Source organism: Dyadobacter jiangsuensis (assembly GCF_003014695.1).
In the GTDB taxonomy this organism is placed as follows: Bacteria; Bacteroidota; Bacteroidia; order Cytophagales; family Spirosomataceae; genus Dyadobacter; species Dyadobacter jiangsuensis.
In genome coordinates this window covers 57,672-173,014 of sequence record NZ_PYAS01000007.1, presented here as the reverse complement: position 1 = coordinate 173,014, position 115,343 = coordinate 57,672, and the positions used below count along the sequence as shown (strand labels likewise).

Annotated in this window: 99 protein-coding genes and 1 riboswitch (2 of these 100 cut by a window edge); of the genes, 71 read left to right on the top strand and 28 right to left on the bottom strand. The window is 51.3% G+C overall.

Features of this window, described 5'->3' with window-relative positions; all coding sequences use genetic code 11:
• From CLV60_RS15955 to cobA, 5 genes are all read right to left on the bottom strand, one after another.
• Positions 1-3,406: the 5' portion of a nitrate reductase gene (locus tag CLV60_RS15955; RefSeq protein WP_106596371.1), read on the bottom strand. It extends 137 nt beyond the left edge of the window; the window shows 3,406 of its 3,543 coding nt (coding positions 1-3,406); its start codon is at positions 3,404-3,406; its stop codon lies beyond the left edge, outside the window.
• 3 nt (positions 3,407-3,409) lie between these two features.
• Entirely contained in the window at positions 3,410-3,613 is a 204-nt protein-coding gene (locus CLV60_RS15950) for a hypothetical protein (RefSeq protein WP_106596370.1), read from the bottom strand.
• A gap of 61 nt (positions 3,614-3,674) precedes the next feature.
• Positions 3,675-4,988 carry a NarK family nitrate/nitrite MFS transporter gene (locus CLV60_RS15945; protein WP_106596369.1) on the bottom strand — a complete coding sequence of 438 codons (1,314 nt, stop codon included), beginning with the start codon at positions 4,986-4,988 and terminating at the stop codon, positions 3,675-3,677.
• 36 nt (positions 4,989-5,024) lie between these two features.
• Positions 5,025-6,383, bottom strand: a complete 1,359-nt coding sequence (locus tag CLV60_RS15940) for an alginate export family protein (protein ID WP_106596368.1) — start codon at positions 6,381-6,383, stop codon at positions 5,025-5,027.
• 36 nt (positions 6,384-6,419) lie between these two features.
• Entirely contained in the window at positions 6,420-7,178 is a 759-nt protein-coding gene (gene cobA, locus CLV60_RS15935; protein ID WP_106596367.1) for a uroporphyrinogen-III C-methyltransferase, read from the bottom strand.
• A 275-nt stretch (positions 7,179-7,453) separates the two neighbouring features.
• On the opposite strand from cobA, the gene nirB reads away from it, so the two are divergent.
• The 22 genes from nirB (at position 7,454) to CLV60_RS15825 (ending at position 38,737) form a co-directional block, all read left to right on the top strand.
• Positions 7,454-9,970, top strand: a complete 2,517-nt coding sequence (gene nirB / locus CLV60_RS15930; protein ID WP_106596366.1) for a nitrite reductase large subunit NirB — start codon at positions 7,454-7,456, stop codon at positions 9,968-9,970.
• 197 nt (positions 9,971-10,167) lie between these two features.
• Complete coding sequence (nirD, locus tag CLV60_RS15925; RefSeq protein WP_106596365.1) at positions 10,168-10,521, top strand: nitrite reductase small subunit NirD; 354 nt, start codon at positions 10,168-10,170, stop codon at positions 10,519-10,521.
• Between the two features lie 117 nt (positions 10,522-10,638).
• On the top strand, positions 10,639-12,066 hold the full coding sequence (locus tag CLV60_RS15920) for an ATP-binding protein (protein WP_106596364.1): 1,428 nt from the start codon (positions 10,639-10,641) through the stop codon (positions 12,064-12,066).
• Between the two features lie 28 nt (positions 12,067-12,094).
• On the top strand, positions 12,095-12,757 hold the full coding sequence (locus CLV60_RS15915) for a response regulator (RefSeq protein WP_106596363.1): 663 nt from the start codon (positions 12,095-12,097) through the stop codon (positions 12,755-12,757).
• A gap of 76 nt (positions 12,758-12,833) precedes the next feature.
• Positions 12,834-13,742 carry a ThuA domain-containing protein gene (locus CLV60_RS15910; protein WP_106596362.1) on the top strand — a complete coding sequence of 303 codons (909 nt, stop codon included), beginning with the start codon at positions 12,834-12,836 and terminating at the stop codon, positions 13,740-13,742.
• A gap of 129 nt (positions 13,743-13,871) precedes the next feature.
• Positions 13,872-14,684, top strand: coding sequence for a hypothetical protein (locus CLV60_RS15905; RefSeq protein WP_106596361.1), 813 nt, complete (start codon positions 13,872-13,874; stop codon positions 14,682-14,684).
• A 65-nt stretch (positions 14,685-14,749) separates the two neighbouring features.
• Complete coding sequence (locus CLV60_RS15900; protein WP_106596360.1) at positions 14,750-14,992, top strand: type II toxin-antitoxin system Phd/YefM family antitoxin; 243 nt, start codon at positions 14,750-14,752, stop codon at positions 14,990-14,992.
• Positions 14,989-15,387 carry a type II toxin-antitoxin system VapC family toxin gene (locus tag CLV60_RS15895; protein ID WP_106596359.1) on the top strand — a complete coding sequence of 133 codons (399 nt, stop codon included), beginning with the start codon at positions 14,989-14,991 and terminating at the stop codon, positions 15,385-15,387. Before CLV60_RS15900 ends, CLV60_RS15895 begins: the two co-directional genes overlap by 4 nt.
• A 352-nt stretch (positions 15,388-15,739) precedes the next feature.
• Positions 15,740-16,672, top strand: a complete 933-nt coding sequence (locus CLV60_RS15890; protein WP_106596358.1) for a type 2 periplasmic-binding domain-containing protein — start codon at positions 15,740-15,742, stop codon at positions 16,670-16,672.
• Positions 16,673-16,741: 69 nt separating this feature from the next.
• The gene (locus CLV60_RS15885) at positions 16,742-19,063 is read left to right on the top strand and encodes an arylsulfatase (RefSeq protein ID WP_106596357.1); all 2,322 of its coding nucleotides are present in this window, start codon (positions 16,742-16,744) and stop codon (positions 19,061-19,063) included.
• 17 nt (positions 19,064-19,080) lie between these two features.
• A complete protein-coding gene (locus CLV60_RS15880; RefSeq protein ID WP_106596356.1) occupies positions 19,081-20,454 on the top strand; it encodes a sulfatase family protein in 1,374 nt (457 codons plus the stop codon).
• Positions 20,455-20,511: 57 nt separating this feature from the next.
• Entirely contained in the window at positions 20,512-21,192 is a 681-nt protein-coding gene (locus tag CLV60_RS15875; protein ID WP_106596355.1) for a hypothetical protein, read from the top strand.
• A gap of 320 nt (positions 21,193-21,512) precedes the next feature.
• Positions 21,513-24,542, top strand: a complete 3,030-nt coding sequence (locus CLV60_RS15870; RefSeq protein ID WP_106596354.1) for a SusC/RagA family TonB-linked outer membrane protein — start codon at positions 21,513-21,515, stop codon at positions 24,540-24,542.
• Positions 24,543-24,709: 167 nt separating this feature from the next.
• Positions 24,710-26,137, top strand: a complete 1,428-nt coding sequence (locus CLV60_RS15865) for a RagB/SusD family nutrient uptake outer membrane protein (RefSeq protein WP_106596353.1) — start codon at positions 24,710-24,712, stop codon at positions 26,135-26,137.
• A 20-nt stretch (positions 26,138-26,157) separates the two neighbouring features.
• A complete protein-coding gene (locus CLV60_RS15860) occupies positions 26,158-27,636 on the top strand; it encodes a sulfatase (protein ID WP_106596352.1) in 1,479 nt (492 codons plus the stop codon).
• 23 nt (positions 27,637-27,659) lie between these two features.
• Positions 27,660-29,999: an arylsulfatase gene (locus CLV60_RS15855; protein ID WP_106596351.1), complete on the top strand. Its 2,340-nt coding sequence runs from the start codon at positions 27,660-27,662 to the stop codon at positions 29,997-29,999.
• A gap of 26 nt (positions 30,000-30,025) precedes the next feature.
• Positions 30,026-31,654, top strand: coding sequence for an arylsulfatase (locus CLV60_RS15850; protein ID WP_106596350.1), 1,629 nt, complete (start codon positions 30,026-30,028; stop codon positions 31,652-31,654).
• A gap of 33 nt (positions 31,655-31,687) precedes the next feature.
• Entirely contained in the window at positions 31,688-33,052 is a 1,365-nt protein-coding gene (locus CLV60_RS15845) for a sulfatase family protein (RefSeq protein ID WP_106596349.1), read from the top strand.
• Between the two features lie 32 nt (positions 33,053-33,084).
• Positions 33,085-34,452 carry a sulfatase gene (locus CLV60_RS15840; protein WP_229210992.1) on the top strand — a complete coding sequence of 456 codons (1,368 nt, stop codon included), beginning with the start codon at positions 33,085-33,087 and terminating at the stop codon, positions 34,450-34,452.
• 15 nt (positions 34,453-34,467) lie between these two features.
• Positions 34,468-35,898 (top strand): sulfatase, encoded by a 1,431-nt coding sequence (locus tag CLV60_RS15835; protein WP_229210991.1) that lies wholly within the window; start codon positions 34,468-34,470, stop codon positions 35,896-35,898.
• A complete protein-coding gene (locus CLV60_RS15830; RefSeq protein WP_229210990.1) occupies positions 35,895-37,361 on the top strand; it encodes a sulfatase family protein in 1,467 nt (488 codons plus the stop codon). Before CLV60_RS15835 ends, CLV60_RS15830 begins: the two co-directional genes overlap by 4 nt.
• A gap of 2 nt (positions 37,362-37,363) precedes the next feature.
• Complete coding sequence (locus CLV60_RS15825; protein WP_106596348.1) at positions 37,364-38,737, top strand: sulfatase family protein; 1,374 nt, start codon at positions 37,364-37,366, stop codon at positions 38,735-38,737.
• A gap of 73 nt (positions 38,738-38,810) precedes the next feature.
• On the opposite strand, the gene CLV60_RS15820 is transcribed toward CLV60_RS15825, so the two are convergent.
• The 3 genes from CLV60_RS15820 to CLV60_RS15810 all read right to left on the bottom strand — a co-directional run bounded on the left by CLV60_RS15820 (position 38,811) and on the right by CLV60_RS15810 (position 40,766).
• Positions 38,811-39,173, bottom strand: coding sequence for a hypothetical protein (locus tag CLV60_RS15820; protein WP_106596347.1), 363 nt, complete (start codon positions 39,171-39,173; stop codon positions 38,811-38,813).
• The gene (locus tag CLV60_RS15815; RefSeq protein WP_146151557.1) at positions 39,152-39,571 is read right to left on the bottom strand and encodes a hypothetical protein; all 420 of its coding nucleotides are present in this window, start codon (positions 39,569-39,571) and stop codon (positions 39,152-39,154) included. The genes CLV60_RS15820 and CLV60_RS15815 overlap by 22 nt, the downstream gene beginning before the upstream one ends.
• Before the next feature lie 112 nt (positions 39,572-39,683).
• On the bottom strand, positions 39,684-40,766 hold the full coding sequence (locus CLV60_RS15810) for a Fic family protein (protein WP_106596345.1): 1,083 nt from the start codon (positions 40,764-40,766) through the stop codon (positions 39,684-39,686).
• Between the two features lie 149 nt (positions 40,767-40,915).
• A riboswitch (SAM riboswitch) is annotated at positions 40,916-41,009 on the top strand.
• Positions 41,010-41,124: 115 nt separating this feature from the next.
• Here CLV60_RS15810 and CLV60_RS15805 point away from each other — a divergent pair.
• From CLV60_RS15805 to CLV60_RS15790, 4 genes are all read left to right on the top strand, one after another.
• Complete coding sequence (locus CLV60_RS15805) at positions 41,125-42,303, top strand: cysteine desulfurase family protein (protein WP_106596344.1); 1,179 nt, start codon at positions 41,125-41,127, stop codon at positions 42,301-42,303.
• 141 nt (positions 42,304-42,444) lie between these two features.
• The gene (locus CLV60_RS15800; protein WP_106596343.1) at positions 42,445-45,639 is read left to right on the top strand and encodes a SusC/RagA family TonB-linked outer membrane protein; all 3,195 of its coding nucleotides are present in this window, start codon (positions 42,445-42,447) and stop codon (positions 45,637-45,639) included.
• 14 nt (positions 45,640-45,653) lie between these two features.
• Positions 45,654-47,096, top strand: coding sequence for a SusD/RagB family nutrient-binding outer membrane lipoprotein (locus tag CLV60_RS15795; RefSeq protein WP_106596342.1), 1,443 nt, complete (start codon positions 45,654-45,656; stop codon positions 47,094-47,096).
• Between the two features lie 174 nt (positions 47,097-47,270).
• The gene (locus CLV60_RS15790; protein ID WP_090156268.1) at positions 47,271-47,525 is read left to right on the top strand and encodes a hypothetical protein; all 255 of its coding nucleotides are present in this window, start codon (positions 47,271-47,273) and stop codon (positions 47,523-47,525) included.
• Positions 47,526-47,531: 6 nt separating this feature from the next.
• Here the strand turns inward: CLV60_RS15790 and CLV60_RS15785 are convergent, their stop codons facing one another.
• From CLV60_RS15785 to CLV60_RS15770, 4 genes are all read right to left on the bottom strand, one after another.
• Positions 47,532-48,095, bottom strand: coding sequence for a hypothetical protein (locus tag CLV60_RS15785; protein WP_106596341.1), 564 nt, complete (start codon positions 48,093-48,095; stop codon positions 47,532-47,534).
• Positions 48,096-48,172: 77 nt separating this feature from the next.
• The gene (locus CLV60_RS15780) at positions 48,173-49,036 is read right to left on the bottom strand and encodes a chromate resistance protein ChrB domain-containing protein (RefSeq protein WP_106596340.1); all 864 of its coding nucleotides are present in this window, start codon (positions 49,034-49,036) and stop codon (positions 48,173-48,175) included.
• A 1-nt stretch (position 49,037) separates the two neighbouring features.
• A complete protein-coding gene (locus CLV60_RS15775) occupies positions 49,038-49,985 on the bottom strand; it encodes an EamA family transporter (protein WP_170118783.1) in 948 nt (315 codons plus the stop codon).
• A 7-nt stretch (positions 49,986-49,992) separates the two neighbouring features.
• Positions 49,993-50,469, bottom strand: coding sequence for an Lrp/AsnC family transcriptional regulator (locus CLV60_RS15770; protein WP_106596338.1), 477 nt, complete (start codon positions 50,467-50,469; stop codon positions 49,993-49,995).
• Between the two features lie 214 nt (positions 50,470-50,683).
• Here CLV60_RS15770 and CLV60_RS34920 point away from each other — a divergent pair, with 214 nt between their 5' ends.
• From CLV60_RS34920 to CLV60_RS15755, 4 genes are all read left to right on the top strand, one after another.
• Entirely contained in the window at positions 50,684-51,238 is a 555-nt protein-coding gene (locus CLV60_RS34920) for a glycosyl hydrolase (protein ID WP_310589337.1), read from the top strand.
• On the top strand, positions 51,216-51,794 hold the full coding sequence (locus tag CLV60_RS34915; protein ID WP_310589336.1) for a glycoside hydrolase family 26 protein: 579 nt from the start codon (positions 51,216-51,218) through the stop codon (positions 51,792-51,794). Before CLV60_RS34920 ends, CLV60_RS34915 begins: the two co-directional genes overlap by 23 nt.
• A gap of 44 nt (positions 51,795-51,838) precedes the next feature.
• The gene (locus tag CLV60_RS15760; RefSeq protein ID WP_146151556.1) at positions 51,839-52,297 is read left to right on the top strand and encodes a hypothetical protein; all 459 of its coding nucleotides are present in this window, start codon (positions 51,839-51,841) and stop codon (positions 52,295-52,297) included.
• 114 nt (positions 52,298-52,411) lie between these two features.
• Complete coding sequence (locus CLV60_RS15755; RefSeq protein WP_106596336.1) at positions 52,412-52,876, top strand: hypothetical protein; 465 nt, start codon at positions 52,412-52,414, stop codon at positions 52,874-52,876.
• On the opposite strand, the gene CLV60_RS35155 is transcribed toward CLV60_RS15755, so the two are convergent.
• Positions 52,873-53,322, bottom strand: coding sequence for a transposase (locus CLV60_RS35155; RefSeq protein ID WP_106596545.1), 450 nt, complete (start codon positions 53,320-53,322; stop codon positions 52,873-52,875). The two genes, CLV60_RS15755 and CLV60_RS35155, sit on opposite strands and share 4 nt — an antisense overlap.
• Before the next feature lie 400 nt (positions 53,323-53,722).
• On the opposite strand from CLV60_RS35155, the gene CLV60_RS15745 reads away from it, so the two are divergent.
• From CLV60_RS15745 to CLV60_RS15720, 6 genes are all read left to right on the top strand, one after another.
• The gene (locus tag CLV60_RS15745) at positions 53,723-54,643 is read left to right on the top strand and encodes a family 2A encapsulin nanocompartment shell protein (RefSeq protein WP_106596335.1); all 921 of its coding nucleotides are present in this window, start codon (positions 53,723-53,725) and stop codon (positions 54,641-54,643) included.
• Positions 54,627-56,546, top strand: coding sequence for a family 2A encapsulin nanocompartment cargo protein cysteine desulfurase (locus CLV60_RS15740; protein ID WP_229210989.1), 1,920 nt, complete (start codon positions 54,627-54,629; stop codon positions 56,544-56,546). The genes CLV60_RS15745 and CLV60_RS15740 overlap by 17 nt, the downstream gene beginning before the upstream one ends.
• 14 nt (positions 56,547-56,560) lie before the next feature.
• Positions 56,561-57,361 (top strand): serine O-acetyltransferase, encoded by an 801-nt coding sequence (locus CLV60_RS15735; protein ID WP_106596334.1) that lies wholly within the window; start codon positions 56,561-56,563, stop codon positions 57,359-57,361.
• A gap of 171 nt (positions 57,362-57,532) precedes the next feature.
• Positions 57,533-59,497: a UbiA family prenyltransferase gene (locus tag CLV60_RS15730; protein WP_106596333.1), complete on the top strand. Its 1,965-nt coding sequence runs from the start codon at positions 57,533-57,535 to the stop codon at positions 59,495-59,497.
• Complete coding sequence (locus CLV60_RS15725) at positions 59,484-60,179, top strand: methyltransferase domain-containing protein (protein WP_106596332.1); 696 nt, start codon at positions 59,484-59,486, stop codon at positions 60,177-60,179. Before CLV60_RS15730 ends, CLV60_RS15725 begins: the two co-directional genes overlap by 14 nt.
• On the top strand, positions 60,163-61,296 hold the full coding sequence (locus CLV60_RS15720; protein ID WP_106596331.1) for an NAD(P)/FAD-dependent oxidoreductase: 1,134 nt from the start codon (positions 60,163-60,165) through the stop codon (positions 61,294-61,296). Before CLV60_RS15725 ends, CLV60_RS15720 begins: the two co-directional genes overlap by 17 nt.
• Here CLV60_RS15720 and CLV60_RS15715 read toward each other — a convergent pair.
• From CLV60_RS15715 to CLV60_RS15690, 6 genes are read right to left on the bottom strand one after another with little or no spacing between them, the layout of a single operon-like run.
• Positions 61,274-61,990 (bottom strand): lycopene cyclase domain-containing protein, encoded by a 717-nt coding sequence (locus CLV60_RS15715; RefSeq protein WP_106596330.1) that lies wholly within the window; start codon positions 61,988-61,990, stop codon positions 61,274-61,276. The two genes, CLV60_RS15720 and CLV60_RS15715, sit on opposite strands and share 23 nt — an antisense overlap.
• A complete protein-coding gene (locus tag CLV60_RS15710; RefSeq protein WP_106596329.1) occupies positions 61,987-62,460 on the bottom strand; it encodes a sterol desaturase family protein in 474 nt (157 codons plus the stop codon). The genes CLV60_RS15715 and CLV60_RS15710 overlap by 4 nt, the downstream gene beginning before the upstream one ends.
• Positions 62,461-62,487: 27 nt before the next feature.
• The gene (gene idi, locus CLV60_RS15705) at positions 62,488-63,003 is read right to left on the bottom strand and encodes an isopentenyl-diphosphate Delta-isomerase (protein ID WP_106596328.1); all 516 of its coding nucleotides are present in this window, start codon (positions 63,001-63,003) and stop codon (positions 62,488-62,490) included.
• A 60-nt stretch (positions 63,004-63,063) separates the two neighbouring features.
• A complete protein-coding gene (locus CLV60_RS15700) occupies positions 63,064-63,900 on the bottom strand; it encodes a phytoene/squalene synthase family protein (RefSeq protein WP_106596327.1) in 837 nt (278 codons plus the stop codon).
• A 3-nt stretch (positions 63,901-63,903) separates the two neighbouring features.
• The gene (gene crtID, locus CLV60_RS15695) at positions 63,904-65,406 is read right to left on the bottom strand and encodes a bifunctional phytoene desaturase/3,4-desaturase (RefSeq protein WP_106596326.1); all 1,503 of its coding nucleotides are present in this window, start codon (positions 65,404-65,406) and stop codon (positions 63,904-63,906) included.
• Positions 65,384-66,283 (bottom strand): MerR family transcriptional regulator, encoded by a 900-nt coding sequence (locus CLV60_RS15690; RefSeq protein WP_106596325.1) that lies wholly within the window; start codon positions 66,281-66,283, stop codon positions 65,384-65,386. Before CLV60_RS15690 ends, crtID begins: the two co-directional genes overlap by 23 nt.
• 129 nt (positions 66,284-66,412) lie before the next feature.
• Here CLV60_RS15690 and CLV60_RS15685 point away from each other — a divergent pair, with 129 nt between their 5' ends.
• Both CLV60_RS15685 and CLV60_RS15680 read left to right on the top strand, forming a co-directional pair.
• On the top strand, positions 66,413-67,234 hold the full coding sequence (locus CLV60_RS15685) for an XRE family transcriptional regulator (RefSeq protein WP_106596324.1): 822 nt from the start codon (positions 66,413-66,415) through the stop codon (positions 67,232-67,234).
• A 408-nt stretch (positions 67,235-67,642) separates the two neighbouring features.
• Positions 67,643-69,724, top strand: a complete 2,082-nt coding sequence (locus CLV60_RS15680; RefSeq protein ID WP_106596323.1) for a choice-of-anchor A family protein — start codon at positions 67,643-67,645, stop codon at positions 69,722-69,724.
• A 97-nt stretch (positions 69,725-69,821) separates the two neighbouring features.
• On the opposite strand, the gene CLV60_RS15675 is transcribed toward CLV60_RS15680, so the two are convergent.
• Positions 69,822-70,991: a glycosyltransferase gene (locus tag CLV60_RS15675; RefSeq protein WP_229210988.1), complete on the bottom strand. Its 1,170-nt coding sequence runs from the start codon at positions 70,989-70,991 to the stop codon at positions 69,822-69,824.
• A complete protein-coding gene (locus CLV60_RS15670; protein WP_106596322.1) occupies positions 70,973-71,974 on the bottom strand; it encodes a lysylphosphatidylglycerol synthase transmembrane domain-containing protein in 1,002 nt (333 codons plus the stop codon). Before CLV60_RS15670 ends, CLV60_RS15675 begins: the two co-directional genes overlap by 19 nt.
• Here CLV60_RS15670 and ruvC point away from each other — a divergent pair.
• The 8 genes from ruvC (at position 71,973) to rodA (ending at position 83,343) form a co-directional block, all read left to right on the top strand.
• Positions 71,973-72,557, top strand: coding sequence for a crossover junction endodeoxyribonuclease RuvC (gene ruvC / locus CLV60_RS15665; RefSeq protein ID WP_106596321.1), 585 nt, complete (start codon positions 71,973-71,975; stop codon positions 72,555-72,557). The genes CLV60_RS15670 and ruvC overlap by 2 nt on opposite strands.
• 269 nt (positions 72,558-72,826) lie before the next feature.
• Positions 72,827-73,471, top strand: a complete 645-nt coding sequence (locus tag CLV60_RS15660) for a TetR/AcrR family transcriptional regulator (protein WP_106596320.1) — start codon at positions 72,827-72,829, stop codon at positions 73,469-73,471.
• Entirely contained in the window at positions 73,449-74,789 is a 1,341-nt protein-coding gene (locus CLV60_RS15655; protein WP_229210987.1) for a TolC family protein, read from the top strand. Before CLV60_RS15660 ends, CLV60_RS15655 begins: the two co-directional genes overlap by 23 nt.
• Positions 74,790-74,916: 127 nt before the next feature.
• On the top strand, positions 74,917-76,020 hold the full coding sequence (locus CLV60_RS15650; protein ID WP_106596318.1) for an HlyD family secretion protein: 1,104 nt from the start codon (positions 74,917-74,919) through the stop codon (positions 76,018-76,020).
• Positions 76,021-76,061: 41 nt separating this feature from the next.
• The gene (locus CLV60_RS15645; RefSeq protein ID WP_106596317.1) at positions 76,062-77,636 is read left to right on the top strand and encodes a DHA2 family efflux MFS transporter permease subunit; all 1,575 of its coding nucleotides are present in this window, start codon (positions 76,062-76,064) and stop codon (positions 77,634-77,636) included.
• A gap of 701 nt (positions 77,637-78,337) precedes the next feature.
• A complete protein-coding gene (locus CLV60_RS15640) occupies positions 78,338-79,927 on the top strand; it encodes an NFACT RNA binding domain-containing protein (RefSeq protein ID WP_106596316.1) in 1,590 nt (529 codons plus the stop codon).
• 121 nt (positions 79,928-80,048) lie between these two features.
• A complete protein-coding gene (locus CLV60_RS15635) occupies positions 80,049-82,037 on the top strand; it encodes a penicillin-binding transpeptidase domain-containing protein (protein WP_106596315.1) in 1,989 nt (662 codons plus the stop codon).
• Between the two features lie 22 nt (positions 82,038-82,059).
• On the top strand, positions 82,060-83,343 hold the full coding sequence (gene rodA, locus CLV60_RS15630; protein ID WP_106596314.1) for a rod shape-determining protein RodA: 1,284 nt from the start codon (positions 82,060-82,062) through the stop codon (positions 83,341-83,343).
• A 411-nt stretch (positions 83,344-83,754) separates the two neighbouring features.
• Here the strand turns inward: rodA and CLV60_RS15625 are convergent, their stop codons facing one another.
• On the bottom strand, positions 83,755-84,132 hold the full coding sequence (locus tag CLV60_RS15625) for a DUF423 domain-containing protein (protein WP_106596313.1): 378 nt from the start codon (positions 84,130-84,132) through the stop codon (positions 83,755-83,757).
• A 192-nt stretch (positions 84,133-84,324) separates the two neighbouring features.
• On the opposite strand from CLV60_RS15625, the gene CLV60_RS15620 reads away from it, so the two are divergent.
• A complete protein-coding gene (locus CLV60_RS15620; protein ID WP_106596312.1) occupies positions 84,325-85,380 on the top strand; it encodes a glycosyltransferase family 9 protein in 1,056 nt (351 codons plus the stop codon).
• 13 nt (positions 85,381-85,393) lie between these two features.
• On the opposite strand, the gene CLV60_RS15615 is transcribed toward CLV60_RS15620, so the two are convergent.
• Entirely contained in the window at positions 85,394-86,056 is a 663-nt protein-coding gene (locus CLV60_RS15615) for a YggS family pyridoxal phosphate-dependent enzyme (protein WP_106596311.1), read from the bottom strand.
• A gap of 140 nt (positions 86,057-86,196) precedes the next feature.
• Between CLV60_RS15615 and CLV60_RS15610 the strand changes: the two genes are divergently transcribed.
• The 4 genes from CLV60_RS15610 to rplI all read left to right on the top strand — a co-directional run bounded on the left by CLV60_RS15610 (position 86,197) and on the right by rplI (position 88,371).
• On the top strand, positions 86,197-87,138 hold the full coding sequence (locus tag CLV60_RS15610) for a DUF8428 domain-containing protein (protein WP_106596310.1): 942 nt from the start codon (positions 86,197-86,199) through the stop codon (positions 87,136-87,138).
• 130 nt (positions 87,139-87,268) lie between these two features.
• The gene (gene rpsF / locus CLV60_RS15605) at positions 87,269-87,649 is read left to right on the top strand and encodes a 30S ribosomal protein S6 (RefSeq protein ID WP_090156305.1); all 381 of its coding nucleotides are present in this window, start codon (positions 87,269-87,271) and stop codon (positions 87,647-87,649) included.
• 3 nt (positions 87,650-87,652) lie between these two features.
• Positions 87,653-87,904 (top strand): 30S ribosomal protein S18, encoded by a 252-nt coding sequence (gene rpsR, locus CLV60_RS15600; protein ID WP_015811483.1) that lies wholly within the window; start codon positions 87,653-87,655, stop codon positions 87,902-87,904.
• 20 nt (positions 87,905-87,924) lie between these two features.
• The gene (gene rplI, locus CLV60_RS15595) at positions 87,925-88,371 is read left to right on the top strand and encodes a 50S ribosomal protein L9 (protein ID WP_106596309.1); all 447 of its coding nucleotides are present in this window, start codon (positions 87,925-87,927) and stop codon (positions 88,369-88,371) included.
• Positions 88,372-88,518: 147 nt separating this feature from the next.
• Here the strand turns inward: rplI and lysM are convergent, their stop codons facing one another.
• Positions 88,519-88,983, bottom strand: coding sequence for a peptidoglycan-binding protein LysM (gene lysM / locus CLV60_RS15590; protein WP_106596308.1), 465 nt, complete (start codon positions 88,981-88,983; stop codon positions 88,519-88,521).
• A gap of 198 nt (positions 88,984-89,181) precedes the next feature.
• Between lysM and CLV60_RS15585 the strand changes: the two genes are divergently transcribed.
• Together CLV60_RS15585 and CLV60_RS15580 are read left to right on the top strand one after the other, a co-directional pair.
• Positions 89,182-90,813, top strand: a complete 1,632-nt coding sequence (locus CLV60_RS15585) for a glycerol-3-phosphate dehydrogenase/oxidase (RefSeq protein WP_106596307.1) — start codon at positions 89,182-89,184, stop codon at positions 90,811-90,813.
• Positions 90,814-90,838: 25 nt separating this feature from the next.
• On the top strand, positions 90,839-91,882 hold the full coding sequence (locus tag CLV60_RS15580) for a beta-ketoacyl synthase chain length factor (protein WP_106596306.1): 1,044 nt from the start codon (positions 90,839-90,841) through the stop codon (positions 91,880-91,882).
• Position 91,883: 1 nt separating this feature from the next.
• Here the strand turns inward: CLV60_RS15580 and CLV60_RS15575 are convergent, their stop codons facing one another.
• The 3 genes from CLV60_RS15575 to CLV60_RS15565 are packed head-to-tail and all read right to left on the bottom strand — an operon-like array spanning position 91,884 to position 98,552.
• Entirely contained in the window at positions 91,884-93,131 is a 1,248-nt protein-coding gene (locus tag CLV60_RS15575) for an NAD(P)/FAD-dependent oxidoreductase (protein ID WP_106596305.1), read from the bottom strand.
• A 2-nt stretch (positions 93,132-93,133) separates the two neighbouring features.
• On the bottom strand, positions 93,134-94,666 hold the full coding sequence (locus CLV60_RS15570; RefSeq protein ID WP_106596304.1) for a phytoene desaturase family protein: 1,533 nt from the start codon (positions 94,664-94,666) through the stop codon (positions 93,134-93,136).
• 22 nt (positions 94,667-94,688) lie between these two features.
• Positions 94,689-98,552 (bottom strand): trifunctional MMPL family transporter/lysophospholipid acyltransferase/class I SAM-dependent methyltransferase, encoded by a 3,864-nt coding sequence (locus CLV60_RS15565; RefSeq protein WP_106596303.1) that lies wholly within the window; start codon positions 98,550-98,552, stop codon positions 94,689-94,691.
• 146 nt (positions 98,553-98,698) lie between these two features.
• Between CLV60_RS15565 and flxA the strand changes: the two genes are divergently transcribed.
• The 17 genes from flxA (at position 98,699) to CLV60_RS15480 (ending at position 113,932) form a co-directional block, all read left to right on the top strand.
• On the top strand, positions 98,699-100,228 hold the full coding sequence (flxA, locus tag CLV60_RS15560; protein WP_106596302.1) for a flexirubin biosynthesis tyrosine ammonia-lyase FlxA: 1,530 nt from the start codon (positions 98,699-98,701) through the stop codon (positions 100,226-100,228).
• The gene (flxB, locus tag CLV60_RS15555) at positions 100,225-100,956 is read left to right on the top strand and encodes a flexirubin biosynthesis SDR family reductase FlxB (RefSeq protein WP_106596301.1); all 732 of its coding nucleotides are present in this window, start codon (positions 100,225-100,227) and stop codon (positions 100,954-100,956) included. The genes flxA and flxB overlap by 4 nt, the downstream gene beginning before the upstream one ends.
• A 3-nt stretch (positions 100,957-100,959) precedes the next feature.
• Positions 100,960-102,177: a beta-ketoacyl-[acyl-carrier-protein] synthase family protein gene (locus CLV60_RS15550; protein ID WP_106596300.1), complete on the top strand. Its 1,218-nt coding sequence runs from the start codon at positions 100,960-100,962 to the stop codon at positions 102,175-102,177.
• Positions 102,178-102,412: 235 nt separating this feature from the next.
• The gene (locus CLV60_RS15545) at positions 102,413-102,658 is read left to right on the top strand and encodes a phosphopantetheine-binding protein (RefSeq protein ID WP_229210986.1); all 246 of its coding nucleotides are present in this window, start codon (positions 102,413-102,415) and stop codon (positions 102,656-102,658) included.
• 2 nt (positions 102,659-102,660) lie between these two features.
• Entirely contained in the window at positions 102,661-103,527 is an 867-nt protein-coding gene (locus CLV60_RS15540; protein ID WP_106596298.1) for a lysophospholipid acyltransferase family protein, read from the top strand.
• Complete coding sequence (locus CLV60_RS15535) at positions 103,527-103,946, top strand: hotdog family protein (RefSeq protein WP_106596297.1); 420 nt, start codon at positions 103,527-103,529, stop codon at positions 103,944-103,946. The genes CLV60_RS15540 and CLV60_RS15535 overlap by 1 nt, the downstream gene beginning before the upstream one ends.
• 17 nt (positions 103,947-103,963) lie before the next feature.
• Positions 103,964-104,377, top strand: a complete 414-nt coding sequence (locus CLV60_RS15530; protein ID WP_106596296.1) for an acyl-CoA thioesterase — start codon at positions 103,964-103,966, stop codon at positions 104,375-104,377.
• Positions 104,374-105,456 carry a beta-ketoacyl synthase N-terminal-like domain-containing protein gene (locus CLV60_RS15525; protein WP_106596295.1) on the top strand — a complete coding sequence of 361 codons (1,083 nt, stop codon included), beginning with the start codon at positions 104,374-104,376 and terminating at the stop codon, positions 105,454-105,456. Before CLV60_RS15530 ends, CLV60_RS15525 begins: the two co-directional genes overlap by 4 nt.
• The gene (locus tag CLV60_RS15520) at positions 105,453-106,079 is read left to right on the top strand and encodes a hypothetical protein (protein ID WP_106596294.1); all 627 of its coding nucleotides are present in this window, start codon (positions 105,453-105,455) and stop codon (positions 106,077-106,079) included. The genes CLV60_RS15525 and CLV60_RS15520 overlap by 4 nt, the downstream gene beginning before the upstream one ends.
• A 23-nt stretch (positions 106,080-106,102) precedes the next feature.
• Positions 106,103-106,363, top strand: coding sequence for a phosphopantetheine-binding protein (locus CLV60_RS15515; protein WP_106596293.1), 261 nt, complete (start codon positions 106,103-106,105; stop codon positions 106,361-106,363).
• 12 nt (positions 106,364-106,375) lie between these two features.
• A complete protein-coding gene (locus tag CLV60_RS15510) occupies positions 106,376-107,560 on the top strand; it encodes a beta-ketoacyl-[acyl-carrier-protein] synthase family protein (RefSeq protein ID WP_106596292.1) in 1,185 nt (394 codons plus the stop codon).
• Positions 107,553-108,488 carry a beta-ketoacyl synthase chain length factor gene (locus tag CLV60_RS15505; protein WP_106596291.1) on the top strand — a complete coding sequence of 312 codons (936 nt, stop codon included), beginning with the start codon at positions 107,553-107,555 and terminating at the stop codon, positions 108,486-108,488. Before CLV60_RS15510 ends, CLV60_RS15505 begins: the two co-directional genes overlap by 8 nt.
• Positions 108,478-109,248 carry a polysaccharide deacetylase family protein gene (locus CLV60_RS15500; protein WP_106596290.1) on the top strand — a complete coding sequence of 257 codons (771 nt, stop codon included), beginning with the start codon at positions 108,478-108,480 and terminating at the stop codon, positions 109,246-109,248. The genes CLV60_RS15505 and CLV60_RS15500 overlap by 11 nt, the downstream gene beginning before the upstream one ends.
• Positions 109,235-109,867: a flexirubin biosynthesis/transport protein LolA2 gene (gene lolA2 / locus CLV60_RS15495; RefSeq protein ID WP_106596289.1), complete on the top strand. Its 633-nt coding sequence runs from the start codon at positions 109,235-109,237 to the stop codon at positions 109,865-109,867. The genes CLV60_RS15500 and lolA2 overlap by 14 nt, the downstream gene beginning before the upstream one ends.
• A 2-nt stretch (positions 109,868-109,869) precedes the next feature.
• Positions 109,870-110,235, top strand: a complete 366-nt coding sequence (locus CLV60_RS15490; protein ID WP_106596288.1) for an ApeI family dehydratase — start codon at positions 109,870-109,872, stop codon at positions 110,233-110,235.
• A gap of 21 nt (positions 110,236-110,256) precedes the next feature.
• Positions 110,257-111,417, top strand: coding sequence for a DUF2062 domain-containing protein (locus tag CLV60_RS15485; RefSeq protein WP_106596287.1), 1,161 nt, complete (start codon positions 110,257-110,259; stop codon positions 111,415-111,417).
• Positions 111,418-111,700: 283 nt separating this feature from the next.
• A complete protein-coding gene (locus tag CLV60_RS15480) occupies positions 111,701-113,932 on the top strand; it encodes a sodium-translocating pyrophosphatase (protein ID WP_106596286.1) in 2,232 nt (743 codons plus the stop codon).
• 254 nt (positions 113,933-114,186) lie between these two features.
• Here the strand turns inward: CLV60_RS15480 and CLV60_RS15475 are convergent, their stop codons facing one another.
• Positions 114,187-115,035, bottom strand: a complete 849-nt coding sequence (locus CLV60_RS15475; RefSeq protein ID WP_106596285.1) for a dienelactone hydrolase family protein — start codon at positions 115,033-115,035, stop codon at positions 114,187-114,189.
• Between the two features lie 182 nt (positions 115,036-115,217).
• Here CLV60_RS15475 and CLV60_RS15470 point away from each other — a divergent pair, with 182 nt between their 5' ends.
• Positions 115,218-115,343, top strand: the 5' portion of a protein-coding gene (locus CLV60_RS15470; protein WP_106596284.1) for a multidrug effflux MFS transporter. It continues 1,107 nt past the right edge of the window; 126 of the gene's 1,233 nt are visible here — the first part of the coding sequence; its start codon is at positions 115,218-115,220; its stop codon lies beyond the right edge, outside the window.

Below are 115,343 nucleotides of genomic sequence, written 5' to 3'. Positions count from 1 at the left end.
TTTCCAGGTTTCCTTGTCCTACATTGTTGCAGGAACATACCAGCTTGCCCATCATCGGCTCGGCCTTCTGGCTGGCGCGCAACAGTTGCAGGCGCTTTTCGGAAAGCTCTACGCCGCCGGCAATCAGATCACGGAATTCGAGGAATTCGTTCTTGTCGCCGATCAGGATCGCGCCTACGAGCTTGTCGCGGTGTACGATGCATTTTTTATAGTAACGCTTTGATTTATCGATAAATACGATCTGCTCATAAGCCGGATCGTTCGCCGGGGCGTCGGTCATGCCGATGCTGCATAGGTGCAGGCCGTCCATTTTCAGGATGTTCATCGACGTGCTGCCTTTGTAAGGCTGCGAAATGTCGCCTGCCAGGTAGTTGGCGATCACCTCGGCCTGCTGCTCGGCAGCGAGGGTAATGCCCCACATTTGTCCGTTCCATTCTGCGATCTCCCCGGCGGTGTAAATGTCCGGGTCGGAGGTTTGCATATAGTCGTTCACCACCACGCCGCGCTTGCATTCGAGGCCGGCCTGCTGGGCGAGGTCGATGGTCGGGACGGTGCCTATTGCCAGTACAACCACCTGGCAGTCGATCTTCCGTCCCGATTTCAGCCTGATCCCTTCCACGGTATCCGAACCCGAGAAGGTAGCCACCTCATCATTGAAATAACATTCGATACCCCGGTCGAGCAACTCCTGGTAGAGCAGCTCGCTGGCCAGTGGGTCGAGCTGGCGCTCCATAAAGCGACCGCTGCGCTGGATAACGGTCACTTTTACATCCATTTCACGGAACGATGCTGCCAGTTCCAGGCCCAGAATCCCCCCGCCGACGATGACTGCGTGCGGTTCAGGCTGTTTTAAAAACGGCAGAAGTGAGTCGGCATCGAGCCGCGAGCGCATATTGAAAATGCCGGGCAGGTTGGGCACACCCTTGGGCATGAATGCCTTGCTGCCCATGCCGAGGATGAGCTTATCGTAGTGATGCTCTGTGCCGTTGCTGTCGATCACGGTTTTATGTTTCCGGTCGATATGCTCAATGCTTACACCTTTGTGCACCGTAATGTGGTTTTCGGCAAACTGGTCTTCACGCAGCTTCACGAGTTGTTCCCAGGTTTGGGAGCCGCTGATATAATCGGGCAGCATGACCCGGTTATAGAACGGATATATTTCTTTGGAAAAAACATGGATTTCATCCTCGGCATTCAGCTGGCGATAGGAATTGATGAAGCCCAATCCCGCCGATCCGGCGCCGATAATGATGATTTTTTCAAATGGTTTTTGGTATAGTGCGACTTGTACAGCCGAGAACTTGAAATCGGGTTCTTTGGATTTGGGATCTACCAGCGAGTTGGTGAGGTTGTTGGCGCGTACGAGATTACTGCCCAGTATTTTACCCCAGTGCATGGGCAGGAAGCAGAGACCCTTGCGCACGTCCTCCGTAATCTGTGCCTTCACACGCACTTCCCCGCGACGGCCGCTGACGATAACGAGGCTGCCTTCGAGAATGCCCCGCTCACGTGCGTCCTCGGGATGGATTTGCAGGAAAGGTTGGGGGATGTGTTTGTTCAATTTCGCAACGCGGCCCGTTTTTGTCATCGTGTGCCACTGGTCGCGAATCCTGCCACTCGTTAAAACCAGCGGAAATTGATGGTCGGTGGGCTCGGAAGTGTTTTCGTCTGGTAGGGCGTGGATTTGTGCCCGTTTGTTTTTTGTATAGAATTGATGGTCGGTGAACAGGCGTTTGGTGCCGGGTTGGCGCACGTCTGTCGAGCGCTCGGCATCAATTGCAGATAATGGCCATTGAACGCTGCGTTTTTCTTTCAGCAATTTGTGACTTACGCCGGTCACATCGATGGTCGTTCCGTTGGTTACCTTCACATATTCATCGTAAACCTCGGAAGTCGTTTTGTAATTGAACGCTTTTTCAAAACCCATTTTCTGCGCGAAACGCCAAAGGATTTCGGAGTCGGGTAATGCTTCTCCCGGTGCGTCGAGCACTTTGGGAAGGTAGGTAATGCGGCGTTCGGCGTTGGTCATGCTGCCGTCTTTTTCTAACCACGCGGCTGCGGGCAGCACCACGTCGGCGAAATGCACGGTATCGGCGCGGTTGGAGACGTCCTGCACAACTACGAAACGCGATTTTTTCAATGCGCTTTCCACGGCATTCATGTCCGGCATGCTTACCAACGGGTTGGTGTTGATGATCCAGATCGCTTTCAATTTATCGTCTGCGAGCGCTTCGAACATTTCGGTAGCGGTGAGCCCCGGTTTGTCGGCGATGCGCACCGGCGTGTTCCAGAATTGCTCCATTTCCTCGCGGTGTGCGGCATTCACCACTTCGCGGTGACCCGGCAGGATATTGGCAAGGCCCCCTGTTTCACGACCGCCCATGGCATTCGGCTGGCCGGTCAACGAGAATGGACCATTGCCAGGTCTCCCTATTTTCCCGGTAATTAAATGCAGGTTGATGAGCGAAAGGTTTTTGTTTACACCAATTACCGACTGGTTAAGGCCCATTGTCCAAAAGGAGAGAAAACCTTTCGAACGGCCGATCCATTCGGCGGCTAAGGCAATGTCGGCGGAAGGGACACCACAAATGTCGGCCGCTTCCGCCAAAGTGCGCTGCATTACTTGTAGCCGGAATAATTCGAAACCATCGGTGTGGTCTGTAATAAACCGCTCATCGAGATAATCATTTTCGATCAGCAAACGGCCGATCGCATTGTTAAGGACAATGTCGGTACCCGGGCGGATCTGCAAATGCAGGTCAGCCGAGCGGGCGGTGTCGGTCACGCGCGGGTCCACGCAGATAATTTTCGTATCCGGGTTGGCCGTTTTGTGCGCTTCCACGCGCCGCCAGATAATGGGATGGCACCAGGCCGGGTTAGCGCCGGTTACGTACATGACATCGGCCGCCTCGATGTCGTCGTAGCAAACGGGAACGCTATCCTCGCCCAGTGACAGCTTGTAACCTACCACCGCCGAGCTCATGCATAGGCGGGAGTTGGTGTCGATATTGTTGGACCCGATGAAACCTTTGATCAGCTTGTTTACCAGGTAGTACTCCTCCGTAAGGCATTGACCGGAGACGTAGAAAGCTACCGAATCGGGCCCAAATTTTTTGATTAATGCTTTAAAAACTGCGGCAGTGCGTTCCAATGCCTCGTCCCACGTGGCGCGCTGCAAGGGCATCGAGCGGTTGAGGCGAACCTGCGGGTAAAGCAGGCGATCCGACTGATCCATCACCGTGTAATGCAGATTCATGCCTTTGGAACACAGCATTCCTTTGTTCGAAGGGTGTTCTTTATCCCCTTCAAGGCTCAGCTGACCATTACTTTCTTTCGTCACCACGACCCCGCAGCCTACGCCGCAGTAACAGCAGGTCGATTTGTAGGATGTTGGAGCGGGTTTCATTTTTTAATGAGTGAATGAGTGAATGAGTGAATGACTGAATGACTGAATGATTGGAACCGCTATTGATCTTTCTTTTGGCTCTTTCTCTTCCTCTTTCTCTTTTCTTTTTCTTTGGATCCCCGGGTTAAAACCCGGGGCAAGGGGATTTTTTTGTCCATTTCCGTTGATTTTAATCAACGGGGCCGTATCAATTGATTTTTTATTCATTTCCGTTGATTTCAATCAACGGGGCGGGGTATCCATCGATTTTTTATCCATTTCCGTTGATTTAATCAACGGGAAGCGGCTCCAATTGGCCGGTTTCTGCGGTGATGGTCTGCGTTTTCTCGAAATTGATCAATGCTACAACTGCTGCTACACACGCAATGGCTACGCCTATGTACATGAATGCCTGCGAGTAGGAGATGGTAGTGGATTTGAAGAGGAAGCCTGCGAGCACCGCGCCCACATTACCGCCTGCACCTACGATACCACTCACGGAACCGATCGCCTTTTGATTAATAAAAGGAACAATTGCATAGGTAGCACCATTGGCCATTTTCAGGAACATCGCGAAGCAGAGCATTGTGATTACCGCACCTACAATGCTGCCGCTTTGTGCGAACAATGCAATGCCGATCCCTTCCAGAACGAGCAGGAGCGCCAGCAACCGTCCTTTGCCCAGCATACCCCATTTGTTACCTACCTTATCAGCCACGATACCGCCCACGGCGCGGGCGAAAATGTTCATAAAGCCGAACGTTCCAGCCAGGATACCGGCTGTGGCGAGTGAGGTATTGAAGTTTTCAGAGAAATACAATGCAGCTACGTTGTCGAAAGTGATCTCAATTCCGAAACAGGCGCCGTAAGCCAGGAACAATGCCCAGGTCCGTGGGTCGCGCATCGCAATGCCCAATGTGCCTTTTGCTTTGGCGGCTTTCGGGTTAACAACGGCCAGGTCTTCGAAGTTGCCTGCCGGAGTGTCTTTGGTGAAGAAGTAATAGACGAACGCGAAGACCAGCAATGCAGCACCGGGGATCACCATCGCGATTCTCCAAGCCGATTCAGGCAAGTAGCCCGCGCCCACAAATGCGGCGAAAATCAACGGCATGACCATGTTAGTGATACCGCCTCCGAGGTTACCCCAGCCTCCCGCCACCGCATTGGCCGTTCCGACGATCTTCTTGTCGAACATTACGGAGGTATGGTATTGCGTCACCACGAACGAAGCGCCGATCACGCCGATAGCGAGGCGGAAGAGCAGGAAGCCTTCGTAAGAGTTTACCAAACCAACCGTCATCACGGGAATAGAACCCAGCCCCAGCAGTGCGGTGTAAGTTTTACGTGGTCCCCATGAGTCGCACAATTTCCCGATCGCGATGCGGGCGATCACCGTTGCGGCTACGGAAGCGATGATGATGTTACCGATCTGCGGTTTGGTCAATCCGAGGTCGGCTTTGATCACCGTCATCAGCGGGGCCAGTCCGAACCATCCGAAAAAGCAAAGGAAGAATGCCATCCAGGTCAGGTGGAAGGTGCGCATTTGCACGCCTTTGAAACTGAAAATATTGAGTTTTTCAAGCGGCTTATTGGTCGTTTCCATAGTAATAAGAGATTGAAATGGTTGGTTATGACAGACTTATTTCAGGAATTCTGGTTTGATATTGATCATCAGATATGCCCAGTTGGACATTTTCTGCGGGTTTTTTACGCCCTTTACCTGTGCGAGGCTGTTGGTGGAAAAGAATGCGCAATAGCCGCCCTGGAAACTGATCGACTTCGTCAGATTGTAGTTGGCGATAATATCGAGCTCTTCGCCAAATCCGGATGAAAGCTTCTGATTGTCAACTACACGTACCGCTGCTGCGCTGGCGAAATGGTGCAGATCGGTATTGATGGAAAGCTTTTCAGAGGCTTTGATGGTGGTGTTGATGTAAAGGTCCGAGAGTCCGCCTTTGCCAAAACCGTTGGCCGCATAGAAGTAGTCCATTTGACCCCAGAACTTGTGCGGCGTGCCGTAAAGCGGGTCGAATGTGTGGTTTTTGGTCGATCCGGTAGCTGTGCCGGAGGTGTAGTCGAAGCCGGGACCAATGGAAAATACCCGGTTCATCGCATACATCCCCCGGACAGAATACATATAGGCGCTTAATGACGCACCGTCCTTGTCTTTGCCGGCCTGGTAGAATGCATTCGCAGTCAGCGTCCAGTTTTTACCGATTTTGGTTTGCAGGTACGGTCCGAAAGTAACGCGGCTGCGTACGCCATTGGCCAATTTTTTAACCCCCGCCGTGTCCAGTGCATATTTTTGAAAATCATCCTTTACAACGAGGAAAGAAGCACTGCCTTGCTTTAACTTTTTACCTAAATACAAGAATTGAAGCGATTTGTACATGGTGCCGATACCATTAGTGCCAGCCGGGTAACCCACGGGAACGCCATCGTACAATGTGCCGGTTTTGAGCTCACGGTTTTGGTTATACGCAACCCCCAGATGGGCGGTAAAACCATTGAAGCCGTACTTGATCAATGCGGCATCGTGGCGTCTTGCCTGTTGCAGCCAGTCGAGGTTGCCCAGCACACGGCTGTCGTCGTAGAGAAATTCCTGCCGTCCGATCTTCAACGCGAACTCCTTGCCGAGCTTAGTCTGATTGGTATCGAGCAGACTGATTTCGCCCCAGGCCTCATGCAGCATTAGTCCATTCAGGGATGAATTGGTAATACGGTTGTTGGTTGAAGCGTCCTGTCCCCAAACGCGTACATCCTGAACGGCTACAAAAAACTGTGTCCGGTAACCCTTGTAGCCCGCATTCAGCCGGGTACGCTGGGAAGTGAAGAAGGCCGGCTTTTCACCTTTGGAAAGCATCGTGCCCTGTCCGTCAAGCAACTCGGTGCGGGTACGCAATTGCCCTGAAAGGCTGAACTGCGCCATTGTTCGCGTCGGGGCAAGCAGGCCGACCGCGGTAATACCCAGCAAAAGGAGGTAAACAGCTTTTTTCATTGTGATTATGTTTAGGTTGGAGTGAAAGCAAGCGGGTCAAAATGCCATCTGCATATTTTGCAGGTATTCCAATGCGTAAACGGGGCTGAGGGCTACTACTTCGCCCATCACCATAATCGCCGGCGTGCCGATGCCGCTCTCGCGTACGAGCCGGGGCATCTCCCAAACCTGTCCTACCACACTCTTCTCATCCGGTCGGGTGCCGTTTTGAATCACGGCCATGGGCAAATGGCCGCGTCCGAAGTGTTTGTATAGTGCGCAAATTTCTTCCAGTTTATTCAAACCCATTAATACGATTACCGTTGCTTTCGACTGCGCCGCCAGACGGAGGTCGTCGGAAAGGTCGCCGTTTTGTGTCGTGCCGGTGATTACCCAAAAGCTCTCACTCACGCCGCGGCGTGTAACCGGTACGCCCAGGGAAGCGGGGACGGCAATGCTGCTGGAGATGCCCGGTACCATTTCACATGCAATGTCGTGGTCCTGTGCGTACTCGATCTCCTCATGTCCCCGGCCGAACACGAACGAGTCACCGCCTTTGAGCCTTACCACATGGCCGCGCTTGCGGGCGAGGCGTACGATCAGGCCGTTGATCTCGTCCTGCGAGAAGGAAGGGTTTCCCACTTTCTTGCCTACATACATCTTCAACGCGTGGGCTGGTGCAAATTCCAGGAAAGCCGCGTTGGCGAGCTCATCGTACAGCACCACGTCCGCGGTTTGCAATGCGCGCATGCCTTTCAGTGTGATCAGTTCGCTATCGCCAGGGCCGGCTCCTACCAGTGTCAGTTTCGCTTCCATCTCTTATATATAATAGGGTGAATATTAGAAATGTACTATATATAGTGTTTTGTAACTATATCAATTATTGGTTCAAATTTACTAGTCAAATTTTATAAAACAATCATTTTGCCAAAATTTATGTTTGTTTTTAATCATAAATGCGAATTAAAAGTTAGGAAAATCAGAAAACACGATTTACTTTTGACTTATCGAAAAAGTGATAACACACACATAATATTAAAATAGTGCAACAAAATAATTATGTTTTCACAAATCAATAGTTATTAATTACTATGAAAGCTGTTTCAAACACCCGGATCGTCGTAGTTGGCAATGGTATGGTGGGCTACAAATTCTGTGAAAAGCTCCTCTCAAGAAAAAAAGATGGACAGGATTTTACCATCACCGTATTTGGCGAAGAGCCCCGTGCTGCTTACGACAGAGTACATTTGAGCGAGTTTTTTGCAGGTAAGACGGCTGATGACCTTTCCATGGCCGGTGTAGAGTGGTATGCAGAGAATGGGATACGGCTGTTTTTGTCCGACCCCGTGGTGGATATCGACCGGGAAGAGAAACTGGTGCGTTCGCACCATGGGCATATAGTGTATTATGACTACCTTATTATGGCAACCGGTTCCGGGGCATTCGTTCCATCGATCCCGGGAGTTGAAAAGGACGGTGTATTTGTGTACCGCACGATCGAGGACCTGGAACTGATCCAGTCGTATGCCAAAAAAGCCAGGAAAGGCGCTGTAATCGGTGGCGGGTTGCTCGGCCTGGAAGCGGCAAAAGCATTGCTGGATTTAGGATTGGAAGAAGCACACGTAGTAGAGTTCGCCCCGCGCCTCATGCCAAGGCAGATTGACGAGGCCGGTTCGCGCATGCTGCAAAGCCAGCTCGAATCGCTCGGTTTGCAGATACATCTTTCCAAAAGCACGCAGGAAATCAAAGGCGAAGACCGCATTGAGGGCATGCAGTTTGCCGATAACAGCTCGCTCGACGTGGATATGCTCGTGATTTCGGCAGGTATTCGCCCGCGTGACGAAGTGGCGAAGATCGCAGGCCTGGAAACGCACCCACGGGGCGGTATCGTAGTGAATAACCAACTGCAAACTTCCGATCCATTCATTTTCGCGATTGGAGAATGTGCACTGGCCCACCATATGATCTACGGCCTCATCGCGCCGGGTTATGAAATGGCCGACGTGGTAGCAACGATGCTCACAGGGGGAGAAAAGGAATTCCTGCCTTATGATATGTCGACCAAGCTGAAACTGATCGGTACCGACGTGGCGAGCTTCGGCGACCCGTTTGTGGAAGAGCCCGCTTGCCGTACGATCCGGTATGAAAACAAAGCCAAAGGCATCTATAAACGCATTAATGTAAGCACCGACGGCAAGACGTTGCTCGGCGGTATCCTTGTGGGGGAAGCGGAGCAATACAATATGCTGCTGCAAACCTGCAAGAACAAAACCATTCTGCCGCCCGACTCGGAAGACCTCATCCTGGGCTCCCGTGGGGGCGAAGAAGCGGGAGCGGGCGTCATGAGCCTGCCCGACGACGCGCTCATATGCTCGTGCGAGGCGGTTACCAAGGGTATGATCTGCCATGAAGTAGGCGAAAATGGTCATCACACCGTGGATGCATTGAAGAAATGCTGCAAAGCGGGGACCGGCTGCGGGGGCTGTATTCCGATGGTGAAAGACCTGATCGCCGGTGTGATGAAGGAGAAAGGCGTTTATGTCCGTAATGTGGTCTGCGAGCATTTCGATTATTCCCGCCAGGAGTTGCTGGATCTGGTGAAAATGAATGGGTTGAGGACCTATGGAGCCGTGCTCGATCACCACGGCAAGGGCGATGGTTGTGAAGTGTGTAAGCCGCTCGTCGCCTCGTTGCTGGCCAGCCTTTGGAATGAAAATATCCTCGAAAAAGACCGTGCGGTAGCGCAGGATTCGAACGATCGCTATTTGGCCAATATCCAGAAGGGCGGTACTTATTCGGTCGTTCCGCGGATTCCGGGCGGGGAAATTACGCCTGAGAAGCTGATCGTGATTGGGCAGGTGGCGCAGAAATACAATTTGTACACCAAAATCACCGGGGGGCAGCGCATCGACCTCTTCGGGGCGCACCTGGGCGACCTGCCGGAGATCTGGGAGGAGCTGATCAATGCAGGTTTTGAAAGCGGCCACGCTTACGGAAAATCGTTAAGGACCGTAAAAAGTTGCGTAGGCTCGACCTGGTGCCGTTTTGGGGTGCAGGATTCGGTGTCTTTTGCGATTGAAGTGGAAGACCGCTACAAAGGATTGCGTTCGCCGCACAAATTGAAATCGGCGGTATCGGGCTGCGTACGGGAATGTGCGGAAGCGCAAAGCAAAGATTTCGGTATTATCGCTACCGAAAAGGGCTGGAACCTGTTCGTATGCGGAAACGGCGGTGCGAAACCGCAGCATGCACAATTGCTTGCAAGTGATGTGGATAAGGAAACTTGCCTCCGCCTGATCGACCGCTTCCTGATGTTCTACATCAAAACGGCGGATCCTCTGACCCGTACCGCCACCTGGCTCAATAAAATGGAAGGCGGCATGAACTACCTGAAAGCCGTGGTCGTGGACGACGTGCTGGGTATTGCCGAGGAACTTGAACGCGATATGCAAAACCTCATCGACGTGTACAAATGCGAATGGCGCGAAGTGGTGGAAAGCCCCGAGCTCCGCAAACGTTTCACACACTTCGTGAATACGCCTATCAAAGACCCGAGCATCACGTTCGCCGACATGCGCGAGCAGAAACGGGCAACGGAATGGGCATAATGCCCCGGGTATACATGGCGCATTGCCGGCTCCCTGGCAGCGCTGCCCGTCGGCTGAGGCCAACGGAAATGGATTAAAATGAAATCCCATTGCCCTGGGTTTTAACCCGGGGATCAATAGTAAATCAATATCAAAAGATTTTCTCTCTTCCCCCGGGTTCTAACCCGGGGAGGCACAAACGATCAACTTACATACAGATGGAAACGATCACCGACACAATGAACAAAGTAACCTGGCACATGGCATGCTACGTCGACGATATCCCCGAAGATGGCGGAGGCTGCGCGTTTATCGGTGGCAAACAAATTGCCATTTACAATTTTGCAAGAAGGGGAGAGTGGTATGCAACCGATAACCAATGCCCGCACCGCCAGCAGATGGCGCTTTCGCGCGGAATGATCGGCAGCCATGGGGAAGAACCGAAAGTAGCTTGTCCTTTTCATAAAAAAACCTTTTCATTGCAAACCGGACAGTGCCTGAACGACGACGAATACCGGATCAATACTTTTCCTGTGATGGTAAAGGAGAATCGCGTCTACATCGGTCTGTAAACACTAGGCAAATAGGCTGGCTCAAACGGGCAGCCAAAGGCGCATCCCGTCAAGACGGCAGCGCCGTCCGGTCGCAGACCATCATCAACCAGGGGTTTCACCCCCTGGGCTTAGCAAATGGAAAGACTCGACAAACGTGTAGCGGGCAGCCTCACCCGGTTTTATGTAGTGGCATTATGTGTGGTGGCTTTGCTGACCGTGAGCGGCCTGTTTCTGATCAGGCGTACGATCCGGAACCTTAACCACGACAGCCGGCTGGTAAACGTGGCCGGGCGGCAGCGGATGCTCAGCCAGCGCCTTACGAAGCTGGCCGTGTTAAAAATCAACGACATTGGGCATCGTGATTCCGTGAGTTTCAATTCGCTGCTCACATTGTGGAAAGACAGCCACGAAGACCTGGTATCCAGAAGGCTACCGGTGGAGAAAGGTTTTGTTACCTGGAAGAGCCAGCCGCTGGATACCATGTTCCGCGAGCTGGCTCCGGTTTTTGACAGTATTTACCAAAATCTACTGATCATCAGCCGCGACGAAGCCGACGCCGCTGCAAAACAGCGGGCATTAGCGCAAGTCCTGGCCAACGAGCCACGGTTCCTCTCACAGATGAACCGCATCGTGTTCCAGTTCGATAAGGAGAGTTTTGAACGACTGCAAAACCTGGAACGCATTGAGTGGATACTGGATCTCATGACGATTCTCGTACTCGTAGCGGAAGGGTTGCTGATTTTCAGGCCGGTAGTGAACACTACGCGCCGCGTAGTGCGGATGCTGACGGAATCGGAAGATGCATTGCAGTTATCCAATCAGCGGCTGAAAGAGGCAAATAGCCAACTGCTCGAAACACAAAAGGAACTACTGCGCCTCGAAGAGGAAAAATACGAATTGCAGCTTGCTGAAGACCGCGTCAGGGCGGGCGCATTGATTGAAGGGCAGGAGGAGGAAAGAAAGCGGTTTGCATTGGAGCTGCACGACGGGATAGGCCAGATGCTGACCGGACTGAAACTACACGCGGAGAAATTGAAAGCCGTGCAGTTTCACGATGAGAAACACCAGAAGCGTTTCGGCCAGCTGGTGACGCTGATCCAGGATATCATCCAGACTACCAGGCAGGTATCGTTTAATCTCATGCCCTCGGTGCTGAGCGATTTCGGCCTCGCGTCGGCATTGAAACTCCTCTGCCAGCAGACGGCCGATGTGTCGGGAATCAAAATTTTGTTCGAGGGCGAGACCGGTGAGCGGATCATGATGGCCCGCCCAACGGAGATCGGATTGTATCGCATTGCCCAGGAAGCATTGAACAACGCCGTGAAACATGCGAATGCGGATCTGATCAAGATAAAATTGGAACAAAATAAGAATCGCATCGTTTTGGAAATTGCCGATGACGGAAAAGGATTTTTAATTAGTAATTTAAAGTCAGAAGGACAGTTCCTGACCCGAAACGGGATGGAGAACATCCGTACGCGCACCCGCTTGTTGAATGGAGAAATAGAGATAGTTTCCAAAGTGGATAGCGGTACGAGATTGGTCGTTCAGGTTGATTTATAATGACTTATTACTGATTAGCTGACCACGTATGCCTATTCGGATTTTAGTTGTAGACGATCATTCGGTAGTGAGGCAGGGCATTATCACCCTGCTCGAAGATGAAGAAGACCTGATCATCGCCGGCGAAGCCTCGGACGGCGACGAGGTGTGGGATATGGTCGAAAAAGTGAAGCCGGACGTAATTCTGCTCGATCTGACGATGCCCCGCATGCCGGGTCTGGAAGTGATCAAACAGATCGTGCCAGTGTTTCCTTCTGCAAAAATCCTCGTGTTCAGCATGCATAATAACACCGATTATATGCTTTCGTCGGCATTGAACGGTGCTTCGGGGTATCTGGAAAAGGATACCAGCCGCGACGAAATGCTGCGGGCGATCCGGGCCATTGCCAAAGGTGAGCTCTACTTTCCGCCTTATGCGTCGTCGGTGATTATTAAAAATCTCCTTAAACAACTCTCGCGTGTGTCCGACCCGCGACCCGCGCAGGAAGAAGTCCAGGAAAAATCGATCTGGAAAATCATTACCCCTCGCGAACAGCAAATCCTCAAATGCCTTACCGAGGGGATGAGCAGCAAGGACATTGCCGAGAAGTTCGATATCAGCTCCAATACGGTCGCCAATCAACGCGCGAGTATCATGAAAAAGGCCAACGTGAAGAATACCGCCGAGCTCATCAGCCTCGCGATGAAGTAACCTATGGCCTGATTTTTATGCTGTCCCACCCCAGTTACCGGTTCGGGAAACGAGCCGTCAATCAAACTGGGAAACGATGGACAGGATATTCACCTTCATATTGAGCTTTATACTGCTCTGTAACATAGCGAATGCGCAGGTTAAACCAACTGCGAGGGAAACGGTTGCAAAGAAAAGAATCATCTTTATTGCCGGCCCCGACAGCCACGGCAAAGGGGAACACGAGCACAATGGCGGCTGTACATTGCTCGCCAAAGCCCTCAACGACAGCCTGCCGGGTGTAGAAGCGATTATCGTACGGAATGGCTGGCCGCCGGACGAATCGGTGCTGGACAATGCCGCTGCCATTGTTTTTTACCTCGATGGCGGGGGCAGCGATCATCTGGAACTGGTGCACGCCGCCAAAATGGAAAAGCTCATCGCGGACGGCACGGGCATTGTTAATCTGCATTTTTCCCTCGAAGTGGCCGCGGAGGCGGGCGGTGATCGTTTTTTGAAATGGATAGGAGGGTATTTTGAAACCAACTGGTCGGTCAATCCGGTTTGGGAGGCCAGTTTCGCCCGCTTTCCCGGTCACCCGGTTTCACGTGGCGTAAAGCCATTCACTATTCTCGACGAATGGTATTATCATATGCGGTTCGCACCGGGTATGAAAGGTGTAACACCCATTTTGCAGGCATTACCGCCAGAGTCCACGCTGGACAAGCCTGATGGCACGCATTCCAACAATCCCGCGGTGCGCGAGGCTGTCATTACCCGAAAAGAACCACAAACCCTCGCCTGGGCCTTCGAACGGCCCGACGGCGGCAGAGGTTTTGGTTTTACAGGCGGGCATATGCATAAGAATTGGCAAAACGACAACTTCCGAAAACTGGTATTGAACGCGATTGCATGGGCAGCAAAAACCGATGTTCCTGCCGGAGGCGTTCCATCTGCCACCCCCACTGATAATGAGATGAATGCACTTACGAAGCGGGTAAACTGAGAAGCTAACATTAAATTTTTTTAATCCGTAAATTTCTTTCAACGGTTTTGCGTTACTACTTGCAATAACCCGGTGGTCCTGACACGGCGGAAACGATGCAGGCCCATTGCTGTTCGTGTTGAAGTCAAGATGAAATACGGTTTCCAAGAACCGCGTAAGCGCCCTAACAAGATCATTTTTTTACTACTCACCCTGCTTCTTGCAGGACAATGGCCTGTTTACGCCCAAACCGATTCAACGGCCGTTACACGATCCGCCGCGGTCACGCCAGGACACGCCGCCCCTCAGGATACCATCACAACTCACAGCAGCACGACTGCACAAAACAAAGTCAAGCTCTTCTTTAATTTTGACGCGCGGGGGACATTTATCCAGCACAAGCATATCAATGTTTTCGGAGTGAATGCGGGGATAACCTTTGGTGAGAAGCGCAATCGCCTCACCGCAGGCTACTACTGGCTGGGCTATAATGCAGCGCGGAGGCTTATCAACTGGCGAAAAATGCTTCCCAACCCGCTGAACCTCTCTTACTACACCGCTACCGACGTCCGTTTCGCCAATTTCGCTTACTGGCATACCGCCATCCGCAACAAGCGATGGGTATTATCCACGCCGCTGGAAATCGGGATCGGCAACGAAAGCACCCGCTTCCGGGACTTGTTTGACGGTCTTACTTCCGGCTCGCGAAAGGACTATTTCATTCCCCTGCAAGTGGGTGTGTATGGCGAGTACCGTGCATTACGCTGGGCGGGTATCAACTCCCAGATCGGTTATCGCAACGCCCTCTCTTCCGGCGAATTCCGCGAGCGGTTCAGCGGCTTTTATTATAGCTATGGGATAAACCTCTATCCGGATGCGATCTGGCAGGATTTTAAGAAGTGGAACAAAAGAAAGAGGAAGTCTCAGGCGCTTGATAACGCGGCGGCGCCGGTTGGACATTAGGGCTGTTTTTGCTAGCGGGTGTTTAGTAAATGTCGTAAATTGTATCAAACATTAAACATGGGGATATGATGACCATCAGCGCAGATCAAATAGAAGCCAATGCCTCAACGGTCCTTTTCGAGCTCAGAAAAGGAGAAAGAGTGGGGGTTACCTTTGGAGACGACAAGGCGGTCCAGGCGTATCTTGTCCCGGGAAATTTGGTATCAAAGCGCAAAGGACCCAGGAAATTGGGAACTTTGGAGGGGAAAGGCACAGTAACGTTTGCCGAAGATTTTAAAATGACAGAGGAAGAGTTTTTGGGATTATGACTTATCTTCTCGACACACACACTTTAATCTGGGCACTAACAGCATCGCACAGGCTTTCAACTACGGTGCAAAGTATTATGGAAAATGAAAGCAACGACATTGTGGTTAGCACGCTTAGTTTTTGGGAGATCGCACTGAAACGCTCGGTTCACAAGCTTACTCTTGATGGATTTACTCCTGAAGATTTTGTGTACGCTTCTATCGCTGCCGACTTTGAGATACTTCCTCTTTCGATCGATCTCTGTTCTTCCTTCCACAAACTCTCAGCGACTCACCACAAAGATCCCTTCGATCGGATGCTGATCTGGCAGGCACTTCACCAGAAATGCGCGCTCATTACGGTGGACAGAAACATCAGAAAATATACCAGTGAAGGCCTCCAAGTGGTCTGGTAGTTCCCCCTTCAATCCATTTTTCAACGAATTTCAAGCCAACCCCTTGCGTTTTCAAATTCTTTAAACTTACTTTGTCTATCAAATTAGTAGATTTTATCTGTTAGCCACCAGCAGACGAGATCAATACCACAATCTTTTTCAAACATGAAATCGATGGATCGTTATTCTTCGCGCAGTATTGGTATGCCTATGGTGGGCTCCTCCGGTTATTCCTTCGCACTTGCATCTTGTTGCTGTCGTTGAGTCGCTTCTGACGACGGCATGTGTCGCCGCATTCTGATTTTCATCCTGTTACACATTATTCATTAAGCGATGGGTCGGCTGATCCGCGCTCCCAACCACTTTTTACATCATGAAAAATTTGAAATCAATTGTTCTTGCAGCAGGTTTGGCGCTGGCTGCCTTTCCAAATGCTTTTGCACAGGAGGCCAACGACAATAAGGTGATCATTACCGGCGTGCGTTTCGCTTATCCGCTGGTCGATAAATGGATCAAGGAATACACTGCCGCCAATCCCAAGGCTCAGATCGTAATCGAAACGCGCACGATCACGGATCCGGCGAAATACGACCTGCTGATTGAGGCTTATGATCAGGAGAAGGAAGTGAAGGATACCCGCGAATATATTTCGATCGGTCGTTATGCATTGTTGCCCGTTGCGAATGCGAAATCGGCTTTCGCGAAAGAATATGCTGATAAAGGACTGAACGAGAAGACGTACAAGCAGATTTTCTTCCACGATATCTACGCAGAAAAAGACAAGTCGCTGACGACGCAATACACCATTTACACGCGCTTGCAGAAAGCCGGGGCTCCGCTTACTTTCGCCAAATATTTCGGCTACGAGCAGCAGAGTATCAAAGGCAAGGCCATTGCCGGTGCCGACGAACATTTGATCAAGGCACTTCTGAAAGATGAGACGGGCATCACGTACACGACGCCAGGCCTCGCTTATGACCTGCAAAGCCGCAAGCCGGTAGACGGGCTGACGATCATCCCTGTTGACCTGGACGGCAATGGCCGCGTTTCGAAAGAGGAAAAAGCATTGGAAAACCTGGATCAGGTGATTGCGACGCTGGAAGCCGAAAAAGTGAAAAATGTGCCGGTTGAAAACATTCATTTTTCGATTGCAAAAAATAACTCCAACCCGGAAGCGAAGAAATTCCTGCTTTGGGTAGCGGCAAATGCCGATAAAGACCTTCACCAATTCGGTTATCTGAAAGCCGATGCCAAACGCCTGGCCGACGAAAAAGAGAAACTGGAAAGATTTCAGGCTGTAAAGTAAGGTTTGCACGCCCGCGGGCGCTGCATAAGCGGTGCCCGCTTTTTCTGCTCTATTTATTCCAAAACCTTGATGAAAAAACGACTACTATCCGCCCTGACCAGGCAGCGGCTGGGCCTCTTTGTGCTCAGCACTGCCGTTTTCGGCCATGCATCGGCCCAACACGATCCCGTCCAGCCGTTTAAGGGGAAGATCGGCAAGACGATTGAAGAGACCGAACAATGGTGGCAGGAGCAGCCCAAAGCGCCCAAAGGCGCCCCGAACGTGGTATGGATCCTGCTCGACGACGTGGGCTTCGGCGCAACCTCCGCATTCGGCGGACTGGTCGATACCCCCAATTTTGAAAAGCTGGCCCAAGGCGGCCTGCGCTACACCAATTTCCACACGACCGGCATTTGCAGCCCCACGCGCGCATCCCTGCTCACGGGCAGGAACCCGCATGCGGTAGCGATGGGGCATCATGCGGAATTGGGCATCGGGGCGCCGGGGTATAATGGCAATATCCCGTTTGAAGCGGGGACTGTGGCCGAGATTTTCAAGGAAAATGGCTACAACACCTTTGCATTGGGTAAGTGGCATGGAAACCAGCCGCGCGACCTGACGATCGCCGGGCCGTACAATCGTTACCCGACAGGTCGCGGCTTCGAGCATTTCTACGGCTTCCTCGGCGGCGCCACGGATCAATGGCACCCACAGCTGGTGGAGGAAACGTCGCCGATCGACATCGAGCCTAACACCAGGCATTTGAACCAGTTGCTGTCTGACAAGGCTATTTCTTACATCGCCAACCAGAAATCGGCCGATCCCGAAAAGCCATTCTTTCTATACCTGGCCACCGGTGCCGCGCACGCGCCGCATCACGTGGCACGCGAGTGGAGCGATCAATACAAAGGCAAGTTCGACGGCGGCTGGGATGAGTACCGCGAAAAAGTATTCCAGCGACAGCTCGCCGGAGGGCTGGCACCCAAAGGCACGCAGCTGCCTCCGCGGCAAACGGGTATTAAACCATGGAACTCCCTTTCCGCCGACGAAAAGAAGATTTACGCGCGTTTTATGGAAGTTTATGCGGGATTCCTTTCCTACACCGACTACGAGGTGGGCAGGGTAGTGGATTATCTGAAACAGATCGGTCAGTTGGATAACACGCTGATTTTCCTCGTGGTAGGGGATAATGGCGGCAGCAAGGAGGGGACTTACACCGGCACAGCAGGCACGGCCGAGAAGTCGGCGGGGGACGATATCAAGTTCCTGTTATCGCAATATGACAAATTGGGCACCGAGTACAGCTATCCCAATTATCCGTTGGGCTGGTCGCAGGCTACCAATACGCCATTCCGGTACTGGAAAAGTGATGTGAATGCCGAAGGCGCGTCGCATACCACGCTCATCGTGCATTACCCGAAAGGCATTACCGATAAGGGCGGTCTTCGTGCGCAATACACGCATGTGACGGACATTCTGCCGACGACCATTGAGCTCACCGGTGTGAAGGTCCCGGCTGAAATCAATGGATACAAACAATGGCCGTTTCATGGTACATCGCTCGCTTATTCGCTGAATGACGCGCAGGCCGCCACGCGGCACACCCAGCAATATTACGAGCTCCACGGCGGGCGGGCTATTTACAAGGATGGCTGGAAAGCAAGCGTTTATCACCCGCGGAATACATTCGGCGAGCAGACAACCGATATCAATTTCATTGCGGATTTCAAGCGTGACAAATGGGAGCTTTACAATATCAATGAAGATTGGAACGAGATCAACGACCTCGCCGCCAAACATCCCGAAAAACTGGAAGCATTAAAAAAGCTGTTTGACGAAGAAGCGGAGAAATACCAGGTGTACCCGCTCAAAAATTTCCGGGCCGGACTTACGCCGCCGCCCATTCGTCCGAAAACCGTGATTTACGAAGGTACGACCATTAAAACACGCGTTTACATTGGAAAGGGGCCGGTGGATATCACCGCGGAAATCGAGGTTGGCAAGCATGCGGAAGGTGTCATTTTCGCCAACGGAGGCTTGCTGGGCGGAAGCAGTCTTTATATCAAGCAAAACAAACTCCATTACCTGCTCAATGACGGCCTGAAACAGGTTGTGCTGACATCCTCCAAGCCCCTGAAAGAGGGCAAAAACACGGTTCGCCTTGAATTTGGTGCCGCTCAAAAATTGACTTTGCTCGTGAATGGCGAAAAGGCGGCAGAGCAGGCGGGTGTCGGTACCAAATACCTCGCTTCGGCTTCCTCCGACGGGTTCAGCGTCGGGAAGGACCTGAATTCTCCGGTTACCAAAGATTACCCGGGTACTTTTGCCTTCAACGGGAAAGTAAAGCTGCTGGTGATCGACCAGCACGAGGAGAATCAGGAGAAAGTAGGTTTATTACAAAAGGAAAAGTAACATTTAAATATCCTTCCATGAGAAGACTATTAATAGGTGCCGGGCTGCTCCTGGCGGCGCTTACGACCCAGGCCCAGCGTAAGCCGAACATTGTCGTTATCCTCGCCGATGACCTCGGGTATGGCGATATCGGCACGTTCGGCGCGAAGGACATCCGCACACCCAATATCGACGGCCTCGCTGAGAAGGGCATCAAGCTGACATCCTTCTATTCGTCCTCGCCTGTGTGCAGTCCTACACGTGCGGCGCTCATTACGGGCAGGTACCCGCGCAGGCTGGGGATCGATCACGTGTTTTTTCCTGAAAGTTTCACCGGTATTCCTTCCGAGGAGGTGACCATCGCCGAAGCATTGAAAGGCAATGGCTACCGTACTGCGATTTTCGGAAAGTGGCACCTGGGGCATCACAGGCAATTCTTGCCCTTGCAGAATGGTTTCGACGAATATTATGGCATCCCGTACAGCAACGACATGATGGGCGTGGCTTACCTGCGCGGAAACGAGGTGGATAGCATTAAGGTAAACCAGAAATACATTACCCATACCTACACCAAAGAGGCAGTGCGCTTCATCGATCAGAATAAGGACAAGCCGTTTTTCCTCTACATTACCCACAATATGCCCCACGTGCCGATTTACGCCTCACCGAAATTTGAGGGTAAATCCAAAAGAGGCTTGTATGGCGATGTGATTGAGGAGCTGGATTGGAGCGTGGGAGAGGTGGTGAAGGCATTGAAAAAGAATGGTCTGGAAGAAAACACGCTGGTGGTATTCACGAGCGACAATGGTCCCTGGCTGATCTTCGATGTCGAAGGCGGTTCGGCGGGGCCATTACGGCAGGGGAAGGGGACGACATTCGAGGGCGGGCAGCGTGTGCCTGCTGTGGCTTACTGGCCGGGGAAGATCAAGCCGGGCACGGTTTATGACGATCTGGCCTCGCAGCTTGATCTTTATCCTACGATTATCAGCCTGACAGGCAGCCAGAAAACGCAAACCAAAAAGCCGCTCGACGGCGAGGACATCAGTCCGGTGCTGTTTGGTACGGGAAAGCGGAAAGGCGATGAATTTGCCTACTATTCCAATGGCATTATAGAAGCCTATCGGAAGGGCGACTGGAAGATCCGGCTGCCGCAGAAGGATGTGAAAGCAGGTAATGCGGTGATCGTTCCCGCCGCGGATACATTGTTGTTTAATCTCAAAACCGACATCGGCGAGCAGCATAACCTTTTGAAATCCAATCCGGCTAAGGCGAAAGAGCTGCTGGCGTCACTGGAAACCTACAAAAATAAGATCGGTGAAACCCCGCCGCCGCTTGTGCAGCGGATGCCTTCGGACGACAGCCACATTAAGAAAAGAGCTGAGCGGGCCGCTGGAAAAAATACCGGCAAATAAGTAGTTTTGGAATGGTTACGTATTTGTTAACCATTCCAATTTTACTTTAAAACAGCCATGAAAAAAATCACAACCACCGCCCTTGGGCTTTCATTTGCCCTGTTTGATCTGCTCACTTCCGCCCAGGCGCAGGAAATCGCGCTCAAACCTGCATTGCTTACACCGTTTCAGGTGAGCGTCGCTGCTACCGATTATAAGGGGAAATCCGCCGTCGCCTTGGAAATGCCCAAAATGGCGGTGAACGAAAAGACCGTGGCCGTGTTGAAAGACATTGATTTTCATAACGGGACCATCGAAGCCACCATTTCGGGCCAGCCTCAGGCGAATGCAGGCGAAGGGGCGCGCGGGTTTGTCGGGATCGCGTTCAGGGTAGCTGCGGATACTTCCAAAATGGAGCTTTTCTACATCCGCCCGACGAATGGCCGTGCCAACGACCAGGTGCGCCGCAACCACTCCACGCAATACGTCTCCATGCCGGGATTCCCCTGGGAAAAGCTGCGCAAGGAAACGCCGGAAAAGTACGAGGCGTATGCCGACATGGTTCCTGCCGAATGGACCAAAGTTAAGATTGAAGTGAAAGACGAAACAGCCAAATTTTATGTCAATGGCGCTTCCCAGCCTGCATTGATCGTCAACGACCTCAAACAAGGCAAAGACCTGCGCGGAGGCGTGGGCTTGTGGATCGGGCCGGGTTCGCTTGGTCACTTTACCGATCTGAAAGTAACCAAATTGGATTAATTGTTTCCTACTGAAAATAGCCAGCTTAAAATATCCCGATAATGCAGGCCTTTACTTGCATTATTGGGATGAGTAAGTTTACTTTGCCCACCGAATTTATAGAGTAAGTATTTTATTGAAACTCTGTCGACCGGAAATAACCACCATTTCCAGACGGTACATCTACAAATGCCTGTAATGCTTTGAACACAGGGGTAGGGTTTCGCGTATCCGCTGAATTGCGTATACGAGTTAACGTTATTTTTTCGGCGCCGGGACCCGCTATGGGGAGCTCCGCGGCGCAGTTTTGAGTGTTTACTAAACCCGCTTAACATTAATCAATGAGAAAGTACCTTTACGTGGTCCTGTTCCTGACAGGCTTTTTGAGCTATTCCTACGCCCAGGAAACGGTTACCGGTGTGGTGAAGGATGCCTCCGGGCAAACAATCCCCGGAGCGACGGTCGTCCTCAAAGGCACCGCGCGTTATGCCGCTACCGATCTCGACGGCAAGTTTTCCATCCCCGCACCCGACGATTTTCCCTTTACGCTGCAAGTGAACCTGACCGGGTATCAACAACAGGAAATCGATATTTATGAACTGACCGGCGAACCCGCCGAGGTTGTCCTGAAAACCGCCAACGTGCTCGATGAAGTGGTCGTGATTGGTTATGGCACGCAGAAAAAGGGCGACATTACCGGTTCGGTGGCTTCGGTACCGCAGCTGGCATTGAAGCAGCCGATCAGTTCTTTCGACCGCGCATTGCAGGGCGCGGCGGCGGGCGTGCAGGTAACACAAACGTCGGGGCAGCCGGGCGCGGCCGTGAGCATACGCATACGAGGAGGCAACTCCATTACGGGCGGTAATGAGCCCTTGTACGTGATCGACGGATTCCCGGTGTATAACAGCAATGCCGACGCCAATGCGGGCGTGACCGCCGGACCGAGCATCAATGCGCTGTCCAGTCTGAATCCTAGTGATATTGAGTCTATTGAAGTGCTGAAAGACGCCTCCGCCACAGCGATTTATGGCTCGCGCGGCGCTAACGGGGTAGTGATTATTACAACTAAAAAAGGAAAAGCCGGGCAAAACACGCTGACTTATGACGCCTATTACGGTACTCAAAAAGTCCTGAAAAAAGTGGATGTGCTCACCAGCGCCAGGGATTGGGCGTTGCTCAAAAACGATGCACGTGCCAACTCGGGAAAGGCGCCCTATTACACCCAGGCACAGATCGACGCATTGGGCGAGGGCACCGACTGGCAAAGCGAAGCATTCCGTTCGGCACCAATCCAGAACCACCAGCTCTCGCTGACCGGCGGAGACGACCGCACGCGCTACTCGATTTCCGGGAATTATTTCAAACAAAACGGCGTATTGCGCAATACCGATTTTGAGCGCTATTCGGGCAGGATCAACCTCGACCGAGATTTTTCTTCCAAATTCAAGGTAGGTGTAAACCTCACGGCTAGTAAAATCACCGCGCAGGTAGCCAATAACGGTGTGGTAAATGCATTACTCGCCATGCCGCCGACGGTGAATGTGTATGATGCCAACGGCAAATACACCTATCAAAGTGAATTCGAGACCCCGCTGGGTAACCCGATTGCAACTTTGGAAAAAGAGGTGAACCAAACCAAGACCTATCGCGTGCTCGGCAATGTGTATGGTGAGTATACTTTCGTGGAAGGTCTGGTGGGGAAAGTGTCGTTCGGCGCGGATGTGATCAACAACAAGCAGAACCGCTATGTGCCGTCGGATATTTACCAGGGGGCAAACTCCAACCCGACCGGCAAGGCCTCCGTGGGTACCAAGTTTTCGTCGACCTGGCTGAACGAGAACACATTGAGTTATTCCAAAACTTTTAACCAGAAGCATTCACTCAACGTTGTAGTCGGGTACACGCAGCAGGCATTTGAAACCGAAAGTGCCATTGCTGCGTCCGAGGCATTTGTGACCGACCAGTTGGAATACAACGACCTCGGCAGCGGCTCGGTGTACAGCCAGCCTTCGTCCGGCTCCTCGGCATGGGCATTGAACTCCTGGCTGGGCCGTATCAACTACTCGATCGACCAGAAATACATTTTCACCGTAAGTGGCCGTGCCGATGGCTCTTCCCGCTTTGGTAAGGATAAGAAATGGGGCTATTTCCCTTCTGCCGCTTTTGCGTGGAATATTTCAAGAGAGGATTTCCTTTCGGACTATAAAACCATCAGCAACCTGAAACTCCGCCTGAGCGCCGGGGTGACCGGTAACCAGGAGATCGGACAGTATCTTTCGCTGGCGACTTTGAATTCCAATACCTATTTCTTCGGCGGACAGACCTACATTGGTTTTGCGCCTAACCGCATTGCCAATCCCGATCTTGGCTGGGAAACTACCGCGCAATACGATGCCGGGATCGATCTTTCGCTGTACAAAAACCGCATTAATTTTGTGTTTGATGCCTATTACAAAAAGACGACAAACCTGCTGTTGAACGTTCCGATCCCTTACACGACCGGGCAGGCGACCGCATTGCAGAACTACGGTTCAGTGGAAAACAAGGGGATTGAGCTGGGCATCAATACCGAGAATTTTACCGGCGCATTTACCTGGAATACCAACTTTGTGTTTTCCGTGAACCGCAACAAGGTGCTGACGCTCGGTGATGGTGCCAACTACATCATTTCCGGCGCCAATATTGCCAAGGTAGGTCAGCCGCTCGGTTCATTTTATGGGTATCAAACCAATGGCCTGTTTCAGACCGGCGACGATATCGCCAACCTGCCGACCATTAACCCGGCGACTACCAAACCCGGCGACCGCCGCTATGTCGACATTAATGGCGACGGCAAGATCACGCAAGCCGACGACCGGACGCTCATCGGCAATGCGCAGCCGAAGTTTCAGGGAGGGATTACCAACACCTTGTCCTATCTCAACTTCGACCTCAGCTTTTTCTTCCAGGGCACCTATGGCAACAAGCTTTTCAACCAGAACAAGCAGCAGCTCGAACTCCTGACCGGCCAGCAGAATGCTTCTGTAACCGCATTGGACCGCTGGACGCCGACCAACCCGACGAACGTAATCCAGCGGGCATTCGAAGATCCGGCGGCCGTGAATACGAGCCGGTACGTGGAGGACGCCTCGTTCCTGCGCTTGAAAAACGTGACGCTGGGCTACAACCTGCCCAAGGCCATCGCGGCTAAAATCCATGCGAGCCAGATCAAGGTGTACGTATCGGCCGCTAACCTGCTTACCTGGACCAAATACACCGGTTTCGACCCCGAAGTGAGCCGCAACGAGCAGAGTACCCTCACGCAGGGCATCGATTACAGCGTGTATCCCGGCAGCAAGTCGTTTCTCGGCGGTCTCAGTATTTCATTCTAATCGGTCGGGTGTGGCCAGGAATAATCAGGTATTGTCAAGATCAGGAATAGTCAGGAATAATCATTGAAATACAATACTTGACAACAAATGACAGTGCCTGACCACCCTTGACTACCTCAGACAATACTTGACCACATCTGACAATACCTGACAACATCTGACCATATATGAAAAAGATACTATTACTAATAATGGGCATTTTCAGCTTCACGGCCTGCACGGACCTGAACGAGGATCCCGCCTCCCTCATTACTACCGAACAATTTTACAAGACCGAAAGCGACGCACTCGCCGCGGTGACCGCCGTGTACAATGCCGCATTGAACAACGGCGGGCTTACGATGTACAACCGGCTGTTTCACCTCGCATTCGAAATCATGTCCGACGACGCCATCGCGGGCCTGCGCGTAACGAATGCCGACGTGCGCACGATTTCCGTATTGGCGCATTCGACGACCAATGACCGTGTGGATGAACTGTGGAAGGAGAGCTACGTGGCCATCAACCGGGCGAATATCGCCATCGCGCGCATTCCGGGCATTGAAATGGACGCCACTTTGCGCACAAGGCTCGTGAACGAAACCAAGTTTCTGCGCGGATTGCTGTATTTCAATTTGGTAAGGCTTTGGGGCGATGTTCCGCTGATTCTCGAAGAAAATGGCTCGCTGAGTAACGAAGCCATTCAGGTAGCGCGTACGCCCAAGGAGGATGTGTACAAGCAGATCATCCAGGATTTGACCGACGCGGAGGCATTGCCTAGCTCCTTTACAGGCGCCAATGCAGGGCGGGCTACCGGCGGTGCGGCTAAATCCATCCTGGCGAAAGTGTACCTGACGCGCCAGGAATGGGACAAGGCAGCGGCAAAAAGCCTTGAAGTGATCAATGGCCCGTATGGGTATGATCTGTTCGAGAATTTTGCGGATGTTTTCAATGTGGCCACCAAGAACGGGAAGGAGCATATTTTCTCGGTGCAATGTAAATCCAATGTCAACGGGCAGGGCAACCGTCTGGCTTCGTCGGCTACGCCGGTAGGGATACCCGGGGTGGCTTCGGCGGGTACGGACGAGCCGCATGCCGATGTGTACAAGTTGTTCAGTGACAAGGACAAACGCCGCGATGTGACGTTTTTTACTTCGCTTGTGAGTCCTACTACTGGAAAGGAGATCACATTCCCGCCGCGCTTTTTTAAGTATTTCGACCCGGCGCAAATCGTGAACCCGACGGAATCGGCTAAGAACATTCCCGTGATCCGGTTTGCCGAAATACTATTGATTTACGCAGAGGCATTGAACGAGGGCAGCGGCCCGACCGCCGACGCCTATGCGGCCGTGAACCGCGTTCGCAAGCGTGCGGGATTGGATGCATTGTCCGGTTTGAGCAAAGACGGGTTCCGCGAGGCGGTCTATCTCGAGCGCCGCCTGGAACTGATGTTCGAATTCCAGCGGTGGTTCGACCTCGTCCGCACCAAACGCATGATCACCGCATTGCACGCCGCCGGCAAAACCAACGCCGCCGAGAAGCATTACCTGCACCCGATCCCGCAGCGTGAAATGGATTTGAACCCGAAACTCTTGCAGAATCCGGGTTGGGAATAGGGTTTTAAATATTGGAAATAATGCAAAAGACCATTCTGAAAATCGCTGTATTGCTGGGTCTATTATCCTCGCATGCCTTCGGGCAGGCGAAGGACCAGCCCAATATCCTCTTCATCCTCGTCGACGACTGGGGCTGGACCGACCTGAGCTCGGCAGGGAGCAAATATTACGAAACCCCGAACATCGACCGACTGCGGAAAGAGGGAATGTGGTTTTCGCAGGCCTATTCCGTCGGGCCGAACTGCGCGCCCAGCCGCGCATCGCTCATGACGGGCAAGTACACGCCGCGCCACGGTATTTACACCGTGGGTAATTCGGATCGAGGCAACTCCGTGGATCGCAAACTGATCCCGATTGAGAACAATACCGTTTTGAACCCCTCATTCGTGACCATCGCCGAGGAACTGAAAAATGCCGGTTACAGCACGGGCCTGATCGGTAAATGGCAACTGGGCGGGAAAGGAAAAGGCGCCGACGCGCACGCCCAGGGTTTCGACCATGTGATCGGTGGTACGGGTGGTACCAGTGCCTATTTTTATCCTTATAATAAAGATGGAAAAACGTCGCCGCACGAAGGCATTACCAGCGGCCAGGAAGGTGAATACCTCACCGACCGGCTGACCGACGAGGCTTTGAAGTTCCTGGACAGTCATAAACAAAAGCCGTTTTTTCTGTATTTGTCGTACTTCGCCGTGCATACGCCCATTGAGGCCAAGGCGGATATTATTGCTAAATACAAATCCAAAAAAGGCGACGCATACCATCACAACCCCGTCTATGCGGCGATGATCCAGAGCGCCGACGAGGGTGTTGGCCGTGTTTTGAAACAACTCGACGCTCTAAACCTGGCTGAGAACACACTCGTCGTCTTTTTCTCCGACAATGGCGGCATGGGCGCCGTAACCGCCCAGCACCCGTTGCGCGGTTCGAAAGGAATGCTTTACGAAGGCGGTGTGCGCGTCCCGCTTATCGTGAAATGGCCAGGCAAAACGAAGCCCGGCTCACAGACCGACTCGCCCGTGATTGGTATTGATTTTTACCCGACGTTGCTGGAAGTAGCCCATATCCAAAAGCCCTTGAATGCAGATGTGGACGGACAAAGCTTCGCCCCGCTTTTGGCAGGCAAACCGGCCGCTCAGCGCGACATTTTCTGGCATTTTCCGGCTTATCTGGAAGCCTACAAAGGCGATCAGCGCAACAGGGACGCATTCCGCACACGGCCCGCGAGTACCATTCGTTCCGGGGATTTCAAATTGCATCAGTTTTATGAAGACGGGCGCGTGGAGCTGTATAATATCCACGCGGATATTGGAGAAACGAAAGATCTGGCCAAATCCAATCCTTCGAAAACCAAAGAGCTGAAAGACAAGCTCGAAGCCTGGAAGCAAAAGACCAACGCGCCGGTTCCCACTCAATTGAATCCGGAATATGCGCCCGGCAGCCGCGCTTCAAGCGGTGCATCGGCCGCAGGCACCAAAGGCGGTGCTTCCGAGGAATAGTCATTTTTTTAATACCCCATAAAATGAAAAACTTGTTCAAAATCAGTGCGGTAATGCTGGCGGGTAGTCTGGCGGTTCAGCCGGTAATGGCGCAGCATAGCCCCCAGCAGCCCTGGAATGGCAAGGCCGGCAAGACATTGCAGGAATCGACGCCGTTTCCTATTCAATACAACAAAAAGGCGGCGAAAGGCGCACCCAATGTGGTGTGGATACTTATCGACGACGCGGGTTTCGGTGCCACGACCGCATTCGGCGGGTTGGTGGAAACGCCGAATATCGAGAAGCTGGCGAACAACGGTTTGCGGTTTACCAACTTCCACACCACGGCCATTTGCTCGCCCACGCGTGCGGCCCTGCTCACAGGGAGGAACCACCATTCGGCGCACGTGGGTTTGCTGACGCCCGCTGCCGTTGATTTCCCGGGGTATGACACCTACATTCCTTTCGAGAAAGGTACCGCCGCCGAGGTGTTGCGGGAAAATGGTTATGCCACATTTGCATTGGGCAAATGGCACCTTACGCCCGTGACCGAAAACTCGCAGGCCGGGCCGTTCAACCGCTGGCCCACCGGTCGCGGCTTCGACCATTATTACGGCTTCCTGCCCGGCGCCACCGACCAGTGGCATCCCGAGCTTTGGGAAGATGTGACCAAGCTCGATATTGAACCGAATACCAAACATTTAAATGAACTCCTGGCCGACAAGGCCATTAAATACATTGCCAACCAGAAATCCGTGGACGCCGAACGGCCGTTTTTCCTGTACCTCGCAACAGGTGCCACGCATTCACCGCACCAGGTGGCGAAGGAGTGGATCGACCAGTACAAGGGTAAGTTCGATATGGGCTGGGACAAGTACCGCGCGATCGTAATCGAAAAGCAGAAGAAACTCGGTATTATCCCGCAAAATGCCGTGCTGCCCGAACGCAACCCGGGTGTGAAGGAATGGGCGGCGCTGTCGGAGAAGGAAAAGAAGGCCTATGCGCATTTCATGGAAGTTTACGCAGCATTTTATACGTACACCGACTACGAGATCGGCCGCATTGTGAACTACCTGGACCAGATCGATCAGCTGGATAACACCGTCATTGCCGTGATTTTGGGCGACAATGGGGCCAGTAAAGGCGGTACGCAACATGGTACCATCAGCCCGCAGATCAACCGGTTGCAAGGTGAGGCGCGGATCGACGCCATTCTGAACGCCCGCGACCTGATCGGTACCGACGAGTCGAGCACGGATTACCCGATCGGCTGGGCGGCGGCGGCCAACACGCCGTTCCGCTACTGGAAAGGCGATGCCAACACCGAAGGCGGCACGCGCAACCCGATGGTGCTGTATTATCCCAAAGGCATTAAGGAAAAAGGCGGCATCCGCAATCAGTACGGGCATGTGAACGACATCCTGCCTACGACATTGGAACTGGCAAAAGCCGAGGCACCGAAACTAATCAACGGCTACAAGCAGGAGCCTTTCGAAGGCACGAGCCTTGCCTATGCCGTGGATCAGAAGAATGCTCCTTCCCGGCATACGGTGCAGTATTATGAGATCGCGGGAGCATTGTCGATTTACAAAGACGGCTGGAAGGCTTCGAAAGGGCATTCGGTGTGGGAAGGTTTCGACGCGGGCAGCAAGGCCGATCCGTCGGGTAAGTCGGTGGACTTCAGCAAAGATGTTTGGGAACTGTATAACCTCAATGAGGATTTCAATGAACGCATTAACCTGGCCGCTAAAAATCCGGAAAAGCTGAAAGAGTTACAGGCCGTATTCGATCAGGAAGCGAAGAAGTACAACGTGTACCCGCTCAAAGATTTCACCGCGCACGACATGCCTGCGGGGCGGACGGTTTATGGTAAAATGCCTGAAATCACGCTGTTCCCGGGCATCGATAACCTGGTTGGTGTGAGCAGTCCGCTGTATGACGGACGGTCGTTCACCGTGGATGCGGAGGCGGATATTGCCACGGGCAAAGAAGAAGGTGTGCTTTTTGCAGTAGGAGGTGAGAAGAGCGGTATCAGCTTGTTTGTGAAGGACGGGAAACTGCATTATGCGTATAAAACCGCCCGGGATTCGTACCATTTGGCTTCCAACGGCGCCATCCCAACCGGTCGCGTGCATTTCAAACTGGTTTATGAATTTACGGGGCTGGTGGAAGGCAGCAAGTCGGTAGGGAAAGAGACTGTTTACATCAACGACGAAAAGGTCGGCGAGCGCAGCCTCGCGCCGGCACAGGCACAGGTGCAAGGGCCGCGCCAGATCGATGGCACGGACGTTGGTCGCGATCAGAAATTCGCGGTTTCGGATCAGTACCAGTCGCCATTCGCATTCACAGGCAAGTTGAAGAAGGTCACAATCCGGTATCAATAGGTTTTTGAATTAATCCATTCCCATATATGCTTAAAAAACGAATCAGCCGGCTTTTGCTGGCCGTTGCGCTTAGTTCGGCTGCCGCGCAAGCTGTTTTTGCCCAAAAGAAACCCAATGTGATCGTGATCCTGGCCGACGACCTCGGCTATGCGGACCTGGGTTGTTACGGCAGTGAAATCCCGACGCCCAACCTCGACGCATTGGCCCGGAACGGCGTAAGGCTCACGAATTTTTACAATACCGCCCGCTGCTGTCCCACGCGCGCGGCCCTGCTCACAGGCGTGTACAGCCATCAGGCGGGTATCGGGCATATGATGGACGATAAGGGCGCGGACCATCCCGCCTACCGCGGGCAATTGAACCATAACAGTGTGACTATCGCCGAAGTCATGAAAAGTGCCGGCTATTTTACGGCCATGACCGGGAAATGGCACGTCGGGCACCAGCATGGCGTGTATCCGTCGAACCGTGGCTTCGACCGATCGCTGCACGCACCGGCGGGAGGTTTTTATTATGCCAATGGCAATAATGCCAAGCTGTTCCTGAACGGCCAGGAAATTCCGAACGACTCCGACAAGCTGCCCAAGGACTGGTACTCGACTGACCTCTGGACCGATTACGGCCTGCGGTTCATCGATGAGGCCGCGGCTGAGAAAAAGCCGTTTATGCTCTACCTCGCGCACAATGCACCGCATTTCCCTTTGCAGGCACCCGAAGAGGACATTGCCAAATTCCGAGGCAAGTATTTGAAAGGCTGGGAAAAGCTGCGGCAGGAGCGGTACGAGAAGCAAATCAAACTCGGCCTGGTGGATCCGTCGTGGAAGCTGCCGCCTGTTAACCCGAATGTCCAGAAATGGGACAGCCTGAGCGACGCGGAGAAGAAACGTTACGACGACATGATGGCGATTTACGCCGCGGTGATTTACCGGCTCGATAAGAGCATCGGCGACCTGGTAGCAGGGCTGAAAAAGCGCGGTGTATTTGATGATACGGTTATTCTGTTTGTGTCCGACAACGGAGGCAATGCCGAGCCGGGTATCGAAGGCCGCTACGAGGGCGACCAGCCGGGTACTGCTAAATCCACTGTTTTCCTCGGGCAGGGCTGGGCGGAAGCGGCTTGCACGCCATTCTGGGCTTACAAGCATCATACGCATGAAGGCGGTATTTCTTCGCCGGGCATTATTTCGTGGCCTGCGGGTATCCCGGCGTCGCGCAATGGCAAGTTTGAACGCCAGCCGGCGCACATTATCGACATTATGGCAACGCTCGTAGATCTCGGCCAGGCGAAATATCCTTCCACCTACGCCGGTAATGCAATCCAGCCGCTGGAAGGTACCAGTCTGAAACCTGCATTTACGGGCAAGCCCATCAACCGCAAGAATCCGATTTTCTGGGAACACGAAGGTAACCGCGCCATTCGCGACGGCAAATGGAAACTGGTAGCGGAAAAGACTGAGAAATGGCAATTATACGACGTGGAAAAGGACCGTACGGAGTTACACGACCTGTTTGACAAACAGCCCGAAATCACCAAAAAGCTGGTAGCTAAATATGAAGAATGGTACAAGCGCGTCGGTGCGGAGGAATATGACAAGACTTTCAAATGGTTTTATGATTATGATAAAGCCAAGCACGAGGCAGGCAGCGGAAAGTAACACCTGACTATTCATGACAACACCTGACCATATATGACCACAAGAAAATACCTGACCCTGCTGCTGGCGATCCTCGCAATCGTACCGGCGCTGGCGCAGAAGCAAACGCCCAACATCGTGCTGATCCTGGCCGATGATATGGGCAAGGAATGCATTGGAACCTATGGAAGCACCTACCAGACGCCGAATATTGATCAACTTGCGAAAGAGGGTTTGAAATTCAACTACGGCTTTTCGCAACCGCTTTGTACGCCCTCGCGCGTGCAGATCATGACCGGGAAGTATAACTATAAGAATTACTCTGAGTTCGGGTTTCTGAACCAGGACCAGAAGACTTTCGCGCATTTGGCGAAGGAAGCCGGTTATACCACCGCCATTGCCGGCAAATGGCAGCTCGGCGCCAACCAGAAGCTGCCGAAACACTTTGGTTTTGACCAGTATTGCCTGTGGCAGCTCAGTAAGCCCCGCCGCGAGGGTGAGCGTTACGCCAAGCCGCTCATCGACCGCGATGGGGAAATCCTGAAAACGGACGCCGGCGATTACGGACCGGACATTTTCACGGATTACATGCTCGACTTCATCGAAAAAAACAAGGACTGCAAGTTTCTCGCCTATTTCCCGATGGCGCTCGTGCACGATCCTTTTCTGCCTACCCCGGACAGCAAAAGCTGGAAATCGGACGTGGAAGGGCGTTTCAAAAAAGATACGGCCAATTTCAGGGATATGGTTTCTTACCTGGATAAAAACGTCGGCAAGATTGTGCAGAAGCTGAAAGACCTCGGGCTTTACGAGAACACGATCATCATCTTCACCGGCGACAATGGCACCGGCAGACCGATTGTGACGCAACTGAAAGACGGCAGCAAGCTCCAAGGCGGCAAAGGACTGACAATCGATCGCGGCCATCATGTGCCGTTGATCGTCAACTGGGGTACCGGGCGCTACAAAACCCACGAAACGAACGATCTCGTCGATTTTACGGATATCCTCCCGACCATCGCGCAGGCCGCGAATGTGAAGGTTCCTGTCGGATGGAGTACCGACGGTATCAGTATTCTCCCGCAGATCAAAGGCGAAAAAGGTACGCCGAGAAAGTGGATTTTCTCGCATTACCAGCCGATCCATTCCGAAGCCGCCAACAGGCAATCCGCCCGTTTTTTCAGGGACCGCCATTACAAGCTCTATTCCGACGGCCGTTTTTACGATTTGCAAAAGGATATCGAAGAGAAAAGCCCGATTGCATTGGGTAAAGCGGGCACGGAAGGCGAGAAAATCAGAAAGGTATTTCAGAACGAAATGGATAAACTGCCGGCCTGGAAATTCGGTGACCCGGGTGTAGCAAAGGTTATTTTGCCCGGTTTGGAACCGGATCCCGCATTTGCGGAGAAAGGGGATTAATATATTTTATGATGATTAACATGATCGGGAAATTGAAAAGAATAATATGGCTGCTGGCCTTGGCGGTGTTACCTGGCCTAGACGCAATCGCTCAAAACGCAAAATACAACGTCCTCTTCATTGCCGTCGACGACATGAATGACTGGATCGGGCCGTTTGGCGGGTATCCGGGTATTCAAACGCCGAATATCGACAAGCTGGCGAAGAAAGGTGTTGTGTTTAAAAAGGCTTATTGCTCCGCGCCTGCGTGTAACCCGTCGCGTGCGAGCCTGCTCACGGGAGTGAGGCCGTCGAGCTCGGGAGTATACCATAATAACCAGCCCTGGCGGCCGGTTTTGAAGGATGCGGTAACAATTCCACAGTATTTTACAGCCAATGGGTATGAAGTAAAAGGCGCCGGCAAGATTTTCCATAATGCATTCAACGACAAGGCTTCATGGCCTTCCTATTTCGATATTCCGAAATCTCCCGAGCCGCCGAAGGCGCCGGTTAACGGCTTCGCGCATTTCGACTGGAGCCCCGTGAATGTGCAGGATGAAGATATGGGTGACTATAAGGTGGTGAATGAGGGAATTGGTTTTCTGAATGACAAACATGACAAGCCGTTCTTTCTGGCGGTTGGTTTTACGCGGCCGCATTTGCCATGGTATGTCCCGCAAAAGTATTTTGACCAATATCCCTTATCCGATATTAAACTGCCGAAAACGATTGCCAACGATTTGCAGGATGTGCCGGATGCCGGCGTGAAAATCGCCAAGCCGAAGGGTGACCACCGGTTCATCGTCGAGCATAAGCAATGGGAAAAAGCCGTACAGGGCTATCTGGCAAGCATTACGTTTGCCGACGGGCAGATCGGTCGCCTGCTGGATGCCTTGGAGAAAAGTGCGTATGCCCAAAATACGGTGATCGTTTTCTTCGGCGATCATGGCTGGCACCTGGGTGAGAAGGAGCATTGGCGGAAGTTTGCATTGTGGGAAGAGGCTTCGCGCGTGCCGTTCATTGTGTACGCGCCGGGTTTGTCGAAAACCAATGGCGTTTCCGAACGGACTGTTAACCTGATGGATATCTACCCGACGCTCACCGAATTGTGTAAATTACCTGTGAAGAAAGGGGTAGAAGGCAACAGCATTGTACCGTTGCTGAAAAATCCCGCGGCGGCATGGAACCACCCTTCCGTTACGACGCATGGGTTGGGCAATCACGCCGTACGTTCTGAAAAATACCGCTACATCCGCTACAACGACGGATCGGAGGAGCTTTACGACCATGATACCGACCCGCAGGAATGGAAGAATTTGGCGGCTGATGCTAAATATGGGTCGGTGAAGGCAGAGTTGGCAAAGTCTTTGCCCCAAACCGATGCAAAGGACGCCCCGACGGTGAAAGAGGGTAAGGAATAATTCAAACCATAAGCTATGATGAAAAAATATGCATTGCTGGCGCTGGCGGCGCTTTCATTGAGTCCCTTTGCTGCATCAGTTGCCGCGGATGGCGACGACAAGGCCAAGCCGAAGTATAACGTCCTGTTCATCGCGGTCGACGACCTGAACAATGACCTGGGTACGTACGGAAACACATTTGTAAAATCCCCGAATATCGACCGTCTGGCCAAACGCGGCGTTCGGTTCGATAAGGCTTATACGCAGTTTCCGCTTTGCAGCCCCAGCCGCTCGTCGCTGCTCACGGGCCAGCGGCCGGATGTGACGAAGATATACGAGTTGCAGACGCATTTCCGCAAAAACCTGCCGGATATCGTTACGCTGCCGCAGCTTTTCAAAAATAATGATTATTACAGCGCCCGGGTAGGCAAAATATACCATTACGGCGTGCCGGGGCAGATTGGTACCGATGGACTGGACGATCCGGATTCGTGGAATTACCGTGTGAATCCCAAAGGACGCGACAAGACCGAGGAACCGCTGATCAAAAACCTCACACCGGATCGTGGGCTGGGAAGCGCATTGGCGTGGCGCGCGACGGAGGGTACGGACGAGGAGCAAACCGACGGGATGATCGCCAGCGAGGCCATCAAGATTATGAACGAGAAAAAGAATGAGCCGTTTTTCCTGGCGGTGGGCTTTTTCCGACCGCATACCCCTTACGTGGCGCCTCAGAAATACTTTGATATGTACCCGGTAGACCAGGTACCGCTCCCCAAAGAGGTCCCGAACGACCTCGACGACGTTCCCGAAGCAGCATTGTTTACCAAACCGCCGCACTGGGGCCTGGACGAGGCCAAGCGCCGGGAGGCATTGCGGGCCTATTACGCGACGATCACCTTCATGGACGCGCAGGTAGGTAGGCTGATCGACGCCGTCGATAAACTGAAACTCGCCGATAAGACCATCATCGTGCTTTGGAGCGACCACGGTTACAATGTGGGCCAGCACGGGCAGTGGATGAAGCAAAGCCTTTTTGAAAACTCGGCACGTGTGCCACTCATCATCTCGGTTCCGGGAGGTACAAAGGGAAAAGCATCGGGGCGGACTGTGGAGCTGGTCGATATTTATCCGACGCTGGCCGAGCTCTGCGGGCTCGATCCGAAGCAGAACCTGCAAGGCAAAAGCCTGACGCCGTTACTGAAAAATCCGGCTGCCCCCTGGAACAAGCCGGCTTACACCCAGGTGCGACGAGGTCAGATTTTCGGTCGCAGCATACGCACCGAGCGTTTCCGCTACACCGAATGGGACGGAGGGAAAGCCGGTGTGGAATTGTACGATCACCAGAAGGATCCGGGAGAGTTTAGAAACCTGGCGAAGGATAAGAATTTCGTGATTACGGTCAATGAGCTGGCTGTTTTGCTGAAAAAAGGTTACCCGGAAGCGGAGCAAGAAACAGGGAAATGATTTCAAAATATCAGTATGTGATCCGGTTGTCGGTCGTTGGCATTGTGCTGGCGATGGCAACCGGTTTTGTGTGGAAAGTCGACAGCCCTCTTCCGCCACGCAAGCCCAACATCGTGATTGTGCTTGCCGACCAATGGAATGCGCAGTCGCTCGGGTATGCCGGTAATCCGGACGTGAAAACGCCGAATCTCGACAAACTGGCGCAGCGAAGTGTGGTGTTTACGACCGCGGTGTCGGTGATGCCGGTATGCAGCCCCGCGCGTGCGAGCCTGCTCACGGGCCAGTACCCGCTTACGCACGGCGTTTTTTACAACGATCGCCCTTTGCGGAATGAAGCGCTCACCATGGCGGAGATTTACAAAGAGGCAGGTTATGCAACCGGCTACATTGGCAAATGGCATATCAACGGACAAGCCAACTATGAAAAGCAATTCGCGGCCCGTAACCGCGCCGTCCCGCGGGACCGTCGACAAGGTTTTGATTACTGGAAAGCCCGGGAAGTGACCCACGATTACAACAGCTCATTTTATTTCGATGAAAATGATGTGCGCCACGAATGGCCGGGCTACGATGCCTTTTCGCAAACGGACAGTGCCATCCGTTTCATCGACAGAAATAAAGGTAACCCGTTCCTGCTCGTATTGTCCTGGGGGCCGCCGCATGACCCTTACCAGACCGCACCCGAGGAGTACCGCAAAATGTACGATCCTGCGAGGCTGAAACTTCGCCCGAACGTGCCGGATTCGCTGCAAGCCAAAGCCCGGAAAGACCTGGCAGGTTATTATGCGCATTGCACCGCCCTCGACAAAGCGGCCGGCGATCTTTTAAATGCATTAAAAAAGGCTGGTATTGAAGAGAATACGATCCTGCTTTTTACTTCCGACCATGGTGATATGCTTTATTCACAAGGTAAAGTGAGGAAGCAGAAGCCCTGGGATGAATCGGTGTTGGTGCCGCTGCTGGTGCATTATCCTGCTGGTTTTGGAAATACAAAGAAGGAGCTTGCATTGCCTTTTTCGAATGTTGATATACTGCCTACTTTGCTGGGAATCACTAATATAAAAATTCCTGGAAGCGTTGAGGGTACCAACTACGCCGCTATCCTGGCCGGTAAACAAAAACCGACCGGCAATGAAGCAGCGCTGATCCAGGTACCTGTGCCGTTTCATGAAAACAATTTCCTGAATGGGGGCAAGGAGTATCGGGGTATTCGCACAAAACAATACACCTATGTGAGAGATTTGAAGGGGCCGTGGCTTTTGTATGATAATGCAAAAGATCCTTATCAGCTGAAAAATCTCATAGGCTCGCCTGCATACGCGAAGGTGCAGGCTAAACTCGAAAAAGCGCTCCGGGCGAAATTGGCGGACGCGAAGGATCAATTCCTTACGGCTGACGAATACATGCGGCAATGGAATTACCGGTACGACGGCAAGGATAGTCTTCGCGTGAGCGGTTTATAAATATGCAAAAGACATTGATGATCATCACGCTGGCGCTTGCGTGTACCTTCACAGCACTCGCGCAGCAGCCTAAAAGGCCGAATATTATCTTCCTCCTCACCGACGACCACCGCTGGGATGCGCTCGGTGCTATGGGAAACAAGATCATCCAAACCCCGCACCTCGATGCACTGGCGAAGCGGGGCATCCTGTTCCGGAATGCGCATGTCACCACGGCGATATGCATGGTGAGCCGGGCCAGTTTGCTGAGCGGGCAATACATGTCTAGGCACGGGATCAACGATTTTGGTACTGATTTCAAACCAGAGGCCCTCGCGCAAACCTATCCGGCATTGCTGAAAAAGGCAGGTTACAAGATCGGTTTTGTCGGGAAATTCGGGATCGGCGTGAAGAACCAGCCCGACACGCTGTTTGATTACTGGGCAGCCAAAAAGGAAGGCCAGCCGCAGTATGAGCTGGTCAATGCGAGCGGGCGTACCATTCACCACACCGACAGCGTGGGTAAGGATATTGCGCAATTTCTCGAACGTTTTGCAGGTAGAGAGGCTCCTTTTTGTCTTTCCGTGAGCTTCAAAGCACCGCACGAACTCGATGGTAATCCGCCTCAATATCCTGTTCAGGAGCGTTTTAAACCTTTGTATGAAAACGTAACAATCCCTGACCCGGTCACCGCCGCCCCGCAATACTGGGACAGCCTCCCCGCATTCTTCCGCACCGACCAGAATATCGGCCGCGACCGGTGGAAGCCGTTGCTTTCGACGCCCGTACTCCGCCAGCAAACCACACGTGACTACTACCGGCTCATCAGCGGTGTCGACGAGGTTGTGGGAAATATGGTAGCGCGGCTCAAAAACCTGAAAATCGATCAGAACACGATCATTATTTTCATGGGGGACAATGGTTTTTCACTGGGAGAGCATGGTTTGGAGGGTAAATGGTTTGGTTTTGAAGAATCCATCCGCGTACCTCTGATCATTTCCGGCGGCGCATTGCCCAAGAGTCTCCAAGGCAAATCTTCTTCGCAGCTTGCATTGAATATAGACATTGCGCCTACCATTCTTTCGTTCGCGGGAGTACGCGTGCCATCCGCAATCCAGGGTTACGACCTCCTCGCAGCCGAGCAAAAGAAGCTGCCAGCCCGTAAGGACTTTTTCTATGAACATACCTACCTGGGCAGTCCGCGATTGCCAAAGGTGGAAGGCGTTGTAAGCGGTGATTTGAAATATATGCATTACACCGAGCACGGGTATGAGGAGCTTTATGATACAGTTAAAGATCCGCATGAGACGGTGAACCTGGCGAAGCGGCCTTCGGAAAAACCCACACTGGAAAAGCTACGGAAGCGGTATGAGGTGCTAAAAAAGGAGGTAAAATAACGAGGGCGAAAATTACCTTCATTACGCAGACGAGGGCGGAAAATGCCAAAAAGCGCCCTCGTTTGGGAGCGTTTTATTCGACCGGATACAGCTGAGGCAATTTTCGTTGAATGCCGACGTAACCTTCGTATGGGTAATCTGCAAAATCGTTGTATTTATGGTCATCTAGGTCTTCTACATTATTAAATACCCTGACCCGGTTTATCATCCTTCGTTGTTCTGGTGTTACACGTTGCCACAGTAATTTTAGGATGATTTCCATACTTTCATACTCATGTACTTCCGAGAGTGATGGCGCACTGACACCCAGCACGTAGCTGTCTTTTACCATTCCGTGAAAGGCGGGTGCCAAGCCGATTGCATCTATGATCAGACCGTCTTTTTTTGCTTCCCGAAACACTTTTTGCAGTGTTTCTACCAATGCTGTTGCAACCATTGCATGACAATTTTTAGAGAAATAACAAATACTTCGACTTTTGTAGCCGAACAGCCTATCTCATATCTGCGTTGTTCCGACCATATCGCTATTCGGGTCCAGCTTACCTGAAAGACATAGTCCTCTATACAGGCGTTTTCCAAATCGTTCATCAGCCCAGATAGAATTAAAAGGTCGGAGAGGTCATGAATCATAAATGACTTGGCAATATGCCGCGGCACTGCCTCTCTTTCAAACATTTCGACGTCTAGCTTTTTGCAAACTATTGCTTTGAGTGCCAGCTCAATTGCATACCCACCAATGTAATAAGCCGCGCCGGCATGGCCGTTTGCAATGAGGCATTCTGCATCGCGCAGCCGTTCGAGCGCCAGTAATTTCAATGTTGCAGCACTTGCCACGGTTTGATAGGTTTAGTTTGCAGGTCAACAGGCTGCGCGCAAACTAGATTCTGTCCGGCTCGGGAAAACAATTAAATGAGCGAGGTCACGTGCTGAATGTGCAAGCGGTTTCTTAGCTTTTCAGCAAATTCATCAGACGGAAGTTTAAGTAGAGTTTTTCCTTTCCTACATTCACGCTTTGAAGGAAATTCTTTTCTTCCAGACTTTTCAGGTAATTTCCTGCTGTCTTGATATTACCAAGTCCTGCCACTTCCAGGGAGCTTCTTTTTGTATAAGGCAAGCGGAACAGCACTTCAAGCAAGTCTTTGGAGTAAATTTTGGGCAGGGCTTTCTGAATTTCTTCGCCCATTTCCTTCATCAAGGCTGCAATGTGCTCAATTCTGCTGCGGCTTTCGCGTGAAGTAACCTCTATCATATCGAGCATGTAAAGAATCCAGTTTTCCCAGTTGCCTTTTTCCGTTACATGGCGGAGGTTGAGGTAATAGGCATTCTTGTTTTTCAAAATATAGCTGCTCAAATAGAGTGCCGGTAAGTCGAGCAAGCCGCACTGTTTCAGGTAAAGCAGTAGAATAATCCTACCGGTTCGCCCATTGCCGTCAAAGAACGGGTGAATGGCTTCGAACTGGTAATGTATCAATGCCAGTTTGATAAGCGGGTCCAGATCATCGTCGATATTAATGAAGTTTTCGAGTGCTGCGAGCTTTTTCCGGATCACTTCCTCGCTGTCAGGCGGCGTGTAAATAACCTGACTGCTTGCAGGGTTTTTTAGCTGCGTGCCCGGGATATTTCGTATGCCCGACTGGTTTTCCTTAATAATCTGCATAATGGCTATGAACAGATTGGTCGTTAGGACTGGTCTTTTCCGGATTTCTTCCAATCCGTACCATAATGCGTCCTTATAATGAATTACCTCTTTCGTAGGGGCATCATCAATATTCTTCTCTACGATAGATGCCTGAAAGAGCGCATCCTGGGTGGTAATGATATTTTCAATTGCCGAACTCGCCTGGGCTTCCTGCAAATTGATGGTATCGATAAACAGCAGCGGGTTCGGAAGGTTGGTAATAGCCCCTTTCAGTTCCGACAAAGCTCTGCTCGCCGAAATCAGCTTTTTGAAAACAGCCTTCGTTTCCAACTTGCCTTTTGGCGGCAAATCAGGCAGGTTATTGTACGGTTTTACGGGACTGTATTTCATGGGAAGAACAAGGGCGTTTTTTACCTGTGTTTTCAGAACGAAGGTAAAAATATCAAAAAAACGCCCTCGTTCAAATTTCTAAGGTAAAAAACGCCCTCGTTTTTTGCATTCTTAAAATCTTTTATCAATCTTTGTCTATAGAATTTATAGATTTATTGAGAACGAAGGGAGAGGTTAGGCTCTGTGATCTTCTGGCAACCTGTAACTCGTCAAGGTGCCCCAACCTAATTCTATTGATAAATCTGAAAATCCAACCACAGTAGTAAACTGGTATTGTACAGTGAATCAGGCTGGTTAGGCCTTTGAAAACCTGTGCCTTGCCGCGAACAAACTTTGATCAACAACAAACCAGAGACACATGGAAATTTATCTGGATAATGCGGCTACGACCGCGCTGGACCCGGAAGTGATTGAGGCGATCCTGCCATTCCTGACCACACATTATGCCAATCCTTCGTCCTCGCACCGTGCGGGCAGAAGGGCAAAAGAGGCCGTCGATCAGGCACGGCGCACAGTAGCGCATTTGCTGGGCGCTGCGCCGGAAGAGATTTATTTCACGGCCGGGGCTACGGAAGGGATTAACCTTGCATTGTCGGGGGCGATCCAGGCTTACGACCTCAGCCACGTCATCACCAGCCGCATCGAGCATAAGGCCGTATTGCAGACTTTGAAGCGCCACGAGAAAGAGGGAGACATTGAAACCAGCTTCGTAAAACTCGATGAGCGGGGCAATGTGGATCTGTACCACCTCGAGAACCTCCTGCGGGCGAACCCGCGCACCCTCATCGCGCTCATGCACGGGAACAATGAAATCGGGAACCTGACGGACATCCATGCGATCGGCGTGCTGGCGCGGCGGTACAATGCCGTGTTTTTCACCGACACGACGCAGACAATGGGTAAGGCACATTTCGATTTGCGGGAGGCTGATATCGATTTTCTCGTGGGATCTGCGCACAAGTTTCATGGTCCGAAGGGGGTGGGATTTGTCTATATCAATCAAAAACACCGCCTGAAACCGCTGATCTACGGCGGAGGACAGGAGCGCGGCCAGCGGGGCGGTACCGAAAATGTCGTAGGCATCGTGGGGCTTGCGAAGGCACTGGAAGTGGCTTACCGCAACCTGGAAGCAAGCCGTAGCAAGGTTTCCAAGCTGAAACAATACCTCGTCTCGAAACTGGCGATCAGCGGGATCGAGGGTATTTGTTACAACGGGGAGAGTAAATCGGCTGAAAACAGCGTCGCTAATGTGCTCAGTGCTTCGTTTCCCTGTTTGAGCACGGGAAGCCTGGTGGCCAGGCTGGACCAGGTCGGTATTCAGGTTTCAGGTGGGAGCGCCTGCCAGGGCGGTGGCGCATCGCATGTGATACAGGCGCTGGCGTGCGAAGCCGACAAGGAGAACGTAAGGTTCTCGTTCAGTAAGTTTAATACATTCGAAGAGCTGGATCTGGTGGTGGACGCTATTACCCGAATCTACGAATCCGACCCGGTGGTTTCGACGCGTGCGGGCTGGAAAAGGATCGCCAGCTGGGCGTAGCAGATAATTTGCCCAAAAAATAGCGGTATTAGCATGGGAAATATCGTCACGGTATTACATTTGTATATTAAATCTATAAAATAAGTAGAGTAATTAATGAATCATAAACATTTAAGCTGTCCCTAACTTCCAATCCACATCATGAAAAGAAATTTAGTACTGATTTTCCTCCTGTTCAGTATCGCCTGGCTGCAACCGGCACAGGCGCAAACCATCCCGGTTACCGGTAAGGTGACCTCCACCAGCGGCGAAACGCTGCCCGGCGTGACCGTTCTCATCAAAGGCACTTCCAAAGGCACCTCTACCAATGGCGACGGCAGCTATGCGATTGAGGCCGACGCTGGTTCGATATTGAAATTTTCGTTTATCGGTTTAAAATCCATTGAATTGCCCGTTCCGCGTGACGGCAAACTCGACGTTCGGCTCGAAAGCGACGAGACGATCTTGCAGGAAGTGGTTGTGACGGCGCTCGGCATTGCGAAAGAAAAAAAGTCGCTCGGCTATGCGGTGCAGGAGTTGCAGACTAAAGATGTAGCCGAGGCCCGCGAGGGTAACCTCGTAAATGCGCTTTCGGGCAAGATCGCCGGCGTGAATATTACCAACAGCCAGGGCGGGATGGGCTCGTCGCGGATCGTGATCCGGGGTGAAACGTCGATTGCCGGTAATAACCAGCCGCTTTTCGTGGTGGATGGAATCCCGGTCGATAATTCGCAGCTGGGTGCTGGTGCCAATGGCTCACGCGATTTCGCGAATGCGATTGCCGACATTAACCCGAACGACATCGAGTCGATTAGCGTGTTGAAGGGGCCAAATGCGGCCGCATTGTACGGCTCCCGCGCTTCCAACGGGGTGATTCTGATTAAGACCAAAAGCGGCAAAGGCACGCAGCGTGGGTTGGGTGTGAATGTGAATTTCGGCTATTCCTCAGAAAAATTGCTGGTATTGCCTGAGTATCAAAATGTGTTCGGGCAGGGAACGGGCGGTGCATTCTCTTACGTGAATGGAAAAGGAGGCGGTGTAAATGACGCGACCGACGAAAGCTGGGGCCCGAGAATGGACGGCAGGCTGATCCCCCAGTTCTTCTCGAACGGCGAGGCGGTGCCATTTGTGGCGCATCCCGACAATGTCAAAAACTTCTTCGTAACGGGTCATACCCGCACAACAGGCGTATCCGTGGCGGGCTCTAACGACAAGGTGGATTATCGTTTCTCCTTCAACAACAGCAAGCAAACCGGCGTGATCCCGAATACGGATATTTCCAAAAACTCATTCGGAGTGAATACGACTTACCGCCTGAACGACAAGCTGACGTTATCGACCAGCGCGAATTTTGCGCGGAACAGCTCCGATAACCTGCCAGGTACCTCCGGCCGTGGGAGCAGCGTAATGCTTCAATTCCTGTGGTTCGGACGCCAGGTCGATACCGAGTTGTTGAAGGATTATAACAAAGGCGGTTTCGACTACAACTGGAACCACAGCTATTATAGCAATCCTTACCTGTTGCAATATGAAAACACGGCTCAGCAGCGCCGCGACCGCTTTTTCGGTAATGTGAATTTGAATTACAAGATTACCGACTGGCTCACGGCCAACGTGCGGACGGGTAACGACTATTATAACGACAAGCGCAAATTCAGGGTCGCATATGGTACTAACGGCACGCCCTATGGCTCCTACACCGAGGACAGCTATGTTGTGAACGAGAACAATACCGACTTCAATTTCAATTTTCACAAGAATGTTAGCACCGATTTTGAACTCGACTGGCTGGTAGGAGGTAACCTGCGCAGCAATTTCAACGAGCAGAATTACCAGCAGGCGCCACGCCTGGCGGTAGCCGACCTGTACACGCTTAACAACTCGCGCGATCCGCTCGTGTCCTACAATGTGCTGCGCAAACAGAAGGTTTACAGCGCATTCAGCTCCGCACAAGTGGGCTTCCGCAACTATGCGTTTTTGAACCTGACGGCGCGCAACGACTGGTCATCGACATTGCCTACCGGCAACAACTCGTACTTCTACCCGTCGGTAAATGCGAGTTTGGTGCTTACGGATGCATTCGATATCAAAAGCAATGTGCTCACGTACGCCAAACTCCGCGGCGGCTGGGCCGAAGTGGGCAAGGATACCGATCCTTACCAGTTGGTGAATACGTTTCCATTTAACCAGCCTTTTGGCAGCGCACCTTTGCTGACGGTTTCGGACGTGTTTCTGAGCGAGGATTTGAAGCCGGAAATCACACAATCGACCGAGATCGGTGCCGATGTGGCATTGTTCCGTAATCGCGTTCGGTTGGATGTGAGTTATTATAATACAGATAGCTATAACCAAATTTTGCGTGCAGATGTGAGCCCTTCGACGGGTTACAAGCAGAAACTCCTGAATGCGGGCCATATCAACAACCGTGGTATCGAGGCTATGCTGAATGTGAAGCCGATCGAAACGGAATCAGGTTTCAAATGGGACATCGGTATCAACTTTTCCAGAAACCGCAGTAAAGTGGTGGAGCTCGACGACGAGGGCTTCCTGAACGATTACAAACTGGGTACCAATGGTGTGACCGTTTATGCCAGCAAGGGCTTGGGTTACGGCGCGATATTCGGTTCTGCATTCGCACGGGCTGAAAATGGTGAGCAAATCATCGGTGCTAACGGATTGCCTGCGAAGAATCCAAGTTTGCAAGTGCTTGGCCATTACACGCCAAAATGGATGGGCGGTATTAATAACTCGTTCTCTTTCAAAGGATTTAACCTGAATGTGCTCATTGATACCAAGCAAGGCGGCTCTATTTATTCGGCTACCAATGCAACCGGCCGCTATACCGGCGTGCTGAAATCGACATTGCCCGGCCGCGATGCGGATCACGGCGGTTTGACCTACTATTACCCGGGTAACAACAAAGCCGGCGTAGCGGTGCAGGTGGCTAATGCAGCGGCAGCTCCCACGGGCGCGATCGTGTACGACGACGGTATCATTGCCAACGGCGTAACCACCGACGGCAAACCGAACACCGTGATCGTTCCGGCGGAGCGCTATTACAAAGGCGTTTACAGCAATAGTGCGGGTATCAACGAGGCGAGCGTGTTCGATGCGTCGTTCATCAAGCTGCGTGAAGTGAAACTCGGCTACACCGTCCCGCAGACATTCATTTCCAAATTCAAGTTGCAAAGCCTGACCCTCGCGCTGTATGGCCGTAACCTGGCGTTCCTGCAAAAGAAAGCGGACAACATCGATCCTGAAACGGCCTTCAACACCGGCAACACCGGTCAGGGGCTCGAATCGTTGCAGCTGCCAACGACCGCTTCTTACGGTTTCAATCTTTCAATAGGCTTCTAAATTGACCCATATTCATGCGTACTAATAACATTACCAAAGGATTTGTGATCGCTGCCGCCGGCCTTCTTTTGACGGCTTGCCAGGATCAGCTCGAAGAAACCAATACCAACCCGAACGAGGCGATCAAAGCGCAGCCGGAGTATTTGCTGGCGAATGCGATCAAGTCGAATGCGGATCTGACGCTCGGATCGGATGCTTCGATGGAGACGACCACGCTTTTTATTCAGCATTGGGCTAAAATTCAATATACAGATCCGGACAAGTACACCGTGAGCATTGCCAACGTGCAGAACGTGTGGACGAATCTCTATTCGCAGGGATTGACTGATTTTGCAACCCTGATCAAATTAGGGGAGGAGACGGGCAATACCAATTATCAGGCGGTGGGATTGATTCTGAAATCGTGGTCGTTCCAGTTGTTGACGGATCTTTACGGCAACATTCCGTACAGCGAGGCACTGAAACTGAACGAGACGCTCACGCCAAAGTATGACTCGCAAAAGGACGTTTACCTCGGCCTTCTGAACGACCTGAAAAAGGCGACCGAGCTGATCAATACCGGCGGTTCGCCGATCAGCGGGGACCTTGTTTACAATGGCAACCTCACCAAATGGAAGAAATTCGCGAACTCGCTGCGCCTGCGCATCGCGTTGCGCATTGCCGACAAGGAACCTGAAACCGCCAAAGCCGTAGTGACGGAGCTCGCCAAAGACAAAAGCGCCCTTATAGCCTCCAATGACGAGATCGCCCAGCTGGTTTACCTCGCATCGCCGAATCAGAATCCTGTTTCCCGCGACCGCGAAACGCGGGACGATTATCGCGTGAGCAAATCGATCATCGATAAGTTGCAGGAGCTGAAAGACCCTCGCCTGGCTGTGTTCGCAAACAAGACCGTCGATGCGACGCCTACCGGCTACATTGGGGTAACCAACGGCCTTCCTGCTGATTCTGCGGCAAAACTAGGTTTTACCAAAACCTCTAAGCTGGGGGATTACTTTACGGCGGCTGCTTCACCGGCGGTTTTTGTGAGTTATGCGGAGGTTTTGTTCAATTTGGCGGAGGCTGCGCAGCGCGGATATATTGCGGAAAATGCGGCTGATCTGTACAAAGCGGCGGTAACAGCTTCGTTGCAGCAGTTCAAAGTAAGTAATGCAGATATCGCAACTTACCTCGCGCAGCCGTCGGTGAGTTACAATGCGGCCAACTATAAAAAATCGATCGGGGAGCAGAAATGGCTGGCGTTGTTTAGTCAGGGACTGGAAGCATTCGCAGAATGGCGCAGGCTGGATTATCCGCAACTCAAACCGGCTTATGCAGGTGTTTTGAACGGGAAATTGCCGCTTCGCCTTACTTACCCTACCGGCGAGCAGGCACTCAACGCAGCCAACTACAAAGCAGCCGTCGCGGCGCAGGGTGAGGATCGCCTGACGACCAGGCTTTGGTTCGATGCATTCTAATTTTAACAAAATTTAATGTACGGCGGTGGCACTTAACCGGGCTGCGGGGCGTAATGTTAATAGGACCGCCGACGACCGACCGCGGACCGCCGATCTTAAAAATAAAAATCAGCGGTCGGCCGTCAGCGGTCAAAAAAAGAACATTCTCAACAAACCACATAAATATCAAGACCAATGAGCAAAACCTTTTTTCTCCGGATCATTTACCGGAATGCCGGGAACCTGCACAAGATCACTTCCAGTGTGGAGTCCGTAAACGGGGCGAAGATCAAGCATTTGAATTTTATCAGCCGAGGCAAAAGTTTCGTGGGCGTGATCGCTTTCGAGGCTTCTCAACTGATCGACTTTGAAAAAATCATGACGCTGATCCGCCGTAACCGCGACATTTCAGAAGTTGAACGGGTCATGGATGGCTCTTTGTGTTGTTGATCGTGGTCAGAATGTGATTCCAAACTGAAATCCTATCGTAACGGAAGCCGGGTGCCCGTTCCCAAAGCGGAACGGCACCGGTACCGCTACAAAATAGCCGCTGTTCTTATTCTTCTTCACGATTTTATTCAAAACCGGCGTGAAGCCATACCTCCCGGCCGTTTCAAAAGCGGCACGACCGGCGAAGGTAAGCCCGGGTGCTAATGTTACGAGGATACCTGGGTGGAAGAGGAAATTGGCCATCTTGCTCGTGCCCTTCTCGGCCCTTACCAGCGGTACAAACTCGGCGGAGAAGCCGATTTTAGGACTTTTCCAGATATTAATGCCGGTAGGCAGCCCCACTACATAATAGCTATCGAAATTGGTGGTAGTACCCTCGTTGCTGAACGTTACGATCGGGTGCAGGATGCCTACATAACCGGCTACACGTGGGTACGTGGGTGCAGGCGCGGCCGTGCTCGCGGGTGCCGACGCTGGTTGTGCCTGCTGCTGCGCGCGAAGGGTAGCATTGGCAAGCGAAATGAAAATGCAGAGCGTAATAAGGAGTTTTCCGGTAAAGTAACGGAGCATAACATGGGATTTTAGTTGAAAGCGGACAAACCGCCATGCAATTCTAAAAACCAATGCGCACGCAGGATAGAACGGTTTTAACGTTTTGTATTTCCTTTACTTTTTCGGACAAATTTTCTGTATTCGGAGGGCGTTTGATCGGTATGCGCCTTGAAAACGCGGTTGAAATGACTCTGGTCGGAGAAACCGGTGAGGTAGGCGATCTCGGCCAGCGTGTCGTCCGAAGATTCGAGCAGTTGAATGGCCTTTTCGATCCGCAGCTTCCGGATGTACTCGCCGAATGAAAGGTTATCGAAATACCGCGAAAATTCCCTCGAAAGATAGGCCGGGTTTACGTCCAGTTCTTCCGACGCTATTTTGAGATTGAAGTTCAGGTTGGTATCGATGTGGTCCTGGATGAGGTTTTTGAGCTCTTTGGTCCAGGCGGGTACCTTAGTTTTCCTCTCTCCTTTATTACTGATGTAGGTTTTGTAAATCTGTAAAAGCAAATGCTCGGTGGGGCTTTGTGTGTGCTTTTCCTTGTGCAAATGCGTGGCCCAGCTGTACAATGCGTCGTAAATGAGCATGCCTTTTTCGAGCAATTCCTTATCGTCCTTGGTATTATAAGCCAGTCCGGCCGAAATGGCCCACAGTCCTGACGACTGCAACGCCAGCGTGTGATCGTCGGTGTCGGCACCGCGTACGATGGGCGCGATAATGCTTAACGCAGGATCTTTCAATTCGTATTTTTTAATGAAATAGTCGAACGTGCATTGGTCGTCATAATGCGTGAACTCGACACCGGGAATGTCGAAAGGTGTCGCACCAAGCACATTCGCCTGGCGCAACACCTCATTTTCGGGTACATATATTATTTCCGCTTGCGGATCGATAAAGCGTCGTATGAGCCACGGGCAGGCCAGTCGGTCAATTTTTGGGCGCTCGCGCGTGATCCATTTCATATTAATAAGTGGCAGTAACCTGTTTCGGCTTTCTGTATTTGTGCAAATTAATCAAAAGAACACTTCCCAAAATGACGATCAGCCCGGAAATCTGTAAAGGCGTGATGGATTCGTGGGCGAAGAAAATGCCCAGTAGCACGGCTACCACGGGATTTACATAGGCATAAGTACTCACTTTGGTGGCAGGCTGTACTTTCAAAAGCCACACGTAAGCACTGAATGCCGCAATGGAGCCGAACATGATAAGATAGCCGGTAGCAAGCCATGCATTTAACGGAATCGACGAAAGCTGTACGGAAGCAAATTCACCCGAAAACAATGCACCGGGGACGAATGCGATGCCGGCGGCGAGCATTTGCCAGGTCGAGTTGACCGTTGCGGAGTTGGACACGGAGTTATATTTGGAATACAGTGAACCACCTGCCCAGGCCATCGAACCTAACACCACCAGCACCATCGCGAAAAGGTCCCGCCCGCTGTTCAGCGACGACATGGTAGCCATTATTTTTTCATAAAACAGCAGTATTACACCCGCAAAACCGACTAAAAGGCCCAGAATGGTTGATTTGTTGCTCAAATTCTCCGACCATTTTGGCTTATCCAGCAACACAAACCATATCGGTGACGACGATATCATAATGGCTACCATTGCGCTAGGCAGGAATTGCTCCACCCAGATCACTACCCCGTTGCCGACAAACAGCAACAATAAACCCGTCACAAGGGCGGGTTTCATGATCTTCCAGGAAAATACTTTTTCACCTTGCATCAGGCTCCAACCGAGCATCAGCAAGCCGGCGATGATGAAGCGGAATGCACCCAGGAAGAACGGCGGAAACCCTTCCAGCGCTCTTTGGATGAAGAAATAGGTGGATCCCCAAACGATGTACACGGTGGCGAATGCCAGTACCACCATTAAAGTTGACGGAGTTTTTGTTGATGTTTGCATGGCGATTTCATTTTTCTGGTATAACTAATTGTTGCTCTTCCTTGACCGTTTCGAGGACGATCGTAGTGCGCGTGGATGTGATACTTTGTATTTTGCTGAACTTGTTGCGCATCAGGTCCATGAGCGACGCCGAGTCGGCCGTGCGGACTTTCACCATATAGCAATCCTCGCCCGCAATGTGGTGAACCTCTTGTACCTCAGGTATTTTGGCAAGTTCCTTGGCGGTGTTGTTACTGCCCATGCCTTCCGACGATTTCATCGCGATAAATGCGAGGAGCGTCTGCCCCAAAGCCACCGGGCTGATCCGCGTCGTGTATTTGACGATCACCTGCTTTTGTTCGAGCTTCTTGACCCTTTCCAGCACCGCCGAGGGGGCCATTTCCAGCTCGCGCGCGAGGTCGGCATTGGTCATGCGCGCGTTCTCCTGCATGAGGCGGAGAATGCTGAGGTCGGTTTTATCGAGAACAATATCGGTTCCGTTCATAATTCGGCAGGGTGGGATTCAAATAGAATAATATTCAAAAAAATGACTTATATTTTGAATATAGTTCAGCTACTACAATGATTGTATTGTAATAGTTCGGCACAGTGATGATATTTTCGAATTTTATTCGAAATAATCGGAAAATAAGTAACGATCGTGCGGAATGGGAATATTTACCATCTTTGCAAGATCTCGAATTCTGAACCGTACACGCATGAAAAGACTGTTAATAAGCCTTTTAGGCGCATTGCTCTGCACCGCAGCCGCAAATGCGCAGATCGATACCAAAGCCACACCCGAGACCACCGCGCTTTACCGCAACCTTAAAAAACTTTCTGAACAGCATATTCTTTTTGGTCATCAGCACGCGACCGAGTATGGGCACGGCTGGTCGGGCGACGAGGAGCGTTCGGACGTGAAATCGATAACGGGCTCGCACCCCGCCGTGATCGGTGTTGATTTTATGGGACTCTCGGGTCGGCCCGCGGAGGAAATTACCAAAACGGCCGAGGCATTGCGGAAGAATGTGGTAGCCACTTACAACCGCGGCGGCATTACTACCGTGGCCTGGCATTTCTCGAATCCGGCGTCAGAAGGCGGCTTTTATTGGAAGGACGGTGTTTCCAAACCGGCTATGGCGTTGATCAAACCCGGCGGCTCGCACCACGAACAATATAAACTGATCCTCAAAAACAATCGCCGATTTTGCACATTCGGTCAAAGGCAAGGACGGCACGCTCGCGCCAATGATATTCAGGCCATTCCATGAATTCGACGGCGACTGGTTCTGGTGGGGCAAAGGGCATACTTCGAAAGAGGATTTCATCGCCGTATGGCGTTTTACCGTTTCCTACCTGCGCGATCAGCTGGGCGTGCATAACTTCATTTACGCCTTCTCCCCCGACAATAAATTCACCTCCGAATATGAATTCCTCGAACGCTACCCCGGCAACGAATGGGTGGATATGGTAGGAATGGACAACTACGGAGATTTCGGCCGCGATGGCAAGTACAACCTCGAAGCAGGTTTGAAAAAGCTCAAAATCGTTTCGGAATACGCCCAAAAGCATGGAAAACTAGCCGCATTTACCGAAACCGGCCTCGAAAGCATCCCCAACCCGACGTGGTGGACCGAAACGTTGCTCAAAACCTTGAAAGCGGAGAAATTGCAGCTTGCGTACGTGCTCGTGTGGCGCAACGATACCAAAAGCCCCACCCATTTTTACGCACCCTTCCACGGCCAGGTCAGCGAGGCCGATTTTGTGAAGTTCTACCATGATCCTTATACTTTGTTTGAAAAGGATTTGAAAGAGGTATATAAATAAATGTGTCTTGAGAGTTAAGATTTATAAATGCTGAAAAAAAATTGATGATGCTCTTCATTCACCAACTTACCAACCGCAAGCCTCTTTCTGTGTTGATCAGCCTGCTAGTGACGCTGGTCGCGGTATCCTGTGCTCCAAAATACAACCCGACTCCCGCGCCGGATAGGTTACTTCCCCAAATTCAGACTAATCCGGCTTCTTTTAGCACGTCCGGAGACCGGGTAGAAAATTTCAGCCTCAGTTTTACAAGCCTCGGAAATGTGCCGATCGAGGAGTATGGCATTGTATATGCGTTTTTGCCTGATACTACCGGGGTGAACCTCGTCATCGGCGGGGCTTATCCTACGGCCAAATTCAAGAATGCGCCGCGGATCGGTATCAATACGGAAACTTTCAACGTCGATTTTCCAGCCGGTATGCATGCATTATCCTACCGGGCCTACGCAAAGGTGGTCGGCGGAGAGGTGCGTTATGCGACTAACCGGCTTAACAAAACTTATTGATACTGCTTTTAATCTGAATCGAACCGGCAGCTAATCGAACGGTTGCCGCTTGGTGGATGTGTTACAGGTGGGTGATCTTGGGATGCTATAATTGCTCAAAAACAAAACGCGATTATGAAAAGCAATCCTATTCACATTCAGTGTACACGCCCATTTTTACTTTTAGCTATTCTGTCGTTTTTTGCGCTCGCGCTCTCGTGTACCAACCATACGCATAAGAACGATCCCAAACCTCAGGAGAAGGTTTTTCCGGAAATTCATACCGGCCCGGCTACTTTCCATGTGCTGGGCGGTGTGATCGAGACTTTCGATGTCAATTTTGAAAAATTCGGGAACATCGCAGTCGAGGAGTTTGGCGTTGTGTATGCATTCCTGCCTGCAACTACCTCCGTGGACCTTGTCGTAGACGGGCCATACCCGGTAGCGAAATTCAAAGGGACGGCCAAACTCGGCTCGAATACCGAAACATTTAAAATCGGTTTCCCTACAAATATGCACGCCCTGTCTTACCGTGCCTACGTGAAAGTGAAAGACGGCGAAGTGCGTTATGCCGACAACAGTTTTACAAAAACCTATTAATCGTGCACGACCCGTTCCTGAAATTTCCGACTTACCAAATGGTAGTTGAATAATTCCACGAGATCAATCAGGACGGTATTCGGATCGTTCGCATTCAGGTAGGTACGGACCTTTCGGATGAAATCGTAAAGCGGCTCGTAGTATTTATGGCCGGTTTCTTCCTGGAAGTCCTGGATCGTGAATGTATTGCCCTTTTTCAGGATCATATATACGGCGATGAAAAAGTAGGAGATCGGGAGTTTGCTGCCTTCGAGCACGGTGCCGCTTTGTAACGTGGTGCGGAACCGGCATTGCTTGCATTGAAACTGCTGCTTGGGCGCGAGCCAGTAATGATGGGTACCGCCGCATTTCTTGCAGGTGATTCCCCGTCGTAACCTGAAATCCTTGAATGCCTCCGTCGCGATGGTTTCGTTCTTGTAAATGTCGATCAGATTGCCCGCTTGCATAATAAAATGATAGAATGAGAAGTCCAAAGCTAGCAAAAAAGTTAATATAATATAAAGTCTATCGAATTTATATAGAATATTTTTAGTAGTAAGCTTTCGAATCGATCAATCCACGAATTCTATAAAAACGATAGGGGAATGAGCCAAATTTTAGTCTGTGGTCGGTTGGTTTTTGAGCATATTATTTCTGGTGTTTGATGAATGAAAAGAGTATCTTGGTATAATCTATGGAGGCTGGCCGATTTGAGAAATGAGGTGGCAAACGGCTGGTGGCAGGTTATGGGGTTCTTTAAATGCCTGATTTATAGTTCACGTATGTTTGTGATCGTTAATCCGGCCGCGCTCTGGCAATACCTGGTGGCGCAATGCAGCTCGTTTCTCATTAATAATCAAATACAGAATGGCCAAGTTAAACCAAAATCAAACTGCGCTCGGTGACGTGGCAGCACGGCAGTTAGCGATCGCAACCCGTACGGTGCCTCAATTCGAGGCGATCACACCGCGCTGGCTGACGCATTTGCTCAACTGGATCCCCGTTGAATCCGGCGTGTACCGTCTGAATAAAGTAAAAGAAGGTAGCACTGCGGAAGTAGATTGCTCTCGCCGTAATGAACGTGAGTTGCCGCATACCTTTATCGATTACGTTGAGAACCCGCGCGAGTATAACCTGACGGCCGTGAACACGGTGCTCGACGTGCACACCCGCGTATCGGATTTGTACAGCAAACCTTACAACCAGATCAGCGAACAGCTGCGCCTGACCATCGAAAGCATTAAGGAGCGCCAGGAAAGTGAGCTGATCAACAATGGTGAGTACGGCCTGCTTTCGAGCATCGCCGACAAACAGAAGATTTCAACACGCCTCGGCCCGCCGACGCCGGACGATCTGGACGAGCTGCTTACCAAAGTATGGAAAGAGCCCGGCTTCTTCCTGTTGCATCCCAAAGCCATTGCCGCGTTCGGCCGCGAGTGTACACGCAAGGGCGTTCCCCCTCCGACGATCTCGCTTTTTGGTTCCCAATTCATTACATGGCGAGGCATTCCACTGATTCCCTCCGATAAAGTACCTATCGAAAACGGCAAAACGAAAATCCTTTTGCTCCGTACCGGCGAAAGCCGCCAGGGGGTAGTAGGGTTGTACCAACCGGGTTTGCCGGGTGAGCAGTCGCCGGGGCTTTCTGTCCGCTTTATGGGCATCAACGACAAGGCCATTGCCTCGTATCTGGTGTCGCTGTACTGCTCGCTGGCCGTGCTGGTCGACGACGCGATTGCGGTTTTGGAGGATGTAGAAATCGGTAACTACCATGAATACAAATATTGACGGTCTGCCAGACGGCATTCCAGCAGGATTTCCGGGCGGCACTTCGGGTAATTTGCCCGATGCCGGTGCCTTGGAGCGGCTTGCCAACGAGCTTTTCAAGGCATTGCCGGGCGAAATGCCGTCTCCTGTATTCTCGCCGCACCTTGAAGACCATCCGAGGGCGCAAAAGATGCTGGGGATCATTCATCAGGAGTTCGGAGGCGGGGAATCGCCCTCGAATTCATATTCGCAATCGCATCAGGATTTTGATTTGAGCGAGCCGCAAACGAGCTTGCCCGATCCGCATTTTACCGATGGCCATGTCCCACCATCCGCCGCAGGTGTAGGTATTTCGCCGGCTGGGCAGGTGCCTACCGGCCAGGTGCCTACCGGCCAAACGCCGGCCGGCCAGAAGAATCCGGCATTGCCTTATCAGGACAATCAGCATGATTTGACAGACGTATTCAGCAGGCTTCCGAATTTTGGGAGCTCCGCGCATTTACCTTACTCAGGTGCGTCGCCATCGCTACCATCCTATTATTTTCTGAATGAAAATTTTACGGAAAAGCCGCATATCCCGGGTGCTGCCAACTTTTTGCCGCATAGTTTTTCGCCATTTTCATTCGGTAATATCCATGTTGGCAACGATCACGACCAGTTGGGCCGTTCCGTGCAGAGCCCGATCGGCAAGATACCTTTCGATGTAAACCGCGTCCGAAGAGATTTTCCGATATTTAAGGAGCGGGTGAATGGCAAGCCACTCATTTGGTTCGACAACGCGGCTACTACCCAGAAGCCCAAACAGGTGATCGATCGGGTCAGTTACTTCTATGAACACGAAAATTCCAATATCCATCGCGCCGCGCACGAGCTCGCTGCCCGCGCGACGGATGCCTACGAGGCCGCGCGCGAGAAAGTGAGGGCGTTTGTGAATGCCAGGTCGGTGAATGAGATCGTGTTTGTGCGGGGTACCACCGAGGCGATTAACCTCGTAGCCAAAACCTGGGGGGATCAGAATTTGAGTGCAGGCGACGAAATTATCGTAAGCCACCTCGAACACCACGCGAATATTGTTCCCTGGAAGCAGTTGGCCGATAAGAAAGGGCTGGTATTGCGCGTGATCCCCGTCGACGACGATGGTCAGATTTTGCTCGACGCTTATGCCGGATTATTGAACCCGAAAACCAAACTCGTGTCCTTTACACAGGTTTCGAATGCCTTGGGAACCGTAACACCTGCGAAGCAGATCATCGAAATGGCGCATTCCGTCGGGGCGAAAGTACTGCTCGATGGCGCCCAATCCGTTTCGCACCTGCGCACGGACGTGACCGGCCTCAACTGCGATTGGTTTGTTTTCTCGGGTCACAAGGTTTTCGGCCCGACGGGGATTGGCGCTTTGTACGGAAAAGAGGAAATCCTGAACACCACGCAACCATGGCAGGGCGGAGGGAATATGATCGTGGACGTGACATTCGGGCATATTCAATACCATAATGCTCCCTCTCGCTTCGAGGCGGGTACGGGCAACATCGCCGATGCGGTTGGCCTCGGTGCGGCACTGGATTATGTAAACCAACTCGGTATCGAAAATATCCACCAGTACGAACATTTCCTGCTCGAATACGCGACCGGCTTGATGAAAAATGTGCCGGGACTGCGCCTGATCGGGACGGCGAAGGAAAAAGCGTCGGTACTGTCATTCGTTTTGGACGGCTATAAAACCGAGGAAGTGGGAGCGGCGCTCAACAAGGAAGGCATCGCGGTGCGCTCCGGCCACCACTGCGCGCAGCCTATCCTGAGAAGGTTCGGCCTCGAAACCACCGTGCGCCCTTCTCTGGCATTTTATAATACCTGCGAGGAGATAGACGTGCTCGTGGCTACGCTGCACCGGCTCGCAGCAAGCGGCAGGGGCCGCAGAGCATAGATTCGCAATACCGCATGTCATCACTCATCGATCTTCTTAAAAAAACGCATCATGCCGAATGGGAGGCGACTCCCTCCTGGCATGATGCCACAGCCTGGCTCGACGACCTGATCCATTTTCTTTTTCCGAGCAACAATTTGCCCAAAAAGACCTCCTATGAAGGGATTTTAAAGAAAAATCAGATCGATCTTGAAAATATACTGCTCAGTTACCTCGATCCGAAAAAAGTAGCCATCGAACAAAAAGTGGCTTCTTTTTACGACGAGCTGGAAGCGATTTACAAGAACCTGCGCCTCGACGCCAGCAAAATTTATGAATATGACCCGGCAGCAACGAGCGTCAATGAAGTGATCGTCTCTTACCCGGGCTTTTACGCGATAGCGGTTTACCGCATTGCCAATTACCTGAGCATCCTGCAAATTCCCGTGCTGCCGCGCATTCTCACGGAATATGCACACGGCAAAACGGGCGTTGATATTCACCCGGAAGCCACCATTGGCGTGCCGTTTATGATTGATCACGGCACCGGCATTGTGATCGGTGCTACTTCGATGATCGGAAAGAATGTGAGCATTTACCAGGGTGTCACTTTGGGTGCATTGCAGGTTGCAAAAGAGCTCTACAATACCAAACGCCACCCCACGGTAGGTGATAACGTCATCATTTACGCGCGGACAACCATCCTGGGAGGCGACACTGTTATCGGTGAAAACAGCGTGATCGGCGGCAGTGTTTTCCTCACCAAAAGCGTAGCGCCCAATTCGCAGGTGTTTAATACGCATCAGTTGCGCATTACGACGCGAGCGGAAGCGTAACTTGTTCGCGGTTTGACCGCCGACGGCCGACGACTGACCGCCGAGTGCGGGTTGGGCTGGTGTGGTCAAGTGTTGTCATGAATAGTCAGGCGTTGTCGTGTCGCAAAATGCAATCGGCGGTCGGCGGTCCATGGTCGGTGGTCATTTTAGCCTTTTTCGCTATCTTGCTCTATGCCCGTCGACCGTAACACCATTAAGCTCCTGAGAATCCCATTCTCATTCTTCCTCGCGCCGCTGTTTCTGTTTGCTTACAGCCAGGCGGAGGTGGTGGTGCACAGGCAGGCGTTGTGGAGTTTCCTGATCATCCATTTTCTCGTTTACCCGGCCAGCAACGGTTACAATAGCTACGTCGACCGCGACGAGGACAGCATTGGTGGACTGGAAAAGCCGCCGCTTCCTACCAGGGATCTTTTTTACCTCACGATTTTTTTGGATGTTGCCGCAACCGTTCTGGCGCTCGTTTTCGTAAATACACTGTTCGCGTTTTGTCTGGTGCTTTACATCGGGGCGTCCAGAGCGTATAGTTCGCGGCAGATCAGGCTGAAAAAATACCCTGTCCTCGGTTTTCTGACGGTGGTGATTTTTCAGGGGGCATTTACCTATTATATGTCTATTGCCGGGATTTCGGGCGGTGCGTTGCGGCTCGACACGGCGAATATTTTCGTATTGCTGGGGTGCTCTTTCCAGATCGCAGGCGCGTATCCGCTCACACAGGTGTACCAGCACGAGCAGGACCTGCGCGACGGAGTGGTCACATTGAGCTACAAATTGGGTTATATCGGCACTTTTGCATTCACGGCGGCCATGTTTGTGCTCTGCAATGTGTTTTATTATTTGTACTTTACGACCAGGGAGCTTGGAATGATTTTTTACATTGTTCAGGTGTTTTTCATTCCTATTGTGATCTGGTTCGGGATATGGTTTTCGCTGGTTTGGAAAGACCGCCGGCAAGCCAATTTTCGGAATACCATGCGGATGAACTGGGTAGCGGCGATTTGCATGAATAGTTGTTTCATCGTTTTAATTATTATCAACAGAATTCCATTGAGTTATCTATCCTCTATTGAAACAGCCGTTCCCGAATATGGTTATGCACAGGAAACGCTTACCGATTTCTACCTGCGATCGACCGACGACCTGAATACCCGCCGGAAAATCAGGATCGTGGCCGCCAAAACAGGCATTGAGAAGCGCTATTCCGTGATCCCCGATTTTGATAGAAATCCCGAGGAATTCCAGTTTTTTAATCGGAATGCGACGCTGCTGCCCGAGCCGACGCTTTCCGAGCGGATGCAGCTTTATCAAAAGCATGCAACCGCACTCTCCCGCAAAGCCATAGAGCAAATCCCTGGTTTCGAACAAATTAAAAGGAATATTACCCATTTGATCACCGTTACCTGCACAGGACTATTTGCGCCGGGACTGGATGTCGAACTGATGCGTGAGTTGCGATTGAACCCGGCTATCCAGCGTAGCAGCGTGAATTTCATGGGGTGCAATGCCGCCATTCTCGCGTTGAAGAACGCGGATGCCATTTGTAAAAGCCATGCGAACGCGAAGGTGCTGGTGGTGTGTACTGAGCTTTGTACGATCCATTTCCAGAAGCGGTATAATGACGATTACCTGCTTTCCAATATGATTTTCGGCGATGGTGCGGCGGCATTGCTGGTTTCGTCGCAGCCGGACGATCGCTATCTGCATCCGGTGAAAATCGATGGTTTTAATTCGATGGTGCTGCACAATGGGTATTCTGATATGGCGTGGCAGCTTTCGGAAACGGGTTTTATCATGAACCTCTCTTCCTACGTGCCCGACCTGATCCGCGAGAATATCCGCCCTATGCTCAAAGCGGTGGGGCTTAAACCGGAAGATTACCGGCATTGGGCGGTGCATCCGGGCGGGAAACGCATTGTAGACGATTTCGCGACGGCGTTGGAACTGGACAAATGTCTGCTCGGGCCTACCTATAATGTGCTTAAAAATTACGGAAATATGTCGTCGCCTACGGTGCTGTTTGTCCTGAAAGAAGTGCTCGAAACAGCGAAGCCCGAGCATTTGGGTAACCGCATTTTTGCCGCTGCATTCGGTCCCGGGCTGAGCATTGAAACCATGCAATTGCGGTATGTTCACGCATAGGAGCTTGCAAAAAGAGCTGCTCGACCGGGACGACATTCCTCCGGCAGATCTTTTTCAAAACCTCCGAGAGCTGGATTTTATCAACCATTGGCTCGGCGGTTACGACATTTCATTCGCTGCATTGAAACGTGTACTTCAAAAGGGCAGGCGCTATACGCTCGTCGATATTGGCTGCGGAGGCGGTGACACGCTCAAACGTATTGCGCATTGGAACCGGAAAGCAGGGTTTTCGCTCGACTTGTACGGCATCGATCTCAAACCCGATTGCATTGCCTATGCGGAAGAAAACCTTCAAGATAGCGGCGTGACGCTTATTTGCGATGATTACCGGAATACTTACCGGCATTTGCAACAGGTCGATATCATTCATGCTTGCCTTTTTTGCCACCATCTCGTCAATGACGATCTCATAGAACTCGTGCGGTTTGCATTAGACAACCGGGCGGTTCTGGTAATCAACGACCTGGAAAGAAATCCGTTGGCCCATTATTCGATCAAATGGCTGACACGCCTTTTTTCAAAGTCATACCTTGTAAAGAATGACGCGCCGTTGTCAGTTTTAAGGGGGTTTAAAAAGAAAGAGTGGCTGGAAATATTGAAACAGTCCGGTGCCACCCGGTTTTCTGTGCGTAACAAATGGGCATTCCGGCATGAAGTGATCGTTTATGGAAACACGGACTGAACATTTCGAATGCGCGATCATAGGCGGTGGGCTTGCGGGGCTTTGCCTGGCTATCCAATTGGCGGAAAGAGATATTGCGGTAGTGGTATTTGAAAAAAGTAAATATCCTTTTCACAAGGTTTGCGGGGAGTATATTTCCATGGAAAGCCGGCCGTTTCTTGAAAATTTGGGGTTGCCGATTGCGGATCTTGCATTGCCCAAAATCGATAGCCTGGGTATTAGTTCCGATCGGGGATTTGTATTGAACCACAGCCTTGGAATGGGTGGTTTTGGCATCAGCCGGTACAGCTTGGATAATTATCTTTTTGAAATAGCCTTGCGTAAAGGTGTGCGCGTAGTGCAGGAATGCCGTGTCATGAATGTGCAGGGGAACATTGCGGATGGTTTTCAGATCCGCACTTCCTCCGGAGACTTTACTGCCAAAGTGGTTTGCGGGAGCTATGGCAAATACACGCCCCAATTCGTTCAATTGCAAGATGCCAGCCATACCGATAACCAGAATTATATCGGCGTGAAGTATCATATCCAAACCGATTTCCCGGCTAATCGAATTGAATTACATAATTTCAGCGACGGCTATTGTGGCATTTCCGAAGTGGACCGTGACTGGTATTGCCTTTGCTACCTCACTACCGCACGGAATCTGATTGAAAACGGAAAGGATGTGAAGCAGATGGAAGAAGCAGTTTTATTTCAAAACCCATTCTTGAAGAACTACTTCCAAAACTCCCGGTTTGTAAATTCTCAGCCATTGGTTATCAGTAATGTGCAATTCAATAAAAAGCAAACTGATTCGAATGGTATTTTCCTGCTTGGCGATGCAGCAGGCTCTATTACACCACTTTGCGGCAATGGCATGAGTATGGGAATGCGTGCTTCCAAGCTGCTTGCGGAGCAGTTACTGCTTCTTTTTAATGGAAAACAAACGCATAGACAGGCTTTGCAGAGTTACCGTCGTGAGTGGAATGCCGCATTCGGGGCGCGGATCAGGGCAGGGTATCATTTGCAAAAGTTATTCGGAAAAAGCCGCACGACCGATTTTGCATTGAAAGCCCTGGACAAAGCGCCCTGGCTTACTGCAAGGCTGATTGCCTTCACGCATGGAGAGGTGTTTTAAGGAGCGCTCTTTTTTCAGCTTTTTGAAGAAAATACTCAAACAAAAAAGCATTGAGCAGCAGCAGCAACATGCCGTAAAAAACATCCTCGATAGGGATGGTAAAGATGCGTACTCCCAGGTTTTCAGCATTGTTGTACCAAACAACGGGTTTTTCAGGACCGGTGCCAGTGAGAATGCCGTTGACAATGAAGAACGGAATAAGCAGGAACTGATGCGAGTAATAGAACAAGCCCAGCCATTTCGGTTTAGCCTGCCATTTTAGATAAATGAGAAAAATAGCCAGCCAGCTCGTGGCGGAGGAGGTGTAGTACCGGCCTGCGCCCGCCAGCCCGAGTGCCAGGCAAAGGACTATAAACACCCAGGTCACAATTTGCTCCGACTTCAGATTCAGCTCTCCCTTCCATTGCCTGAAACAGAAATAGGTAAACATGCAGGCATAGGGAATGCAAATGAAGAACAAGATTTCTTCGATCGGCAAGCCAAACAGCCCAAATCCAGTGAGGTATTCCGGCGTGAAACCCCAAACGCCGATTTGGGTAAAATAGCTGTCCCAGATAATAAACGGCACCGCCGAGATCAATATCGCCGGCCACAATGCTTTCCAGTGCCTGTCGAGCCTGATTTTGGGATGAAATGAGGCCAGCAGCGGCACGGAAATAGCGCCCAGGTCGACCAGCAGATAGAGCAGCTTCATTTGACAGCGGCTTTTTGGGCTTCACGGAAATATTTCAGCGGTACCCACAGCATGCCGAAGCATTCGCCGCCATGCTTGCCCAGGTGCTTATGGTGCATTTTGTGCGCGCGGCGAATGGCTTTCAGGTAAACGGAATCGGTATTTCTGAAAGCCCGGAACCGCTGATGGATAAATACATCGTGCACCAGGAAATAGGTGAAGCCGTAAATGGTAATCCCGAGTCCGATCCAGAAAAGGTAGTTGAACCCTGCATCGAGCCCCAGCCAGAGGCAGGCAATGCCGGGCGTCGCGAAAATGACGAAGAAATAGTCATTCTTCTCGAAAAAATCGCCGTCGTCGCGCTGATGGTGATCGTGGTGCAGCGACCACAACAGCCCGTGCATCAAGTATTTATGGGCCAGCCAGGCCACACATTCCATTGCCACAAATGCGACCAGGGTAATCAATACGTTGAGTGTCCAATGTGGCATCAGGCTGGTTTTGAGATTGAGGTTGAATCAATGGCCGATCCTGCGGGCGATCACCGGCATGCATATCTTGAACCATTCGGTGTAGGCATGCGGATTTTGCGCAATGTCGGCTTCTATTTCATTTACTGTGAGGTATTTGTAATCGCTGGCTTCCGCTGGATCGATGGCGGGGACGGCGTCGGTAACCCCGTAAAAAACGTGGTCCAGCTCATTCTCCGTGAGGCCGTTTTCCAGGTCGGCCCGGTATTGAAACGTGTAAAGGAATTCAAGGTCGGCTTCGATACCCATTTCCTCCCGCAGGCGCCGCACGGCCCCGTCGTGTACGGGCTCGCCCGGGAGCGGGTGGCTGCAACAGGTATTCGACCACAAGCCTTCGGAGTGGTACTTCCCGAATGCCCGCCTTTGCAGCAGCATTTCGTTTTTTGTATTAAAAATAAACACCGAAAATGCGCGGTGCAGTACCCCTTTTTCGTGCGCTTCCAGCTTGGGCATCAGGCCAATGGCTTCATCGTTTTCGGTTACAAGCACAACTTGGTCGTTCATAGGATGGTGGGTTTCAGGTTTTGTGTTGTGGATATATTCTCCCTTTACAACACAAAAACGTCATAAAAGGTCAAACTGATGCCTCAGTAATGACCGAAACATCAATCCGAACTTGTCAATGTCGGGGATCCGTATCCGCGCATTCATTACTTTCTCCGGCGGCGTCTCCTTGATCCTCAGAAACAATTTTTTGTAATAATAATAGGCCAGGTAAACGCCTCTGCGTGAGCTGGCAGGCAGGCGACGGATGCCCGTGAGCGCCTCCTCGAAATCCGCCTCGATCTCCTGCTGTATTTTTGCCTTGTCGGCATAGGAGAATACATTAAAATTCACGCCGGGAAAATACGTGCGGCCCAGTGTCTGATAGTCGGCTTTCAGGTCGCGCAGGAAGTTGACTTTCTGAAACGCTGCGCCGAGTTTCATGGCATACGGCTTCAATGCATCATAAAGAGCGGAGTCATTTTCAGAAAAAACACGCAGGCACATCAGCCCTACCACCTCCGCCGAGCCCAGTATATATTCCTGGTAGGAGTCCTGCGTGTGTTCCTTTTGGAGCAAATCCGTTTCCATGCTTTTTAAAAAGGTATCAATAAGCTCCCATTCGATCTGGTAGGTGTGTACCACGTGCTGGAAGCTGTTCAAAATGGGATTAATGCTGATCCGTTCCCGGATAGCTTCCTGCGTTTCCTTGCGGATGCGCGCCATCATCCGTGTCTGATCGTACCCCTGAAAGCTGTCCACGATCTCGTCGGCGAGCCGTACAAATCCGTAAATTCCATAAATAGCCCTGTGCAGTGCAGGTTTCAGGAAGTAAATACCCAGGGAAAAAGAGGTACTGTATAGCTGCGTGGTCTTCTTGCTGCACGACGCCGATAATTCGTCAAAAAGGCTCTTCATAAGCTAGCTGTTTAGGTATTTGAGAACTTCATGGGCGGCAATAGTGCCGGATATGATCGCGGGGGGCACGCCGGGTCCGGGGACGGTAAGCTGGCCGGCGAAAAACAGGTTACTCACTTTCGGGCTTTTCAGTTTGGGTTTGAAAATCGCGGTCTGCCTCAGGGTATTGGCCAGTCCGTAAGCATTGCCCTGGCAAGCATTGTAGTCGTTTTTGAAGTCGGATACGCAATAGCTTCTTTTCAAAACCACGTGGTCGCGGATTGTCTCGCCGGCAAACTTTTCGAGCCGGTCCATCAGTAATTGGTAATAGTGCTCGCGGATGGGTTCAGGATCGGGCAAATCGGTGGCAATCGGCATGAGTATAAACAAGTTCTCATGTCCTTCGGGCGCTACCGACGGATCGGTGACCGACGGGCAACAGACGTAGAACAGCGGTGCGGTAGGCCACATTTTGCGCTGATAAATTTCTTCCGCGTGGAGCCCGAAGTCCTGATCAAAGAACAGGTTATGATGCCGCATCCGGGCGATACGCTTGCTGACACCCAGGTAAAACAGCAGGCACGAAGGTGCAAATGTGCGTTCGGCCCAATAACTGTCCTTATAATGCCGGTCGCGCGAGGGGAGTAAAGCCCGCTCGATATGCTGGTAATCGGCGCTGCCAATCACCACGTCCGTTGGTACCGACCGTCCGGCGGTATGAATGTGCCGGACGCGCCCATTTGACGTTTCCAGTTTTTCGATTGCCTCGGAGGTTCGGAAGCGGACACCGGCCTGCCGGGCAATGTCGCGAAACGTGTCGGCCACCTTTCCAAACCCACCCATCGGGTAAAATGTGCCCTGTTTGAGGCCGGAGTAGTTCATCAGGCTGTATAATGCGGGAGTATCCTTCGGCATGGCGCCGAGGAAGAGCACCGGAAACTCGATCAGTGCAAGCAGCCTCGGATCTTTGAAGAACCGTCGCGCATGTTTACTGAACGAGCTGAAAAGCTGCAACCGCAATGCCTGACCGAAGAGCCGCAAGCTGATAAACTCCGTAATGGAATGGCCGGGCTTGTACACCATTTCGTCCATTCCGACATGGTATTTGAATGCTCCATCGGCAATGAAGCGACGGAGTTTGTCGCCTGCTCCGGTTTCTATTTGTTCGAATAGCCGGCAAAGCTCATCGAAATCGGCGGGGATATCGACTACCTCATTGTCGGCAAAAACAACGGCGAAACCCGGGTCGAGCTGTTGGAGTTGGTACAGGTCCGCGACGCTCCGGCCGAATCGCGCGAAAAAGCGTTCGTATACATCGGGCATCCAGTACCAGCTCGGTCCCATATCGAAAGTGAAGCCCATTTCAGAGAATGTCCGCGCCCGTCCGCCGATCGTGGCGTTCTTCTCAAAAATCGTCACGTCATGGCCTTCATTTGCAAGAATGGCACCGGCGGCCATCCCCGCAAAGCCGGCGCCGATCACGCCGACGCTTTTGGGCGCTCCGTTATGGGTTGGTGGGTGCTGCATCTGTTTCGATGGTTTCAAACAGTTTTTCAATGGACTCAATATGGCTCACGCGGGGTTCGTTTTCGGGTCCTTCAACACCGCCTGAAAAGCATATCCGGCAATCCGGGAAGTCGTTTGCAAGTTGGCTGAGCAACTGCGGAGCGAGGTTTTCGGGCTGGTTACCTACGAAAAAAGTGTAGATATGGGTAGGAGCAATGTCGTTTGCAACCGATTGAAGGTCGGGATAAGGCACACGGGCACCCAGGTAAACCGCGTGCTGGCCCGCACGAAGGAGCAGGTAATAGGCAAAAAGCAGCCCGATTTCATGCTCCTCGCCTTCATGCAGGAAAAGCAGCCATTTTTGGTTGCCGGGTTCGGGTACCGGCAGTGCGTCGATGGCCGTAAAAAGTTTTTGCCGGATCAGATTTGATAAAAAATGCTCCTGGGCAGGCAGCAACGCATCTTTCGTCCACATCAGCCCCGTGCGTACAAGTAGCGGATAGAGGATCTTTTCATAAGCTTCGACCATCCCCAGGCGTTGGAGGGCATCGGCAAAAAGCTGATGGAACGCCCGCGCATCGTAGCCAGCGATGGCGCCCACCGCCTGGTTGATCCACGCTTCTATATGTTGGTCCGTCTGCAACGATTCCTCGATAATGCGGTCGATCTCCTCGCGTATCTCGGCATTGCTCAGCTGGCTGATGCGCGAAATTTTCATACCCCTGTTGAGTAACGTGCAGACGTTGAGGAGTTTCTTGACGTGGCCGTCGTTGTAGAATCGGATATTAGTGTCTGTTCGTTCCGGTTCGAGCAGTCCATAACGCTGCTCCCAGATGCGGATGGTGTGCGCCCTGGTGCTGGTAATGCGTTCGAGATCCCGTATCGAGTAGGTGGACATGTTTTTGTTTAATGTTTTTCAAAAATAGTTAAACAAAATAAATTGTTTACTTTTTTGTAGGAAAAATAAAAATTGCTGCTACTTTTGATATTGATAATATCTTATGTCTGATTTTAAAAATATCAACTCATGGGTGCGCAGGATACATTCTGGTCTGTCAATATCAAGTTCCTCCGTTTGCGTCAGAAATTGAGCCAGGAAGCGCTGGCGGAAAAACTCGGGATCAGCAGGGTGAAGCTTAACGCGATTGAAAGCGGCAGGACGGCCAACCCGACTGTCGACGACCTGATCAACTTCTCGGAGTATTTCCGGATGAGCATTGATAGCCTCCTGAAAATGGACCTGGGGAAGCTTTCCGACCAGAAGCTGAAAGATCTGGAAGAGGGAAGCGAGCTTTTTATGAAAGGGAGTCAGATCCGCGTGCTGGCCATAACTGTTGATAAAGAAGATAAAGAAAATATCGAATACGTGCCGGTGCAGGCGCGGGCGGGTTACCGCTCGGGATATGCCGATCCGGAGTTCCTCGCGTCATTGCCCCGGTTTAACCTGCCTACCGTGCCCAAAAACGGGACGTTCAGGATGTTCCCGACCGTCGGCGATTCAATGCTGCCGGTGCCCGAAGGTGCGGATATTATCACAAGGTACGTGCAGGATTGGACGACGGTTAAACCGGAGACACCTTGTATCGTTATTTTGAAGGGTGATCAGGACTTTGTTTTCAAGCAAGTGACGATTAATCAGGAGGCGGGTACCATGCTGCTGCAATCATTCAATACGCAGTATTTTGCCTATACAGTGCCGATTGGCGAGGTGATTGAGCTTTGGGAGTATTACAGCTTCCACAGTAAGGCATTGCCGGAACCACAGACGGACATGCAGCAGCTCATGCGGATGTTGCAGGAAATGCAGAACGAACTACGGGAATTGAAGAAGCGGTCGAGCTACAAATAGGAGAGTCGATGAGCCTACAAATAATTAGACAGGCCGGGTTATTGCCCGGCCTTTTTTGTTTTGGTGGCGGAGAGGTGTCTTGGAAATGTTATAGTTATTAAAATGAGGTTAAAGATCAGGAATCGAACATTTTACGTTTTCTGAAACAGCAAATTCTAGAAATAATGAGCGATTTTAAAGTGTTTGTGTAAAAATAGTACGACTTTGTAGTGATTAAAAATAGCTTCATTCAATTAATACTACTTTGTTGTATGTTGTGTATTATCTTCGATTAGTGCAATTTTTAAAGAAGTTGTCACCCCCAAAAACATAGATATTACCCCAAAGTCCCCCGGACTGGTCACAAAAAGAATAATGGATCGAAAGGGGTGGTCTAATTTCGTTGAGCAAGAAATAAAACTCAACAACATGTTCGTCAAACCTTTCCTCATAAGTCTTTTAGCGCTCTCCTCGTTAAATGTAAGTCAGGCACTCGCTCAGAGCCCAACTTCGGCGGCTCAGCGGTTCAATATATTCGTCAAAGGTGATGCCACATTGCAATCCAATGAAACCGAAGGCCCCATTGCGGTCGGCGGAAATGTGACCACCAATCAATACCAGATCAGTTTCAACAAGCAGCACGGCGTGCTTTTCGTGAACAATGCGTCGATCGGCCTGGCGGTTCGCGGTGCAGTGAAACTGAATAGCGGGAGCCTGACGGTGAACGGTGACAATTATGTAAAAATCGGTAATTGCAGCCCTTCGGATGGTTCAGGCACAAGCCTCAAAGTTTGGTACAAGGATAACAACAATGCAGCGTCGACTATCCGCATCACCGAAAACAACAAGCAATACTGGGAAACACCAAATATCACGATCAATGCAAACATCAATACCTGGTCGCCCAGCGTGAGCGAGTCGGTGAACCCGGTTTGTGAAAATGTCTTCGGAACCGGTGCAAACCAGATCGATATCGATGGTGCATTCATCACATTTATTAAGCGGTCGAGCCAACTGAGAGATATGGCGGATAACCTGCCTATCCGCGATCAGAACGGAAACATTATGGCATCTGCCCCGATGGGTCCATACCTCGATCCCAATGCGATCGGCAATAACCCTAAAATTATCGTCGACCCCAACAAAATCAACGTCCTGACGGTGTCTGCGGCAGTTTGGAACAAGATCGGAAACGCTAACATTGAGGGTATCCCCCAGGGCCCGCAATTGGGACAAACTTCTTCGGGCAACAATTTTGGCCTGATCATCAACATCGTCGATTTCCCTACATTCTGCGGCCAGACGGGTAGCAACAAGATCAACTTTCCCGGTTTCGGCGGTTTGTCCGATCCGCAAGGAAGCTATGTGATCTACAACTTCCCGGACGCGACCAAAGGCATTACGCTGGGCGGCAATGCGCAGATCAGCGGTACCATTTTCGCTCCGCAGGCCGATCTGGTGAAAGAGAACAACGGAAATATCAACGGGCAAATCATCGCCAAAAGTTTTGTACACAAGAGCGACGAAGTGCATTTCTGGCCATTCCTTCCCTCGATCCCGGAACCGGTTGATAAAAAAATCGATGCAACCGCTTCTTCGAAATGTTTGAAAAACGCTCCCTGGCTGGATTACAATATTACGCCGAACTACGATGCAAAGGGCAAGACTGCAAAAATCGAGTGGATCAATTCGGAAGGAAAAGTGATTCAGGAGGACAATGATTTGGAGCTGACAGGCAGCCTGTTGTTCCCGGGTGCTGCGGTGGATATTAACGGAAACGGCATTGCGTGGCCTGGTTACAAGCAGGAAAACAGCAAATGGGTGGAGGATCCGAGCGATCGCTATGGCTCGCTGCGTGCGGATGGCGCCACCATCCGGGTGACCGTCGACCCATCGACTGTGGTGAACATTACCTTCCCTGCATCGACTACAACTTGCTACACTTCACCACCTCCTTCAACAGCTTTACCTGTAACATTAGCATATTTTACCGTACAAAATGTAAATTGCAGTGCGGAACTGAAATGGAAGGTAACCGAGGCCAAAAATTTCTCACATTTTGAAGTCGAACGCTCGTCAGATGCAAAGACTTACAATGTTGTTGTTCGGATCGATTACGACGCCACCAAGGCCACATATAGTTTCAACGACACACCATTTTCATCAGAGTCTGTACCTGTAAAGAGCTACTATTATCGTCTGAAGCAGGTAGATAGCGACGAGACATTCGAATACAGCGCAATCCGTAGCGTACAAGCCGGAACCTGCGATACCCGGTTGGCGGTGGATTTCTTCCCGAACCCGACTCAGGACGAAATGAATGTCAAAAGTTTCTCGCCGGTGAAAAAAATCGAAATCTACACACTAGGAGGAAAGCAGGTTTACCAGGCAATGCCGGTGACCGGTCAAACAGAAATCAAAGTTAATGTTCAGGCTTTTGCGCAGGGAATGTATATTGTGAATGTGGTAAATGCGGAAGGGAAGTATTCTTCCAAAGTGCTCAAAAAGTAGAATGAATTGATCTTATATAGCGTTATGTGAAACTTAAAGCTGCCGGCATTTTGCTGGCAGCTTTTTTATATGCCAGGCTGGTCGCGCGCCCAGGGTTTTATGAAAGTTTCCTGCCTTTCCATTCGTACTGGCCTTTTTGAGCGGCCAACCCGAAAAAGCAAACGTATAAGGGGTAGCATAACTGGGTTACCGGAATGTACGCGAGTGACCGCTTCTTTTGCAGAAAACTGAGTACGGAGCCCAGGAAAAGCCATTCGGGAATGCATTTCAACGCCAGCATACCTCCAAAGGCGGCCGCGGAAATGCTTCCGGTGCAGGCAAGTCCACCTGCGAGCAGTATCGAAAAATTACTTGCAAATATGTAAACGGCGAGCACCAGCGGTGTTTTACTCTGGTAATGCTTCCATTTGCTTGCCCAGCGTTTCCGCTGCCTGTAAAAGCTGGCCCAGTTGCGATGCGGCGCGGTGCGAATGATGGCGTCGCGGTGGCGGAGGAAATGGACCGACCCCGGATGCCGCGCGGCGATTTTGTGCATCAGAAACTCATCATCGCCCGAGGCAATGTGCCTTACGCCGGCGTAGCCGCTTACTTCCAGGAAAGTCTCTTTCTCGTAGGAAAGGTTCGCTCCGTTGCACATCGACGGGTAACCTGCGGCCATCGAAGCAGCCCCGCTGCCGATCAGGCTTGCGAACTCGACGGTCTGTAAATGGTCGGTGAGGCTGGTTTCGTCCGTAAATGTCACAGGAGAGCTGATGAGCTTCGCGCCCGTGTGCAGGTAGCACGATGCGATCGCATGCAGCCAGCCCGGCTGTGCGCGGCAATCGCCGTCGGTGGTTACGATCAGTTTGCCCTCCGCGTGCCCGATGGCCGTTTCGATCGCGCGTTTCTTGGGTGCCGAAGTGCGTACGTCGGGGAGGGGGATCAGCTTTATTTGTGCCTTCGAATGCTCGGCGAATGCACGGACGATCGCCGTCGTGTTGTCGGTCGAGCTGTCGTCCATCACCAGCACCTCGAAATGGTTGACGTGCAAGGTTTGCCGTTCCAGATCTTCGAGCAGGAAGAGAATGTTTTCGGCCTCATTCCGTACCGGTATGATTACCGTAATAAAGAGGTCGTCGGGAATGCCCGCCGGCGCCGCAGGTTTGCGGATCCTGGACCATAGGAAAGCCAGTGCCAAAGTGAACATCGCGTAGCTGCCCAGCAATATCCAAATGGCCGCAGCAACCCAGGAAATGAATGTCATGCCGCTCATCGGGATTTCTTCCATTTATATTTCCAGATCAGGAAGATGCCTACGAGGATCGGGCCGAGCACATTCAATATCCAGATCAGAAATGTGGCCGCGATGATCTGTTCCGCAGGCAATTTGAATGGCGCGAAGACTACCAGGGCAGTAAATTCGCGTAAACCCAGGTCGCCCAGCACATTAATCGCCGGGATCAATGTTTTGGCTAAAAAAATCAATGTCACGCACGCGGCAAGCTGCCCGACACTGACTTGAAAATGAAACAGCGACAATGCAAGCACGAATTGAGTGAGGAACACCAGGTATCGGAGCAAACCATAGCCGGTACCGGTAGCTAGTTCCGAAGGCGTGTAGCGGCCTATTACATTTAAATACTCCTTTATTTTTACAAAAAGTCTTCGCGAAGGCTCCCAGGTGCCGATCTGCTTTCTGAATGGCACCAATGCAGGGCCCAGGCAGATGATCAGGAACAGAATGCTATTAACGATTAATCGCGTCGTTTGGGGGATAGCGAGCTGGTTGTTGAGGTAAATCCAGCCGCACGCGCCCGCGAGTACCGATACATAAAACTGTATTCCGTTTGAAATAAGCGCCGCGCCGATCGCTTCCAGCCGGCGGTCGGATTTCAGCGCTGCCACACGCCCGAGCGTATCGCCCAGCTGCGCAGGCACGGCCACGCCCACAGCCAGGCCTGTGAGGGTTCCCCGCATCGCGTCGCGGAACGAAAGCGGTATGATACGGGCGATGAGTTTCTGCCATTTGAGGCTCTCCAGTGCCCAGTTGACCGGCACGAGCAAGACCATCAAAACAAGCACCGGGGCGTTCGGCGCCGTCCATATCTCCCCGAATACGCTTCCAATATCACCAATACCCTTTTGTTCATTCCGGAATGTGCGGTAAATGTAACTCAGTACCAAAGCGGTCACCACGAGCTTGATCACCCAGAGCAGGTTTGCCTGGTTGCTTTTTGGCTTTGGAGGGGAGAGTTCCTTATCTTGCACCATGTTAAAAACGGAGGTTTCGGAAAAGGTTATTATTGGGGTCGATCCCGGCACGCAGGTGATGGGTTACGGGGTGATATCGGTCAAAGGACAGCAGATTTCGCTGGTTCAATATGGTGTGATTCATTTGAGCAAATATAGTACGCACGAGTTGAAGTTGAAGAAAATCTTTGAGCGCCTGACCCAGCTGATCGAGGATTACCTGCCCGATGAAATGGCCATTGAAGACCCTTTTTACGGTAAAAATGCACAATCCATGCTCAAACTCGGCCGCGCGCAAGGCGTGGCCATGGCTGCGGCGCTCGCACGCAATATTCCTATTGTAGAGTATTCTCCGAAGAAAGTAAAACAGTCCGTAACCGGCAGCGGTAATGCCTCCAAAGAGCAGGTGGCCTACATGCTGGAAAAGATCCTCAAAATGGAGCTGAGTCGCGAATTTATGGATGCTACCGACGGCATTGCCATCGCCATTTGCCACCAGTACCACGCCAATTCCCCTGCCTCGGTAGCTTCCGGAAGTTCCAAAAAAGCCAAAAAGGGTGGTTGGGGCGCTTTTGTGAGCGAGAATCCCGGACGTGTGAAGTAGAAATCTAAACCTTTCTTGTATAATAAAACCGGTCGCAGTTCGCGACGGGGTGGTTTGTAGTGTTCATATGTTACTGATAATGAGCTGTTAATGTATTTTTAATATTGAGATTAAAAAACTTTAATGGTACTAATTCAATATTTGCTTTTACTAATCAAACGTTTGTTTAATTAAATCAAACGATCGTTTGATTTTTGTTTTACAGCCGGTTACCTTTGTAGCACCATTAGCAAAAAGAAGAAAAGAATCCCTGCTAATGAGTTGCTTAAATGGAATACAACGTGAAACAATTGCAGATAATAGAAGTGGCAGAGCGGCTGTTTTCACAGAAAGGTTTTGCCGGAACTTCGGTTAGGGATATTGCCCAGGAAGCGGATGTGAACGTCTCGATGATATCCTATTATTTCGGTTCGAAGGAAAAGCTGATCGAGGCGCTTTTCCAGCTACGCATGGCAGAATCGAGCTCCCGGCTCGAAACGCTGATGATGGTCAGCGAACTTTCCGCACTTCAGAAATTCAATGTCTTTATCGATAGTGTGATCGACCGCCTGATGGGCAACCAATGCTTTCACAACATCATGCTCCGCGAGCAGCTTTCCTCGGAGCGGACACCCGTCATTTCGGAATATATCCGTGGTTTGAAAATGCGGAACGTGGAGCTCATCAAACGGATGATCCGCGAAGGACAGGATGCCGGCGATTTCCGGAAGGATATTAATGTAAGCCTGGTCACTACTACACTTTACGGCACAGTCAACTACGCCATTGCCACACAGGATTTTTATAAAATTCTCAATGGCCTTGAACATCAGTCAGATGAAGAGTTTCAGAAGCATTTGCGGAATGAACTGAGCCAGCATCTTAAGAACCTATTTAAATCAACAATAACCAATGAACACCACATCCAGAATTAAAAGAATGGTTTGTCTGGCAACCGGGATCGTCTGGATTACCGTGACCGGCCATTCGTACGCACAAACCGCACGCACAATCAAGCTGGAAGAGGCCATTACCATGAGCCTGCAAAACAGCAAGCAATTGAAGCTGAGCCAAAGCAATATCGACCTCGCCGGACTGGGTATCCGTCAGGTGAAGGAAAACCAGTTGCCGAGTTTCAGTGTGTCGGGTTCTTATCTGCGGGTGAACTCGCCGAACGTGAACCTGAAAATCAAACAGGAAGGCAGCGACAGTACCGGCAACTCCGGCGGAATGCCCAATGTGCATCAGGCGATGTATGGAATGGCGAGCGCGTCGATGCCGTTGTTTTCCGGCTTTCGTTTCAAATATGGCCTCGAATCGGCCAAGTATGTGGAGCAAGCCGCGAAACTGGATGCCGACGCCGACCGCGAGGCAGTGATCCAGAACACCGTAGCTGCTTATGGCAACCTCTATAAAGCTCAAAAAGCAGTAGACCTCGTAACCGAAAACCTCACAAGCGAGCGCGAGCGGGTGCAGGAGTTTACCAACCGCGAGAAAAATGGAATGCTGGCCCGTAACGACCTGATGAAAGCCAAGTTGCAGGAGTCCAACGTGGAACTGGCGTTACTGAACGCGCAGAACGATTTGAAAATCACCACCATTAATATGAACCTGTTGCTGGGCTTGCCGGAAGAAACGGTGCTTGAAGCCGACTCCAACAGTTTTACAATCCTCAAAGAAGAGGGTGTGGCGGCAGAATGGGAGCAAACGGCGCTCGAACACCGCAAGGACTTCGCGGCAAATGGTATCCGTCAGAAAGCTGCCGATAGCGATATTAAGGTAGCCAAAGCAGATTTGTATCCCAGCGTAGCGCTCTCAGCGGGCTATGTGGCATTGAGCATCCCGGGAGTGGTAACTGTCCCCAACGCCGTGAATGCGGGTATTGGTTTTAAATACGATGTAGCGTCGCTCTGGAAATCGGGCGCGAAGATCGCACAGGCGCGTACGAAGGCTTATCAGCTGAAAACCAATGAGCAAATCATCCTCGACAAGATTCACCTGGAAGTGAACACGGCCTATTATAACTACGTGCTGACCAAAAGGAAGATCGATGTGTATGCCAAAGCGGTAGAGCAGGCTAACGAAAACTATCGCATCACGAAAAATAAATACGATAACAGCCTCGTAACCACGACCGAATTGCTGGATGCGGACGTAGCGCAGGTACAATCGCGCATCGATTATGAAGCAGCGAAGGCCGATGCGGTAGTTGCTTACAAGAAATTAGAGCAAACGGCAGGAGTTATCAACTAGGGGAGGAAAGGGAGGAAGGAGGAAGGGGAGGAAGCATTGAGTATCTCAAAACACAAAATCCCTCGTCCCTTTCCTCCATCCTCCTTCCTCCCCCAAATATTCAGTCATTCAATCATTCAGAATTAAGATGGAAACGAAACAAAACACCACCGAAGAAGCACCTAAAAAGAAAAACACCCGCTTCCTCATTATCCTTGCCGCGCTGATCATCGGCGGCGGTACCTGGGGTTTTACCAAATATAACCACGGACAGCACCACGAAGAAACCGACGACGCGCAGATTGACTCAGATATTAGCCCCGTAATTCCCAGAATTTCAGGGTATGTGACAGAGATCCGGGTGAAAGACAACCAGACCGTAAAAAAAGGTGATACGTTGATCGTGCTCGACAACCGTGACCAGATCATTAAGCTGGAACAAGCCAAAGCGGGACTGTTAGGTTCTGAGGGCAGCCTGACCGTGGCACATGAAACCACCAACGCGTCGGCAGCGAGCGGCATTACTTACGAGGCGAATATCGCCGTCGTAGCCGCGCAGATCGAAGAAGCGAAAGTGAATGTGTGGAGAGCCAATCAGGATTACGCTCGCTACGAAAACCTGATCAAAGACCACTCGATCACCCAGCAGGAATTTGAGCAGGCTCAGGCGACGAAGCAAAAAGCGGAACGTGCGCTGGCAGTTTTGGAAGCTCAGAAAGGTGCAGCAGAACGTCAGGCAAAAGCTGCCGGTCGTCAAACCAGAGCTACCTCGGTACAATCAGCCGTAGCGAATGCGAATATCAAAGCACGCCAGGCTGAAATCGCGAATGCGGAATTGAACCTGTCTTATACCGTGATCACAGCGCCTACCGATGGCCGCGTGTCCAAAGTGAATGCACAGCTAGGGCAATATTTGCAAGCGGGACAATCGCTGTTCAGCATTATCTCGACCCACAAACCTTGGGTGACCGCTAACTTCAAGGAAACGCAATTGACCAAAATGAAGATTGGCCAGCACGTGAAAATCCACGTGGATGCTTACCCTGAACACGAGTTTGACGCACAAGTGGCATCTTTCTCGCCGGCAACCGGCGCCCGTTTCGCGCTGCTGCCTCCTGATAATGCGAGCGGTAACTTCGTGAAAGTGGTGCAACGTCTGCCGGTACGCATCGAGTTTACCAAAGCCGACGACGACAAGATCGCGCAGCTGCGCCCGGGTATGAACGTGTTCGTGGACGTGGAACTGAACTAAGGTGTTCGAACCGAATTTTTGATTCTAAAAACCAATAACGAATGGAATTACAGGAATCACTCGTCGAATACGGCTACCGCAGGGTAATCATTACCATCACGGCTGTATTGTGTGCGCTGCTGGAAATCGTGGATACCACGATCGTAAACGTGGCCCTCAACGACATGCGCGGAAACCTGGGCGGCACATTGTCGGAGGTGAGCTGGGTGATTACCGCTTACGCAATCGGTAACGTCATCATCGTGCCGATGACCAGCTGGCTCTCGCAGCAGTTTGGCCGTCGCAACTACTTTGCCGCTTCGATTATCATATTTACGGTAGCCTCATTTCTTTGTGGTAATGCCGATAATATCTGGGAGCTGGTATTTTTCAGATTGATACAAGGTTTCGGCGGCGGTGCATTGCTCGTAACCGCGCAAACGCTGATCACCGAAAGTTACCCACCCGAAAAACGCGGGATCGCACAGGCTATTTATGGTTTGGGTGTGATTGTAGGCCCTACGCTCGGCCCGCCGCTGGGGGGATACATCGTAGATAATTACAGCTGGCCTTACATTTTCTACATCAACATCCCGCTGGGTATCATCGCAGCGATGCTGACCATGGAATTTGTGAGAAGCCCGAAATTCGCTGCCAAAAAAGCGGCAAATGAAATAGACTGGTGGGGTATTATTTTTCTGGCCGTCGCCGTAGGTTCATTACAGTATGTGCTGGAAAAAGGCCAGGAAGAAGACTGGTTCAATGACGAAATCATTACGATACTTTCTGTCACCAGCGTTTTTTCATTCTTCTTCTTCATTTGGAGGGAATGGACTTACAAAAACCCGATCGTGAACCTGCGCGTACTAGCCAACGGTAACCTCAGGGTTGGAACGGTGCTGTCGTTCATTCTGGGCTTCGGCTTGTATGGTTCGACGTTCATTATCCCGCTTTACACCCAGGCTACACTCGGCTGGACGGCCACACAATCGGGTATGCTCATGGTACCTGCGGCTATTGTGACTGCGATGATGATGCCCGTTGTAGGTCAGTTGCTGCAACGCGGTGTGAAACAACAGTATCTCGTGGCCATCGGGATGATATTCTTCTTCGTGTACAGCTATTGGGGTTACCTGATACTGACTCCCGACACTGGTAAAGATGCGTTTTTCAGCATGCTCATCGTTCGCGGTATAGGTTTGGGACTTCTTTTTGTCCCGATTACCACCCTGGCATTATCGACTTTGACAGGTCGTGAAATCGGGGAAGGCGCCGCATTCACGGGTATGATGCGGCAGCTTGGCGGCTCGTTCGGGGTGGCGGTGATCACGACGTTCATCGCACGTCAGAACATGTCGCACCGCAACGACCTGGTGAGTAAGCTGGATGTGAACAACCCCATTGTACAGCAGCGTGTCGAAGGCTTGCAGCATAGCTTTATGGCCAAGGGTATGGCGCCCGACGTCGCGCTGAACAGCGGATATAAAATATTGGACTACACGGTGTCCAAACAAGCACAGGTAATGTCGTACATGGATGTGTTCCTGTACCTGGGCGTGATGTTTTTGATTTGTGTTCCCTTTGTGTTATGGACGCGGAGCGGCAAAACCAAAGTCGACGCTTCGTCCGTGCACTAGTGTTTTTAAGTGTAGTAGTATTGCAGAAGAAGCCTTCCGGAGTCGGGGGGCTTCTCTTGTTTTGTTGGAAGGAGGAATGGGAGGATGGTTCGGAGCTCGTGCTTCGAACGCTTATTCGCAGGCCTCCGGCCGGTCGGAGGCCGGCGAAGTGCGGCCCAGAGGGCCATCCTGTTTGTAGCAAATTAAAGTCATGGGAGATTTTGGCTCCATTGGAGCCTCCTTCGACACAAGGACGCTCCGACGGAGCCAAACGACGCGGTGGCAATATGTTTTCTATAAACAGGGAGCCGCTTTGCGGCATTACGGATGCCATATGTTTCAGATTATAAAAACTGAATGCCGATCATTTGCAAAAAAACAAAATCGCGTAGCGATGTAACATCGGTAGCAAAGAGAATGAAGCACGTGGCAGAAAATCCCGTTAGGGATGTAACAACAAATCAACGAATAAATCATGGCATGTTGGCCGGTCGGCATTCCCGCATCGTCGGATAGCACTATTTCGGTTGTTGCATCCCTGACGGGATTGACACATTATCCCATCATTCATTGCTACCAATGTTACATCGCTACGCGATTGCCATTAGCCGTCGTTTGCTCTACCACTTTCCACAGAATATCACTCCTCCCTACGCGGGCCGCCCTTTGCTCCTTCCTCCTTTCCTCCCTACATTTGCCCGAATACAATCCCGAATAAGATAGTGCACCAGAATTATCATTTCATAAAACAGTTAGCCCTGCGTCTGCATTCCGAAATTGCCGGGAAAGTCTTTGTGGAAGCATTCAGCCAGCAGAAGGACGAGCTTATTATCGTTTTTGCTGAACAGACAGAGAACGAACCGCAGGACAGGGAGCAACAGCAACTGATAAAACCCTTCTTCATCAAAGCCACATTAACCAACAGTTTCTCCTGTCTGAGCTTCCCCGAACGCTTCGACCGTGCGCGGCGGAATAGTGTCAATCTGTTCCATGATTTTGCGGAGGATCGTGTGGAGTTTGTAAAGGTGTGCAGCAACGAGCGGGCAATTCAGGTGCATTTTGAAAGCGGCAGGGATTTGATTTTCAAGCTTTTTGGGAATCGGTCCAATTTCATTGCCTTGAATGAAGAAGGTGAGGTGACGCAGCTTTTTAATAACAAGCTTTCAACAGACCGCGGCCTGACGGTGGCGTCGCTGAACCGGGAGATCGACCAGTCGTGGGAGGCATTCGTGGCGAATGATGGCCGTTTTGAGCCCTTGTTTCCGACATTTGGAAAGGTAGCCAATAAGTATCTTTCCGGTAAGCTGGCAGGCAAGGACGATCTCGCGGAACGCTGGGCGATTGTGCAAGAGGTTTTGAGGGAATTCGAATCGTCGGTTTTTTACATTACGAAAATTGAAAATATCCCTGCGCTGACCCTTTTTGAAACGGGTGAAGTCGTGCAGGTCTTACACGACCCGATCGAGGCGTTGAATGCCTTTTACCTGGCTTATATCCGGCTGAGCGGTCTGGACAAAGAGAAGGCCGATATTGTGAGGTTGTTGAAAAAGCGCATTCAGCAGACAGATAATTATCTTGAAAATACTTTCCAGAAACTCGTCGACCTGGAAAATGCGACGAAAAACGACGAACTGGCCAACATTATCATGGCCAATCTGCACGTCATTCCCGAGCGGGCCGAGAAAGTAGAGCTCTATGATTTTTACCGCGATCAGCCCATTACCATCAAATTGAAAAAAGACCTTTCCGCACAGAAGAATGCGGAGGGCTATTACCGGAAGGCGAAGAACGAAAAGATCGAAATAGACCGGCTGAACGACAGCCTCGCGGCTCGTGAGGCGGACCGGAAGCGTTTGCAGGAGCATTTGGAGCATATCGGCGGGATCGAACTGCTCCGCGATTTGCGCGCATATATCAAGACGAACAAGCTGGAACAGGGTAGCGCAGCCCCGACCATCGATGATCTTTTCAAACGCCTGGATTTTATGGGCTATACCATTCTGATCGGCCGTAATGCGAAGAACAGCGATTTGCTGACGAAGCAGGCGCATAAGGAAGATCTCTGGCTCCACGCGAAGGATGTAACGGGCTCGCATGTGGTCGTGAAGAACCAGCCCGGACGCAAATTTCCAGCGCCGGTGATCGAGCGGGCGGCGGAACTGGCGGCATTTTATTCGAAACGTAAGAACGATTCGTTGTGCCCGGTGATCGTGACGCCGAAGAAATTTATCCGCAAACCTAAAGGCCTTCCGGATGGTCTGGTGCTGATAGACAAGGAGGATATCGTGATGGTTGTCGCTAAGGGTGAATAGGTTGCGCCAAATGTCCTAAAAATGAAGATTTTATTACTTATTAACCGAAATCCTCCTTTGAATAATCTTTTGCTATTGCGAACTTCGTGTGAAAATTGAGAACCGGAATTTTTAGTGCAGAATGCTCGAAAGTCGTCGATTTGTTATCATTGGTTTTTTCGCTTTAGTTGGGATAATATACTTGCTGCGACTTTTCTATCTACAAGTGCTGGATGAAAGTTATTCCATCGAATCGTCGAGCAATTCCATTAAGCGTGTTACAGAAATCCCATTTCGCGGCCAGATCTATGACCGCTACGGAAAGCTCATCGTATATAATACCCCCGTTTATGACTTGCTGGTAACACCCTACAAGGTGAAAATGGACGATACGCTACGTTTTTGTCAGGTTTTGGGTATTGAAAGGCGTGATTTCGACAGCCTCATGAATGCGGCCAGCACTTACAGCCGTGTGAAGCCGTCGTTGTTCCTGCGGCAGCTTTCGAAAGAGGATTTTGCGTCGATCCAGGACATTATGGTCGATTACTCGGGTTTTGAGTTTGCCAAAAGCTCCCTGCGTACCTACACGGCGCCTACGCTCGCGAATACGCTAGGGTATGTGAGCGAGATCACCAAAGGCCAGCTCGAAAAACAGGAAGAGCCCTACTACCGCCAGGGCGATTACATCGGCCAGAGCGGTGTCGAACGCATTTACGAAAATGAATTGAGGGGGAAAAGGGGGACGAAGTTTGTGATGCAAAACGTGGCAGGTGTGTACAAAGGTCCCTGGAAGAACGGAGAGCTCGACACGATGGCCGTCGCGGGAGAAAACCTTTATACGGGTCTCGACCTGGAAGTGCAGCAATACGCGGATAGTCTGATGGTGAATAAGGTAGGAAGCGTAGTGGCGATAGAACCCAAAACCGGCCAGATCATTTCCATGGTTTCTGCCCCGACTTACGATCCGAATATTCTTGCCAGCCGTTATTTCTCCAAAAACTTCGCAGCATTGGCGCGTAACCCTTACAAGCCGTTGTTCAATAGGCCTGTCATGGCGAGCTACCGGCCGGGTTCCACATTTAAGCTGATTCAGGCGCTGATCGGTTTGCAGGAAGGGGTGATTACCCCCGGCAGCGGTTTTACGCATGCAAACTGCCCGGTAGGGTGTCACAATCACCCGGCAACGAGCACAGTGGCGCTCGGAGTGACGCATTCCTGCAACCCCTATTTCTACAATGTATTCAGAAGGCTGATTTATAAAAACAATATCAAAAATACCTTCAAGGCTTCGGCCGTAGGGCTGGATGCCTGGCACGACGACATCGCGAAGTTCGGGATCGGGCAGCGGCTCGGGATCGACTTGCCGAGTGAGTACAAGGGGAATTTGCCGAATAAAAAATACTACGACCGCTTCTACGGTGAATACCGCTGGAAGTTCTCGAATATCTACTCGCTCAGTATCGGCGAGGGAGAGTTGCTGATCACGCCGTTGAAAATGGCCAATGTGGCCGCCATTATCGCCAACCGCGGCTATTTCTACACGCCGCACGTGATCCACGGTATTGGCGACAAGAAAACCGTGAAACCCGAGTTCCTGGAAAGGCATGAAACCGGGGTAGACGCGCACAATTTCGAGCCGGTGATTGAAGGGATGATCGGGGCGGTGGAGGCTGGTACGGCGAGGCGCTCCAAAGTGGAAGGCATTACCATTGCAGGTAAAACCGGTACTTCGCAAAACAAGCGCGGGGACGACCACTCGATTTTTATCGCATTCGCACCCGTGGATGATCCTAAAATTGCCATAGCTGTGTTTGTCGAAAATGCGGGTGCGGGTGGTTCGGCGGCTGCACCGATTGCCAACTTGATCATCGAAAAATACCTGTCACGGAAAGTGACCAACAAAGCACTCGAAGAGCGGATGTTGAAGCTCGACCTGATGAGCAAAGTCGTGTTGCCGACGACGAAAAAGCCGGGTGAAACGGAGACGAAGAAGAAGGAAGAGGTGAAAAAGCCAACCGGCGATCCGAACGATCCGGCCAACCGCCTGCCGGGCGCACCGCATCCTGCCAACCCGGCTGCCATGAGGGGACCCGTAACCCTGCCGAAGCAAAGCCAGCAAAAAGCACTTTAAGAACTTACAAACCGATATTAAAATGGCTGAAAGCAAGCCGATTACCAAGAACGTGGACTGGATGGTGGTGTTGATCTACATCGCTTGCCTGACGATTGGCTGGTTGAATATCTATGCCGCCGTTTATAATCCCGAAGCGCACACGAATATGTTCGATCTGTCGAACAATGCCGGAAAGCAGTTGATGTGGATCGGCACAGCCGCATTGCTGATTATCTGTATCCTCGTAATCGATTACAAGTTTTACGAGACGTTCTCTTTTGTGATCTATGCCGTTGTGATATTCCTGCTCGTGGTGGTCCTATTTGCGGGCTCCAATATCAATGGATCGCGCTCCTGGATCAAATTGGGCAGTTTTTCGTTGCAGCCGGCCGAGTTTTCGAAGCTGGCGGTGAGCCTGGCTATCTCCAAATACCTGAGCGACCCGGCAATTAGCCTCAACCGGAAGTTGAAGGATTACTACCCGATTATGGGGATTATCGCATTGCCGGCATTTCTGATCCTCTTGTCGAATGAAACGGGTTCTATGCTCGTTTTTGCCTCATTTGCGATTGTCCTTTACCGCGAGGGAATGCCCGGTTTCATCCCCGCGATCGGGATGATCGGGGCGGCTTTGCTGATTATTACCTTGCTTTTTGTGAAATGGTATATTGCCGGGGCCATTATCGTGATCGCCGGGCTGGTGATCTGGCTAATGCCCGTCATGACGCGTCGCAGGGGAGGGCTTTGGGCTACGATTATCGTCGCTTTTGTGATGATCGGGATTGTGTTCGGGGTGGATTTCTTTATGAATAATGTGCTTCAAAAACACCAGAGAGGCCGGATTATGGTACTGCTCGATCCCGATTCCGACCCGCGCGGTATCGGTTGGAACGTCATCCAGTCTAAAATCGCGATCGGTTCCGGCGGAGTTTGGGGCAAAGGCTTTTTACAGGGGACGCAAACCAAATTCGACTTCGTACCCGAGCAGAGCACGGACTTTATTTTCTGTACAGTGGGGGAGGAGCACGGCTTCCTGGGAACGACGATAGTCGTCTTCCTATTTGTAGCATTGATATCCAGGCTCGTGGTGCTTGCCGAGCGACAGCGGAGCCGCTTCGCCAGGGTATACGGCTATTGTGTGGCGGGAATCATATTCTTCCACTTCCTGGTCAACGTCGGCATGACCATCGGTTTAATGCCCGTTATCGGTATTCCATTACCGTTTTTCAGTTATGGAGGATCGTCGTTGTGGTCGTTTTCCGTACTGCTTTTCATCTTCCTGAAAATCGACGCGCAGCGGCCGTTCACGTTATCACGCGGCTGATTCGTAGGGGGGCAGGAGTTGTCAAGTGTTGTCAAGTGTTGTCAGGAATAGTCATGAGTAGTCAGGTGTTGTCAGGTGTTGTCAGGAATAGACAGGAGTTGCCATGATTGTCAGATATGGCCGGGGATAGTTTAATCAAAACTGATCCTGGGACGAAATGCCGTTAGGCATGTAATATTGGTAGCAGACGCATGCGGGCCTGTTGCGTCAAAAATGCCGTCAGGCATGTAACAACAATGCTCTGTTGTCGCATGCCTGACGGCATTTTTCGAAATATATCATTGTGATAGATGGCTACCTACATTACATCGCTACGCGATCTTAAGTGACCAACTGGTATCACCACGCTTGCCAATTCCTGACCATTCGTGTCTATAACTGACAATATCTGACTATTTCGCTCAAATACATTTACAGTTTCCCCGCTGCCATAATCAGCAGCACCCAGCCTGCGATCAGTGCGAGCCCGCCGATCGGTGCGGTTGCGCCGAATTTGGTAATGCCTGTGAAGCAGATTGCGTATAATGAGCCGGAGAAGATGATCACACCCACGGCGAATGCATTACCCGACCAGCCGAGCAATTTCACTGCGTCTTCGCCCGCGCGTTGCATGAGTATGCCTACGAGCACCATCGCGAGTGCGTGGTAAAACTGGTATTTCACGGCTGTTTCAAACGTTTCGGTGCGGCCCGAAGCTTCCAGCATTCCTTTTAATGCATGTGCGCCGAATGCGCCGAGGGAAACGGCCAGCGCGCCGAGGATGCCGCCTGCCTGTATCATGAATTTCATATCTTAAACCGGTATTAGGTATTGGTTAAAATTGTAAGAAAGACCATTCGCCGTTCAGTAGAATCCGGGCAAATCGGTCCGGTAAAGTTAGGCCCGGGCGGAGGCGCGACCAACTCTTTATGCCAATTTTATTAACTTGCGCGCTTCGGAGAGGCATTTTGAAATGCCAATCGCAGGGAAACGACTTGACCAATGACCATAGAACGCTTTATCCAGCTGTGGACGCACCGCTATTATAAATATACACACATTGCCAAGGCGCATTTAAAAGGCCGCCAGGCCCGGGCGCATTTCCGAGGCGTGAAAAAGGGGCTGAAAAAGGGCGGCGAACTGATCGGTATCATCCGTACGGAGCATTTCGGGGATATTGTAGCGGCCGAGCCGATCTCGCGTTACGTGCGCGAGCAATATCCGGATGCGCACATTGTCTGGTTTGTCAAGCCCGGTTTCGCGGAGCTCGTGAGCCATAACCCGAATATCGACGAGGTTTTTAAAGAATTCTGCGTCACGGAGCGACGGGTGCTGCTGGAAGGCAATGTGTTTGATAAAGTCATCGAACTGCAATTCACGAATAACAATTATTGCCCCAAATGCCAGGTGTTTACAGACAACCCGGTGGCATTGAAGCGGGATATTAACGTGCTGAATTACTTCGATTACGGCAATTTGCTGGAAGTTTTTGCGCAGACGGGCGACCTCATTCCGCCGAAAGCAGCATTTCCAGCCGATGACCAGCCTCGGTTATACCTGCAACCGTCGCACAAAGCGAAGGTCGATAACCTTGGCTTGCCGGAAAAGTACATCGTAATGCATTGCCGCTCCAATTATGAGCCCAAAGACTGGCCGGCCGATCGCTGGAACCAGCTGGTGCATTGGCTGGCGGAACGGTATGACTACCAGTTGGTGGAAATCGGTTTGGAGAGTAACTTGAATGTAAAAACACCGGCATACCGCAACCTGTGCGGGCAGCTAAGCATTCTGGAAACTGCGGAAGTGATTCGTCGCGCATCGTTTTTCATCGGACTCGACAGCGGGCCTTCGCATTTGGGTAATGCAACGGGTACCTTCGGGATTATCCTGATGGGTGCGCTTAATAACTTCCTGAATTACAATCCGTATTCGGGTAAATATGGCCGCGAAGAGAATGCGTTGCTCGTAAGGCAGGCAGGCTTGCCTTGTGCGCAGCTGCCATTCGAATTTGTGCAGGAGCAGGTAAGATCGGTCCTCGAAAAAAACGCCGCAGTTTAGTGCGATCCAGGTGTTAGCGTGAGCCGAAAATCGCGCTGCCTACGCGTACCAGCGTGCTGCCTTCTTCCTGGGCGATCAGGTAATCGCCGCTCATACCCATGGAAAGTTCACGCATGGTGACCTGGCCATTTTCGTGCCTTTTGAAGGATTCGAAGGTGTTTTTTAAGCCACGGAATTCGGCTCTGACTACGTTTTGATCGTCGGTATTGGAGGCCATGCCCATTAGCCCGACAATTTTTACATTCGCCAATGCGGGCAATTCCGCGGAAGTGATGATCTCCAACGCTTCTTCTTCCGAAAGACCGAATTTGGTTTCTTCTTTCGCAATGTAGATCTGCAAAAGGCAATCGATCACCCGGTCGTTCTTTTTAGCTTCCTTATTGATTTCTTTCAGTAATTTAAAGCTGTCGACCGAATGCACCAGGCTGACGAACGGCGCCATATATTTGACCTTGTTGGTCTGCAAATGCCCGATCATGTGCCATTCGATGTCCTTGGGAAGCTCCTCGTGCTTAGCCACCATTTCCTGGACCTTGTTTTCACCAAAAAGCCTCGCTCCGGCCGCGTATGCCTCGGTCAGCAAGCTGGTTGGTTTGGTTTTTGTAACCGCTACCAGGCGTGTTTCTTTGCGTAATCCTTGTTGTATCTGTGCCAGATTGTCGGCTATGGAAGGCATGAGATGCTGCTAAAAAATTGATAATTAGGTGGTTGTTCCAGGAATTTATTGACCGGACACTATAAATCGCGGTTGGCGTGTTTCAAAATTGAAAAAAACATACTTCTTTTACCAACTAAATTCAAAATTTAACCTTCTGTATGGACTACAACCAGGAACAAAAGCAAGACAGAAAAACTCTCCTATGGGCCGCATTGGCCGTTTTGCTGTTGCTTAATTTGGTGCTTGTGTACTTTATATATCACGAGAAGCAGGAAAACCTCGCGAAGGACGAGATCATTACCGCCAAAACCGAAGAGGTACTTTCCATTAAAACCAAACTGGATTCCATTTCCACAGAGCTTGACATTAAAATTGCCGAAATCCAGAAACTGGGTGGCAGTGTTGATTCGCTGGTCGCATTGAAAGCCCAGCTTGAAAAGGATAAGAAGGAGCTTAAAAACGCGAGTACCTATTCGGCTGCGAGCTACAACCAGAAGATCAAGAACTACGAATCGGTGTTGTCAGAAAAGGATGGCGAGATTGCCCGTCTGAAACAGGAGCTGGGTATTGCTACCACGAAAAACGAAGAGCTGAACCAAAAGGTAACCGGCCTGGAATCGGAGAAACAGCTGCTGGCGGATTCGGTATCGACGTATTCGGCTCAAAACAAAGAGCTTTCTGAAAAAGTGACGCTGGCATCCGCGCTACATGCCGAGAATGTGAGCGTGAATGCAGTTTCTTCCAAAGGAAAAGAGCGTGAAGGCGGCAAATACAAGGCAAAACGCATCGATAAGCTGAGAGTGAACTTCAAACTGGCTGAAAACGCGGTAGCGAAACAAAACGAGAAAGATATTTATCTGCGCGTCCTCGATCCGGACGGGGCAGTGCTTTCAGACATGGCTACCGGCTCGGGTTCGTTTATGTTTAATGGTAAAGAATTGATTTACAGTTCTAAACAAACAGTTAGCTTCACGAATACAGGCCAGTCGGTAGATATTTTCTACGGCCGTGGCGGTATCCCGATGAAAGACGGAAAATATGTAATCGAGCTGTATAGCGAAGGTTTCAAGATAGGCCAGGGCGATTTTACGGTCAGATAATAGGCCGTAGTTTTGGTTAAGTCATTGCAGGGCTTGGAATTTTAAATTTCAAGCCCTATTTTTGCACCCTCATTTTGATGATTCTGTCAGAATGAGGTTTTTAATTTATCATACAATAACCAATTACCGTATGTCTAAGCAATATGAAACGGTGTTCATTCTAACTCCCATTTTGTCTGAGGCCCAGGCAAAGGACGCCGTTGAAAAATTCACGACAATCATCACTTCAAACGGTGCTAAGATTGTACATGAAGAAAACTGGGGATTGCGTAAGCTGGCCTACCCCATCCAAAAGAAAAACTCCGGTTTCTATCACGTAGTAGAATATACTGCGAACGAAGGAAACGTGGTGGATGTTTTGGAAACCGAGTTCCGTCGTGACGAGCGCGTTTTGCGTTTTATGACTATCGCCCTGGATAAGCATTCCATTGCTTACAACGAGAAAAAACGTAAGGGTCTGGTAGGCAAGAAGAAAGAAGAAGCAACTGAGTCAAAAACCGAAAACGCATAAGCTATGTCACTCGTAAACGAGCCGGTTGAAAAAAACATTAACCGCAAAAAATACTGCCGTTTCAAAAAAGCAGGCATCAAATACATCGATTACAAGAACCCAGATTTCCTTCTGAAACTTGTAAACGAGCAAGGTAAAATCCTTCCGCGCCGCCTTACCGGTACCAGCCTGAAATATCAGCGCAAAGTATCTCAGGCAATCAAAAGAGCACGTCACCTGGCCCTGTTGCCGTTTGTTGCTGACCAATTGAAATAATACAGTAAAGAGCTATCATAATGGAAATCATACTTTTAACGGATATTGCTGGGGTAGGTTACAAGAACGATATCGTGACTGTGAAAGCAGGTTACGGTCGTAACTACCTCATCCCGCAAGGTTTTGCGTTGCTGGCTAATGAGTCGAACCGCAAAATCGTTGCTGAAAACGTGCGTCAGGCAGCGCACAAAGCTGAAAAGCTGAAAAAGGACGCAGAAGATATCGCAACGGCGATCGGCGACCTGGTAATCGATATCAAAACTGTGGTGGGTGAAAGCGGCCGTATCTTCGGACGTGTAACCAACACACAAGTTGCCGACAGCCTGAAAGCAAAAGGCTTCGATATCGACCGTAAGAAAATCACTGTTGATGACGTGAAATCAATCGGTTCATACTCCGCATTGATCGACCTTCACAAAGAAGTGAAACACAAAGTTACCCTGAACGTTGTTGCAGCGGAAGACTAAGCGTTTCGATATTGCATGAAAAAAGGACAATCCGTGAGGGTTGTCCTTTTTTCGTTTATGAAGTTTCGACCGCCGACGACCGACCGCTGACCGCCGATTACATTACGAGATCGGCGGTCGGCGGTCAATGGTCGGCGGTCAGCATTATCATAACGCCGGAATCCGCAATACCTGTCCTGGGTAAATCAGATCCGGATCTTTTAACATAGGCTTGTTGGCTTCGAAGATGATCGGGTATTTCATCATGTCGCCGTAAACAGTCTGGGCGATTTTGGAGAGTGTATCTCCTTTTACCACGGTATGATAAGTCGCTTCCGGCTCCGGAGTGGCTACTTGCAAACGGTTGTCGACTACGCCTACACCTTCCACATTCCCTACGGCCAATGCGATTTTTTCGGCGTCCTGCTGTTTGGCAACCTCGCCCTCGAGGGTAACGGTGTCACCCGATGTTTTTACTGTCAGGCTATTGTAGGCAAGTCCGAGCGACTTCACGTGCGCGAGCAACGCGCTGGCACGCAGCGGTTCTGCTTCCGGGGTAGGAGCTGCTGCGGGAGCATCTTTACCACCGAATACTTTTTCTCCAACGCCTTTGATAAAAGAGATTAAGCCCATGTTTTGTTGGTTTTGGTTAGATAATAGATTTGAGTTTGTGAATGAAAGGTAGCGGTAATGTTAACTTTCTTGCCGGTAAGATGCAATTATTATGCCAAAATTGCCAATGCATATTGATTTGATAATATGGGTTTTTCCCGGCGCAACTTTGTACTTTTGCAGCTGGTCACAACTACGCTGAATCCGCATTAAGTCTCAATGAACCGCACCACATCGCTTGCCAGGTTACAAAATGAATTGTTCGATATCTGTATCATCGGCGCAGGTGCCAGCGGGGCCGGATGTGCCCTGGATGCGGTTCTAAGGGGATATAAGGTTGCCCTGATCGATAAAAAGGACTTCGCTTCCGAAACGTCGTCGCGCTCTACCAAGCTCATTCACGGCGGTGTACGCTATCTGGAACAGGCATTTAAGAAGCTCGATTTCGCGCAGCTCAAACAGGTAAGGCACGGGTTGGAAGAACGACACATTGTGTTGAAAAATGCGCCGCATCTCGCGCGTCCGCTTGCGCTTATGACGCCGGTTAATTCCTGGTTTGAGGGTTTGTATTTCAAGATCGGCCTGTCGCTTTACGACACGTTCGCTACCAATGATACGTTGCCGAAAAGCAAGTGGCTCAACAAGCAGGAAGTACTGGACAAAATCCCGACGCTCGATCGAAAAAAGCTCCATAGCGGCGTGCTTTATTACGACGGCCAGCTCGATGATGCACGATATTGCCTCGCATTGGCGCAGTCGGCGTCGGAGAATGGCGCGGCAGTAGCCAATTATGTGACAGTGAATGGATTTGGGAAAGACACCAACGGCAAGTTGAACGCCGTGCAGGCTACTGACACATTAAGTGGTAATGCGTTGACGATCCGGGCGAAGCTGGTCATCAATTGCACCGGCCCGTTTTCGGACCACATCAGGCTTATGGCAAATGCGACGCTGAGCGAGCGCATCCGCCCGAGCAAGGGCGTGCACCTGGCATTGCCCCACAACACGCTGAACAGCGAGTATGCCATGCTCATCCCCAAAACTTCCGACGGACGGGTCGTATTTGCGATTCCGTTCGAAGGCTCGACGATGATCGGCACCACTGATACCGAATGCGACGAGATCGACGCGGAGCCGACGCTCAACCGAAAAGAAAGAGAATACCTGGCTGCGACATTGAACCCCTACCTGGCCAAACCCATTGATCCGAGCGAGCTCAGGGCCGGTTTTGGCGGGCTGCGCCCGTTGCTGGCAGCCGATCCGTCCAAATCGACCAAAAGCCTCGTGCGTGACCACGAAGTGGAACTCGATGAAACCTCAGGGTTGATCAGTCTGCTTGGCGGCAAATGGACGACCTATCGCCTGATGGCCAAGGATACCATCGACGAGGCCGACAAAATTCTCGGTGACGGTGGCGCTTGCAAAACAGCCGATTATGTACTGGCAGGAGGTGAAAACTATAAGGCTAAAAGCTGGCAGGATATCCAGGCGCAATATGCGTTGCCGGAAGATATTGCTAAGCATTTGGTGCGTAAATACGGCTCCCGCGCACACGTGGTAGCGTCACTCGCCCGCGAGGATGTGCAGCTGCGAGAAAGACTTAGCCAATCCTATCCGTACATCCGCGCAGAAGTAGTGCACGCGGTTCGGAATGAAATGGTTGTGACTCCGCGCGATTTCCTGGCGCGCCGTATCCGCCTCGAAATTACCGATTGGGATGAAACCTTAAACTCCCTGCCCGTTGTTGCTGATTTAATGGCGCGCGAACTGGGCTGGACCGAAGCGGAAAAGACAAGGTATGCCGACGCGTATGCCAGTGAAATCGGGAAGTTTATCGCCGATGCCCGATAGCCGACACCAGAGTTAATTTTCAAGAATGTATATTACCGATTCAGCCTGTATATCGCCCCAGCGCACTTTTGACAATGCTTTTTTTGAAGGCGATATCAAAGTGCATGAAGGCGACAGGTACATTGCAATTGAACCTGCTTATGCCCAGCTTATTCCGGCCGGTTTGCTCAGGAGAATGGGCAAGGCGGTACGAATGGGAGTAGGAGCGGGTCTTCCGCTCATCCAACAGGCACAAATTGAAGGAATTGTACTGGGTACAGCAAATGGCGGTCTGGAAGATTGTTTAAAATTCCTGAACCAAATTGTCGATTACAACGAGGGGACGCTCACTCCAACCAATTTTGTGCAGAGTACGCCCAACGCAGTAGCTGGTAACCTCGCATTGATGAGCAAAACGACCGGCTACAACACTACGCATGTCCACAAGGGGCTGGCATTCGAGGCGGCATTACTGGATGCGATGCTGCTTTTGGAGGAAAAGAGGGGTAATGCGTTCCTGGTAGGTAGTATCGAGGAAATCTCGGATTACAACCATAATATAGACCTGCTAGCGGGCTCTTTCAAAACCGGGCATTTTACATCGAAAAACCTGTTCACACTCGATTCACCCGGCTCGGCAAATGGCGAGGGCGCAGCGATGTTTATTGTAAATGCCGAACGTGCCGACGACTCCATTGCGCAGATTCAAGACGTTTTTCAAAGCAATAACCTGACTGAAAAAGAGCTGGCTTCGGTTGTCAACGCCTTTCTGCGGAGAAATGGCCTGCAAGCAAGCGACATCGATGCGGTGATCATGGGCATCAGCGGTGATAACCGCACGGATCACTGGTATTTCAATCTTCAAAAGGAATTATTTGAAGAGAGCAATACCTACACCTACAAGAATATGGTGGGCGATTATCCTACGGGCTCCGCATTCGCGACGTGGATGGGCGCGCAGGTGCTCACGGGGAAGCGCGTGCCTAATGCGTGTGTGTGGGCACAAAAAAATACCCGCACTCCGAAGCATATCCTGATTTACAATCATTACAAAGCTTCGCAGCACGGGCTGATATTGCTGGGGGCCTAGATCAGCTCTGGCCCGCTTCTTCTGCTTTTTCCTTCATTTTAATCACCTTCGCGAGCGTAGGCAGGATGGTATCATGCTTTTTCACGAACGGGTTGGTCTGGTCCCAAACGTAGCCGGCGAGTACCGAGCAGATTTGCCGCTTGATATCCTCGTCGATATGTTTGGCGAATACAATGGTTTGGAAATCACCGGTGTACCAGCCGCTCACGTAGCTGCGGAACACGTCGATACCTTTCTGGATCACTTCTTCATAATCCTTTTTCCAATCCACGGCCTCACCCTGTAAATGCTTGTGGGTCATTTTGGCTGAAAGCAGGCCGGAAGCGGTCGCGAACGTCACACCCGATGAGAAAATAGGGTCGAGGAACTCGGTACTGTTGCCCGAAAGCACAAAACCTTCACCCGACATTTTTGTCACGCCGATCGAGTAGCCCAGGATCGCCCGCGGCTCGAATTTAAGCTGGGAATCGGCAAAGCGGCCATGCAGGTCTTCGAAATTCCGGATAAATGCCTTGTAACCCTCGCCATTGTTTTCGGCCAGCGCTTCTATTTTCTCCCGGTCGCCCACGATACCGACGGAGGTAGAGCCATCGGAGAACGGGATCGCCCATATCCACGACTTGTTGTTGTCGAATGAATGAACGAAAATGTTGTTGCTGGCAGTTTCAGTCCGGTTTTTATCCTCCAAATGCGAGAATACCGCGCCGCGGGGTGTGAATGCAGAAGGCTTGCTCAAATCAAAAAGCCTGGGCAAAACACGGCCGTAACCGCTCGAATCGATGATGAACTTCGCCTCGATCCGGTGCGCATTGCCCTCGGCATCTTTATAATCGACGATCTGCTTTTCCGGGCCGCATTGCACGGCGGTAACTTCGCATTCGAAGTGGACATCCACCCCTTTTTCGCGGGTAGCTTCCGCCAGTTTGCTGTCGAAATCGGCCCGTTTTACCTGCCAGGTCCAGGTCCAGCCTTTGGTGAACTGGTCTTCAAACAGGAACTCGCAGCGTTTTTCACCGCGCATAAATGCCGCGCCCGTTTTTTTCTGGAAATTCAATGGCTCTATCGCCTCCCGCAGCCCGGCTTCTGTTAAATGCTCCATACAGCACGGGAGCAGGCTTTCCCCGATCTGGAAACGGGGGAATTTCTCTTTTTCCAGGATCGTGACGTCGTAGCCTTGCTTTTTCAGGTAAGAAGCCGCGACAGTTCCGGCAGGGCCGGCCCCAATAACCAGCACATCGACAGTTTGCATATTCAGGCGTTTTTTACTTTTTGAATGAGTTTTTCTTTATCTACAAATGAGAAGCACGTTACAAATGCGCTGACGGTCACTCCCAGAATTCCGTGCAAGGAAACATTCTGCCCGGTCAGGTGCAAGTTCGGGATTTTGGTGCGGGTATTAATCCGCGTCTTCATCGGCGAAGTCGAATCTTTGAGGATGCCGTACATCGTACCGTTGCCGTTGCCGATATAGTCGCGGAAGGTCAGCGGCGACGCGCTGTGAATGGCTTTAATATCAGCCGAAATGCCAGGAAAAACGGTTTCCAGCCGCGCGATCACCTGTGCTTCTTTGTCTTTTTTGAATTGCGCATATTCCGCATCCCGCTTGCCCGGCTCAGCCACGGTACTGAAAGTCCCGGCCCATTGCGCGGTTTCGGAGGCATCCATATAGCACATCACCGACATCGAATCGGCATATTCTCCCTTTTTTGAAATATAGGGCGTGCAAATGAAATAGGTCTGCGGCCAGGTTGCCTGGTTGTATTCCACACCTTCCCAAACGTCGTCGGTATGGTGCTGGTAAATGTTGTAATTCAGGTATTTAAAACTGTTTTCGCGAAACGAAATGTGCACCAGAAACGTAGAAATGCTGTTTTCGAGTGCCTGAACCCGGTTTTTATAAACACTCAGAAACCGCTCCTGACCGAAAATGTCGATGGTAACAGCGGGGTGCACATTGGAAATGAATTCTTTTCCCCGGAAAGTCTCGCCGTTTTCACAAACGACCTCGGTAATGTGGCCTCTTTCATCATAATGGGCCGACACTATTTTTTTATGCTTGTAAATCTCCCCGCCATGCTGCCGTACTGCCCGGCTGAGCTGAATCGCAATCTGCGAGCCGCCGTCCACAAATTTATAGGCGCCTGTCAGGTAGCTTTTCATGATGAGCGCATGCACGTAAAACGGTGTTTTGTGCTTCACACCGGCATACAATAGATTGCTGCCCGCCAGCACATTCCGCAGCCTGACGTTGTCGGTGAGGGACGCGATGTAGTCGTGTGCATTCAGCGAAAGCACGCCTTCGTCGGTGAGGTAACTGTCGCCTGCGGTTTCCAGGTTATAGAGCGGGAATTTCTGACAGGTTTCGGCGAGTTTGTTACAATAGGTACGAATCGCCTCTGCTTCTTCGGGGAAGTAGGCGATGAGTTTTTGCTCGAAATGCTCCATCCCCTGGGCATATGCATATTCGCAGCCGTCGTCGAAGCGGATAAGGTCGAACTGGTCGTCGTCTAGCCGTTTCAGTTTCAGCTTGTCGAGAATGCCGAAGTATTTGAAGAACTGGTGCAGGTTTTCCCCTTCGTCGAGCCCGCCTACGTAGTGTACTCCCGTATCGAAAATGCTTTTATCTCGGCTGTAAACCTGCAAATGCCCGCCGATCTGGTGGTTTTTTTCCAATACCACCACACTATAACCTTCCATTGCGAGAATGGTCGCACAAGCCAGACCGCCGAGTCCGCTTCCAACAATCACAAAATCGTATTCCTTTTGCACGGCGGAAGTTTGCATTTAAATAGCTATTGGAGAAATCCTAGTTAGTAATCGGCGCAGTTACCGGAGCCGAAAGTTTGCGCAGTACGAAAAGCACGTTGGAAGTGTTCGCCGAATGCTCCTGCATTTCATAACCAAAACCATACCGCGCCGCGAAGTCGCGAATGTCCTGCGATGAGAAGAAATGGAAATCATCGGTTTTCCGGTTGAAAGCGAAAAGGCCTGTCGACAATGCTTCTGTTTTCTGCGTATTCTGGTGTTTGGCGGTCAGGTCGGTAATGCCGTCGCGGATGAAAAGCAACCCGTCGGGCGCAAGGGCCGCGGCACAGCGGTCGAGCAAAATACGTTGTTTTTCCTCCGATAAATAATGCAACACGTCATTCAGGAATATGACATCCTGCGTGCCGAGGTCGGCGACCATGATATCCTGGTACGCAAACCGCAGGTTGCCGGTTTTGTTATAGCTATTCTCCGCGATTTCGATCTTGTCCTCGTCGTAATCAATGCCCGTGATCACCCGCTCCTCATTTTTATAGTGCAGGAAAAACGACAGGTAGCCATATCCGCAGCCGACATCCAGAATGCGCTTCCGGTCGCCGATCAGCTCATTGTAATAGGTGAAATTCTTGCTTTCCAGCCGCCATTTGACTTTGAAATACCATTCCAGTACCGGCCCTTTGAAAACATAATTGGTGAAAATTTTGTGTTTCAAATAGCCGGTATCCTCCATTTCATATTTAAATGCCGCAAATTCCTGCTTGTAGAATGCGGCAATAGCCTTCGTTTTGTCGCGCAGCGTCGCGCCCCAGCGCGTATCCGCATATGTAATGCGCGGAAGCACGCGCACGTTGAGCGCGCCGGGGCGGATGAGGAAGTCGTTTTTGGGCAGCACATCGTGTGCGCCGTGGAGCAATATCGGTTGGATGTCGAGATTCAGCTGCTCGGCGAGATAGAATGCCCCTTTGTGGAAACGCGCGATGTTGCCGTCCTCGGAGCGCGTGCCTTCCGGGAAAATGAGGATGGAATAGCCCTCGGCCACCAGTGCCCGCACCTTTTCGATGTTCTCTTCCGGGCCGTCCTCGCTGTACACATACCCCGCATACCGGATAATCGGACCGAAAAACGGCGATTTATACACCCAGCCTTTCACCATCAGCACGATTTTCGGGTGCAGCATAATGGCCAGCAGGATGTCCAGGAAAGAGGTATGGTTGGCGATGAAGATCACCGGCTTGTTCATATCGAGGTTTTCCCGGCCCGAAATGTTTTTCTTCACGTGAGGGCCCGAGTAAATCACCGTTTTGGCATAAAAAGAAAGCGAATTGTTGATCGCCGCTTTCTTTTTCTTCTTCGACATCGGTAACAAAAGGATAGTCACCAGTTTGGAATGCAAAAACAGGCAGCCCGAAAGGAAATAGGTGAAGCTCGAAATGCTGATCAGGAAGGGCAGCATCGTCACGGGCGATTTCTTTTTGGCGATGCGTTTTTGGACAAACAAATCGAAGAAAACCGGCTGGAATACAAAGGATATGAACAGAATGCACACAATTCCCAGCACGCTGATCAGTGAAATCGAATGGATAGCGGGGTGTTTGGCAAAGATCAATACACCCGTACCGATTAATGTTGTCGTTGCGGACAATGCGATCGCCGCCTGGTAGGAGCGCAGCGTGTCCTTGCCCGATTTGTATTTGCTCAAAAGCCCGTCGGTAACGAAAATACTGAAATCATCACCCAGGCCGAATATGAAGGTCGTGACGATCACATTCACGAAGTTGAACTTGATGCCGAGAATGGCCGCGATGCCCAGAATCCATATCCAGCTAATCACCATCGGGAGGAAGGATAGCAATGTGAGCTCGATGCGGCCGTATACGACTAATAATGTAAAGAATACAATGGAAGCCGAAATCAGCAGCAGGTAGTTGAAATCGTCCTTCACCATGGTGAGCAATTCACCGGCCAACTCGCCGCGGTCGAAAAGCGCGACGCCGGGAATAGCCCGCAGCTCTTTTTTGACGTCCGTCAGTTTGGCCTGATCCACTACCACCGTGGAAATGAATGTGGTGCCAGAGGCTTTGATGTCGATCAGGTTATCGACGCCCAGTTCGCTGAAAAGCGTGTCGAGCGAGATATTGGAGCTGCTGCGCCCGGCAATCCAGCCCTTGAAATCGTTGAATGCGTAGGCGTTAAAACCATTTTGGGCAGCGGCCTGATTGAATACCCGGAATGTGGAATCGGTGCGGCCGGGCGTCCAGAAATCCTGCCAGCGGCGCATCCGCTCGCGTTTGAGGTCCTGCGGGATCAGCAGCGAACCGGAAGAGACGAAACTGGCAATGCGGCCCTCGCTGCGCAATGCAGCCAATTTTTGCCAGGCATTATGGTTGATTTGTTCGGCCATATCCCGGCGCGGATCCGACGCAAAAACGTAGATCCGTTTCTGTTTCCGGGGATTAATGCCCGTAAGCGCTTCCTCCCGGCTGCTTAGTTCCGGGTCCTGGATGCTGAGGTTCTCAAAACCGGCATCGAACTCGGTGTCGCCGGCAAAAAAGAGGAACACGACTGTCAATGCACCTACACCCGCGAGGGTAATGCCGCGCCATTTGTCCGGGATGGTGGGGATGCGGAAAGAGCGGTTTTCGCCAGGGATTTTCTGAATGTCAAAACGTGTCGAAGACAGTACGACCGGTAAGGCGGTGAGCGTGAAAACGGCCGCGCCGAAGAGCGCTAGTGACGAAAACAGTCCGAAGTCCTGCAATACGGTGGAGTTAGCGAAATGCAATGCACTGAACGCCATGACCGTCGTGAAGCTGCCCGTCAGCAGCGGCCCGCTTACTTCCTTGATCGCGACCGGGATCGAATGCGTGTGGCGTAGGTGCGTAAAAAAGTGGAACGCGTAATCGAGCAGGATGCCGAAGATCACCGCGCCCGTCGCGAGGGAAATGCCCGAAATCTCCGGCCTGACGTAGCCGACGATTCCCAATGCGAACAGTGCCCCAAAAATTCCGGGCATTGTAATATAGATAGGTATAAGCAGCTTGCGGTAATAGGCGATCAGCAGCGCCAGGATGCCCGCCAAAGCGAGAAAAGACGTGAAGTAGGAGTCCTGCTTGACCTGCATCGCATTACGCGCGGCAATTTCGAAAGTGCCGAAATAGGAAAAATGGTGATAACGGTGCTGCCGGTTCCATTTGGTTTTGAACGCCTCCATGAGCTCGAAAAGTGCCACATTCTTGTCGGAGCTGCCCGAATCGAAGCTGGTGGAGGCGAAAATGAGGATGCTCTTGCGGTCGGCGGTGAACATGATGCCGTCGTCCATTACCATCGCACTGGAGTTGTTGGCGGCATTGAGCTCTTTGAAATACTTTCCGGTGATGCCGAGCGGGTCGTTTAGTACAAATTGTTTCAGGAACGAGCCGCCGGGCGTGAGCAGCTGGTTATAGGTAGAGGCTACCGATGCCCGGATCGAGTCGGGGGCAATGCGGGCCTGGATATGTGTGTAGTAGGAAGGTTCGATCAGCAGCGGAAAGTGGCTGTATACATATTGATATACATCCTCCTGCACATTCGGCCGCTCCGCCTGGATGTTGCGCACGTAGCCGTTGGTGTAGCGCCCGAGCGAATCGGTGAAATTCTCGGCGATTTCCCGTGCGGCGTCCGTGTCCGTGTCAGCCGGGATTTCGAGTGAAAACACGATTTGGTTGATGATGTTTTTACTTTCGACCAAACGGTTGAATTCTTCGAAGCTTTTACCCTTCGGTAGCGTCGCGAAAATACTTTCGGTTACTTTTAGCCGCGCAATACCGGCCGCGAGGAAACTGACAATGACGAGCAGGCTAAGGAAAAACGCAGGTTTGTGACTTGAAAGGAATTTGTTTAGCCTTAATAGTAAATCTCCTAGCATTGACAGGGGAAACGTGAATGTCCGACAAAATTAATGAATTGTATCACTCAGGCAACTTCCGTGCCTGCTGCCGCTTACCGGGTCGTGTTTGCCAAAGCCGCAAAAAAAGATTTATTTTACACCATATTCAATTACGCCATCATTAAATGAATCGTATTTCATTAGCTCAGATCGAGCAATATGCTTTTGAAAAGAAGGAATTTATCTTAGCCGAAGACGCCCTCCATCAAGTATCCCAATCATTTGCCTTTTTAACGAATTTCTCCAAAGACAAAATCATATATGGTATCAATACCGGTTTTGGCCCGATGGCGCAATACCGTATTGAGACCGACCAGCTCAATAATCTGCAATACAACCTGATCCGCAGCCATTCGAGCGGGGTAGGGAAGCCGCTGAACGAAATATATGCGCGTGCCGTCATGCTCGCGCGCCTGAATTCATTTTTACAGGCCAACTCCGGTGTGAGTACCGCGGTGATCAAGCAGCTGGTATCGTTTCTGAACAATGGCGTGGTGCCCGAAATCTTCGAACACGGCAGTGTAGGGGCGAGTGGTGACCTCGTGCAGCTCTCGCATTTGGGTTTGAACCTGATCGGTGAAGGCCACGTGTACGAAAATGGCTTGCGCCGCAAAACTGCCGAAGTCCTGACTGAGAAGGGCATTAAGCCGCTCAAAATGGAGCTCCGCGACGGCCTTGGGCTGATCAATGGTACTTCCTGCATGACGGGGATGGCGGCAGTGAATATTATTTATGCCAAAAGGCTGGTGCAATGGGCCATTACTGCGTCGTCGATGATCAACGAGGCGATCGAATCGTTCGATGACTCGTTCTCGAAACAGCTCAATGCCGTGAAACACCACAAAGGTCAGCAGATAGTGGCGCAGCACATGCGCGATTTTGTGGCCGGAAGCGGGCTTATCCGTAGCCGCGAGGAGCTTTTCCGCGATGATACGGCCATGCAGAAGACTGAATTTGAGCGCAAAATACAGGAGTATTACTCGATCCGCTGCGTGCCGCAAATCCTAGGCCCGGTGCTGGATACGATCCAATATGCGCAGGAAGTGGTTGAAAATGAGTTGAATTCAACCAATGACAACCCGATCGTGCGCCCGGAAGACGACAACGTTTTCCACGGCGGTAACTTCCATGGCGATTATATTTCGCTGGAAATGGATAAAGTGAAACTGGTGCTCACCAAGCTCACCATGCTCATGGAACGCCAGCTCAACTTCCTGATGAACAGTAAGCTGAATGGTAAATTTCCACCATTCCTCAATGCCGGAACATGGGGTTTGAACTTCGGTTTCCAGGGTGTGCAGTTTACAGCTACATCCACCACCGCCGAAAGCCAGGCGCTGTCGACTTCGGTTTACATTCATAGCATACCAAACAATAACGACAACCAGGATATCGTAAGCATGGGTACCAACTCGGCGGTGATCGCGAAGCAGGTGCTTGAAAACGCATTCCAGGTGATGTCGATCCACATCATGGCGATTTGCCAGGCGATAGACCTGCTGCATCCGGAAGAGAAAGAGAAGCTTTCGCCGAATGCGAAATCGGTTTACGCGCAGATCCGTGAGCGTGCGAAGTTCGTTACAGACGACGTGCCGCAGTTCGAAAGCATTGCAGCCGTTTTTGAATATATCAAAGAAACCCCATTCCACTTATGAATTGCGCATTGGTAACCGGTGCATCCAGGGGGCTTGGCAGGGCCATTGCGGTTCAACTGGCCAAGGACCACGGTTTACATATATTAGTCAACTACGCTTCCAACCAGGCGGCCGCGGAGGAAACGCTGGCCGAAATCCAGGGCAATGGCGGCAGCGGCGAGTTGCTGCATTTTAATGTGCAGAACAGAGCCGAAGTGGACGAAGCATTGAACGGCTGGCGCGAAAAGAACGAAGACAAGTTCATCGGTGTTTTGGTGAATAATGCGGGCATTACCCGCGACGGGCTGTTTATGTGGATGCCGGAAAAGGACTGGGACGATGTGTTGAATATTTCGGTGAAAGGCCTTTATAATGTAACCCAGAATGCGATCCAGCAGATGCTGCGGAAACGCTCCGGCCGGATCATCAACGTTGCATCGGTGTCGGGGATGAAAGGCGTGGCGGGTCAGACCAACTATTCGGCGGCGAAGGGGGCAATTATCGCTGCCACCAAATCGCTGGCGCAGGAGGTTGCCAAACGGAAAATCACCGTGAATGCCGTGGCGCCGGGTTTTATCACGAGCGACATGACCAAGGACCTCAACGAGGACGAATTGAAACAAATGATCCCGATGAACCGTTTCGGCAAAGCCGACGAGGTAGCGCACCTGGTAAGCTTTCTGGCTTCCGACAAGGCTGCTTATATTACGGGCGAGGTAATCAATATTAACGGAGGAATTTACTCATAGTCCATGAGCCATAGGGTTGTCATTACCGGTATCGGCATTTATTCCTGTCTGGGCGAGAATCTGGACGAGGTTACGAAATCGTTGTATGCCGGTAAAAGCGGGATCGTGTTTGATCAGGTAAGGAAAGATTTCGGTTTCCGCTCGGCCCTCACAGGCATGGTGCAGGAGCCCGACCTGAAAAACTACCTGTCACGCCGCCAGCGCGTGGGTATGCACCAGCCCGCGGTGTACGCGTACATGGCCACACACGAGGCATTGGCATTGTCGGGTCTCGACGTCGACTTTCTTGAACAGACTGAAACCGGCATTATTTACGGCAACGACAGCACGGCGGCATCCGTCGTGGAAGCGGTAGACAAAGTCCGTGAAAAGCACGATACGACGCTGATCGGCTCCGGCGCTATTTTCCAGAACATGAACAGCACCGTGAATATGAACCTTTCGACGATATTCAAGTTGAAAGGCATCAATTTCACATTGAGCGCGGCGTGCGCGTCGGGTTCGCATTCGATCGGGATGGGTTACCTGATGATCAGCCAGGGCTTGCAGGAGCGTGTAATATGCGGGGGGGCGCAGGAGATCAATGCTTCCGCTATGGCGAGTTTCGACGGCCTGGGCACTTTCTCGGTACGCGAATCGGAGCCTACGAAGGCTTCACGCCCATTCGACCGTGATCGCGACGGGCTGATCCCGAGCGGCGGCGCAGCTACCGTGATCCTTGAATCTTACGAAGCCGCCGTGAAAAGAGGCGCGCCGATATTGGCCGAGCTGATCGGCTACGGATTCTCCTCCAATGGCGACCATATTTCCAACCCCAGCATCGACGGTCAGACGCGTTCATTGCAAATGGCGTTGAAGCAGGCGGGTATTACCACCGCGGAAGTAGACTACATCAATGCACACGCCACATCCACTCCCGTGGGTGACGGCAGCGAGGCCCGCGCTATTTACGAGGTATTCGGTGGTAATGTGCCGGTGAGCTCCACGAAGTCGATGACCGGGCATGAATGCTGGATGGCGGGTGCGAGCGAGATCGTTTACTCATTGCTGATGATGCAGAATTCGTTCATCGCTCCAAATATCAACTTCGAGAATCCCGACGAGGATTCTGCTAAAATCAACATTATTCCCGAAACTAAGGAGCAGACAATCAATTGTTTTCTTTCCAATTCGTTTGGTTTCGGCGGTACCAACTCTACGCTGATCGTCAGGAAAATCTGAGGATGGACGGGCTGGTGTGTCCGTCACATTACTACTACAACTTCGTGAACGGCGGTAGGCTGCCGATCGAAATTCTGTATTTTTGTCAACCTCCAATATTCCATCCGTCAACTGCAATGATTTTCAGTCGAATTTATTGTATGACGGAGGTCTTTTATTTGAAAATTTGGGAATATTTTTAAACTATCGGCAAGAATAAACTAATTTTGTGGCTATGTATGCTAACGACGTAAAAATGAGTTTGGAAGAAGTTATTGAAGAAACCAGAGATTTTTTATCTGAGGAATTTGAGGTGGACCGGGATTTGATTCTTCCTGAAAACAGTCTGAAAGACACTTTGGATCTGGATAGTCTTGACTACGTCGACCTGGTTGTGCTCATAGATGAAAACCTCAATATCAAGCTCACCGGAGAGGATTTCAAAGGAATTGAAACCTTCGGTGATTTCTATCAGCTTGTCGGTAAGAAACTTGCATTGTAAGAATGAGCCGTTGGGACGGTAAGACCAAAGGATCGTTAACGGGTTACAAAATTTTCCTGTTTTTTATCAATACCCTGGGGCTCGGGTTTGCCTACGGGCTCCTGCGGGTGGTTACTTACTACTATTATCTTTTCGCGGCGAAGCCGAAACGTGCTTTGCTGGATTTTTACCAGAACACCCTTCACATTGCCGGTCCCGATGCCCGAAAAATGGCACGGAAAAACTTCTATATTTTCGGGCAGACGCTCGTGGACAGGGCTGCATTCCTGCTGGGGAAAGACAGGCAATTCTCTCATGTTTTTGAAAACGAACAATACCTGATCGACATACGCGATGCAGGGAAGGGGGGCATATTGCTGAGCGCGCATGTGGGCAACTGGGAAACGGCCGGTAACCTGTTGAAAGGCCGCATTACGCCTACGATCAATATCGTGATGCTCGATGCCGAGGTCGAAAATATCAAAAAATATATGGATTTGTCCACAGGCGGCTCCCGCTTCAAGGTGATTGCCATCAAGGACGATCTTTCCCATATCATATCCATTCGCAATGCATTGGTGAACAACGAGTTCGTGGCTATTCACGCCGATCGATATCTCGAAGGGGCCAGGTACATTGAAATGGATTTTCTCGGACGGAAAGCGAAGTTTCCTTACGGCCCGTTTGTGATCGCGTCGAAGTTCAATGCGCCGGTTACCTTTGTGTTTGCAGCCAAGGATGGTAAATACAGCTATCATTTGAGCTGCACCAAGCCGATCGAGGCGAAAATGAAGCCGGAGGAAATCGCGCAGCTGTATGTGGAAGAGCTGGAACGGAAAGTGAAGGCATTTCCTGAGCAATGGTTTAATTATTTCAATTTCTTTCAATAATGATCGTCGCCCAAGACGCCATCACCGACTACATTCCGCACCGCCCACCTTTTGTGATGGTTGGCAACCTCGTGAGCGCCTCGCGCGAGCGGTTTGAATCGGATTTTACGGTTACGAACGATAATGTGCTGGTGCAGGACGGCTTTTTTCAGGAAACAGGGCTGATCGAACACATTGCGCAAACCTGCGCTGCGTCTTTTGGTTACCTGGACAGGGAGGAAGCCGGTCAGCCGAAAATTGGTTTTATCGGGGCAGTCAGCAAAGTACTTGTGACTGAGTTGCCTCCGGTTGGTGGTACCATCCGCACGGTGGTTACCCCCTTGCACCAGTTGGGAAATATTTACCTCGTCAAGGGCGAAAGTTTCCTGGATGGGCGTATATTGCTGGGATGTGAACTAAAAATCGTAGTAAGCGAGTAACCCCTAATAACTAGTTAATGATTGCTTCCGAAATAGATATAGATATCCGATTCAGCGAAACCGATGCCATGGGTGTGGTGTGGCACGGCAACTACCTGAAATTTTTCGAGGACGGGAGGGAGGCTTTTGGGAAGAAATTCGGATTGGAATACCTGGATATCCACGCCAAAGGCTTTGTAACGCCGATCGTAAAGTCGGAAATCGACCATAAAGCGCCGGTGTATTACGGGCAGGTTATCCGCGTCATCACCCGGTACATCCCTACGAAATCGGCGAAAATACAGTTTGAATACGAAGTAATTAATGTTACTACCGGTCAGCTTTGTGCTACGGGCAAGACCATGCAGGTGTTCCTCGACCGCGACTCCCGCGAGCTGGAACTGATCTCGCCGGATTTTTACAAGGAATGGAAAGCGCAGTACGACCTATGATCTACATTGGTGCCGAGGTCATTGTAAGTCCGTTGGGTGACACTGCGGAGGCTAACTGGGAGGCGCTCAGTGTAAATCGCACCGGCATTGCGCTCACTCCGGCGGTCGGGTTTAACAAGGAAGATATTCATTTGTCGAGAATAGTCGGTCTCGGTGGCCCTTTGCGTTTTCAGCAGCTGGTAATCAAGGCATTGGCGGGGCTTAAAAACCGCATCGATGCTTCTATCCTCACTTCCGATCGCACGATGGTGTTGATCAGCTCTACCAAAGGTGCCCTGGACGATAACCTGCATGATCAGTTCGGTGAAACGTGCAGCGCGGTAATGCAGCAGTTTAATCTCGCGCATTTGCCGATCGTGATTTCCAATGCCTGCATTTCGGGTGTTCTTGCATTGAATGTAGCCGGCAATATGGTCGGGGCAGGGCAGTATGAGCACGTGATTGTGATCGGCTGCGATGTTGCCTCGGATTTCGTTCTGTACGGTTTTCAATCCCTTTTTGCCGTGAGCGATAAGGCCTGTGCGCCGTTCGATGCGGCCCGCAACGGCATTACGCTGGGAGAAGGCTGCGCGGCTGCATTGGTCTCCGGGGCAAAATCGGTTTTTAAAAATACCCCATTGCAACTCCTTTCCGGCACAAGCGCGAACGACGCGAACCACATCTCTGGGCCTTCGCGTACGGGTGAGGGGCTCGTAAGAAGTGTCAGTCGCACCATGCAGAAACATGGAATTGGTGCGGAAGAGATTGATTTTATCTGTGCGCACGGCACGGGCACGGTTTTCAATGACGAAATGGAAGCCATTGCTTTCGATCGCCTGTCGTTGTCGGAAAAGCCGCTAAATAGCCTGAAAGGATATTTCGGGCACACGCTCGGCGCGGCCGGGGTAATCGAGACGGCTGTTTGTATGCAAATGATGCGGAACGGCATGCTGATCAAGAGTTTGGGCTACCGCGATGCGGGCACGTCCCAACCTTTGAATATCATTCTTGAAAACGAACCGAAAAAGCTGCGGACCATTCTCAAAACGGCCTCCGGTTTCGGTGGGGGTAATGCTTCATTGATGATCAGGGATTTATGAAAGTGATTACAGCATATTGCAACTTGCGGGCAGGCGAATGCCTTGTGAACGGCGAAGTTGTTGCACGGCGCGATACCGGCTCGGAGGATTCCTGGTTCAAGCAGATTTACAAGCAGCACGAATTGGCATATCCCAAATTTTATAAAATGGATGTGCTTTCGCAGGCCGGCTACCTGGCTTCGGAACTCATCAAGCGGGCCAATCCGGGCATCTCGGAGGTCTATGCCGACGATGAGATTGCACTGGTGTTTGCCAACGCGTCGTCGAGCGCGGAGACCGACCGACGTTTCATACAATCTTATCAAGGCGGCGGCTCGCCGAGTCCATCGCTCTTCGTATATACATTGCCCAATATCGTGCTGGGTGAAATCGCCATTCTCAACAAATGGTACGGTGAAAATATGTTTGCTGTTTTGCCTAAATTCGTCCCCGGTTTTTACCTCGATTACAGCCGGATACTGCTGGCCTCGGGCAGTCGCGCGTTGCTTTGCGGATGGCTGGAAGTAACGGCAGGCAGTACGGATGTTTTCCTTTTTATGGTGGAAGAGAAAGAAAAGGGGACGGAATTCAACGAAGAGAACCTCCTTCACCTGTCGCAAACCGGTGCAGTTGCGGCATATTAACAGACGCTCAATTAATCAGCAATATGGATAGTTTAAAAGAAGATCTTAAAAAACAAATTATCGAACAGCTCAACCTGGAAGACCTGACGGTGGCGGATATCGCGGACGACGCGCTGCTTTTCAACGACCAGGGCCTGGGCCTCGACTCGATCGACGCGCTCGAACTGATCGTGCTGCTCGAAAAATACCACGGTATCCAGCTGACTAACCCGGAAGAGGGCAAGGAGGCATTCAAGTCCATCGACACGATGGCGGCATATATCCGTAAAAGAAAAGCAGCTTAACCACCACACCGAATGGGCGTTTGCATTACCGGGATCGGCGTCGTGTCGGCCATAGGCATGTCGGTGAAGGAGAACCTGAGCGCGTTGCGCGAGGGGAGGACGGGCATCGGCCCGCTGCATTACCTGCAAGGCACGAAGGCATCGCTGGCGGGCGAAGTGAAGGCTTCCAACGACGCGTTGCGCGCCGCATTGGGCGTGGGTACGGAATACGTTTCGCGCACTTCGCTGCTGGGTTTGCAAGCAGCGCGCGAAGCCTGGGGCGATAACAAGCGCTCCGGAGTGATCCGTACAGGCCTTATTTCGGCCACATCGGTAGGGGGGATGGATCGCAGCGAGGTTTTTTACAAAAATTATTTAGCCCAAAATAACCCCGATTACCGGTTGCTTACCACGCACGACAGCGGCAGCACGACGGAGCGCATTGCGAAGGAGCTGGGTATTACGGGTTATATTAATACGCTTTCGACCGCCTGTTCCTCGGGGGTGAACGCTATTATGCTCGGCGCCCGGCTGATCCTGCAAGGTACGCTCGACCGCGTGCTCGTGGGCGGTTCCGACGCATTGAGCGTCTTCACGATCGACGGGTTCCGCTCGCTGATGATCTACGACGACCAGTGGTGCCGGCCATTCGACGATAACCGGGCCGGACTGAACCTTGGAGAAGGGGCGGGTTTCCTGTTGCTCGAAGGCGAGAAAAGCATTGAATTGACTGGCAACAGGCCCATTTGCAATGTGAGCGGCTGGGCGAATGCAGCAGATGCCTACCATCAGACCGCCTCGTCGCCCGATGGAAAGGGTGCCACTTTGGCGATTGAGCATGCCATCCGCCGCGCGGGCATCGGGCTCGACCAGATCTCGTACGTGAACGCGCATGGCACAGGTACGAAAAACAACGATCACTCTGAGTCGGTAGCATTGCAAAACGTTTTCGGCGACCGCATTCCGCCATTCAGTTCTACCAAAGCATTTACGGGGCACACGCTTGCCGCAGCGGGCGCTATTGAAGCGGTGTTTTCGGTGCTGGCCATACAACATAACCTCATTTTCCCCAACCTGAATTACCGGACTCCGATCGCGGAAACGGGTCTCGTACCCGCGACGCAGCTGGAAGCCGGCGCGGAAGTAAATGCGGTGCTCTCCAATTCATTCGGTTTCGGAGGAAATAATTCATCATTGGTTTTGACGAAATATGAATAAACCGGCATTGTACCTATCGGCGGCGTCCACGATTTCGCATCAGCCTACCTTCCGCAATCCCGGGTTTTCGGTTGGGTTGGGGCCGGTTGAAGCGTCTTCGGCATTGATTAGCCCGGATTATAAGGCCTATATCGAAGCCGGCTTGCTGCGGCGTATGAGTAAGATTCTGAGGATGTCGGTAGCGTGCGCTAAGGATTGCATGGAGCAAGCCGGCATTGCCCAACCCGATGCAATTGTGGTAGGCACGGGGCTGGGCTGTTTGCAGGATACCGAAAAATTCCTGAACACCTCGCTGACCGTGGAGGGGTTGTTGCCGCCTACATCATTCATCCAGTCGACGCACAATACCATGGCCGGGCAGATTTCACTGAGCCTCGGTAACCACGGCTATAACATGACCCACACGCAGAACACGCTTTCTTTCGAGCACGCGCTGCTCGACGCGGCTATGCTCCTGCGCGAGGGCGACCGTAACGTGCTCGTGGGCGCGGCGGACGAACACATCGACATTCTCGAAGATATTGCGCGTCAACTGGCATTCGAAGCCAACGCTCCGCTTACTTCCGCGGCTTCTTTTTTTGTGCTTTCTGCCGAAAACCAGGGTAATGCAAGTGCCGGGTTAGCCGATGTTTACACCAGCGGGGGAACGGAATATGGGCAAGAGGACATTGACGCGTTTCTGGATCGCAACGGCTTGCAGGCCGGGGATGTTGACCTCGCACTGTACGCAGGCACGCCTGTGCAAGGCGCTGCGCGGAACGTGGATTACCTGCCACTGGCGGGCGTTTATCCAACGGCTTCCGCATTTGCATTGCATTATGCTCTCGACGTTTTTGCGACAAATAGTGAAGTGAGGAATGTGTTGATTTGTAATGGATTAAGAAAAAGCAATCTGGGATTAACTCTTCTGAAAGCCTTTGAAGCATAATCTTCTCGTATTCTTCTGCATTACCGCGGCGGCGCTCAGTTCCATCATCTTTTGGGAGACGGATTACCTGTGGTTGGTGCTGGCGGGCATCGCATTGCTTTTTATGGGCGTGACGGCTTACGGCTCCGCGCAGATCCAGGCCAATTATTTTGTCAAATCGATTAATAAGGGGCGCACGAAAGCGGTTGCGCTCACATTCGACGACGGCCCCGATCCTGATTCCACACCGCGCATTCTTGACATATTACTTGAAAATGACTTGAAAGCAACCTTTTTCGTGATCGGGAAAAAGGCGGTGAACCACCCGGAGCTGTTGCGGCGCATTGTAGAGGAAGGTCATACCATTGCCAACCATTCGTACAGCCATCATTACCTCATTGCGCTGTTTTCGACACAGAAATTGCGGACGGACATTCAGCGGTGCAATGAGGCGATACGCGACATTACGGGCCGGGTACCGGTGTTTTTCAGGCCGCCATTCGGGGTGACGAACCCTCGTTATGCCGCGGTTTTGAAGGATTTGCAAATGCAGTCTATTGGGTGGTCGCTCCGCAGCATGGATACACGTGCGAAGAACAAGTACCAGCTTATCAATACCATCATTTCAAAATTAAAGCCCAAAGACATCGTTCTGTTGCATGACCACCTGTCGCTCACGGCCGATACGCTGCCGGACATCATCGGGCATTGTCGTGAAATGGGTATTAAAATAGAACCGCTTCCTAAGTTGATCGGGAAGGAACCTTATGAAAAGCATTAGAATATTCATCATCATGGCCGTTTTGACGGTTGCGCAATTTGCTAAGGCGCAGTCGTTCAAGCCGTCGGGCAGCCCGGAAAAGGTGCTGGCCGAGCTGAGGAAAACCTCGCAGGCAACGACGTCCATTCAGGCATCATTTATTGAAGAGAAGTACCTGGCCGTACTCAAAGAGCCTGAAAAATCCTCGGGGTTGTTTTACTACCAGCAGAAGGACAAAATGCGCTGGGAGCAGCGGACGCCTTCGAAATACATTATCCTGATCAATGGCGACAAGCTGCGGGTGCAGGAGGGGAATAAGGAGAAAAACGTAGGGCAGGCAGGGCGCATGGCGGCGCAGATCAAGGAACTGATGATCGGGTTGGTCAATGGTGATTTTCAGCAGAATAAGGGGTTTTCGTCGGCAGTACTCGAAGACAGCGACGAATATCAGATCGTGCTGACGCCGGTAAACCGCCGTTTGAAAAACATCTATTCCAAAATAACCATGAATTTCTCCCGGAGTTCGTTGCGACTGAAAGAACTCTCGTTTTTCGAGAAAGGCGGCGACAAGAGCATTATGAAATTCCAGCAGGAGAAATTCAACCAGCCCATTGCTGAAAACCTTTTCAAAGATCTTTGACAATGCTTTTGAGCGACCTTTATACGATTATAGCGCTCGAACGGGGCGATAACCAGATCACTTGTACGCTGCAAATCGACCCGGCGCACCCGGTATTCGAGGGGCATTTTCCGGGCGCTCCCGTACTCCCGGGCGTTGTGCAGATTGAAATGGTGAAGGCGGTTTTATCCAAAGCACTGGGTAAGGCATTTGCATTGAAGGAAATGAGCACGTGCAAGTTCCTGGAAGTGCTGAACCCGGTGGAAACTCCTGAGTTCACGATTCAAATTCAATACAAGGGCGCAGACCTACTGGATGTGAATGCGGTGGGCAGGCATGGTGAAAAGACCTATTTCAAAGCCAGGGCTAATTTCCATTCAATCAACTAAACCCAATATTCAAACACCATAATGACCCTCTCGGACATTCAATGCTGCGTGATCATTCCTACCTATAACAACCGCAACACGTTACGGCGGGTGATCGACGGCGTTTTGCAGTATGCATCCGGGCAGGAGGTGATTGTGGTGAATGACGGTTCTACGGACGATACAATGGCCATTCTGGACGGCTATGGCGCGAGAATCCGCGTACTGGATAACGTCGTGAACAAAGGGAAGGGGTTTTCGTTGCGAAAAGCATTTGCGGAGGCTATCAGGCTGGGTTTTTCGAATGCGATCACGATCGATTCGGACGGCCAGCATTTACCTTCCGATATCCCGCTTTTTATCGAAGCCGCTATTGAAAACCCGGGTGCATTGCTGATGGGATCGCGGAATATGCAGCAGGAAGGCGTGCCCGGAAAGAGCTCTTTTGGGAATAAGTTTTCCAATTTCTGGTTCAAATTTGAAACCGGGCTCACATTGCCCGATACGCAAACCGGCTTTCGCCTGTACCCGCTCGGGCCGCTGAAAAGAATGACACTTTTCACGACCAAATTCGAGACGGAGATCGAGGTGATCGTCAAAATGGCCTGGAAAGACGTGCCCATTGTGCCGATCAATATTCAGGTGATTTACGATAAAGATGAGCGCGTGACGCATTTCAGGCCGTTCCGCGATTTTACACGTATCAGCATCCTCAACACCTGGCTGGTGACACTCACGCTGGTGTATTACCTTCCGAAGCGCTTGTTTCGCTATATTCAGAAGAAGGGGCTCTGGAAGATCATCCGCGACGAGGCGGTAAAGTCCGACGAAAGTAATTTGAGTAAGGCCAAATCGGTAGGCTTCGGTTTCTTTATGGGTATCGTGCCCATTTGGGGCTTTCAACTAATGGTGGGCATTCCGCTGTCGATCGTTTTCCGGATGAACAAGGTACTGTTTCTTACCGCCGCGCATATCAGCATTCCCCCGGCTATTCCTTTCATTATTTACGCCAGTTACAAATTTGGAGGCCTCTTTTACCGCAATGGAGTGCAGATCACTTCTCTCGAAAACGTGACATTGGAATCGATCCATGTCAACTTTGTACAATATTTTTTAGGTGGCACGCTCCTTGCTGCAGTGGTGGGCGTGGTCGGTTTTGTGGGCAGTTTTTTGCTGCTGGCCCTGCTTCGTCCGAAGCGCTGAAACAGGCATTTTAGGGCCTTATTTTCATTGATTATCCCAAATAATTCATTTTATTATTCTATTAAATGCTGGCGGAAGCGCTTTGGCTAGTGCTCTTGTTATTCCTTGAGAGCCAGTTTGTTAACAAAACAAAGCTTTGAAATTGACTGAAAAACTCTCGAAATTTTAATAAAATCTATACGAATTGGCCAAAAATAGCGGTTTCGCGATTTTGTTATGAGGTGCCTTTCTCTATATTTACGAGAATTATAGAAAACCATTTAACCAAATCGTTGATCATCGCATGAGTAACATTACCTATTTAGTGCCGGCGTTAGGCCTTGTTGGCTTGCTGGTTATGTTCTTCAAAAGAGGCTGGGTTGTCCGGCAGGATGGTGGAAGTCCTGAAATGAAAACCATAGCGGACGCAATTGCAGATGGAGCCCTGGCCTTCCTGAAAGCCGAATGGCGTGTACTCATTGTTTTTGGTCTTATTGTGAGTGTGATACTGGGTTACTCGGGCACACTGGTTGAAAATTCCAGCGCCTTCATTGGCGTCTCGTTCCTGGTAGGAGCCTTTATTTCCGCATTTGCCGGCTATATCGGGATGAATATCGCTACCAAATCGAACGTGCGGACCACACAGGCGGCGCGTACGAGCCTCACGAAAGCGCTCGAAGTGTCGTTCACCGGCGGTTCCGTGATGGGGATCGGCGTAGCGAGCCTCGCGGTGCTGGGGTTGGGTGGTTTGTTCATCATTTTGTATTCCACTTTTATAGGCGATAGCACGGATGTAAATGGCCTTCCGATGGAGCGCGTGCTGGAAGTCCTCGCGGGTTTCTCGCTCGGCGCCGAGTCGATCGCCCTGTTCGCTCGCGTAGGCGGCGGTATTTACACCAAAGCGGCCGATGTGGGTGCCGACCTCGTGGGTAAGGTCGAAGCCGGCATCCCGGAGGACGATCCGCGTAACCCCGCCACCATCGCTGACAACGTGGGTGATAACGTGGGCGACGTAGCCGGTATGGGGGCCGACCTTTTCGGATCTTATGTGGCCACAATCCTGGCTACGATGGTACTCGGCCGTGAAATCGTGGCGCAGGGCACGGATAACTTTGGCGGCATTGCACCGATTCTTCTGCCGATGGTGATCGCAGGCGTGGGCCTTATCTCTTCAATTCTTGGCATGTTCCTCGTGCGCGTGAGCGATGATAACGGTAACGTACAGGCCGCTCTGAACCGTGGTAACTGGGGTTCGATCATATTGGTACTGGTAGTAAGCTACCCGCTCACGATGTGGATGCTGCCGGAAGGTAATCTGAATATCCGCGGGGTTGATTTCACGGCGATGGACGTGTATTGGGCGATTCTGCTCGGTTCGGTCGTAGGGGCTATCATGTCGATGATCACCGAATTTTATACGGCTATGGGTAAGCGCCCTGTTCAATCGATTGTAAACCAGTCGTCTACGGGCCATGCTACCAACATTATCGGCGGGCTTTCGGTAGGGATGGAATCCACGGTTATCCCGACTTTGGTATTGGCGGCCGGTATTTTCCTCAGCTATGAAGTAGCAGGTTTGTACGGTGTGGCGATTGCTGCGGCGGGTATGATGGCCACCACGGCCATGCAGCTGGCGATTGACGCATTCGGCCCGATTGCTGATAATGCGGGTGGTATCGCCGAAATGGCGCATTTACCCGAAGAAGTACGCGGCCGTACCGATATTCTCGATGCAGTAGGTAACACCACGGCTGCAACTGGCAAAGGCTTTGCGATTGCCTCCGCAGCATTGACGTCTCTCGCGCTGTTTGCGGCATTCTGCGGTGTGGCGGGTATCAACTCCATTGATATTTACAAGGCCAATGTGCTGTCCGGTCTCTTTGTAGGGGCCATGATACCGTTTATCTTCTCTTCACTCGCCATCGCGGCGGTAGGACGTGCCGCCATGAAAATGGTGGAGGAAGTTCGCCGCCAGTTCCGTGAGCTGCCGGGTATTATGGAGGGAACCACCAAGCCCGAGTATGACAAATGCGTGGCGATTTCGACACAGGCATCCATTAGGGAAATGGTGGCGCCGGGTCTGATCGCCCTCATTGTACCCGTGTTGGTAGGGTTCCTGTTTGGTCCCGAAGTACTGGGTGGAACGCTGGCAGGGGTAACCGTTTCGGGTGTGTTGATGGGGATTTTCCAGAACAACGCCGGTGGCGCCTGGGATAATGCTAAAAAGTCGTTTGAAAAGGGTGTAGTGATCAATGGCGAGACATATTACAAAAAGTCGGATCCGCACAAAGCGGCAGTAACCGGTGACACAGTAGGTGACCCGTTCAAGGATACCTCCGGTCCATCGATGAACATTCTTATCAAGCTGATGTCGATCGTATCACTCGTAATCGCTCCGCATATCGGTACCGGTTCGCACGGCGCTGCAAGCGTTAAGGCCGAGGAGAAAGCCGAAGTTGTAACCGTCGCCGCGCAAGCCGCAGAAAATGCCGACACGGCAGCGCCGGTATTGCGTTTGGAAAGAAAAGGGGAGTAGTTTTTTATTTTGGAAGATATTGCAGAGCCCGGCGATGAGCCGGGCTTTGTTTGTTTTGGAAATTCCATAATGCCGTCAGGCATGTTACACTGGTAGTAAAACGCGAGCCCGCGAGTTGTTATAAAAATGCCCTTGGGTGTGCAACAACAAATACATCCTGGAACGGCGTTTCCATTGTTGTTGCATCCCTGACGGGATTTCCCAGGTTGCCTGTGCCGAATGTTTGCTACCAATGTTCCATCGCTAACGCGATTCTATCCAAATTTCTTTTTCAAATATTCAAACGACAACTTGTAAGCATCCGCGGCGGCGTTGGCGTCATATTTCGGGTTGCTGGGGTTGGCGAAGGCGTGGACAGCATCGTACATTTTGATCGTTACTTTTTTGCCGGCGGCTTTCATGTCTTCTTCGAATTTGGCGACGGTGGCCGGCGGGATTCCCTGGTCCTGGCTACCGAAAATGCCCAGCACGTCGGTGTTGAGCTTTTTCAGTTTCTCCACATCACCTTCGGGGCGGCCATAATACATCACGCAGCCTACGACCTGATTACCGCCTGCAATGGCATTTTGCAAGGATAGCATGCCGCCGAAGCACCAGCCGATGCTGGCGATTTTGGCATGGCTGCCTGCGTATTGAATACCGCCTTTGGTAATGGCCGCCAGGCGCTCGGCCGGTGTACTTTGCATCAGCTTGCCGGCTTCTTCACGCGTGGTGCCAACCTTGCCGTCGTACATATCCAATGCAAGTACGTTCACGTCGCCCAGGTCTTTGTGCAGCTTGGCGGCTTCCTGTTTGACGTAGTCGTTTAATCCCCACCATTCCTGATACACAAAAAGCCATTTATCGGACTTTTTCGGCGATTTGAGCAGAAAACCGGAAGCCGTTTTGCCATCGGATGTCGGGAAAGTGACGGTTTCGCCGGCTCCTTGGTAGTTATACGGCAATGGTGTTTCGTGCAGCATCCGGAAATCCGCGTTGGCGGCCAGTTCCGACATGGCGTTGGCAGGCGTGTGACAAAGCGGGATAGCCGTTGGCGTAGCTTCCGGGGCCGGTGGGTTCATTTTAAACAGAAAAATGGTAACCAGGATAAAAATAGCTCTCATGTGTACAGATTTGAAATGGATAGTTAGGATTGCGATATTAAATATATACAAAATACGGGCCAACGGAAACATCGTTGCGCGGCCTTTTTATGGCGGATTGATGAAATTCTTGTACTTATCAAAATACAGGAACTTAATAGGCTTACCAGCCCGTTAACTTTGCATTGAGTGAATGTAAGTCCATGAGCCGTAAGCAATACTTCTTTATTATCCTGATCCTCGGATCGCTGGCGACCGTCAGTCCTTTCTCCATCGACATGTACCTGCCGGGTTTCCCCCGGATTGCGTCGGATCTGAAAACCACTATC

What these genes read in the sequence shown, in the direction of transcription:
- CLV60_RS15720 (WP_106596331.1), top strand. Translation starts at nt 60,163, where the DNA reads ATGGAAACACGGACTGAACATTTCGAATGCGCGATCATAGGCGGTGGG.
- CLV60_RS15685 (WP_106596324.1), top strand. Translation starts at nt 66,413, where the DNA reads ATGGGTGCGCAGGATACATTCTGGTCTGTCAATATCAAGTTCCTCCGT.
- idi (WP_106596328.1), bottom strand. Translation starts at nt 63,003, where the DNA reads ATGAACGACCAAGTTGTGCTTGTAACCGAAAACGATGAAGCCATTGGC.
- CLV60_RS15860 (WP_106596352.1), top strand. Translation starts at nt 26,158, where the DNA reads ATGCAAAAGACCATTCTGAAAATCGCTGTATTGCTGGGTCTATTATCC.
- CLV60_RS15790 (WP_090156268.1), top strand. Translation starts at nt 47,271, where the DNA reads ATGAGCAAAACCTTTTTTCTCCGGATCATTTACCGGAATGCCGGGAAC.
- CLV60_RS15520 (WP_106596294.1), top strand. Translation starts at nt 105,453, where the DNA reads ATGAAAGTGATTACAGCATATTGCAACTTGCGGGCAGGCGAATGCCTT.
- CLV60_RS15570 (WP_106596304.1), bottom strand. Translation starts at nt 94,666, where the DNA reads ATGCAAACTTCCGCCGTGCAAAAGGAATACGATTTTGTGATTGTTGGA.
- CLV60_RS15610 (WP_106596310.1), top strand. Translation starts at nt 86,197, where the DNA reads ATGGACTACAACCAGGAACAAAAGCAAGACAGAAAAACTCTCCTATGG.
- lysM (WP_106596308.1), bottom strand. Translation starts at nt 88,983, where the DNA reads ATGGGCTTAATCTCTTTTATCAAAGGCGTTGGAGAAAAAGTATTCGGT.
- CLV60_RS34915 (WP_310589336.1), top strand. Translation starts at nt 51,216, where the DNA reads ATGATATTCAGGCCATTCCATGAATTCGACGGCGACTGGTTCTGGTGG.
- CLV60_RS15660 (WP_106596320.1), top strand. Translation starts at nt 72,827, where the DNA reads ATGGAATACAACGTGAAACAATTGCAGATAATAGAAGTGGCAGAGCGG.
- CLV60_RS15730 (WP_106596333.1), top strand. Translation starts at nt 57,533, where the DNA reads ATGCCCGTCGACCGTAACACCATTAAGCTCCTGAGAATCCCATTCTCA.
- CLV60_RS15915 (WP_106596363.1), top strand. Translation starts at nt 12,095, where the DNA reads ATGCCTATTCGGATTTTAGTTGTAGACGATCATTCGGTAGTGAGGCAG.
- CLV60_RS15650 (WP_106596318.1), top strand. Translation starts at nt 74,917, where the DNA reads ATGGAAACGAAACAAAACACCACCGAAGAAGCACCTAAAAAGAAAAAC.
- CLV60_RS15945 (WP_106596369.1), bottom strand. Translation starts at nt 4,988, where the DNA reads ATGGAAACGACCAATAAGCCGCTTGAAAAACTCAATATTTTCAGTTTC.
- CLV60_RS15900 (WP_106596360.1), top strand. Translation starts at nt 14,750, where the DNA reads ATGATGACCATCAGCGCAGATCAAATAGAAGCCAATGCCTCAACGGTC.
- CLV60_RS15670 (WP_106596322.1), bottom strand. Translation starts at nt 71,974, where the DNA reads ATGGTGCAAGATAAGGAACTCTCCCCTCCAAAGCCAAAAAGCAACCAG.
- CLV60_RS15525 (WP_106596295.1), top strand. Translation starts at nt 104,374, where the DNA reads ATGATCTACATTGGTGCCGAGGTCATTGTAAGTCCGTTGGGTGACACT.
- CLV60_RS15780 (WP_106596340.1), bottom strand. Translation starts at nt 49,036, where the DNA reads ATGAAATGGATCACGCGCGAGCGCCCAAAAATTGACCGACTGGCCTGC.
- CLV60_RS15550 (WP_106596300.1), top strand. Translation starts at nt 100,960, where the DNA reads ATGAGCCATAGGGTTGTCATTACCGGTATCGGCATTTATTCCTGTCTG.
- CLV60_RS15855 (WP_106596351.1), top strand. Translation starts at nt 27,660, where the DNA reads ATGAAAAACTTGTTCAAAATCAGTGCGGTAATGCTGGCGGGTAGTCTG.
- CLV60_RS15530 (WP_106596296.1), top strand. Translation starts at nt 103,964, where the DNA reads ATGATTGCTTCCGAAATAGATATAGATATCCGATTCAGCGAAACCGAT.
- CLV60_RS15675 (WP_229210988.1), bottom strand. Translation starts at nt 70,991, where the DNA reads ATGGAAGAAATCCCGATGAGCGGCATGACATTCATTTCCTGGGTTGCT.
- ruvC (WP_106596321.1), top strand. Translation starts at nt 71,973, where the DNA reads ATGTTAAAAACGGAGGTTTCGGAAAAGGTTATTATTGGGGTCGATCCC.
- CLV60_RS15615 (WP_106596311.1), bottom strand. Translation starts at nt 86,056, where the DNA reads ATGCCTTCCATAGCCGACAATCTGGCACAGATACAACAAGGATTACGC.
- CLV60_RS15905 (WP_106596361.1), top strand. Translation starts at nt 13,872, where the DNA reads ATGAAATACGGTTTCCAAGAACCGCGTAAGCGCCCTAACAAGATCATT.
- CLV60_RS15865 (WP_106596353.1), top strand. Translation starts at nt 24,710, where the DNA reads ATGAAAAAGATACTATTACTAATAATGGGCATTTTCAGCTTCACGGCC.
- CLV60_RS15575 (WP_106596305.1), bottom strand. Translation starts at nt 93,131, where the DNA reads ATGCAAACTGTCGATGTGCTGGTTATTGGGGCCGGCCCTGCCGGAACT.
- CLV60_RS15830 (WP_229210990.1), top strand. Translation starts at nt 35,895, where the DNA reads ATGATTTCAAAATATCAGTATGTGATCCGGTTGTCGGTCGTTGGCATT.
- CLV60_RS15565 (WP_106596303.1), bottom strand. Translation starts at nt 98,552, where the DNA reads ATGCTAGGAGATTTACTATTAAGGCTAAACAAATTCCTTTCAAGTCAC.
- crtID (WP_106596326.1), bottom strand. Translation starts at nt 65,406, where the DNA reads ATGCAGCACCCACCAACCCATAACGGAGCGCCCAAAAGCGTCGGCGTG.
- CLV60_RS15580 (WP_106596306.1), top strand. Translation starts at nt 90,839, where the DNA reads ATGTATATTACCGATTCAGCCTGTATATCGCCCCAGCGCACTTTTGAC.
- CLV60_RS15475 (WP_106596285.1), bottom strand. Translation starts at nt 115,035, where the DNA reads ATGAGAGCTATTTTTATCCTGGTTACCATTTTTCTGTTTAAAATGAAC.
- CLV60_RS15645 (WP_106596317.1), top strand. Translation starts at nt 76,062, where the DNA reads ATGGAATTACAGGAATCACTCGTCGAATACGGCTACCGCAGGGTAATC.
- CLV60_RS15885 (WP_106596357.1), top strand. Translation starts at nt 16,742, where the DNA reads ATGAAAAAACGACTACTATCCGCCCTGACCAGGCAGCGGCTGGGCCTC.
- CLV60_RS15540 (WP_106596298.1), top strand. Translation starts at nt 102,661, where the DNA reads ATGAGCCGTTGGGACGGTAAGACCAAAGGATCGTTAACGGGTTACAAA.
- CLV60_RS15870 (WP_106596354.1), top strand. Translation starts at nt 21,513, where the DNA reads ATGAGAAAGTACCTTTACGTGGTCCTGTTCCTGACAGGCTTTTTGAGC.
- cobA (WP_106596367.1), bottom strand. Translation starts at nt 7,178, where the DNA reads ATGGAAGCGAAACTGACACTGGTAGGAGCCGGCCCTGGCGATAGCGAA.
- CLV60_RS15625 (WP_106596313.1), bottom strand. Translation starts at nt 84,132, where the DNA reads ATGAAATTCATGATACAGGCAGGCGGCATCCTCGGCGCGCTGGCCGTT.
- CLV60_RS15485 (WP_106596287.1), top strand. Translation starts at nt 110,257, where the DNA reads ATGACCCTCTCGGACATTCAATGCTGCGTGATCATTCCTACCTATAAC.
- CLV60_RS15895 (WP_106596359.1), top strand. Translation starts at nt 14,989, where the DNA reads ATGACTTATCTTCTCGACACACACACTTTAATCTGGGCACTAACAGCA.
- flxB (WP_106596301.1), top strand. Translation starts at nt 100,225, where the DNA reads ATGAATTGCGCATTGGTAACCGGTGCATCCAGGGGGCTTGGCAGGGCC.
- rplI (WP_106596309.1), top strand. Translation starts at nt 87,925, where the DNA reads ATGGAAATCATACTTTTAACGGATATTGCTGGGGTAGGTTACAAGAAC.
- CLV60_RS15810 (WP_106596345.1), bottom strand. Translation starts at nt 40,766, where the DNA reads ATGAAATACAGTCCCGTAAAACCGTACAATAACCTGCCTGATTTGCCG.
- CLV60_RS15690 (WP_106596325.1), bottom strand. Translation starts at nt 66,283, where the DNA reads ATGTCCACCTACTCGATACGGGATCTCGAACGCATTACCAGCACCAGG.
- nirD (WP_106596365.1), top strand. Translation starts at nt 10,168, where the DNA reads ATGGAAACGATCACCGACACAATGAACAAAGTAACCTGGCACATGGCA.
- CLV60_RS15680 (WP_106596323.1), top strand. Translation starts at nt 67,643, where the DNA reads ATGTTCGTCAAACCTTTCCTCATAAGTCTTTTAGCGCTCTCCTCGTTA.
- CLV60_RS15655 (WP_229210987.1), top strand. Translation starts at nt 73,449, where the DNA reads ATGAACACCACATCCAGAATTAAAAGAATGGTTTGTCTGGCAACCGGG.
- CLV60_RS15770 (WP_106596338.1), bottom strand. Translation starts at nt 50,469, where the DNA reads ATGAACGGAACCGATATTGTTCTCGATAAAACCGACCTCAGCATTCTC.
- CLV60_RS15545 (WP_229210986.1), top strand. Translation starts at nt 102,413, where the DNA reads ATGAGTTTGGAAGAAGTTATTGAAGAAACCAGAGATTTTTTATCTGAG.
- rpsF (WP_090156305.1), top strand. Translation starts at nt 87,269, where the DNA reads ATGTCTAAGCAATATGAAACGGTGTTCATTCTAACTCCCATTTTGTCT.
- CLV60_RS15775 (WP_170118783.1), bottom strand. Translation starts at nt 49,985, where the DNA reads ATGCAAACATCAACAAAAACTCCGTCAACTTTAATGGTGGTACTGGCA.
- CLV60_RS15725 (WP_106596332.1), top strand. Translation starts at nt 59,484, where the DNA reads ATGTTCACGCATAGGAGCTTGCAAAAAGAGCTGCTCGACCGGGACGAC.
- CLV60_RS15480 (WP_106596286.1), top strand. Translation starts at nt 111,701, where the DNA reads ATGAGTAACATTACCTATTTAGTGCCGGCGTTAGGCCTTGTTGGCTTG.
- CLV60_RS15635 (WP_106596315.1), top strand. Translation starts at nt 80,049, where the DNA reads ATGCTCGAAAGTCGTCGATTTGTTATCATTGGTTTTTTCGCTTTAGTT.
- CLV60_RS15795 (WP_106596342.1), top strand. Translation starts at nt 45,654, where the DNA reads ATGCGTACTAATAACATTACCAAAGGATTTGTGATCGCTGCCGCCGGC.
- CLV60_RS15505 (WP_106596291.1), top strand. Translation starts at nt 107,553, where the DNA reads ATGAATAAACCGGCATTGTACCTATCGGCGGCGTCCACGATTTCGCAT.
- CLV60_RS15785 (WP_106596341.1), bottom strand. Translation starts at nt 48,095, where the DNA reads ATGCTCCGTTACTTTACCGGAAAACTCCTTATTACGCTCTGCATTTTC.
- CLV60_RS15700 (WP_106596327.1), bottom strand. Translation starts at nt 63,900, where the DNA reads ATGAAGAGCCTTTTTGACGAATTATCGGCGTCGTGCAGCAAGAAGACC.
- CLV60_RS15835 (WP_229210991.1), top strand. Translation starts at nt 34,468, where the DNA reads ATGATGAAAAAATATGCATTGCTGGCGCTGGCGGCGCTTTCATTGAGT.
- CLV60_RS15490 (WP_106596288.1), top strand. Translation starts at nt 109,870, where the DNA reads ATGCTTTTGAGCGACCTTTATACGATTATAGCGCTCGAACGGGGCGAT.
- CLV60_RS35155 (WP_106596545.1), bottom strand. Translation starts at nt 53,322, where the DNA reads ATGCAAGCGGGCAATCTGATCGACATTTACAAGAACGAAACCATCGCG.
- rpsR (WP_015811483.1), top strand. Translation starts at nt 87,653, where the DNA reads ATGTCACTCGTAAACGAGCCGGTTGAAAAAAACATTAACCGCAAAAAA.
- CLV60_RS15875 (WP_106596355.1), top strand. Translation starts at nt 20,512, where the DNA reads ATGAAAAAAATCACAACCACCGCCCTTGGGCTTTCATTTGCCCTGTTT.
- CLV60_RS15585 (WP_106596307.1), top strand. Translation starts at nt 89,182, where the DNA reads ATGAACCGCACCACATCGCTTGCCAGGTTACAAAATGAATTGTTCGAT.
- CLV60_RS15910 (WP_106596362.1), top strand. Translation starts at nt 12,834, where the DNA reads ATGGACAGGATATTCACCTTCATATTGAGCTTTATACTGCTCTGTAAC.
- nirB (WP_106596366.1), top strand. Translation starts at nt 7,454, where the DNA reads ATGAAAGCTGTTTCAAACACCCGGATCGTCGTAGTTGGCAATGGTATG.
- CLV60_RS15740 (WP_229210989.1), top strand. Translation starts at nt 54,627, where the DNA reads ATGAATACAAATATTGACGGTCTGCCAGACGGCATTCCAGCAGGATTT.
- CLV60_RS15940 (WP_106596368.1), bottom strand. Translation starts at nt 6,383, where the DNA reads ATGAAAAAAGCTGTTTACCTCCTTTTGCTGGGTATTACCGCGGTCGGC.
- CLV60_RS15950 (WP_106596370.1), bottom strand. Translation starts at nt 3,613, where the DNA reads ATGAATAAAAAATCAATTGATACGGCCCCGTTGATTAAAATCAACGGA.
- CLV60_RS34920 (WP_310589337.1), top strand. Translation starts at nt 50,684, where the DNA reads ATGAAAAGACTGTTAATAAGCCTTTTAGGCGCATTGCTCTGCACCGCA.
- CLV60_RS15620 (WP_106596312.1), top strand. Translation starts at nt 84,325, where the DNA reads ATGACCATAGAACGCTTTATCCAGCTGTGGACGCACCGCTATTATAAA.
- CLV60_RS15535 (WP_106596297.1), top strand. Translation starts at nt 103,527, where the DNA reads ATGATCGTCGCCCAAGACGCCATCACCGACTACATTCCGCACCGCCCA.
- CLV60_RS15760 (WP_146151556.1), top strand. Translation starts at nt 51,839, where the DNA reads ATGATGCTCTTCATTCACCAACTTACCAACCGCAAGCCTCTTTCTGTG.
- CLV60_RS15820 (WP_106596347.1), bottom strand. Translation starts at nt 39,173, where the DNA reads ATGGTTGCAACAGCATTGGTAGAAACACTGCAAAAAGTGTTTCGGGAA.
- CLV60_RS15920 (WP_106596364.1), top strand. Translation starts at nt 10,639, where the DNA reads ATGGAAAGACTCGACAAACGTGTAGCGGGCAGCCTCACCCGGTTTTAT.
- CLV60_RS15515 (WP_106596293.1), top strand. Translation starts at nt 106,103, where the DNA reads ATGGATAGTTTAAAAGAAGATCTTAAAAAACAAATTATCGAACAGCTC.
- CLV60_RS15710 (WP_106596329.1), bottom strand. Translation starts at nt 62,460, where the DNA reads ATGCCACATTGGACACTCAACGTATTGATTACCCTGGTCGCATTTGTG.
- lolA2 (WP_106596289.1), top strand. Translation starts at nt 109,235, where the DNA reads ATGAAAAGCATTAGAATATTCATCATCATGGCCGTTTTGACGGTTGCG.
- flxA (WP_106596302.1), top strand. Translation starts at nt 98,699, where the DNA reads ATGAATCGTATTTCATTAGCTCAGATCGAGCAATATGCTTTTGAAAAG.
- rodA (WP_106596314.1), top strand. Translation starts at nt 82,060, where the DNA reads ATGGCTGAAAGCAAGCCGATTACCAAGAACGTGGACTGGATGGTGGTG.
- CLV60_RS15845 (WP_106596349.1), top strand. Translation starts at nt 31,688, where the DNA reads ATGACCACAAGAAAATACCTGACCCTGCTGCTGGCGATCCTCGCAATC.
- CLV60_RS15715 (WP_106596330.1), bottom strand. Translation starts at nt 61,990, where the DNA reads ATGAAGCTGCTCTATCTGCTGGTCGACCTGGGCGCTATTTCCGTGCCG.
- CLV60_RS15890 (WP_106596358.1), top strand. Translation starts at nt 15,740, where the DNA reads ATGAAAAATTTGAAATCAATTGTTCTTGCAGCAGGTTTGGCGCTGGCT.
- CLV60_RS15510 (WP_106596292.1), top strand. Translation starts at nt 106,376, where the DNA reads ATGGGCGTTTGCATTACCGGGATCGGCGTCGTGTCGGCCATAGGCATG.
- CLV60_RS15825 (WP_106596348.1), top strand. Translation starts at nt 37,364, where the DNA reads ATGCAAAAGACATTGATGATCATCACGCTGGCGCTTGCGTGTACCTTC.
- CLV60_RS15735 (WP_106596334.1), top strand. Translation starts at nt 56,561, where the DNA reads ATGTCATCACTCATCGATCTTCTTAAAAAAACGCATCATGCCGAATGG.
- CLV60_RS15880 (WP_106596356.1), top strand. Translation starts at nt 19,081, where the DNA reads ATGAGAAGACTATTAATAGGTGCCGGGCTGCTCCTGGCGGCGCTTACG.
- CLV60_RS15805 (WP_106596344.1), top strand. Translation starts at nt 41,125, where the DNA reads ATGGAAATTTATCTGGATAATGCGGCTACGACCGCGCTGGACCCGGAA.
- CLV60_RS15745 (WP_106596335.1), top strand. Translation starts at nt 53,723, where the DNA reads ATGGCCAAGTTAAACCAAAATCAAACTGCGCTCGGTGACGTGGCAGCA.
- CLV60_RS15800 (WP_106596343.1), top strand. Translation starts at nt 42,445, where the DNA reads ATGAAAAGAAATTTAGTACTGATTTTCCTCCTGTTCAGTATCGCCTGG.
- CLV60_RS15755 (WP_106596336.1), top strand. Translation starts at nt 52,412, where the DNA reads ATGAAAAGCAATCCTATTCACATTCAGTGTACACGCCCATTTTTACTT.
- CLV60_RS15850 (WP_106596350.1), top strand. Translation starts at nt 30,026, where the DNA reads ATGCTTAAAAAACGAATCAGCCGGCTTTTGCTGGCCGTTGCGCTTAGT.